Annotated in this window: 101 protein-coding genes, 1 tRNA gene, 1 pseudogene and 1 riboswitch (1 of these 104 running past the window's edge); of the genes and pseudogenes, 54 read left to right on the top strand and 49 right to left on the bottom strand. The window is 55.3% G+C overall.

The window, feature by feature from the left end; translation table 11 throughout:
• Nucleotides 1–101, bottom strand: the start of a protein-coding gene (locus Q8W32_RS02425; protein WP_305413555.1) for an NRDE family protein. 679 nt of this gene lie to the left of the window's left edge; only the first 101 of its 780 coding nucleotides appear in the window; it begins with the start codon at nucleotides 99–101; the stop codon falls past the left edge of the window.
• A 173-nt stretch (nucleotides 102–274) separates the two neighbouring features.
• On the opposite strand from Q8W32_RS02425, the gene Q8W32_RS02420 reads away from it, so the two are divergent.
• From Q8W32_RS02420 to thyA, 3 genes are all read left to right on the top strand, one after another.
• Nucleotides 275–1,066, top strand: a complete 792-nt coding sequence (locus Q8W32_RS02420; protein WP_368501340.1) for a sulfite exporter TauE/SafE family protein — start codon at nucleotides 275–277, stop codon at nucleotides 1,064–1,066.
• Between the two features lie 88 nt (nucleotides 1,067–1,154).
• Nucleotides 1,155–1,961 carry a prolipoprotein diacylglyceryl transferase gene (gene lgt / locus Q8W32_RS02415; RefSeq protein ID WP_303431167.1) on the top strand — a complete coding sequence of 269 codons (807 nt, stop codon included), beginning with the start codon at nucleotides 1,155–1,157 and terminating at the stop codon, nucleotides 1,959–1,961.
• Between the two features lie 28 nt (nucleotides 1,962–1,989).
• A complete protein-coding gene (gene thyA / locus Q8W32_RS02410; RefSeq protein ID WP_305413553.1) occupies nucleotides 1,990–2,784 on the top strand; it encodes a thymidylate synthase in 795 nt (264 codons plus the stop codon).
• Nucleotides 2,785–2,846: 62 nt separating this feature from the next.
• Here the strand turns inward: thyA and Q8W32_RS02405 are convergent, their stop codons facing one another.
• A complete protein-coding gene (locus tag Q8W32_RS02405; RefSeq protein WP_305413551.1) occupies nucleotides 2,847–3,086 on the bottom strand; it encodes a hypothetical protein in 240 nt (79 codons plus the stop codon).
• Nucleotides 3,087–3,309: 223 nt separating this feature from the next.
• On the opposite strand from Q8W32_RS02405, the gene Q8W32_RS02400 reads away from it, so the two are divergent.
• The 3 genes from Q8W32_RS02400 (at nucleotide 3,310) to chrA (ending at nucleotide 6,274) form a co-directional block, all read left to right on the top strand.
• Nucleotides 3,310–3,825: a dihydrofolate reductase gene (locus Q8W32_RS02400; protein WP_305413550.1), complete on the top strand. Its 516-nt coding sequence runs from the start codon at nucleotides 3,310–3,312 to the stop codon at nucleotides 3,823–3,825.
• A gap of 129 nt (nucleotides 3,826–3,954) precedes the next feature.
• A complete protein-coding gene (locus tag Q8W32_RS02395; RefSeq protein ID WP_305413549.1) occupies nucleotides 3,955–5,025 on the top strand; it encodes a patatin-like phospholipase family protein in 1,071 nt (356 codons plus the stop codon).
• Between the two features lie 61 nt (nucleotides 5,026–5,086).
• A complete protein-coding gene (gene chrA / locus Q8W32_RS02390; RefSeq protein ID WP_305413547.1) occupies nucleotides 5,087–6,274 on the top strand; it encodes a chromate efflux transporter in 1,188 nt (395 codons plus the stop codon).
• 78 nt (nucleotides 6,275–6,352) lie between these two features.
• Here the strand turns inward: chrA and Q8W32_RS02385 are convergent, their stop codons facing one another.
• The 6 genes from Q8W32_RS02385 to argE form a co-directional block, all read right to left on the bottom strand.
• Nucleotides 6,353–7,846 (bottom strand): efflux transporter outer membrane subunit, encoded by a 1,494-nt coding sequence (locus tag Q8W32_RS02385; RefSeq protein WP_305413546.1) that lies wholly within the window; start codon nucleotides 7,844–7,846, stop codon nucleotides 6,353–6,355.
• Entirely contained in the window at nucleotides 7,843–11,031 is a 3,189-nt protein-coding gene (locus tag Q8W32_RS02380) for an efflux RND transporter permease subunit (RefSeq protein WP_305413545.1), read from the bottom strand. Before Q8W32_RS02380 ends, Q8W32_RS02385 begins: the two co-directional genes overlap by 4 nt.
• An 18-nt stretch (nucleotides 11,032–11,049) precedes the next feature.
• On the bottom strand, nucleotides 11,050–12,249 hold the full coding sequence (locus Q8W32_RS02375; RefSeq protein ID WP_305413543.1) for an efflux RND transporter periplasmic adaptor subunit: 1,200 nt from the start codon (nucleotides 12,247–12,249) through the stop codon (nucleotides 11,050–11,052).
• A gap of 302 nt (nucleotides 12,250–12,551) precedes the next feature.
• A complete protein-coding gene (locus tag Q8W32_RS02370) occupies nucleotides 12,552–13,373 on the bottom strand; it encodes a spermidine synthase (RefSeq protein WP_303431157.1) in 822 nt (273 codons plus the stop codon).
• Between the two features lie 17 nt (nucleotides 13,374–13,390).
• Entirely contained in the window at nucleotides 13,391–14,695 is a 1,305-nt protein-coding gene (gene argA, locus Q8W32_RS02365) for an amino-acid N-acetyltransferase (protein ID WP_305413540.1), read from the bottom strand.
• A 128-nt stretch (nucleotides 14,696–14,823) separates the two neighbouring features.
• Complete coding sequence (argE, locus tag Q8W32_RS02360) at nucleotides 14,824–15,996, bottom strand: acetylornithine deacetylase (protein WP_305413539.1); 1,173 nt, start codon at nucleotides 15,994–15,996, stop codon at nucleotides 14,824–14,826.
• 14 nt (nucleotides 15,997–16,010) lie between these two features.
• Here argE and Q8W32_RS02355 point away from each other — a divergent pair, with 14 nt between their 5' ends.
• From Q8W32_RS02355 to Q8W32_RS02335, 5 genes are all read left to right on the top strand, one after another.
• Nucleotides 16,011–17,351, top strand: coding sequence for an inorganic triphosphatase (locus Q8W32_RS02355; protein ID WP_305413537.1), 1,341 nt, complete (start codon nucleotides 16,011–16,013; stop codon nucleotides 17,349–17,351).
• 54 nt (nucleotides 17,352–17,405) lie between these two features.
• On the top strand, nucleotides 17,406–19,178 hold the full coding sequence (locus tag Q8W32_RS02350) for a GspE/PulE family protein (protein WP_305413535.1): 1,773 nt from the start codon (nucleotides 17,406–17,408) through the stop codon (nucleotides 19,176–19,178).
• A 98-nt stretch (nucleotides 19,179–19,276) separates the two neighbouring features.
• Complete coding sequence (locus tag Q8W32_RS02345) at nucleotides 19,277–19,771, top strand: hypothetical protein (protein WP_303431151.1); 495 nt, start codon at nucleotides 19,277–19,279, stop codon at nucleotides 19,769–19,771.
• A 194-nt stretch (nucleotides 19,772–19,965) separates the two neighbouring features.
• The gene (locus Q8W32_RS02340) at nucleotides 19,966–20,946 is read left to right on the top strand and encodes a hypothetical protein (RefSeq protein ID WP_305413533.1); all 981 of its coding nucleotides are present in this window, start codon (nucleotides 19,966–19,968) and stop codon (nucleotides 20,944–20,946) included.
• 324 nt (nucleotides 20,947–21,270) lie between these two features.
• Nucleotides 21,271–21,690: a molybdopterin-binding protein gene (locus Q8W32_RS02335; RefSeq protein WP_303431149.1), complete on the top strand. Its 420-nt coding sequence runs from the start codon at nucleotides 21,271–21,273 to the stop codon at nucleotides 21,688–21,690.
• A 73-nt stretch (nucleotides 21,691–21,763) separates the two neighbouring features.
• Here Q8W32_RS02335 and lpxL read toward each other — a convergent pair whose 3' ends face one another.
• From lpxL to hldE, 3 genes are all read right to left on the bottom strand, one after another.
• Nucleotides 21,764–22,675, bottom strand: coding sequence for an LpxL/LpxP family Kdo(2)-lipid IV(A) lauroyl/palmitoleoyl acyltransferase (gene lpxL, locus Q8W32_RS02330; RefSeq protein WP_305413530.1), 912 nt, complete (start codon nucleotides 22,673–22,675; stop codon nucleotides 21,764–21,766).
• Nucleotides 22,676–22,746: 71 nt separating this feature from the next.
• Nucleotides 22,747–23,718 carry an ADP-glyceromanno-heptose 6-epimerase gene (gene rfaD / locus Q8W32_RS02325; protein WP_305413528.1) on the bottom strand — a complete coding sequence of 324 codons (972 nt, stop codon included), beginning with the start codon at nucleotides 23,716–23,718 and terminating at the stop codon, nucleotides 22,747–22,749.
• Entirely contained in the window at nucleotides 23,715–25,154 is a 1,440-nt protein-coding gene (gene hldE, locus Q8W32_RS02320; protein WP_305413526.1) for a bifunctional D-glycero-beta-D-manno-heptose-7-phosphate kinase/D-glycero-beta-D-manno-heptose 1-phosphate adenylyltransferase HldE, read from the bottom strand. The genes rfaD and hldE overlap by 4 nt, the downstream gene beginning before the upstream one ends.
• 93 nt (nucleotides 25,155–25,247) lie before the next feature.
• Here hldE and waaA point away from each other — a divergent pair, with 93 nt between their 5' ends.
• Nucleotides 25,248–26,519: a lipid IV(A) 3-deoxy-D-manno-octulosonic acid transferase gene (waaA, locus tag Q8W32_RS02315; protein ID WP_305413524.1), complete on the top strand. Its 1,272-nt coding sequence runs from the start codon at nucleotides 25,248–25,250 to the stop codon at nucleotides 26,517–26,519.
• Between the two features lie 38 nt (nucleotides 26,520–26,557).
• Here the strand turns inward: waaA and Q8W32_RS02310 are convergent, their stop codons facing one another.
• Nucleotides 26,558–28,462 (bottom strand): ATP-binding cassette domain-containing protein, encoded by a 1,905-nt coding sequence (locus tag Q8W32_RS02310; protein ID WP_305413521.1) that lies wholly within the window; start codon nucleotides 28,460–28,462, stop codon nucleotides 26,558–26,560.
• A gap of 27 nt (nucleotides 28,463–28,489) precedes the next feature.
• Here Q8W32_RS02310 and Q8W32_RS02305 point away from each other — a divergent pair, with 27 nt between their 5' ends.
• Nucleotides 28,490–29,035, top strand: coding sequence for a TIGR02444 family protein (locus Q8W32_RS02305; RefSeq protein WP_303431142.1), 546 nt, complete (start codon nucleotides 28,490–28,492; stop codon nucleotides 29,033–29,035).
• A 30-nt stretch (nucleotides 29,036–29,065) separates the two neighbouring features.
• Here the strand turns inward: Q8W32_RS02305 and Q8W32_RS02300 are convergent, their stop codons facing one another.
• Nucleotides 29,066–29,857 (bottom strand): ParA family protein, encoded by a 792-nt coding sequence (locus tag Q8W32_RS02300; protein WP_303431141.1) that lies wholly within the window; start codon nucleotides 29,855–29,857, stop codon nucleotides 29,066–29,068.
• A 143-nt stretch (nucleotides 29,858–30,000) separates the two neighbouring features.
• Between Q8W32_RS02300 and Q8W32_RS02295 the strand changes: the two genes are divergently transcribed.
• Complete coding sequence (locus tag Q8W32_RS02295) at nucleotides 30,001–30,459, top strand: DUF4124 domain-containing protein (protein ID WP_303431140.1); 459 nt, start codon at nucleotides 30,001–30,003, stop codon at nucleotides 30,457–30,459.
• A gap of 147 nt (nucleotides 30,460–30,606) precedes the next feature.
• Here Q8W32_RS02295 and rsd read toward each other — a convergent pair whose 3' ends face one another.
• From rsd to Q8W32_RS02275, 4 genes are all read right to left on the bottom strand, one after another.
• Nucleotides 30,607–31,083 carry a sigma D regulator gene (gene rsd, locus Q8W32_RS02290; RefSeq protein WP_303431139.1) on the bottom strand — a complete coding sequence of 159 codons (477 nt, stop codon included), beginning with the start codon at nucleotides 31,081–31,083 and terminating at the stop codon, nucleotides 30,607–30,609.
• 188 nt (nucleotides 31,084–31,271) lie between these two features.
• A complete protein-coding gene (locus Q8W32_RS02285) occupies nucleotides 31,272–31,784 on the bottom strand; it encodes a disulfide bond formation protein B (protein WP_303431138.1) in 513 nt (170 codons plus the stop codon).
• Between the two features lie 245 nt (nucleotides 31,785–32,029).
• On the bottom strand, nucleotides 32,030–33,628 hold the full coding sequence (gene gshA / locus Q8W32_RS02280) for a glutamate--cysteine ligase (protein ID WP_305413517.1): 1,599 nt from the start codon (nucleotides 33,626–33,628) through the stop codon (nucleotides 32,030–32,032).
• Between the two features lie 169 nt (nucleotides 33,629–33,797).
• On the bottom strand, nucleotides 33,798–36,158 hold the full coding sequence (locus tag Q8W32_RS02275; protein WP_305413515.1) for a Tex family protein: 2,361 nt from the start codon (nucleotides 36,156–36,158) through the stop codon (nucleotides 33,798–33,800).
• Nucleotides 36,159–36,320: 162 nt separating this feature from the next.
• Here Q8W32_RS02275 and Q8W32_RS02270 point away from each other — a divergent pair, with 162 nt between their 5' ends.
• The 13 genes and pseudogenes from Q8W32_RS02270 to Q8W32_RS02210 all read left to right on the top strand — a co-directional run bounded on the left by Q8W32_RS02270 (nucleotide 36,321) and on the right by Q8W32_RS02210 (nucleotide 49,382).
• Nucleotides 36,321–38,105 carry an O-antigen ligase family protein gene (locus Q8W32_RS02270; protein ID WP_305413514.1) on the top strand — a complete coding sequence of 595 codons (1,785 nt, stop codon included), beginning with the start codon at nucleotides 36,321–36,323 and terminating at the stop codon, nucleotides 38,103–38,105.
• A 264-nt stretch (nucleotides 38,106–38,369) separates the two neighbouring features.
• Nucleotides 38,370–39,371 carry an ATP-grasp domain-containing protein gene (locus Q8W32_RS02265; RefSeq protein WP_305413513.1) on the top strand — a complete coding sequence of 334 codons (1,002 nt, stop codon included), beginning with the start codon at nucleotides 38,370–38,372 and terminating at the stop codon, nucleotides 39,369–39,371.
• Between the two features lie 84 nt (nucleotides 39,372–39,455).
• Nucleotides 39,456–40,604 (top strand): trypsin-like peptidase domain-containing protein, encoded by a 1,149-nt coding sequence (locus tag Q8W32_RS02260; RefSeq protein ID WP_305413511.1) that lies wholly within the window; start codon nucleotides 39,456–39,458, stop codon nucleotides 40,602–40,604.
• 63 nt (nucleotides 40,605–40,667) lie between these two features.
• Nucleotides 40,668–41,792: a phosphoribosyltransferase domain-containing protein gene (locus tag Q8W32_RS02255; protein ID WP_305413510.1), complete on the top strand. Its 1,125-nt coding sequence runs from the start codon at nucleotides 40,668–40,670 to the stop codon at nucleotides 41,790–41,792.
• Nucleotides 41,785–42,543, top strand: a complete 759-nt coding sequence (locus Q8W32_RS02250; RefSeq protein WP_305413508.1) for a hypothetical protein — start codon at nucleotides 41,785–41,787, stop codon at nucleotides 42,541–42,543. The genes Q8W32_RS02255 and Q8W32_RS02250 overlap by 8 nt, the downstream gene beginning before the upstream one ends.
• Nucleotides 42,536–43,633: a cysteine protease StiP family protein gene (locus tag Q8W32_RS02245; protein ID WP_305413507.1), complete on the top strand. Its 1,098-nt coding sequence runs from the start codon at nucleotides 42,536–42,538 to the stop codon at nucleotides 43,631–43,633. The genes Q8W32_RS02250 and Q8W32_RS02245 overlap by 8 nt, the downstream gene beginning before the upstream one ends.
• Nucleotides 43,630–44,598 (top strand): HpcH/HpaI aldolase/citrate lyase family protein, encoded by a 969-nt coding sequence (locus Q8W32_RS02240; protein ID WP_303431129.1) that lies wholly within the window; start codon nucleotides 43,630–43,632, stop codon nucleotides 44,596–44,598. Before Q8W32_RS02245 ends, Q8W32_RS02240 begins: the two co-directional genes overlap by 4 nt.
• Before the next feature lie 266 nt (nucleotides 44,599–44,864).
• Entirely contained in the window at nucleotides 44,865–45,452 is a 588-nt protein-coding gene (locus Q8W32_RS02235; protein ID WP_303431127.1) for a TerD family protein, read from the top strand.
• On the top strand, nucleotides 45,449–46,606 hold the full coding sequence (locus Q8W32_RS02230; RefSeq protein ID WP_305413505.1) for a TerD family protein: 1,158 nt from the start codon (nucleotides 45,449–45,451) through the stop codon (nucleotides 46,604–46,606). The genes Q8W32_RS02235 and Q8W32_RS02230 overlap by 4 nt, the downstream gene beginning before the upstream one ends.
• 44 nt (nucleotides 46,607–46,650) lie before the next feature.
• Nucleotides 46,651–47,100 carry a tellurite resistance TerB family protein gene (locus tag Q8W32_RS02225; protein ID WP_303431125.1) on the top strand — a complete coding sequence of 150 codons (450 nt, stop codon included), beginning with the start codon at nucleotides 46,651–46,653 and terminating at the stop codon, nucleotides 47,098–47,100.
• A 111-nt stretch (nucleotides 47,101–47,211) separates the two neighbouring features.
• Nucleotides 47,212–47,415 (top strand): annotated as a pseudogene (locus tag Q8W32_RS02220) (TerD family protein); the annotation flags it as partial.
• 39 nt (nucleotides 47,416–47,454) lie between these two features.
• Nucleotides 47,455–48,033: a TerD family protein gene (locus tag Q8W32_RS02215; protein WP_303431124.1), complete on the top strand. Its 579-nt coding sequence runs from the start codon at nucleotides 47,455–47,457 to the stop codon at nucleotides 48,031–48,033.
• Nucleotides 48,034–48,185: 152 nt separating this feature from the next.
• Nucleotides 48,186–49,382 (top strand): DUF4236 domain-containing protein, encoded by a 1,197-nt coding sequence (locus Q8W32_RS02210; RefSeq protein WP_305413502.1) that lies wholly within the window; start codon nucleotides 48,186–48,188, stop codon nucleotides 49,380–49,382.
• 148 nt (nucleotides 49,383–49,530) lie between these two features.
• Here Q8W32_RS02210 and Q8W32_RS02205 read toward each other — a convergent pair whose 3' ends face one another.
• The 4 genes from Q8W32_RS02205 to yrfG form a co-directional block, all read right to left on the bottom strand.
• Nucleotides 49,531–51,072, bottom strand: coding sequence for a phosphoenolpyruvate carboxykinase (locus Q8W32_RS02205; protein WP_303431390.1), 1,542 nt, complete (start codon nucleotides 51,070–51,072; stop codon nucleotides 49,531–49,533).
• Between the two features lie 260 nt (nucleotides 51,073–51,332).
• A complete protein-coding gene (gene hslO / locus Q8W32_RS02200) occupies nucleotides 51,333–52,208 on the bottom strand; it encodes an Hsp33 family molecular chaperone HslO (RefSeq protein ID WP_305413500.1) in 876 nt (291 codons plus the stop codon).
• A gap of 19 nt (nucleotides 52,209–52,227) precedes the next feature.
• Entirely contained in the window at nucleotides 52,228–52,632 is a 405-nt protein-coding gene (gene hslR, locus Q8W32_RS02195) for a ribosome-associated heat shock protein Hsp15 (RefSeq protein ID WP_303431121.1), read from the bottom strand.
• Entirely contained in the window at nucleotides 52,625–53,308 is a 684-nt protein-coding gene (gene yrfG, locus Q8W32_RS02190) for a GMP/IMP nucleotidase (RefSeq protein WP_303431120.1), read from the bottom strand. Before yrfG ends, hslR begins: the two co-directional genes overlap by 8 nt.
• A gap of 44 nt (nucleotides 53,309–53,352) precedes the next feature.
• Between yrfG and nudE the strand changes: the two genes are divergently transcribed.
• Nucleotides 53,353–53,922, top strand: coding sequence for an ADP compounds hydrolase NudE (gene nudE, locus Q8W32_RS02185; RefSeq protein ID WP_305413497.1), 570 nt, complete (start codon nucleotides 53,353–53,355; stop codon nucleotides 53,920–53,922).
• Here nudE and Q8W32_RS02180 read toward each other — a convergent pair.
• The 3 genes from Q8W32_RS02180 to Q8W32_RS02170 form a co-directional block, all read right to left on the bottom strand.
• Nucleotides 53,895–56,075 (bottom strand): PAS domain-containing hybrid sensor histidine kinase/response regulator, encoded by a 2,181-nt coding sequence (locus Q8W32_RS02180; protein ID WP_305413495.1) that lies wholly within the window; start codon nucleotides 56,073–56,075, stop codon nucleotides 53,895–53,897. The two genes, nudE and Q8W32_RS02180, sit on opposite strands and share 28 nt — an antisense overlap.
• Before the next feature lie 250 nt (nucleotides 56,076–56,325).
• On the bottom strand, nucleotides 56,326–57,018 hold the full coding sequence (locus Q8W32_RS02175) for an LrgB family protein (RefSeq protein WP_303431117.1): 693 nt from the start codon (nucleotides 57,016–57,018) through the stop codon (nucleotides 56,326–56,328).
• Nucleotides 57,015–57,347, bottom strand: a complete 333-nt coding sequence (locus Q8W32_RS02170; protein ID WP_303431116.1) for a CidA/LrgA family protein — start codon at nucleotides 57,345–57,347, stop codon at nucleotides 57,015–57,017. Before Q8W32_RS02170 ends, Q8W32_RS02175 begins: the two co-directional genes overlap by 4 nt.
• A 446-nt stretch (nucleotides 57,348–57,793) precedes the next feature.
• On the opposite strand from Q8W32_RS02170, the gene sbcD reads away from it, so the two are divergent.
• Both sbcD and Q8W32_RS02160 read left to right on the top strand, forming a co-directional pair.
• A complete protein-coding gene (sbcD, locus tag Q8W32_RS02165) occupies nucleotides 57,794–59,056 on the top strand; it encodes an exonuclease subunit SbcD (protein ID WP_305413492.1) in 1,263 nt (420 codons plus the stop codon).
• Nucleotides 59,053–62,790 (top strand): SbcC/MukB-like Walker B domain-containing protein, encoded by a 3,738-nt coding sequence (locus tag Q8W32_RS02160; RefSeq protein ID WP_305413491.1) that lies wholly within the window; start codon nucleotides 59,053–59,055, stop codon nucleotides 62,788–62,790. The genes sbcD and Q8W32_RS02160 overlap by 4 nt, the downstream gene beginning before the upstream one ends.
• Nucleotides 62,791–62,819: 29 nt before the next feature.
• Here Q8W32_RS02160 and Q8W32_RS02155 read toward each other — a convergent pair whose 3' ends face one another.
• The 8 genes from Q8W32_RS02155 to Q8W32_RS02120 all read right to left on the bottom strand — a co-directional run bounded on the left by Q8W32_RS02155 (nucleotide 62,820) and on the right by Q8W32_RS02120 (nucleotide 70,754).
• Nucleotides 62,820–63,179, bottom strand: a complete 360-nt coding sequence (locus tag Q8W32_RS02155; RefSeq protein WP_305413489.1) for a 5-carboxymethyl-2-hydroxymuconate Delta-isomerase — start codon at nucleotides 63,177–63,179, stop codon at nucleotides 62,820–62,822.
• 159 nt (nucleotides 63,180–63,338) lie between these two features.
• The gene (locus Q8W32_RS02150; RefSeq protein WP_303431112.1) at nucleotides 63,339–64,796 is read right to left on the bottom strand and encodes a glutamine synthetase family protein; all 1,458 of its coding nucleotides are present in this window, start codon (nucleotides 64,794–64,796) and stop codon (nucleotides 63,339–63,341) included.
• A 64-nt stretch (nucleotides 64,797–64,860) separates the two neighbouring features.
• Nucleotides 64,861–66,183 (bottom strand): aromatic ring-hydroxylating dioxygenase subunit alpha, encoded by a 1,323-nt coding sequence (locus Q8W32_RS02145; RefSeq protein ID WP_305413487.1) that lies wholly within the window; start codon nucleotides 66,181–66,183, stop codon nucleotides 64,861–64,863.
• Nucleotides 66,184–66,220: 37 nt separating this feature from the next.
• Entirely contained in the window at nucleotides 66,221–67,528 is a 1,308-nt protein-coding gene (locus tag Q8W32_RS02140) for an NAD(P)/FAD-dependent oxidoreductase (protein ID WP_305413485.1), read from the bottom strand.
• Nucleotides 67,525–67,860 (bottom strand): 2Fe-2S iron-sulfur cluster-binding protein, encoded by a 336-nt coding sequence (locus Q8W32_RS02135; protein ID WP_303431109.1) that lies wholly within the window; start codon nucleotides 67,858–67,860, stop codon nucleotides 67,525–67,527. Before Q8W32_RS02135 ends, Q8W32_RS02140 begins: the two co-directional genes overlap by 4 nt.
• A 32-nt stretch (nucleotides 67,861–67,892) precedes the next feature.
• Nucleotides 67,893–69,191 carry a TRAP transporter large permease gene (locus Q8W32_RS02130; RefSeq protein WP_305413483.1) on the bottom strand — a complete coding sequence of 433 codons (1,299 nt, stop codon included), beginning with the start codon at nucleotides 69,189–69,191 and terminating at the stop codon, nucleotides 67,893–67,895.
• A gap of 15 nt (nucleotides 69,192–69,206) precedes the next feature.
• Entirely contained in the window at nucleotides 69,207–69,695 is a 489-nt protein-coding gene (locus tag Q8W32_RS02125; protein ID WP_303431107.1) for a TRAP transporter small permease, read from the bottom strand.
• A 24-nt stretch (nucleotides 69,696–69,719) separates the two neighbouring features.
• Nucleotides 69,720–70,754: a TRAP transporter substrate-binding protein gene (locus Q8W32_RS02120; RefSeq protein WP_303431106.1), complete on the bottom strand. Its 1,035-nt coding sequence runs from the start codon at nucleotides 70,752–70,754 to the stop codon at nucleotides 69,720–69,722.
• A gap of 226 nt (nucleotides 70,755–70,980) precedes the next feature.
• On the opposite strand from Q8W32_RS02120, the gene Q8W32_RS02115 reads away from it, so the two are divergent.
• The 3 genes from Q8W32_RS02115 to Q8W32_RS02105 all read left to right on the top strand — a co-directional run bounded on the left by Q8W32_RS02115 (nucleotide 70,981) and on the right by Q8W32_RS02105 (nucleotide 72,930).
• The gene (locus tag Q8W32_RS02115) at nucleotides 70,981–71,712 is read left to right on the top strand and encodes an IclR family transcriptional regulator (protein ID WP_303431105.1); all 732 of its coding nucleotides are present in this window, start codon (nucleotides 70,981–70,983) and stop codon (nucleotides 71,710–71,712) included.
• A gap of 88 nt (nucleotides 71,713–71,800) precedes the next feature.
• Nucleotides 71,801–72,094 (top strand): hypothetical protein, encoded by a 294-nt coding sequence (locus Q8W32_RS02110; RefSeq protein WP_303431104.1) that lies wholly within the window; start codon nucleotides 71,801–71,803, stop codon nucleotides 72,092–72,094.
• Between the two features lie 167 nt (nucleotides 72,095–72,261).
• Complete coding sequence (locus Q8W32_RS02105) at nucleotides 72,262–72,930, top strand: OmpA family protein (protein WP_303431103.1); 669 nt, start codon at nucleotides 72,262–72,264, stop codon at nucleotides 72,928–72,930.
• A 348-nt stretch (nucleotides 72,931–73,278) separates the two neighbouring features.
• Here Q8W32_RS02105 and Q8W32_RS02100 read toward each other — a convergent pair whose 3' ends face one another.
• Nucleotides 73,279–74,277, bottom strand: a complete 999-nt coding sequence (locus Q8W32_RS02100; RefSeq protein ID WP_305413479.1) for a transposase — start codon at nucleotides 74,275–74,277, stop codon at nucleotides 73,279–73,281.
• Nucleotides 74,278–74,539: 262 nt separating this feature from the next.
• Nucleotides 74,540–74,624 (bottom strand) — tRNA-Leu (locus tag Q8W32_RS02095).
• A gap of 134 nt (nucleotides 74,625–74,758) precedes the next feature.
• On the opposite strand from Q8W32_RS02095, the gene Q8W32_RS02090 reads away from it, so the two are divergent.
• The 4 genes from Q8W32_RS02090 to Q8W32_RS02075 all read left to right on the top strand — a co-directional run bounded on the left by Q8W32_RS02090 (nucleotide 74,759) and on the right by Q8W32_RS02075 (nucleotide 79,508).
• Nucleotides 74,759–75,775 (top strand): AI-2E family transporter, encoded by a 1,017-nt coding sequence (locus tag Q8W32_RS02090; protein ID WP_305413478.1) that lies wholly within the window; start codon nucleotides 74,759–74,761, stop codon nucleotides 75,773–75,775.
• A gap of 182 nt (nucleotides 75,776–75,957) precedes the next feature.
• Nucleotides 75,958–76,653 (top strand): response regulator, encoded by a 696-nt coding sequence (locus Q8W32_RS02085; RefSeq protein ID WP_303431099.1) that lies wholly within the window; start codon nucleotides 75,958–75,960, stop codon nucleotides 76,651–76,653.
• 3 nt (nucleotides 76,654–76,656) lie between these two features.
• Nucleotides 76,657–78,033, top strand: coding sequence for an ATP-binding protein (locus tag Q8W32_RS02080; protein WP_303431098.1), 1,377 nt, complete (start codon nucleotides 76,657–76,659; stop codon nucleotides 78,031–78,033).
• 212 nt (nucleotides 78,034–78,245) lie between these two features.
• Nucleotides 78,246–79,508 (top strand): malic enzyme-like NAD(P)-binding protein, encoded by a 1,263-nt coding sequence (locus Q8W32_RS02075; protein ID WP_303431097.1) that lies wholly within the window; start codon nucleotides 78,246–78,248, stop codon nucleotides 79,506–79,508.
• Nucleotides 79,509–79,631: 123 nt separating this feature from the next.
• On the opposite strand, the gene htpX is transcribed toward Q8W32_RS02075, so the two are convergent.
• On the bottom strand, nucleotides 79,632–80,513 hold the full coding sequence (gene htpX, locus Q8W32_RS02070; RefSeq protein ID WP_303431096.1) for a protease HtpX: 882 nt from the start codon (nucleotides 80,511–80,513) through the stop codon (nucleotides 79,632–79,634).
• A gap of 154 nt (nucleotides 80,514–80,667) precedes the next feature.
• Nucleotides 80,668–80,773: riboswitch (TPP riboswitch) on the top strand.
• 112 nt (nucleotides 80,774–80,885) lie between these two features.
• Between htpX and Q8W32_RS02065 the strand changes: the two genes are divergently transcribed.
• The 4 genes from Q8W32_RS02065 (at nucleotide 80,886) to Q8W32_RS02050 (ending at nucleotide 85,132) form a co-directional block, all read left to right on the top strand.
• Entirely contained in the window at nucleotides 80,886–83,015 is a 2,130-nt protein-coding gene (locus Q8W32_RS02065) for a TonB-dependent receptor (RefSeq protein WP_305413476.1), read from the top strand.
• Between the two features lie 81 nt (nucleotides 83,016–83,096).
• Nucleotides 83,097–83,366, top strand: coding sequence for a hypothetical protein (locus tag Q8W32_RS02060; protein WP_303431094.1), 270 nt, complete (start codon nucleotides 83,097–83,099; stop codon nucleotides 83,364–83,366).
• Between the two features lie 243 nt (nucleotides 83,367–83,609).
• Nucleotides 83,610–84,242 (top strand): nicotinamide riboside transporter PnuC, encoded by a 633-nt coding sequence (gene pnuC, locus Q8W32_RS02055; protein WP_305413704.1) that lies wholly within the window; start codon nucleotides 83,610–83,612, stop codon nucleotides 84,240–84,242.
• Nucleotides 84,227–85,132, top strand: coding sequence for a phosphotransferase (locus Q8W32_RS02050; protein ID WP_305413474.1), 906 nt, complete (start codon nucleotides 84,227–84,229; stop codon nucleotides 85,130–85,132). The genes pnuC and Q8W32_RS02050 overlap by 16 nt, the downstream gene beginning before the upstream one ends.
• A gap of 33 nt (nucleotides 85,133–85,165) precedes the next feature.
• Here the strand turns inward: Q8W32_RS02050 and Q8W32_RS02045 are convergent, their stop codons facing one another.
• Nucleotides 85,166–86,161, bottom strand: coding sequence for a homoserine kinase (locus Q8W32_RS02045; protein WP_305413472.1), 996 nt, complete (start codon nucleotides 86,159–86,161; stop codon nucleotides 85,166–85,168).
• 12 nt (nucleotides 86,162–86,173) lie between these two features.
• Nucleotides 86,174–86,476 carry a DUF2782 domain-containing protein gene (locus tag Q8W32_RS02040; RefSeq protein ID WP_305413470.1) on the bottom strand — a complete coding sequence of 101 codons (303 nt, stop codon included), beginning with the start codon at nucleotides 86,474–86,476 and terminating at the stop codon, nucleotides 86,174–86,176.
• A gap of 103 nt (nucleotides 86,477–86,579) precedes the next feature.
• On the opposite strand from Q8W32_RS02040, the gene polA reads away from it, so the two are divergent.
• From polA to Q8W32_RS02020, 4 genes are all read left to right on the top strand, one after another.
• Nucleotides 86,580–89,384 carry a DNA polymerase I gene (gene polA / locus Q8W32_RS02035; protein ID WP_305413468.1) on the top strand — a complete coding sequence of 935 codons (2,805 nt, stop codon included), beginning with the start codon at nucleotides 86,580–86,582 and terminating at the stop codon, nucleotides 89,382–89,384.
• Between the two features lie 375 nt (nucleotides 89,385–89,759).
• Nucleotides 89,760–90,554 (top strand): molybdate ABC transporter substrate-binding protein, encoded by a 795-nt coding sequence (modA, locus tag Q8W32_RS02030; RefSeq protein WP_305413466.1) that lies wholly within the window; start codon nucleotides 89,760–89,762, stop codon nucleotides 90,552–90,554.
• Nucleotides 90,551–91,360, top strand: a complete 810-nt coding sequence (locus Q8W32_RS02025) for an ABC transporter permease (RefSeq protein WP_305413464.1) — start codon at nucleotides 90,551–90,553, stop codon at nucleotides 91,358–91,360. The genes modA and Q8W32_RS02025 overlap by 4 nt, the downstream gene beginning before the upstream one ends.
• A complete protein-coding gene (locus tag Q8W32_RS02020) occupies nucleotides 91,341–91,970 on the top strand; it encodes an ABC transporter ATP-binding protein (protein ID WP_305413462.1) in 630 nt (209 codons plus the stop codon). Before Q8W32_RS02025 ends, Q8W32_RS02020 begins: the two co-directional genes overlap by 20 nt.
• A 285-nt stretch (nucleotides 91,971–92,255) precedes the next feature.
• Here the strand turns inward: Q8W32_RS02020 and yihA are convergent, their stop codons facing one another.
• Entirely contained in the window at nucleotides 92,256–92,966 is a 711-nt protein-coding gene (yihA, locus tag Q8W32_RS02015) for a ribosome biogenesis GTP-binding protein YihA/YsxC (RefSeq protein ID WP_303431085.1), read from the bottom strand.
• A gap of 170 nt (nucleotides 92,967–93,136) precedes the next feature.
• Between yihA and Q8W32_RS02010 the strand changes: the two genes are divergently transcribed.
• From Q8W32_RS02010 to Q8W32_RS16560, 7 genes are all read left to right on the top strand, one after another.
• Nucleotides 93,137–93,445, top strand: coding sequence for a cytochrome c5 family protein (locus Q8W32_RS02010; protein ID WP_303431084.1), 309 nt, complete (start codon nucleotides 93,137–93,139; stop codon nucleotides 93,443–93,445).
• A gap of 60 nt (nucleotides 93,446–93,505) precedes the next feature.
• A complete protein-coding gene (locus tag Q8W32_RS02005; protein WP_303431083.1) occupies nucleotides 93,506–94,132 on the top strand; it encodes a cytochrome c in 627 nt (208 codons plus the stop codon).
• 197 nt (nucleotides 94,133–94,329) lie between these two features.
• The gene (locus Q8W32_RS02000) at nucleotides 94,330–94,962 is read left to right on the top strand and encodes a thiol:disulfide interchange protein DsbA/DsbL (RefSeq protein WP_303431082.1); all 633 of its coding nucleotides are present in this window, start codon (nucleotides 94,330–94,332) and stop codon (nucleotides 94,960–94,962) included.
• A 229-nt stretch (nucleotides 94,963–95,191) separates the two neighbouring features.
• Nucleotides 95,192–97,015 carry a glutamine--fructose-6-phosphate transaminase (isomerizing) gene (glmS, locus tag Q8W32_RS01995; RefSeq protein ID WP_305413458.1) on the top strand — a complete coding sequence of 608 codons (1,824 nt, stop codon included), beginning with the start codon at nucleotides 95,192–95,194 and terminating at the stop codon, nucleotides 97,013–97,015.
• A 131-nt stretch (nucleotides 97,016–97,146) separates the two neighbouring features.
• Nucleotides 97,147–99,141, top strand: a complete 1,995-nt coding sequence (locus tag Q8W32_RS01990; protein WP_305413456.1) for an RNA-binding domain-containing protein — start codon at nucleotides 97,147–97,149, stop codon at nucleotides 99,139–99,141.
• An 82-nt stretch (nucleotides 99,142–99,223) separates the two neighbouring features.
• Nucleotides 99,224–100,606, top strand: a complete 1,383-nt coding sequence (locus Q8W32_RS01985) for a P-loop NTPase fold protein (RefSeq protein ID WP_305413453.1) — start codon at nucleotides 99,224–99,226, stop codon at nucleotides 100,604–100,606.
• An 82-nt stretch (nucleotides 100,607–100,688) separates the two neighbouring features.
• Nucleotides 100,689–100,874 (top strand): ATP-binding protein, encoded by a 186-nt coding sequence (locus Q8W32_RS16560; protein WP_370693315.1) that lies wholly within the window; start codon nucleotides 100,689–100,691, stop codon nucleotides 100,872–100,874.
• A 121-nt stretch (nucleotides 100,875–100,995) separates the two neighbouring features.
• Here Q8W32_RS16560 and Q8W32_RS01980 read toward each other — a convergent pair whose 3' ends face one another.
• The 3 genes from Q8W32_RS01980 to Q8W32_RS01970 all read right to left on the bottom strand — a co-directional run bounded on the left by Q8W32_RS01980 (nucleotide 100,996) and on the right by Q8W32_RS01970 (nucleotide 102,922).
• Nucleotides 100,996–101,232, bottom strand: a complete 237-nt coding sequence (locus tag Q8W32_RS01980; RefSeq protein WP_303431079.1) for a thioredoxin family protein — start codon at nucleotides 101,230–101,232, stop codon at nucleotides 100,996–100,998.
• A 12-nt stretch (nucleotides 101,233–101,244) separates the two neighbouring features.
• Complete coding sequence (locus tag Q8W32_RS01975) at nucleotides 101,245–102,240, bottom strand: permease (protein WP_303431078.1); 996 nt, start codon at nucleotides 102,238–102,240, stop codon at nucleotides 101,245–101,247.
• A 142-nt stretch (nucleotides 102,241–102,382) separates the two neighbouring features.
• Nucleotides 102,383–102,922, bottom strand: coding sequence for a sigma-70 family RNA polymerase sigma factor (locus Q8W32_RS01970; RefSeq protein WP_305413451.1), 540 nt, complete (start codon nucleotides 102,920–102,922; stop codon nucleotides 102,383–102,385).
• A gap of 195 nt (nucleotides 102,923–103,117) precedes the next feature.
• Between Q8W32_RS01970 and Q8W32_RS01965 the strand changes: the two genes are divergently transcribed.
• Complete coding sequence (locus Q8W32_RS01965) at nucleotides 103,118–103,756, top strand: LysE family transporter (RefSeq protein WP_305413449.1); 639 nt, start codon at nucleotides 103,118–103,120, stop codon at nucleotides 103,754–103,756.
• 3 nt (nucleotides 103,757–103,759) lie between these two features.
• Here Q8W32_RS01965 and Q8W32_RS01960 read toward each other — a convergent pair whose 3' ends face one another.
• The 7 genes from Q8W32_RS01960 to Q8W32_RS01930 form a co-directional block, all read right to left on the bottom strand.
• Nucleotides 103,760–104,821 carry an alkene reductase gene (locus Q8W32_RS01960; protein ID WP_305413447.1) on the bottom strand — a complete coding sequence of 354 codons (1,062 nt, stop codon included), beginning with the start codon at nucleotides 104,819–104,821 and terminating at the stop codon, nucleotides 103,760–103,762.
• 185 nt (nucleotides 104,822–105,006) lie between these two features.
• Nucleotides 105,007–105,642, bottom strand: coding sequence for a nucleotidyltransferase family protein (locus Q8W32_RS01955; RefSeq protein ID WP_305413445.1), 636 nt, complete (start codon nucleotides 105,640–105,642; stop codon nucleotides 105,007–105,009).
• Nucleotides 105,629–106,753, bottom strand: coding sequence for an XdhC family protein (locus Q8W32_RS01950; protein WP_370693665.1), 1,125 nt, complete (start codon nucleotides 106,751–106,753; stop codon nucleotides 105,629–105,631). The genes Q8W32_RS01955 and Q8W32_RS01950 overlap by 14 nt, the downstream gene beginning before the upstream one ends.
• A 16-nt stretch (nucleotides 106,754–106,769) precedes the next feature.
• Entirely contained in the window at nucleotides 106,770–109,139 is a 2,370-nt protein-coding gene (locus Q8W32_RS01945) for a xanthine dehydrogenase family protein molybdopterin-binding subunit (RefSeq protein ID WP_305413443.1), read from the bottom strand.
• Nucleotides 109,136–109,603, bottom strand: a complete 468-nt coding sequence (locus Q8W32_RS01940) for a (2Fe-2S)-binding protein (protein ID WP_303431070.1) — start codon at nucleotides 109,601–109,603, stop codon at nucleotides 109,136–109,138. The genes Q8W32_RS01945 and Q8W32_RS01940 overlap by 4 nt, the downstream gene beginning before the upstream one ends.
• 337 nt (nucleotides 109,604–109,940) lie before the next feature.
• Nucleotides 109,941–111,050, bottom strand: a complete 1,110-nt coding sequence (locus tag Q8W32_RS01935; protein ID WP_305413442.1) for an asparaginase domain-containing protein — start codon at nucleotides 111,048–111,050, stop codon at nucleotides 109,941–109,943.
• Nucleotides 111,047–111,487, bottom strand: coding sequence for a helix-turn-helix domain-containing protein (locus Q8W32_RS01930; RefSeq protein ID WP_305413441.1), 441 nt, complete (start codon nucleotides 111,485–111,487; stop codon nucleotides 111,047–111,049). The genes Q8W32_RS01935 and Q8W32_RS01930 overlap by 4 nt, the downstream gene beginning before the upstream one ends.
• Nucleotides 111,488–111,594: 107 nt before the next feature.
• On the opposite strand from Q8W32_RS01930, the gene Q8W32_RS01925 reads away from it, so the two are divergent.
• On the top strand, nucleotides 111,595–112,452 hold the full coding sequence (locus Q8W32_RS01925; RefSeq protein WP_305413440.1) for an SDR family oxidoreductase: 858 nt from the start codon (nucleotides 111,595–111,597) through the stop codon (nucleotides 112,450–112,452).
• A gap of 122 nt (nucleotides 112,453–112,574) precedes the next feature.
• Here Q8W32_RS01925 and Q8W32_RS01920 read toward each other — a convergent pair whose 3' ends face one another.
• Complete coding sequence (locus Q8W32_RS01920) at nucleotides 112,575–115,256, bottom strand: S8 family serine peptidase (protein WP_305413438.1); 2,682 nt, start codon at nucleotides 115,254–115,256, stop codon at nucleotides 112,575–112,577.
• Between the last annotated feature and the right edge of the window lie 87 nt (nucleotides 115,257–115,343).

The raw sequence follows: 115,343 nt of genomic DNA, 5'->3' as shown, positions 1-115,343 counted from the left end.
TGTAACGGCGCGGTGGGGCGTTGATGAAATTCGTCACGATTGGCAGTCAGCGTCAGCCAATCGGTCGCATCTGGCTGCCAGTCAAATACAATCAGGCACATGGTAAAAGTCTCGGATACCGGTGTCTTCAAGGTTACCCTGATGCCTGTGGCTTGGCGACCTGGGCGGTTGCCGAGTGTTGCTGGCTGGTACGCATCCTGCCGCTGCGCTCGCGATTCAGGCCATGCCGGGTATAATGCGCGCCTTTTCTTCTCTTCTGCACGGGAGGTGGTCTGTGACCACTCTGTTGATGTATCTCGCGGTAGGTGCCTTTGCCGGAACACTGGCCGGGTTGTTTGGCATTGGTGGCGGCATGATCATTGTACCGGCCGTGCTGTTTGCCTTGGCGGCAGAAGGCGTTGGCGTGGATGTGATGACCCATATGGCCGTCGCCACGTCGCTGGCAACCATTGTTTTCACCTCACTCAGTTCGATCCGCGCCCACCACCTGAAAGGTGCCATCAATTGGCAAATGGTGTCGCTGATGACGATGGGCATTATCGTTGGCACCAGCCTGGGCGTGGTACTGATTGCCGAAGTCCCCGGGCCGCTGCTGCTGAAAATCATCGGCGTGTTTGCTGCCTTGCTGGGTATCCAGATGTTTTTTGGGCTGCAACCCCGTCCGGGTAAAAGCGCCCCGGGGCACAAGGAGCTGGGATTGGCCGGAGCCGTTATCGGTTTTGGCTCTTCCTGGTTTGGTATTGGCGGCGGCACGTTTTCCGTGCCATACCTGAGCTGGCGTCAGATCGAAATGCGTCAGGCAGTGGCAACCTCCGCCGCGTGTGGCTTGCCGATTGCCTTGACCGGCGCATTAACCAACATCTGGTCCGGCTGGGGCAACCCGGCCTTGCCCGCCTGGAGCACCGGCTTTGTTTATTGGCCTGCGGTGGCCGGTATTGTCATCACCAGCGTGCCCTTTGCCCGCCTGGGCGCCCATTTGGCGCATCGACTGGATCAGCGCAAGTTGAAAAAGGCATTTGCGGTCTTGCTGATCGGCGTATCCATCAAATTCCTGACGCTGTCATGATGGTGTCGAACGCCGGCGTTAGGCTCTTGTCACAGCCTGTCTTGTCCTCGCGTCTGGTCGGGGTAACACTTATTGTAAGGACGTCACCATGATGACTTATCCCGAGATCGACCCGATTGCCCTGGCGATCGGGCCATTAAAAATTCACTGGTATGGCCTGATGTACCTGCTGGCCTTTGGTGCCGCTTACAGCCTGGCAATCTGGCGTGCCCGTCGTCCCCAGTCTGGCTGGAACGATCAGCAGGTGTCTGATCTGGTGTTTTTTGGGGCCATGGGCGTTATTCTCGGCGGCCGCTTTGGCTACGTTTTGTTCTATAACTTCGATCAGTTTCTGGAAGATCCGCTGTGGCTGTTCCGGGTCTGGGAAGGCGGCATGTCCTTTCATGGTGGCTTGCTCGGAGTGCTGGTCGCGCTGGGCTGGTTCAGCTTCAAGTACAAAAAGAACTACTTTGATGTCGGTGACTTTGTAGCACCACTGGTTCCGATCGGTTTGATGTTCGGACGTATTGGCAACTTTATTGGTGGCGAACTCTGGGGCCGCGTTGCTGACCCTGCGGTAGTGCACTGGGCCATGGTATTCCCCCGCGCCGATAACCTGCCTCGTCATCCGTCACAGCTGTATCAGGCCGGGCTGGAAGGCTTCTTGCTGTTTATTCTATTGTTGTGGTATTCCAACCGCCCGCGTCCGCGCATGGCGGTAGGGGCTGCGTTCCTGTTTGGTTATGGGGTATTCCGCAGTATCGCCGAGTTTTACCGCGAGCCGGATGCCCATATCGGCTTCGACCTGTTTGGCTGGATGAGCCGCGGACAATTACTCAGCATGCCGATGATTCTGGCTGGGCTGGTTCTGTTGCTGGTGGCTTATCGGCGTAATCGTTTTGCGCCGGTCAGTTGAGCGTTTGTTTGATAATAAAAGGTAATGTATGAAAGCGTATCTGCAACTGATGAAACACGTACGTGAACAGGGTGTGTTCAAGCAAGACCGTACAGGCACCGGCACCTACAGCTGTTTTGGTTATCAGATGCGATTTGATCTCCAGGATGGTTTCCCGCTGGTGACCACCAAAAAACTGCATCTGCGCTCGATCATTCATGAGCTGTTATGGTTTCTCAGTGGCGACACCAACATCCGTTACCTGCAAGACAACAAGGTAACCATCTGGGATGAATGGGCCGATGCCGAAGGCAACCTCGGGCCGGTTTACGGTGCTCAGTGGCGCTCCTGGCCCACCGCCACTGGTGAGCATATCGACCAGCTCAGCCAGCTGGTTGAACAGATTCGCAATAACCCGGATTCCCGTCGGCTGATTGTCAGTGCCTGGAACGTAGGGGAAATTCACAACATGGCCTTGCCGCCGTGTCATGCGTTTTTCCAGTTCTACGTTGCCGAAGGCAAGCTCTCCTGCCAGCTCTACCAGCGCAGCGCAGACATCTTCCTGGGCGTCCCCTTCAACATTGCCAGTTATGCCCTGTTGGTGCATATGGTGGCGCAGCAGTGCGATCTGGCAGTGGGCGACTTCGTCTGGACCGGTGGCGACGTGCACCTCTACGCCAACCACCTGGAACAAACGGATGAGCAATTGTCACGAGAGCCAAAAGTGCTGCCGCACCTGAATATCAAACGCAAACCGGCATCCTTGTTTGACTACTGCTTTGAAGATTTTGAAATCGAAGGCTATCAGCACCACCCGCATATCAAGGCACCGGTAGCGATTTAAAGGGCCGTAATTCAAGGTGCAGCTGAAATAGGCGGGCAGGCAGAGACAGGCTCAAGATGGGATTACCGGACGCTTACCCCCGAGATTATGGCGTCAAGGTTATAGTGTTTGGTTTTGTAGGTCTGACCATGCGCGGCCACATGTTCCAAAATGGAACACGTGCTCTTTTCATCCAGTTCGCCTGCTTTAAAAATATTGCTTAAATGCTCGGTAATAGCGGGCCGCTTAGTATCAAAAAGCTCCGCCATTTGCGCTTGTGTTAGCCACAGCGTTTCCTGTTCCAGTTTGATCTCTATCTGCACTTGGCCATCATGTGACGGCAAGGATACGGATGGAATTTATCAGGCACGGAGAGCTGGCCCCTGCGTGGAATTGATCAGGTGCGGAGTCGGGCGGACACCAGTGGCGTCCATACGGCACGTTTGGGGGCTGGTTCTGCTGCAATACGGGCGTTATCATCGGTCGTTTGGTGTCATTTGCTGGTAACAGCGGTGATGTTCTCCCGGTTTGACGCGGTTCTTGCCCATGAAGCTGTCTCTGATTGTTGCTCTGTCACGTAACCATACGATTGGTCTCGATAATCAATTGCCCTGGCATTTGCCGGGTGATTTGAAGTATTTCCGCGACAGTACCATGGGCAAGCCGGTGGTGATGGGGCGTAAAACCCATGAAAGTATTGGCCGGGCCTTGCCTGGTCGCGCCAATATTGTGATCAGTCGTCAGCCGGATTATCAGGCGGATGGTGTGGCGGTGGTCGACAGTCTGGAGTGTGCCATCGAGCTGGCGGCGCGGTTGGCGTTACAGACCGATGCCGATGAGGCCATGATCATGGGGGGCGCGGAAATCTATCGTCAGGTGTTGCCGCTGGTTGAGCGTATGTATCTGACGGAAGTGGATGCCGATATCGAGGGCGATGCGTTTTTCCCGGATTTTGACCGTTCCGAGTGGCGTGAGTTGAGCAGCGAAGCCTACGGCCCCAGTGATACCAATCCCTATCCTTATCGCTTTGTGGTGTACGACCGTATCGTGTGCGACGAGTAGTTTTGCTGGCAGCCGGGCCGCCAATCGGCAACGGTTGCGACGCACTATAACGGCTCAGGCTGTCTGGCTTGAGTCCGACCCCTAATCCTCTCATCATAGCGGCTTATCGTATTGAGCAGGATTCTGGCTGTGTCCCATTTGCCGTTAAAGGTGTTCGCTGGCGCGGAGGCGTTACAGCATATTCGTGAGCATGGTTTGCACGCGGATGATATTGAGGTGGTGCTGGGGGCTTCCGGTGGGCCGAAGTGGCTGGTATTGGCGGCCATGGACCGTTATTTGCTCCGGGAGTGGTTTGCCCAGCGCAGCCAGCCATTGCATTTGTTGGGAACGTCGGCCGGTGCCTGGCGGCTCAGTTGTTTTGCCCAGCAGGATGCCCTGGCGGCGCATCAGCGTTTTCTTGAGGCGTATGTCAGTCAGCGTTATTCGGCCAAGCCAACGCCGCAGGAAGTGGCAACCGAGTGTCGTCATATTCTTGATCTCACCCTGGGTGAGCAGGGGCTGGCGGAGATTCTGGCCCATCCTTTTATGCGTTATCACACTCTGGTGACGCGCTGTCGTGGCTTGACCGCCAGTGATATCCACTGGCTACAAACGGCGGGCTGGCTCGGGGCGATTGGGGCCAACCTGTTATCACGCAAGGGGATGCGCCCCTGGGTTGACCGAGTGCTGTTCCATCATCCCGACAAGCCACCCATCGACCATTTTCCTCATTTGCCCGCACAACATGTCACATTAACCGCCGATAATCTGCGCCCGGCTATTTTGGCGACGGGGGCGATTCCATTGGTGATCGACGGGGTGCGTGATATTGCCGGAACGCCAAAAGGCACGTATCGGGATGGCGGTATTACCGACTACCAGTTTGATTTGCCGGTGTTGCCGAACAAAGGGTTTGTGCTGTATCCCCATTATTTTGCCCAGGCTCCCAAGGGTGGCTGGTTCGACAAGAAGTTACGCTGGCGTACCGCATCACGGGAGTATTACCGTCGCACCATCATTATTGCGCCGTCGTGGGAGTTTGCGGCGACCTTGCCGGGCGGTCGCATCCCGGATCTGGATGATTTTTACGATTTTGATTACTCACAGCGGCGGCTGCGCTGGGAGCAGGTACTGGCGGCTTGCGAAGGGCTGGCGGATGCGCTGGATCATATTCACAGTCAGCAGCGCTGGGCGGAGATTGCCGAGCCTTTACCCTGGTAGATCGCCCGGCTCGGGCCGGGTGTGTACGAGGGGTTTTTGAATCAATACAGGGCGACGGTATATGGCACGAGTGATTGAAGTATTCCGGGTTTTTTTATGGCTGGGGTTAACGTCTTTTGGTGGCCCGGTTGCCCATTTGGGGTATTTCCGTAGCGAGCTGGTAGAAAAACGTGGCTGGTTGAGCGATGCCGCGTATGCCGATCTGGTGGCCCTGTGTCAGTTTTTGCCTGGCCCGGCCAGCTCTCAGGTTGGTTTTGGGCTGGGGTTGATGCGGGCGGGCTGGGGCGGAGCCTTGGCGGCCTGGCTGGCGTTTACGTTGCCGTCAGCACTGGCGCTGGTGGTGTTGGCCACCATGGCGACCACAGTGACAGCGTTGGCGCCGCTGTTACAGGGGCTGAAAATTGTGGCGGTGGCCATTGTTGCTCACGCGGTGCTGGGCATGGCGCGTACCTTGTGCCCCGACCGGGCCAGGGCATCGATGGCGTTGCTGGCGGCGGCCCTGGTACTGTTACTGGGTGGTTTGAGTGGTCAGTTATGGGCGATCGCAGTGGGCATGCTGGGCGGCATGATCTGCTGTCGTCATTTGGCTGGGGCTGTGCCGGAGGTTCCCTTGTTTGGTGTGTCCCGTCGTGCTGGTCTGGTGGCTCTGGGGCTGTTTGTGGTGTTGCTGGGGGGGTTGCCCTGGCTGGCGCTGGCAACGGCGGAGCCGGGCTGGCAGCTGTTCGACAGCTTTTATCGGGCCGGGGCGCTGGTGTTTGGTGGCGGTCATGTGGTGTTGCCGCTGCTGGAGGCAGAAACCGTGCAGGCCGGGCGTGTTGGGGCGGAGGCTTTTCTGGCCGGTTACGGCGCAACTCAGGCGGTGCCAGGGCCGTTGTTTACTTTCAGTGGATTTCTGGGGGCCGAGTGGGCGCAAGGACTGGGGGCTTCCGGGCTGATGACCTGGAGTCTGGCCGGGCTGGCGCTGGTGGCGGTGTTTCTGCCCGGTTTTTTGTTGCTGGTGGCGGTCTTGCCGTTCTGGCAGCTGGCGGGGCAATGGGCCGGATTACGGGCGCTGATGGCGGGAGCCAATGCGGCGGTGGTCGGGATTCTGGCGGCGGCCTTGTATCAACCGGTGTTTACCAGTGCCATTCATTCATCGGCGGAAATGGCTTTGGCGTTGCTGTGTTTTGTTTTGCTGACCAGCTGGAAAGCACCGTCCTGGCTGGTGGTAATCGTAGGGGCGTTGGGTGGTTGGGTGCTGGGTTTTTGATAACCGAACAAGAGGCCGGGTAATCCCGGCCTCGGTTGGACTGTTTGTTGTTTGTGATGCTATGTGAGTGGGAAGACGTCAGGACTCTGTTGCGGTGGCCGGAGTTATCTCGGCGACTGGCGCTGCCGGAGTTATCTCGGCGACTGGCGCTGCCGTGGTTGCCGGTTCTGGCTCTGCCAACCCTCCCCCTAACACCCGATACAGCGTGATGCGGTTGGACAGCTCTTCCAGCTGCGAGCTGATCAGTTCCTGCTGGGCTGAGTAGTAGGTGCGTTCACTGAGCAGGGTGTCCTGAAAACTGTCAACACCGGCCTGGTAACGCTTCATGGCCAGTTCATGGCTGCGTCCGGCGGCATCGACATAGGCGCTTTCTGCATCCAACTGATCCTGAATGGTGGCACGGCGGGCAAGGGCGTTAGCAACTTCCGCAAAGGCGCTCTGAATGGTGTATTCGTAGTCGGCCAGATACTTCTGTTGCTCGGCCTTGGCGGCTTCCAGATCGGCTTCCTTGCTGCCCCAGTCGAAGATATTCATGCTCAGGCTGGGGGCCAGCGTCCAGATCGTGGAAGCACCTCCGCTGAACAGGCTCGATAACGCCGCGCTGGCGACACCACCGGTTGCGGTCAGGCTCAAGGATGGAAAATACGCCGCCCGGGCTGCGCCAATGTTGGCGTTGGCGGATTTCAGCGTGTGTTCGGCCGCCAGCACATCCGGTCTTTGCAAGAGTACCGCCGACGACAGCCCGACGGGAATGTCGGTCACCAGCTGTTGCGTGGTGGGCAAGCTGGTTGGCAGCAGGGCATCATCCAGGTCGGAGCCGACCAGCAGTTGCAGGGCGTTTTGGTCTTGTGCGACCTGGTTGCGATAGCTGGCGATATCGGCTCGGGCGCTGTGGTAGGTGGTTTCTGCCGAGACCAGATCAATCCGTGAGTCGACTCCCAGCTCCAGCCGTTTGGCGGTAATTTCCATGGCTTTCTGGGCACTGTTGGCAGTCTGTTGGGCCAGTGCCAGCCGGTTCTGATCCGAGGCCAGCGTCAGCCAGGCGTTGGCGGTTTCCGCTATCAGGCTGATATGGGCGGCGCGGGCGGTTTCGGCACTGGCGTAATAGCTTTCCCGCTCGGCGTCGGTGAGGCTGCTGTTTTTGCCAAACAGGTCGATCTCGTAGGCGCTTAAACCGCCGGTGGCTTGCCAGTCACTGCTGACGCTGCCGTCGGTGTTGACGCGGGATCCTTCGATGCTGGCGCCGAGTGCCGGGTATTGGTCGGCACTTTGGCCGCGATAAGTGGCCCGGGCAGCGGCGACATCGGCGATGGTGGCCCGCAGGTCACGGTTATTGGCCAGTGCCTGTTCGATCACCTGTTCGAGGCGTTGGTCCTGGATAAAATCCTGCCACGGCAGCTGCTGGGCGGCATTGAGGTTATTCTGGCTCTGGCTGTCAGCATCCGGCAGCTGTGCCGGGATAGGGGCATCCGGGCGCTGGTAGTCCGGGGCCATGCTGGCACAGCCGGACATCAGTACAACGGCGGTGATGGACCACAACAGCGGGCGACAGCAGTGAATGATCGGCTTCATACGGAGGCTCCTGTGTGGTTTGGTGACGGTTTTTTATCCAGGCTGGTGGTGGTCATGGCGGCGTCATCGTCATCATCATCGTAACGTTTGCGGCCCGGAAACAGGCCGCGCACCAGCACAAAGAACAGCGGTACAAAAAACAACGCCAGTACGGTGGCACTGAAAGTACCCCCAACAATGCCGGTACCGATGGAGTTACGACTGTTGCCACCGGCACCGCTGGACAAGGCCAGTGGCAAGGTGCCGAAGATAAACGCCAGCGAGGTCATCAGAATGGGGCGCAAGCGCAGGAATGCCCCTTCGACGGCAGACTCAACCAGCCCCTTGCCTTTCATATAGGCGTCTTCGGCAAACTCGACGATCAGAATGGCGTTTTTGGATGCCAGACCAATGGTTGTCAGCAAGGCGACCTGAAAATAAATGTCGTTTTCCAGGCCCCGGAATGTTGCCGCCAGCACTGAACCCAGAACCCCCAATGGCACAACCATAATCACGGCGATGGGGACCGACCAGCTTTCATACAAGGCGGCCAGCGCCAGAAAGACCACCAGAATCGAGATGGCATACAGCATGGTGGACTGGCCGCTGGACAGCCGTTCCTGATAGGACAAGCCGCTCCAGGAGCCGTTGGCACCGCCACCGAGGGCGCTGGTCAGGGCTTCCATTTCGTCCATGGCATCACCGGAGCTGGCACCGCTGGCGGCGGCCCCTTCGATTTCGTAGGAGGCAAAGCCGTTATAGCGGCTCAATGTCTGCGGCCCGGATGACCAGTAGCTGCTGGTAAAGGCAGAAAATGGCGTCATTTCGTTGTCGCTGCCACGGACAAACCAGTATTGCAGGTCATCGGGTTTGGCGCGGTATTCACTGTCTCCCTGGACGTAGACTTTTTTCACCCGGCCGTTATCAATAAAGTCGTTGACGTAGGAACCGGCCCAGGCCGTCGACAGGGTGGAAGAAACGTCCGACAGCGAGACCCCCAGGGATACCGCTTTGGCCTGGTCAATCTCGAGTTGCAGTTGCGGCGTATCGCTCAGGGCGCTCAGCCGTATCCCGGTAATCTGGTCGCTGGCGCTGGCGGCTTGTATCAGCTGGTCCTTGAGCGTGATCAGCTCTTCTCGGCTGGTACCGGGAGCGGCGAGTAGTTCGTAGGTAAAGCCGTTGCTCTGCCCCAGGCCTCGGATGGATGGAGGGGACAAGATAAAGAAGTTGGCGTCACGAATGGTCGACAGGCTCGCTCGGGCACGTTGGATAATGGCGTTGGCGGAGGTGTCTGCGCTGGTGCGTTCATCCCAGTGTTTCAACGCCACAAAGGCCATGCCGGTATTCTGCCCGGAGCCGGCGAAGCTGAAGCCGGAAATGGCGAAGATGTGTTTGACGTTGTCGGCTTCATTGTCGAGGAAATAATCCTCGATCTCGCGGGCGACTGCGGCCGTGCGCGGCAAGGATGCGCCGGTGGGCAGGTTGAACATCACCATGATTTCGGCCTGGTCTTCCGATGGCAAAAAGCCGGTTGGCAAGCGCATCAGCGAGAAGGCCAGCACCGCAATAATGGCACAGTAACCCAGCATCCAGCGCAGGGGTCGGCGTATAACACCGGCAACGTTTCCCCGGTAGCGTTGGTTCATGGCGTCGAACTTGCGATTGAACCAGCCAAAAAAACCGCGCTGGCTGGCGCCGTGGTCGGTGGGTTTCAGCAAGGTGGCGCACAGGGTTGGCGTCAGTGTCAGTGCCACAATCACCGACAGGATCATCGAGGAGACAATGGTGACGGAGAACTGCCGGTAAATCACTCCGGTGGAGCCGCCAAAAAATGCCATGGGCAGGAAGACCGCCGACAACACCACGGCAATACCGATCAGGGCGGTGCTGATTTCTTTCATGGATTCGATGGTCGCCTGGCGCGGCGACAGGCCTTTTTCGGCCATCAGGCGTTCGACGTTTTCGACCACGACAATGGCATCGTCCACCAGCAAGCCAATCGATAACACCAGTGCCAGCATGGTCAGGGTATTGATGGAATAACCAAACACGGCCATCACACCAAAAGTACCCAGCAAGACGACGGGCACGGCTACCGCAGGAATCAGGGTGGCGCGCCAGCTGCCCAAAAACAGATAGATAACGGCGATAACCAGAATAATGGCTTCGAACAGGGTGTGTTCAACTTCGGCGATGGAAACCGTGATGAAGTCGGTTGAGTCTTTCGGGTAGGCGATATCCCAGCCGGTTGGGAAGTTGGTTGCCAGCTTCGCCAGGGCTTCCTTGACGGCGACGGCGGTATCGAGTGCGTTGGCACCGGGGGATAACAGTACCGCCATGCCGGATGATGGGTGACGGTCCAGGCGGCCTTCGTAGCTGTAGCTTTCACTGCCGCGTTCTACCCTGGCGACATCGCCAAGCGTGACCAGGGCACCTGAGCTATCACTTTTGATAATGATATTGCGGAACTGCTCGGCGGTCTGCAGCATCGATTGGGCGGTGACGGTGGCGTTTAATTCCTGCCCGGCCGGTGCGGGTTGGGCACCGATATTACCGGCGGCAATCTGTACATTCTGGGCACTGATGGCACTGGTAACATCAGAGGTCATCAACTCATAGTTGGCCAGTTTGATCGGGTCGAGCCAGATCCGCATGGCGTATTGGGCACCAAATACCCGGGTGCTGCCGACCCCTTCGATACGGGCAATGGAATCCTGCATGTTCGAGGCAATGTAGTCGGAAATATCGTAGCCCGAGACGCTGTCGGTGGTGTCGTATACCGAGGCAATCAGCAAAAAGGAAGACTGTGAGGATTTTACCGTAACGCCATTGTCTTGCACCGCATCCGGCAAGCTGCTGGTGATCTGGGATACCTTGTTTTGTACCTGAACCTGGGCCATGTCCGGGTCGGTCCCCTGCTCAAAGGTCACGTCGATACTGGCATCACCATCGGAGGAGCTGGAGGAGCTGAAATACAGCAAGCCATCCAGCCCGGTCAGTTGCTGTTCGATAATCTGGGTCACGCTGTTTTCGACGGTTTCGGCCGATGCGCCGGTATAGGTGGCATCGATTTTAACGGTCGGTGGCGACACGCTGGGGTATTGGGCTACGGGTAACGACAAGATCGATTGCAGCCCGAATAGCATGATGATGATGGAAATCACCCAGGCAAATACCGGGCGATTGATAAAAAACTTGGCGATCATGGCAGGAAAGACTCCGGGTTATTCGCTGGCAAGCTGCGGTGTGTGGTCATCGGGGTTGGTATCGGTACGGCTCAATTTGATCGAGCCGTCGTCGTTGACCTGCGCCTTGACGGCAATGACGTCATTACCTGCCTGTATCTTGCTGGTTCCTTCCACTATCAGTTTGTCACCGGGCTCCACACCTGCAGATACCAGCCATTGATTGCCGATGGCGCGTTCTGTTGTGACGATGCGTTTTTCAACCTGATTGTTGTCATTGAGCAGCAAGGCCACGGCATGACCCTGGCTGTCGTGGGATATCCCTTGTTGTGGCAGCAGGATGGCGTTGTGGTTAACGGCATCTTCGACCACGGCGCGGACAAACATGCCGGGCAACAGGAGGCCATCGGGGTTGGCAAATTCGGCCCGCAGGGTGACTGAGCCGGTATCTTCGTTCACCGCGACTTCACGGACTTTCAGGGTGCCTTGGTACTCATAGCGAGAGCCGTCTTCCAGAATCAGGCTGACTCTGGTACTGCCGGTTTTGATGCCGGAATGTTGCAGCAGTTTACGCAGCAGTAACTGATCCTTGGACGACTGGGTCATATCCACATACATCGGGTCGAGGGTATTGATGCTGGCCAGCGCGGTACTTTGTGAGGCATCCACCAGCGCTCCGGGGGTCACACTGGACAAGCCGATACGGCCACTGATCGGGGCGGTGATTCTGGTATAGCCGAGGTTGATGTTGGCGGTGACCAGCGCGGCCCTGGCGCTGGCGAGGGCGGCTTCGGCTTCCAGCCAGGTGGTATGGGCATCGTCAGCATCCTGTTGGGAGATGCCCTGAATGGTGACCAGACCAGCGTAGCGCTTGTCGGTCAAACGGGCTGATTCCAATGCCGCTTTGGCACTTTTGAGATTGGCTTTGGCCTGTTGCAGCGCCGCCTGGTAACTGGCTGGATCTATCTGGTAGAGCACATCTCCGGCATTCACCTGTGAGCCTTCTTCAAACAGGCGTTGCTGGATAATGCCGCCTACCTGGGGGCGGATATCCGAGCTTTGTGATGCCACTGTGCGGCCTTTTAATTCACTGGTGAGACTGACGGTCTGTGGCTGCACTTCAATATAGCTGACTTCCGGGGTCGGTGGCGCCGGTGGCGCCTCGCTGTCGTCGGACAAACAACCAGACAGCAGAGCGATCAAGGTCAGGCTTGTGAATAAATGGATGAAGGATTTCATCGCGGAGAGTCCTCTGGTGAAACATGAATGATTAGCTTCCCGGATTGTTCAGAAACCAGGCTCAAACCCCGGTTTGTTGCGCGACCGTAGTGCCAGGAAAACATCAGGTATTGGGAGTTGCCGCCATTGTCGCCGGGAGGAAGTTAAGAGCGGGTTAACAAAACGTAACAAAGCCGTATAAAAAGCAGCATAAAAAGCAGCATAAAGAGGCAATCAATGTGAATTTGATGCGAATGGTGTGGGCGCGGGTTGAGTATGAGTGGGGAGCAGGCCGAATAAGTGGATGGTTGACAGTTAAACCATTAATGATTGCCGGGAATCAGATTGCCCAGCAGCAGGTGGCAGCCGCCTTTGTCGCGAAAGAAAGGCCGACCGGCACGCCACAAGTTGAAGCCCAATGCTGCCGACCAGTGCTTGGCTTGTCGTTGTGCCTGCTTGGCATCCGGTATCGGCGTGGGAGTGAGTGGCGGTTTTTGCGCCCACAGAATCCAGTTGCCATCCTTGGTGGTAGCGTGCTGGGTAATGGGAAAACGTTGTTTGAGTTTCCACAACCAGAGTGCCTGGTCGCGGTGTTCGCGCCACAGGTTGAGTACCAGCCAGCCACCGGGTGACAGGTGCTGATGGCAGTGGTCGAGAAAGCTTTCTTGCAACTGTTGCTGATCCAGACCGTCGGCCAGAAACAGGTCGCTGAGTAACCAGTCTGCGGCGTTGGGGGGCGCCTCGGCCAGCCAGGCTCCGGCATCGGCAATCTGGACGTTCAGATGGCTGTCACGGGGCAGGGCAAAATATTGCCGCGCCACCTGTAATACCGCTGCTCGCAGTTCCACTACATTAATCTGGGACTCGGGCAGCAGGCTATGAATCGTATTGGCCAGCAGCCCTCCTCCCAGACCCAACAAACAGATGCGTTGTGGTGCTTGCTCGGCAAACAATAACAGCGAGGCCAGCATGGCGCGGCTGTATTCGTGCTGCAGCTGTCTGGGCTGGTGCTTGAGCAGGCAGCTCTGTTCATCGGCAGTACCAAAACTGAGGTAGCGTTTGTTGCCGTCATCGAACACCTGTATGACGCCATGGTCGTCGTAGCGGCGGTGTATTTCATTGGCGGCAATAAACCACTCACTCATTGTCTTGATGCCTGTGCTCAGAGGGTTTTCAGGAAGACCTTGGAGTTACGCTGGAAGTTATAAAGCTTCTGGCGTTCTTCGGGCAGGTCGGAGACCTGGCCAGGCACAAACCCCTGTTCAATAAACCAGTGGGCAGTCCGGGTGGTCAGTACAAACAGTTGCTGGAACTGGCGCTTGCGGGCTTCCTGTTCAATTTGATCCAGCAGCAGCTGGCCGCGGTGGCCGCCACGATAGTCGGGGTGAACCGCCACACAGCCGAGCTCGGCGCGGTCGTCAGAGTAGGGGTAAAGCGCGGCGCAGGCGGTGATCATGCCGTCCCGTTCGATAACATAAAAACGGTTCAGCTCGGTTTCCAGCAACTCCCGTGAGCGGCGTACCAGAATGCCGGCGTCTTCCAGCGGTTTCAGCAAGGTGAGGATGCCGCCAACGTCATCGATTCTGGCCGGCCGCAGCTGGTCGTACGGGTCCTGGCTGATCATGGTGCCCTTGCCTTCGCGGGTGAACAGCTCCTGCAGCAGGGCGCCATCGTGCTGAAAACTGATCAGATGCGCCCGTGGCACTCCCTGGCTGACGGCTTTGAGGGCCGCTTCGGCGTGATGGCGGGCTTCGCCGTGAAAGTGGGTCAGGCGTTCTTCGAGGCTGCGGCAGGTCAGTTGCTGCAAGGTCTCGCCGTTGTCTTCGAGCAAGCCGTCATCCTGTCCCATCAGAATCAGTTTGTCGGCGCGCAGGCTGATGGCCGCCTGACGGGCAACATCTTCGACGGCCAGGTTGAACACTTCGCCAGAGGGCGAGTAACCAAGGCAGGACAACAGCACAATATTGCCCGCCGCGAGCAGGTCGGTAATGGCGCTATGGTCGATCCGGCGTACTTCGCCGGTGTGCTGGAAATCAATGCCATCAATCACGCCCATTGGGCGGGCGGTGACAAAATTGCCGCTGACTACTCGCATGCGGGCACCGTGCATGGGGGAATTGGGCAAGCCGACGGACATGCGGGATTCAATGTCTGCCTTGACGTAACCAACCGCGGCTTTGACCGCGGTTAACGCCTGGCGGTCGGTGATGCGGAAGTCTTTGTAAAAAGTACTTTGTACGCCCAGACGTTCCAGTGCGGTATCGATCTGCGGTCGTGCGCCATGGACCAGTACCAGGCGTACGCCCAGGCTGGTCAGCAGGGCGATATCCTGGACAATATGGGTAAAGTTGGCGTCGGCGATGGCGTCGCCTTCGAACATCAGCACAAAGGTTTTGCCCCGGTGCGCATTGATGTAGGGGGAAGACTGACGAAACCAGTGCACATAAGCGGTGGTATCAGGGGTCACTGCAGTGTCTCATTCATGCAAGTAGAAGGTAGTCGGACGATTTAACCATGCTCATCCGCTGGGCACTACTGCCGGCAGCGGAAATGCCTGTCAGGCCAATCGTGTCGGGCTGATATTCAGGGTGCCGGTCAGCTCTGGGGAGTGAGGCAAAATTGCTGGATCAGGGACTGCAGCAGTTTGACGCCCGGTGCGATCTGGTCGATGGCGAGGAATTCATCCACCTGATGGGCCTGATCAATACTGCCCGGCCCCATTACAATGGTTTCAAACCCAAGCGCTTGCAGGAAGGGCGCTTCGGTGGCGAAAGCGACGGCTTCGCTTGGGTGGCCGGTCAGTCGCTCGGCAGCCTGTACCAGAGCACTGCTGGCGGGGGTTTCAAACGGCTCGACACCGGGAAAGTGGCTTTCCAGCTCGAACGTTACCTGGTTCTGGGCGGCGATGGGGCTGAGTCGCTGGCGAATCTCGTTACGCAAATCATCATTGCTCATGCCCGGCAAGGCGCGCAGATCAAAGGCCAGCTCGCAGCTGCCACAGATGCGGTTGGGGTTGTCGCCACCGTGGATACAACCGAGGTTCAGCGTTGGTACCGTGACGGCAAAATGGGCATTGTTATATTGCGTCGCCAGCTCGCGGCGCAGGGTTCTGAGTTCGCCGATGACATCGTGCATGGCATCGATGCTGTTGACGCCCAGCTCCGGGTTGGATGAATGCCCGGCGCGGCCGGTGAGGCGCACGCTTTCCATAATAATGCCCTTGTGCATGCGGATAGGACGCAGGCTGGTGGGCTCACCAATCACGGCATAACGGCCCTTGAGGCGACCCTGGTGAGCGAGATCGCGAGCGCCGGTCATGGCGCTTTCTTCATCGGCGGTGGCCAGAACAATCAGCGGCTGCTGGAAGTCGCTGGCCTGAAACACCTGTACGGCTTCCAGTATCAGTGCAAAAAAGCCTTTCATATCACAGCTGCCGAGACCGTACAGGCGGCCGTCACGTTCGGTGAGGGTGAAAGGATCGGACTGCCACAGCTGCGGGTTGCAGGGCACGGTGTCGGTGTGACCACTGAGCACCAGACCGCCATCGCCACTGCCCAGTGTTGCGATCAGGTTCGCTTTGTCGGGGTGATTCGTGACGGGCAGGATCTCGCAGGCAAACCCCAGCGCCTCAAGCCAATGGGCGAGGCAGTGAATCACCGCCAGGTTGCTCTGGTCGTACTGGGGTAACACCGAGCTGATGCTGTTATGGCTGATCAAGGTGCTCAGGCTTTCGATGAGCGTAGGGACTTTCCGGGCAGAAACAGACATAAAGCAATGACCTTGTGCTTGCGCAACCTGACGAGCGTCATGACAATAGCGCCATGACCTATGAAATTGAGCTTAAACTGCGTTTTGCCCCGGAGCACGCCATTGCCTTGCAGCAGGCGCTGGATGTGCGGGCAACGCGTGGCGGACATTCTACGCTGAACAACACCTACTTTGACACTGAGCAAGGGGACTTGTCGCGCCAGGCGTGTGCCCTGCGTATTCGTCAAAACGGTGAGTCATCGTTTGAGCAAACCCTGAAAACCCGGGGTAGCAATCAAGGGGGGCTGAGTGTTCGTCATGAATGGAACTGGCCTCTCGATCATCACCAGTTGGATACCACCTTGCTGGCCAGCGATGTGGTACGGGCGCACTGGCCTGACGGCGTGTGTGCTGACTCACTGCTGCCCTTGTTCAGCACCAACTTTGCGCGCCAGCGCTGGGTCTGGCAGCGGGGGCCAAGCCAGGTCGAGGTGGTACTGGATCGTGGCCTGATCCAGGGCGGAGGTACGGAGGTGCCCCTGTGTGAACTGGAGCTGGAGCTGCTGCAAGGGGACCCCGCCGATATCTGGTGGATGGCCGAGACACTGGGTGCCGAGGTGCCGCTGTGGATGAGCGACATCAGTAAAGCCGAGCGCGGTTACCGCCTCCTGGGCATGGGTCGGGACTGGCGTCAGCGGGGTAATCTGTTTGCCTGTGATGCCGATCCGGCCCTCTTGCCAACGCAACTGAATGAAAGCCTTGAGTGGATCAAACGGGCGCTGGAAGCATTACTTTGGGAGCCTCCGCGTAGCGCCGATCTGGCGATTGATTTTGCCGCACAGCTGTTAGCTTTTTTTGAGCTGGCACGGCAGGAACCGGCGCTGCAGCAATATTTGCCCGCCGGGACTCTGGTAGACTCGGCGCTGGCGTTGACTTATGCCTGTCTGGTGCAGACCGGATGTGATGAGCAGTCATCATGCTTTGAGCAAGCCGAGGCTGAGATTAACCAATGGCGTGAGCAGCCTTCGCTGGCGGGTGCCTTGTTGCAACTGGGCCACGGTTTATGGCAATGGCAGCCCAGTGGTGTTTCGTCGCCGGAGGCCGTCTCGTCACTGTCCCGGTATCTGTTGTCGCGGTCCGTCAATGCCCCGTCACGAGGGGCCGACTGGTCGCCATCGCAGCTGGTGGCGCTGATGTTACTGGCAAGGGATAACGGGTCGCTCACATCGGCGAACCGGGCGGAAATTGCTCGTCTGGCCCATGAGTTGCTGGGTCTGCAGTTGTACCAGGTAGCGTTGGGTTCTGACAGCCGGGCCATGGCAGTGCAGCAGCATTCCCGGCGGTTGTCTGGATTAGTGGCGCAGTGGATGCACTGACGCCCGTCGTCGCCTTGTTTCTATCGTATTCTTTTTCTTCTCTGGAGTTTTTCCATGCAGTCTAGTGCTGATCGTCAACTGAGTCTTACTGGTCTGCTGGAGGATATGCGCAGAGACAGGTTGCTCAGTTCCAGCGATTACGAACAGGCTCTGGGTATACGTCGCCAGGCGGGAGAGGCGAGTTTGCATCCGCTGACCTTGCTGGCGCGGCAGAACTTTCAGGATGCTCGCCCCCATGGCAAAACCCTGACCGAAGATGTGCTCTGCGAGTGGTTGGCGCAGCGGGTAAATATGACCACCTGCCAGATCGATCCGCTGGAAATTGATGTGCCTTCTGTGACGGAGGTGATGTCGTACGCGTTTGCGGAGCGTCATTGTATTCTGGCGGTGCGGGTAAGCGCCGAGGAAGTGGTGGTGGCGACGGCAGAGCCGGATGTCACCAGCTGGGTGGTCGATCTCGAACATGTATCCCGGCGGCGTATTCAGCGTGTATTGGCGTCGCCGTCGGCCATTGAGCGTTACCGGGTAGAGTTTTACCAGCTGGCCAACTCGGTCAGCCGGGCGCGTGGCGATCATTCCAGCAGTGGTGCGGTACAGAATCTGGAAACCATGCTGGAACTGGGCAAGGCCAGAGCGCCGGACGCCAATGATGAGCACATCGTCAATATTGTTGACTGGCTGCTCCAGTATGCGTTTGACCAGCGCGCCAGTGATATTCATCTGGAGCCACGGCGGGAGGTGGCTCATGTGCGCTTCCGGATTGATGGCGTGTTGCACAATGTCTACGAGCTGCCTGCCCAGGTGGGTATGGCGGTGGTGGCACGGCTTAAATCCCTTGGCCGTATGAATATTGCGGAAAAACGCAAACCTCAAGACAGCCGTCTGAAGTCCAAGACTCCCTCTGGACAGGAAGTCGAGTTGCGGTTGTCGACCCTGCCCACGGCGTTTGGCGAAAAACTGGTGATGCGGATTTTTGACCCGCAGGTGCTGGTTCGCAGTTTTGTCGAGATGGGTTTTGGCAAGGAAGATCAGCGCCGCTGGCAGAAAATGGTCAGCAACAACCACGGAATCGTGTTTGTCACCGGGCCGACCGGGTCGGGTAAAACCACCACGCTGTACTCGACCCTGAAACAGCTGGCGACCGAGGACGTAAATGTCTGCAGTATCGAAGACCCGATCGAGATGGTCGAACCAGCCTTTAACCAGATGCAGGTACATCCGGGCATCGAGCTGACGTTCGCCAGCGGTGTGCGGGCGCTGCTGCGTCAGGACCCGGACATCATTATGGTCGGGGAGGTGCGTGACCTGGAAACCGCAGAAATTGCCGTACAGGCGGCGCTTACCGGGCATTTGGTGTTATCGACCCTGCATACCAACGATGCACCTTCAGCGTTTACCCGATTGCAGGAACTGGGGCTGCCTGCCTATCTGATTCGTTCCAGTGTGCTGGGGGTGATGGCGCAGCGGTTGATCCGGTCGCTGTGTCCGCATTGCAAACAAAAACAGCCGACCGACGAAGCCGCATGGAAGCAGCTGACGGCTCCCTGGTTGGTCAAAACTCCCGAACAGGTGTACAGCGCTGTCGGGTGTCTTGAGTGTCGGGGGACCGGTTATATGGGGCGTCTGGGTATTTATGAAGTCATGCCCATGACCGAAACCCTGGAGCTTTTGATTAACGAACAGACGGATCAGCAAAAACTGCGTCAGGCGGCGATGAAAGAAGGCATGCACAGCTTGCGACTCAGTGGTGCCCACAAAGTGGCGGCTGGTTTGACAACAATGGAAGAAGTGATGCGTGTCGCACCGCTGGCACGACATTCAAGTTGATATTGTTGACGGACGCCCAGTAACACGAATCGTCATGGAGAGTCTGGGCTTCAAACGTTACAATGCGTCAAAGCTCACCCAGGCAACAGGATATCCAGGTGCAAAAACTCGTTCCTCCCATTATCGATCTCGAAGCCTCCGGTTTCGGTTCCGGCAGCTATCCCATCGAGGTCGGGTACGCGCTGGAGGATCGCATGGTGACTTGCTGCCTGATACGTCCGGCTCCATCATGGTGTCACTGGAGTGAAGAAGCAGAAAAGATTCACGGTATCTCCCGTTCGATGCTTGAGTCCGACGGCCTTGGCCCGCGTGAAGTGGCATTACGTATGAACGACGCCTTGCGAGGGAAAACCCTGTACTCGGATGCCTGGAGTTACGACAGCTCATGGCTTGGACGGCTGTTCGATGAAGCTGACCTGGTGCAGCGCTTTCGTATTGATACGATCAACCGCCTGCTGAGCCAGGAGCAGATGGAAGCCTGGCATGACACCAAGAACAGCCTGTGGGATGAACTGAAGATCGAGCGCCATCGCGCTGCCAATGATGTTCGCGTGTTACAGGAAACGTTTTTACGGGTCACTGGCCGGGTCTGAGACCGGCGGATTGTTCGATTATCTTGACCCCATTGAGCCGGGGTTTATCCTTATGCGCCGATGATCTGTACCCTCGGCCGTGCCGTCTATATGCAATATGGCTCAATGCTGGAGCTTGCCCGGCAGATCCGGTATGTTTCCCGGCATACCCTCATTGGACCCTGACAGGCTCCGAAGAGCACTGGAGAATAAAAATGGATATCAGCCAGTTACTCCCTCTGGCAGCGCAACTTGTGATTCTGATTGCTCTGTTTCTGGTCGTTGCCCCGCTAAAAAAACGCCTTGATCGTATTGAGACCAATCTGGCTGCACAGACTGCCGAGCAGTCCGAGCACCATCAGTTCAGTGCGGAAACCCTGGACAGTGTCGTTAATGAAATCAAGGATCATTTTGAGATCAGTCTGAACAATCTGCTGCGAGATACCGGTGATATCAATCACAGCCTGAGAGTCAATGGCGAGCAGAGCCAGCGTGCCCTGGAGTTACAGGAGCTGGTGTTCAGCGAGATATCCGGTGGCCATGCGCATATCAAGGACCTGTTGTCCGCCAATCTTCGCAATCAGAAAAAACTGGCTGAAGAGATGGCCCGGACATCCATTAACGCATTCCGTAATGCCAGCGCGCAGACGCACTCCGATGTTCAGCAAGCATTTGCAGCACAGGATAAGGCCTTGCTCAAATTGAGTGATTCTTCCCAGCGTATGCTGAGTAGCACAAGTGCGCATTTTAATGAAATGAGCAAGGAAGTGGCGACGCTCAAGAAAGCGGTGGCAGCGATGCTTAATATCCAGCGCAAGGCTGATCAGATGCTGGAACCGCTGTCGGCACAGCAACAACAGCAGCTGACGCTACTGAACCTGGTACGCGAGCAGCAGCTCCGACAGCGGGAAATTATCGATGCGGAGATGACCATACTGACCGATCTTAATCACTCCTTGCAGCTGCAACGCCAGCAGCTGGATGACTTGGGCGAGAATGGCAGTGTGGCCGCTGCCGTGCTGAACAACCTGCAGCGTAATCAGCTGGAAGCCACCACTTTCGAGCGCCGCTATACGGCTCTCAGCCAGGAGTTGGCTGAACTGTCCGTTATGATGCAACCTTGGCTGGAATCCCTTTCCGAGCCTTATGCCGCAACGACATTACATCAGGTTCAACCCTCTGTGGTCGTCGAATAACCTGATCTGTCTCACGTTGTGTTTGACATGGTTTTGTAATAATCATTGGCCGGTCTTACTGATCAGGTTCTGCCTCCTCTTATCCATGTCCGCTGTATGTATGCTGTTTGATCTGCATGTCGTTGCCATACAGGCAGGTGCCTGGTCGCGGCATCACGCCGTTTCAGTTTCCAATACATCTGGATATGCCGGGTAGTCCTGTTCCGTGGATTCAGGATAACCGCCAGTGCCCGTGTTGGAGATCATCACTGCAGGTTGCTGTTCCTTTTTATGGTCAGAACGCATGAAAACCAGACAATACCATTGTTGTAGGAGACAACTCTTATGTTGACCAGTGCCAGAAATCAATTAGTTGGGAAAGTCCTCCAGGTTCGTGGTGGAGCCGTTAATGATGAAGTGGATATCGCCCTGAATGATCAGGATGTGGTGGTGGCGATCGTCACCAGTGAAAGCACCAACAAGCTTGGATTAACGGCGGGCAAGGAAGTAACGGCCTTGATCAAATCCAGCCATGTGATGCTCAGTACCGATCTGGATCTATCCATCAGTGCCCGTAACTTGCTCAAGGGCGAAGTATCGGCAGTGCGTCACGGGGCGGTGAACTGTGAAGTGGACGTGACGTTGCAGGGCGGTGGTGAACTCGTTGCCATTGTTACCGAAGGCAGTATCAACAAGCTGGGGATCCAGGTCGGTACCCCTGTCTGTGCTTTCTTCAAGGCCAGCGCTGTTATTCTTGCTGTTTGAATTAACGGGCTAACCAGCCAGCCTGAACCAGTCGTACTGGCTGGTATTTCCCCACAGAGGTCTGGCGCTGTTTTCAGCGGTAGACTTCGCCTTTTTTTACCGCCTTGTCTGGTCGGGTTTTAAAGCGTTTGTGCAACCACAGATACTGCGACGGATGTTGACGCAGTTGCTGCTCGATAAAGGCATTGGCAACCCGTGCGTCTTCGATATCATCCCCGCTGGGAATCGGCAGTGGCGGGTGTACGGTGATATCGTAGCCGGAGTTGTCATGGCGGCGAAAGTAGGTGACTGGCATCACGGTCGCCTTGCCGGCTCTGGCAATGCGGGAAGTGGCGGTAATCGTGGCCGTCGGAATCCCGAAAAAATCCACAAAAACACTGTTCTTGCGGCCAAAGTCCTGGTCTTGCGCGTACCACAGCGCCTCACCTTGTTTGAGGCAACGAATAAAGGCACGGATATCCTTGCGGGTATAGCAGCCGCTGTAGAGTTTCTGGCGGCGCTGTTCCATCAACCAGTTCATCACTGGATTGTCCTGGGGCCGGTAACTGACATTGACCGGTACCTGGGTGACAAACAGAGCCCCGGCAAGGTCGAGCATGGAGTAGTGCGCTCCCAGCAATAACACCCCCTTCCCGGCGGCCAGTTCTGCCTTGAGCTGATCAAAGCCATGAAAGTGGGTACGGCTCAGCAAATAGTCCGGCCGCCGAAACCAACCGATCAGGGTTTCCATCAAGCCAATGCCGTTGTCGATAAACACCTGTCGCGCCAGTTGCGCCTGTTGCTGTGGGGTTTTCTCCGGAAAGCAGAGACCGATATTGACTCTGGTGATGTGGCGGCGACTTTTGCCCACCTTGTACAGTAACAGTCCCAGCGTTTTACCAATCATCAGCTGGAGACGGTAGGGCAGATAAGTCATGGCGACCAGCAGGCCAACGCCACACCAGACTGGCCAGTAGCGAGGATGTAACAGGTGCTTGGGAGGCATGGATATTCTCTTTCGACGTACGGAAGGTCCGGCAAGGGCTGCCGGACCCAAGGATCAGTGTAGACGCTGTATCAGCGCTGGTTGAGCCAGTTCATATACGCATGGACACCGGTTTTGACATCGGCGAAGGCCTGGTCATACCCGGCTGCCCGCAAGGCACTGATATCAGCCTCGGTAAAGCTTTGGTAAGCGCCTTTAAGGTGATCTGGAAACGCCATGTATTCTTTACGGGCCGGGTTGCCTTGTTCCTGGTGCCAGTCGATCACGGCATCAGCGACGTCATTAAAGCTCTGGCACTGGCCGGTACCGAGGTTGAAAATACCGCTTTGATCCGGGTTGGCCCAGAACCACAGGTTAACCTTGACGACGTCTTCGACAAACACAAAGTCACGGCGTTGTTCACCATCGGCATAACCGTCACAACCGGCAAACAGTTTGCACACGCCATTGGCTTGAATCTGGTTATTAAAGTGAAAGGCGACCGATGCCATGCTGCCTTTGTGATGTTCACGGGGGCCATAAACATTGAAGTAACGGAAACCCACCACCTGACTTTGGAACTGTTCCGGCGATGTTGCCCGTAGCTGACGGACATACTGGTCGAATTGCCACTTGGAATAGCCATACACGTTCAGTGGCTGCTCGAAGCTGCGCTCTTCCTTGAAAACGGCACTGCCACCATAGACTGCCGCACTGGAGGCATACAGAAAAGGAATACGTTGTTCGAGGCAGGCGTGTAACAGGATTTTGGAGTATTCGTAGTTGTTCTCCATCATGAACTTGCCGTTCCACTCGGTGGTTTCGGAGCAGGCGCCCTCGTGGAAAATCACGTCAACGTCGTCGAGCAGGCCGTCATCCAGCTGTACCCGCTGGATAAAGTCATCCTTGTCGAGGTAATCAGCAATATCGCAGTCAGCGAGGTTGTAGAATTTCTTGCCGTCGGTCAGGTCGTCGACCACGATAATGTCGCTGCGGCCCTGTGCGTTCAGGGTTTTGACAATGTTGGCACCGATAAAACCAGCCGCGCCGGTAACAATGATCATGACTTGCTCTCCTCAGAATTCTGAATACGTTTGACAATGGCACTGGTGGAACAGTTGTCTTTGAAGCTAAGAATAATGACGTCACCGCCGTTGTCCTGCACACAGTGACCGCCAGCAATCTGATCAACGGTGTAATCGCCGCCCTTGACCAGAATATCCGGTAGCAAGCGGCAAATCAGACGCTCTGGTGTGTCTTCGCTGAACGGCACTACCCAGTCAACGCTTTCCAGGCCAGCCAACACCGCCATGCGGTGATCGATTGGATTGATCGGCCGGGTCGGGCCTTTCAGGCGGCTGACGGATTCATCGGCATTGACGGCGACCAGCAGCCGGTCTCCCAGGGCCTTGGCTTCTTTCAGGTATTGTACGTGACCCGGATGCAGGATATCGAAGCAGCCATTGGTCATCACCAGGGTTTCACCCCGTGAGCGCGCTTCTTCTACCTGAATGGCGAGGCTGTCTTCGTCGAACATTCCGGCACCCTGATGATTTTCGCTGCGCAATTCGATACGCAGTTCTTCGGTGGTTACGGTCGCGGTGCCGAGTTTGCCGACGACAATACCGGCGGCGGTGTTGGCCATCAGTGTTGCCTGGCGCAGGTCACAGCCTGCGGCCAGAGAGGAGGCCAGCACCGAAATCACCGTGTCCCCGGCTCCGGTAACATCAAATACTTCTCTGGCCCGGGTGGGCAAATGGAACGGCTCCTGATGTTTGACAATCAGGGTCATGCCTTTTTCACTACGGGTGATCAGGATGGCATCGAGGTCATGGGCCTCGATCAGCGCTCGCCCTTTGGCGACCAGTGTGTCGTCGTCCGGGCAGGGGCCGACCACCGCTTCAAATTCACTCAGGTTGGGGGTGATCAGGCTGGCGCCGCGATAACGTTCAAAATCAGTGCCTTTGGGGTCGACCAGCACCGGGACATTGGCCTGGCGAGCGGCACGAATCAGGCGTTGCGGGTTGCTCAAGGCGCCTTTGCCGTAATCTGACAGTATCACGACTTGCGCCTGGCTGAGCTGCTGGTCGTAGGTTGCACACAGCGTCGACATATCGGTGCTGTGAAAAGCCTCTTCAAAATCGAGCCGGATCAACTGTTGCTGGCGACTGATAATGCGCAGCTTGGTAATGGTGGGGTGGCAGGGGTGCTCGAGAAAGTGACAGGCGACCCCGGACTGTTGCAGCAGGCCCGACAGCTGACGGCCATTCTCATCGTTGCCGGTAACGCCCAGCAGCACGGCATTGGCACCCAGGGTGGCGATATTGAGGGCTACGTTACCGGCACCACCGGCACGGTTTTCGATGTCCTGGATTTTAACCACAGGCACCGGCGCTTCCGGAGAAATACGGGAAGTTGGACCTTGCCAGTAGCGGTCCAGCATGACGTCACCAAAGACAAGCACCTGGGCTTGATGGTAGTCCGGAACGTTGGTATTCATTGTAATTTGCGCACTAAAAAAAGAGCGCTGAGTCTAGCACAATGGCTTGTTGTGCTACCATTCCTGCCCCTGTTCCCGCTAGAGAACTCACTTGTGGCACGGCTTGGCTATACTGTTTTTCTGACCCTGATAACGCCGATTCTGCTGGCCCGCCTCTGGTGGCGTGGCCGCAAGAATCCAGGTTATCGCCAGCGTATTGTTGAACGTTTTGGCGCCGTCACTCCCTTGCCTCTCCGTGGAGCCATTTGGGTGCATGCGGTATCGGTGGGGGAGACGCTGGCTGCTGCCCCGCTGATCGAACAACTGTTACGGCAGTATCCGCAGCGCACGATCTGGATCACCAGTACCACCCCAACCGGGGCGGCGCAGGTCGAACGTCTGTTCGGTGACCGGGTCCGGCGCAGTTTTATGCCGTACGACTTGCCGTTGTGCTGGTGGCTGTTTTTGCGACGTACAAAGCCTGACTGTCTGGTGGTGATGGAAACTGAATTATGGCCCAACCTGTTGGCCTGTTGTCAGCAGCGGGGCGTACCGGTGCTGCTGGCCAACGCCCGTCTGTCTGAGCGCTCGGCCCGCGGATATGCCCGCTTGTCTGCACTGACCCGGCCGATGTTGCAGCGCCTGACACACGTAGCGGTGCAGCATCAGGTGGATGGCCAGCGGTTGCTGGATCTCGGTTTGCCGCCATCCCGGCTGAGTGTCTGCGGCAGTATCAAATACGATGTGGTGGTGCCGGCCGGGCTGGATGAGCAGGCCGCGGCCTTGAAGCAGGGCTGGGGCAAGCAACGACCAGTGGTGTTGCTGGCGTCCAGCCACGATGGTGAAGAAAGCCTGATGTTGGCTGCCATGACATCCTGGTTGCAGCGCTGGCCAGAACTGTTGTTGGTGCTGGTGCCGCGTCATCCGGAGCGCTTTGGGCCGGTGGCGCAAGCGTGTCTGGAGCAGGGTTTTACGCTGGCGCAGCGCAGCACCCAGGCTCCTGGCAACGATGCACAGGTTTATCTGGCTGACAGTATGGGCGAAATGCTGCTGTTGCTGGCGGCCGCCGATGTGGTGGTCATGGGTGGCAGTCTGGTGCCGCGCGGCGGTCATAACCCGATCGAACCGGCGGTGCTGGGCAAGCCGGTACTGATGGGGCCGCATTATTTCAATTTTCAGACGGTGGTGGATGAGCTGGTGGATATTGGGGCGGTACAGCTGACGACCGCTGCCACCCTGGCTGACGATGTTGCGTTGCTGCTCGATCACCCGGAGCAGCGCCAACAAATGGGCCTGGCGGGGTACAACCAGGTGCAACAGAATCAGGGAGCGGTAGCCCGGCTTGTTGCGAATGTCGCAACGTTGCTGTCAGACAATGCGCATTAAATACGCAGTGTCTGACGGATATAAGCGGTTGACCCGGGTCAGTCGCTGTTTTCCAGCTGCTCTGTCAAATCCATCCATTCCATTTCGACATCTTCCAGCTTGCTTTTGGTCTCTGCCTGTTCGGCCAATCGCTGTTTGAGTTCCTGTTTGCGAGCATCTTCGTACAGGCTGCTGTCTGCCAGCGTTGTTTCGATTGCGGTGAGCTGTTGCTGCAGTTTTTCCATCTGTTTTTCTGCGGCTTGCTGCTGTTTGCGTAGTGGTGCCAGACGCTGGCGGCGGGCGGCATCCAGACGTTTCTGCTCCTTGCGATCAACCGTTGTGGCCGGGCTGGCACTGTCCGGTGCGGCGGCCGGACTGCTGGTGTCCCACTGTCCCCGGGTGTTGAGGTACTGGTGGTAGTCGTCGAGATCGCCATCAAACTCCTGCACCTTGCCGTGATCAACCAGCCAATATTCATCGACACTGGCTTTGAGCAAATGACGATCGTGGCTGACGATCAGAATGGCACCGGGGAAGTTCTGCAGCGCCAGCGTCAGTGCCTCGCGCATCTCGATATCCAGATGGTTGGTCGGTTCGTCGAGAATCAGCAGGTTGGGTTTCATCCAGGCGACGCAGGCCAGCGCCATACGGGCTTTTTCACCGCCGGAGAAAGGTTCAATCACTTCCAGGGCACGGTCGCCATGAAAACCGAACCCACCCAGGAAGTTACGAATTGACTGCTCGCTGGCCTTGGGTTTCAGCCGTTGCAGGATCAACATCCCCGACGCTGAGGTGTCGAGGGATTCGAGCTGGTGCTGGGCAAAATAACCGATATGCAAATGCTCGCCCCGGGTACGTTCACCGGCCAGCAAGGGAATCTCTTCACAGAGGGTTTTTAACAGGGTGGATTTGCCCGCGCCATTGGGGCCAAGCAAGCCGATGCGGTCACCGGGCACAATGGAAAGGTTGACGCCAGGAAGCAGCGTTTTGGTGTCATTGGCTTGCTGATAACCGAGGTCGGCCTGTTTCAGCGTCAGCAACGGGCTGGACATTTGTTCATGACAGGGAAATTCAAACCGGAATGGCGAGTCAACATGGGCCGGTGCGATCAGCTCCATGCGCTGTAATTCTTTCAGGCGGCTCTGGGCCTGCTTGGCCTTGGATGCCTTGGCGCGAAAGCGGGTAACAAACTTTTCGATTTCTTCAACACGGGTTTGCTGTTTTTCGAACAGCAGTTGCTGCTGGGCCAGCTTTTCTGCCCGGATCCGTTCGTAAGCGCTGTAATTGCCAGGGTAAAGCGTCAGCTTCTGCTCATGCAAGTGGACAATATGATCGGCCACGCCGTCGATAAAATCGCGATCGTGAGAGATAAACAACAGGGTGCCGGGATATTTGCGCAGATAACCTTCCAGCCACAGGGTAGCCTCGAGATCCAGGTGGTTGGTTGGTTCATCCAGTAACAGCAGGTCGGAGGGCATCATCAGTGCCTGAGCCAGATTCAGACGGATACGCCAGCCCCCGGAAAAATCTTTCACTGCCCGTTGCAGGTCGGCCTGGTTAAAACCAAGACCATGGAGCAACTGCTCAGCCTTGACGGGCACTTCGTAGCCCTTGTGCTGGTCCATGCGGTCGAGCCAATGGGTCAGCTGATGGTCATCGGCGGCGTTGGCAATGCCGGCTTCTATGGTGCGATAGGGCTTGTCACCATCGATGGCGTAGTCGAGGGCGCTGCGTTCGCTGGCGACGACTTCTTGTGCCATATGGGAAATTCGCCACTTGCCGGGAATTTCCAGATCACCGCCATCGACGGTCAATTCGCCGTTCAGCAGTGCAAACAGAGTGGATTTTCCCGCGCCGTTGGGACCGATCAGGGCCAGTTTCTGGCCATCATGGATGCGCAGGCTGGCATCTTTCAACAGGGTTTGCGTACCCCTTTGCAGGGAAACCTGATTAAATTCAATCATATTCGACAGTGACTAAAGGTAGCGGCAATGGCGGCGCAGTGTGCCACAGAATCTCTGGACAACCCACTGTGGCAATTCGCCCAGCGGTTTTACCAGATGAATAATGTTGAGCAGCGATTGCTTGAGATACAAGAAGATGGCGGAGATGTACTGCTGGTTTTGGCGGCATTATGGCTGGCCAGTGAGTGGCGTGCCTGGCCTGAGGATGAGCCGTTTGCTCAGCGTCTGGCCGGTTATCTGGGGTGGAGGGACAGCGTCATCCGGCCGTTACGGGGCATACGGACCCTGCTACCCAAAGGCTCGTTATCCACAGCGCCAACAAACGATCGCTTTGCTGGCGAGTTCCGCCAACGGGTCAAGGCACTGGAGCTGGAGGCCGAGCAGTTTGGCCTGGCTGGTTTGTATCAGTTGCTGGAGGAGTTCGCCGGGGCGTGTCCTGAGGAAGAAAGCCTGGTTGATTGTGTGATGGAAAATCTGGCATTGCTGCCAGATTGGCCGCAACCGGATCGGGATGACGATTCGCCAGAACCCTTGATCGACGCTCTGGAAGCTTATCTTGAGCAGCAATCATGACATGGTTTCTGTGATGATGCCGGGAGTGTGTCATGGCGATGGCTTGTCAGCCTGGTAATGGCTGCCGGGAGAAGACTTGGTGCGGGTACTTTCCAGCCATTGCAGCAGGACTTCCCAGTGAGCCAGGTCTCTGGCATCCGCCAGCGGGTCATCAATGATGCCTTGGCCCAGTTCGCTGGTTCTGACATAACGCTGGGTGTCCCGCAGGGTGGTGATAAAGGGAATGCCAAGGCTTTTCAGAAACAGATTCAGCTTGGTATAGATCAGGGTATTTTGCCGGGTGCGATTGGCGACGACGGCAATCGCCCGGGGGGATTGGCGGAACACCGGTGACAGCATAACGTCCCGAATAAACGTGGTGGCCGCCCGAATATCAATGGCGGACGGCAAGACTGGAATAATCACCGCGTCACTTTGGCGGATGCGATCGCCAAGGGCATGGCCGGTCAGCCCGGCCGGTGTATCGATGATCATCATGGCGGTATTGCTCGGTACCCGCATTTCCCAACTGCGAGTGGCGGTCGTCTGGCTGCGGCGGGTGGCACAGACGCCGGTAATCGTGGGCAAGTGATGACCCCGTGCCTTGAGCCAGTCACTGGCGGAGGCTTGTGGGTCATAGTCGATCAGGGCGGTGTGAAGCTGTCGGGCAGCAAAAAAACTGGCGAGGTTGGTAGCGAGCGTGGTTTTGCCACAGCCGCCTTTGGCATTGGCAATCAGTACGCGAAAGGGTTTTTCATGACGAGTGATTCGTACATCGCTACCCTGGCCTGATGCCGTGCGGTCACTTGAGGAGGAAGCGGTTGCGGGAGAGGTCTGTAACACAGTTGGTTCTCCTTCTGCTGATCGTTGTGCCAGTGCTTCCGGGACTGGATATCAGTCACTCGGAGTTTCCCTGCGAGGCACTTATACATTCAAGTATCGGTTACAATAGTTAACGGACAAAACGAACATCAAAGGATGGTCAAATGCTAAAAGCCAGAATACTGATTCCACTGGCGATCATACTGGTGAGCGTGTTTATGACACCTTACTTTCTTAACCGTTCTGACGGCAAGCCTTTGGTATCGATGGGGGAGAGTGTTGATTCAACCTTATCGACGATGACCACTCGGAAAACCTACTATAAATGGCAAGACGCCGAAGGTATCTGGCATTTTGGTGACGAGGTACCCGAAGGAGTGGCTGTGATTCCGGTGACGGTGGATACGGCGGCCAATATTCTGCAACATTTTGATATAGGGACGGAGCCGGAGATCCACAGCGAGGCACGGGCGTCGACCGCTGCAGATGACGTTGATCGGGTACAGCCGGGGCTTGAGGCGTTGTTTAATCCCAAGGCCGCTGAACAGGCCCTGAATGATGCCAAGGCTGTGCAAGGACTGCTGGATGCCCATAATGCCCAGATAGAAAGCATGACGCGTTAGCCTGCGAAGTGGGTCGAAAAGTGGGATGGGAAGTGGTACGGGGATGGAACCTGGAACAGTGTAACGACGGGTGGCCGACTCTTGACGGTTGCAAGAAACAAGCGACAGGGCGTCGAACCCGGTCAGTGGATTCGACGCGCTATGTTGTTATTCAGTAACCGATTCGCGATGAGCAGTGTGCAGGCGTTCGATCAGCTGATCTTCCAGTTGAAAGCGTTCTTCCAGTATTTCTCCCAGGTGAGACAGATCTTCCGACAGCTTGGTCAGCTGCTCCAGATTGCAGGAATGATCATAACGATCGTTGAAGTCCACACACTGGGTCGTCAATTGGTCGAGACGAGGAACCAGTTGCTGGGCAAATTCGAGGCTGCCATCGGCATATTCCCGCGCTTCGACCATCAGGCGCTCGTAAATTTCAAAATGGCCAGCGGAGCAGTAATCCATCATCGCCTGACAAAAATTCTGTACCAGCTCGGCCAATGGGGTTTCTTCGTGAGACAGCGGTTTGACACTGGAAAGGTGGCAAAATTTGACAATTAACGCCTGTCTCCCGTTCAGCCAGCTGTCGATCATCTTGTGGACGCCACCCCAGCGTTCTTTGGCAGTGTTGACTCGTTCTAACATACGGCACTCCTGTCTGTGATCGTGAGTCTGTCCCCGGTGCTTGTAACGGAACAGGGAACAGCCTCCGCTGGCATCAAAAGCCAGCTCTGGCGCGACCAATATAGGCAAGGTTAAAAGCTCTGTGCAAGTGGCTTTTTCAACAATTGCCACTTGCTATCCGCCATGGTTCTGCTTATCGCTCAGGCCGCTCAGGCTTTCCGCCCATTACTGCGCCATTTGGCGATCAGGGTGATCAGGCTGATGATCGCAAACACAATAAAGAACAGCCGCGTCCACTCCGGCATGCTCATGCCCCAGAACATCCAGGAAATATCCGCGCAGTTGCCGTTGCCGTGCAGCATGATGTTGATCAGCTCATTCATGGGCAGGGTTTCGAGCAGGTAGTCAAAGCTGGGACCGCAGGCAGGGACTTCTTCTGGCGGCAAGCCTTGAATCCAGATGTGGTGGTTGGCTACCACGGCTCCAAAAACAGAGGCGCCGGTGGTCAGGGCCAGTGCCAGCCGTGACATCCAGCGAAAGCCGTCAAAAATAAAGGCCAACAGGCAGCCAATACCGATCAGCAGGGTCGCCAAGCGTTGCACAATACAGAGCGGACATGGCTCCATATAAAGCACAATCTCGAAGTAATAGGCTGCACCAAGCAGGGCAGCACAGATCAAAAATCCGGCCAGATAGCCAAAACGCAATAATCTCGGGCTCATGGGGTTGCCTTATGCGAAATCGTGATGATGGGCGAGTGTATCACAGCACTTTGTACGGGAACCGGGTTGTCATTGCGCAAATCTGACACCTGTTATGGCAGCGTCAGATTTGAGTCATGGTTCTTTACGTGCCAAGTGGCTGTGGTGGCGGATGTCAGTCCGCCAGAAGTCGAAAATGTTCCGCCGGATGCAAGCATTCTCGCCCGTTTTCTCTGCCATGTTGGCCAGACCGGACGAGAGTCTTGTTAACGTTGCAGGTAATCGGCAAGAAAGTCTTCGAATGACAGTGTATCGCTGTCTTCGATTTGGGCTTGCTCTTGCAGTGACTGGCGGGCCAGGGCTTGCCAGTGGCGATGAACCTCCGGTGCCAGTGGTTGTGACAGGGCCTTGCGGTGCTGTCTGGCTTGTTGCAGGGTAAATTCGCTGAACTCCAGCTTTTGCTCTTGCAGCGCCGCCAGTACTTTGGCGGATGGCGTATGAGCCGCATCGGCCAGTTTCAGGCGTTGCTGGCCCAGGCTGTCAATATGGAAGCTGTGCTGGTTGGCGCTGTCCATTTGTTGCGCCAGTGCCTGCATGTCATCCAGCAAGGCCAGGCCCCATTGCTGCAGGTTGCGCTCTTGCCCTTGACTGAGCAGCGTCAGGCCCGGCTCCCGGCCGCGCATGACCGTGCGCTGTTGATTGGTCTGTATCTGCAGATATTCGTCATCTTCAATGGTGTCGCTGGACTGCAGCAGGCAGTAACACAAAAACAGATCCATAAACGTCGTTTGTGGTACATCGATGCCAACCGGCATAAAGGGATTCAGGTCGGTGTTGCGGACCTCGATGTATTCGACGCCAAAGGTATTCAGGGCTTCCAGCGGTTTTTCATCGTTTTTGGCGATACGTTTGGGGCGGATGTCGCTGTAGAACTCGTTTTCGATTTGCAGCAGGTGGGTGTTCAGCTGCTGGTAAACGCCGTGTTGATCCTGGACGCCCAGCTTTTCGTAATCGTCGACCTGGACATTAATGGCATCCCCCAGAGTCTCGACGTAATTCTCAACGCTGTTGTAGCACACTCGCAGGCTGGACTGGGCATTGTTCTGATAGCCCAGGTCACTCATGCGCAGTGATGTGGCGTATGGCAGATACAGGGTGTGTTTGTGCAAGGTATCAAGGTTGTGCTCACGGCCGGCGAGAAAGCTGCTGCAAACGGCCGGGGAGGCGCCGAACAGGTACAGCAATAACCAGGAATAGCGCCGGAAGTTACGGATCAGGCCAAAATAGCGACGTGAGATAAAGTCCTGCAAGGATTCGTCTGGCTGGTTATCCAGGGCTTTGAGTATTGGCCACAGTTCGTCGGGCAGTGAAAAATTATAATGAATACCCGCTATACATTGCATGGTACGACCATAGCGGTGCCACAATCCATGACGATAAACATGCTTGAGCTGGCCCAGATTGGAGCTGCCATAGGTCGCAATCGGGATGCTCATCTCGCCTTCCAGAATACAGGGCATGGAGCTGGGCCAGATCAGTTCGGCGTCCATCTGGCTGAAGGCAAAGCGGTGAGCCACATCGAGACAGGCAATGGCTTCATGGCCGCTGCGGTAGACCGGCGTGATAAATTCCAGCAAGGCTTCGGAATAATCCGTGGTGATGCTGGGGTGGGTCAGGGTCGAGCCAAGCCCTGTGGGGTGGGGCTTCTGGCTGATAATGCCATCGTTGTTACAACGCAGACCTTCCTTCTCGATACCGCGCTGCAACCGCGTCAATAGAGCCGCATGTTGCGGATTTTGCAGTAGCGCCAATGCATCGCGATAGGCAGTATCTTGGAAAGCGCGGGGAAGGGTGGTGGTTGCCAAGGTCGTCTCGATTCAGAACAAATGTCGGCGGAGTATAAAAGAAAGCTGGTCGGGTAAGTAAGTCCGGGCGCAGGACTGACAAGTAAAAGAGCTGTGCAGGAGCGCAACAATAGCCAGCGACAGGAGGCTGTCTGTTGCTGGCTATTGGTCATTCGGGTGAGTCGGGCGGTTATTTTTTCTTGCGCGCGTTGGACAGCGCCGCTGCCAGTGCTCCGGCCATGGCGCCCTGGCCTTGCGGCTGTTTGTCGCCAAACGAGGTCCGGTTTTGGCTGCCTCGTTTGGGGCTGTTGTTGCGTTGGCCACTGCGATTGGCTTGTTCAGCGGCTTTTTCATTGGCATCGTCACCCAGGCGCATCGACAGGCCAATACGTTTACGCTCAGGGTCCACTTCCATTACCTTGACCTTGACGATGTCCCCGGCCTTGACGACATCCCGAGGGTCTTTGACATAGTGGTCAGCCAGTGCCGAGATATGTACCAGGCCATCCTGATGGACGCCGATATCCACAAAGGCACCAAAGGCGGCAACGTTGGTAATGACACCTTCGAGCACCATATTGGGTTTCAGGTCGGAGATTTTTTCGACACCTTCCTGGAATTCGGCAAAGCGGAATTCCGGGCGCGGGTCACGTCCCGGTTTTTCCAGCTCTGCAAGAATATCTTTCACCGTCAGCAGCCCGGCGTCAGCACTGACAAACTGCTCGGCATTGACCGATTTGAGGAAGGAGTGGTCTCCGACCAGGCTGCCGATATCCTTGCCAAAGTGCTTGGCGATATTGTTCACCAGCGGGTAGGACTCAGGGTGAACCGCCGAGGCATCGAGGGGGTTGCTGCCGTTCATGATGCGCAGAAAGCCTGCCGCCTGTTCGAAGGTTTTGGCTCCCAGTCGCGGCACCTTGGCCAATTCCTTACGGCTGTTAAAGGCACCGTTTTCGTCCCGGAAGGCAACGATATTATTGGCGAGGGTGGTGTTCAGACCGGAAATCCGGCTGAGCAGTGGTGCTGATGCTGTGTTCAGGTCGACGCCGACCGAGTTCACACAGTCTTCCACAACGGCATCCAGCGAGCGGGCCAGATGACTTTGGTTAACATCGTGCTGGTACTGGCCAACGCCGATGGATTTGGGTTCGATTTTGACCAGCTCGGCCAGAGGGTCCTGCAAGCGTCGGGCAATGGAGACAGCGCCACGAATGGTGACATCGAGGTTCGGGAATTCCTTGGCAGCCAGCTCGGAGGCGGAGTACACCGAGGCACCGGCTTCGTTGACCATGATTTTTTGCACTTTCTGGCTGGCATCCAGTGCCGGGTTGATCTTTCTCAGCATATCGCCAACAAACTTGTCGGTTTCCCGGCTGCCGGTGCCGTTGCCAATCGCAATTAACTGCACGCCGTGTTTTGCAATCATGGCCATCAGGATGGCTTCAGATTCGGCAAATCTGTTTTGCGGAGGCGTGCAGTAAATCGTGCTGTAATCGACCACCTTGCCTGTGGCGTCAACCACCGCAACCTTCACGCCGGTGCGCAAACCCGGGTCGAGGCCCATGGTGTTTTTGGCACCAGCGGGCGCAGAAAGCAGCAAATCCTTGAGGTTGTCGGCAAAGACCTTGATGGCGCCTTCTTCGGCCTTTTCGCGTAATTGCCCGACCAGTTCGGTTTCAAGGTGGGTCAACAGCTTGATGCGCCAGGTCCACTTGACGACTTCGGCCAGCCAGCGATCGGCGGCCCGGCCTGCGTTCTTGAGCTGGAAATGACCGGCAATCATGGCTTCACACGGGCTACCAGCCAGCTTGTCTTCCAGCTCTGCTTGGGTGACCAGCGAGAAACCCAGTATGCCTTCGTTACGGCCGCGCAGAATCGCCAGCGCACGGTGACTCGGCACGTTTTTTAACGCTTCATCGTGTTCAAAATAGTCGGCGAACTTGCTGCCTTCGGCTTCTTTACCAGCAATCACCCGGACCGACAGGATAGCTTCCTGTTGCAGAAACTGGCGGAGCTTGGCCAGCAGGTCGGCATCTTCGGCGAAGCGTTCCATCAGGATATACCTGGCACCATCCAGTGCGGCCTTGGTGTCGGCGATGCCCTTGTCGGCGGAGACAAACGCAGTGGCTTTAGACTCGGGGGTCAGGTTCGGATTATCCAACAGACGTTCGGCCAGTGGTGCCAGTCCGGCTTCGATGGCGATCTGGCCTTTGGTGCGGCGTTTTTTCTTGTAGGGCAAGTACAGGTCTTCGAGCCGGGTTTTGGTATCGGCAGTCAGCAGCTCCCGCTGTAGTTCCGGGGTCAGCTTGCCCTGCTCACCAATGCTTTTCAGGATGCTGTCGCGACGATCTTCCATCTCGCGCAGATAACGCAATCGCTCTTCCAGATTACGCAGCTGGGTGTCATCCAGTGCTCCGGTGACTTCTTTCCGGTAGCGGGAAATAAACGGTACGGTGGCACCTTCATCCAGCAAGGCAACGGCAGCCGATACCTGTTGCGGACGGATATTGAGTTCTTCGGCAAGGCGTTGGCCTATGGATTCGAGCAGCATGTGGTGGTCGGACCTCGGTCAGGTTGGTTAAGGGTGGATTTTGGATGGTCAGGCGACAGTATAAACAATATCATCCATCAACATGTAACCCCTCTCGGCCCTCTGGTAACCGTTTGCAGGCTTGACATTCTACACGCTTATTCTTATGGAGCTATATCGGCAATGGAAACAACCTTACCCTACAATAGCCAGAAACCAATCCGTATTTTTGGTATGAATTCACGGAAAGATTTATCAGTATTGTTATTTATTTTAGTAGCATTTTTGTTTGTAGTAGGTTTGTTGGCTAAATATTTGTCTGGAGGCAGCACATTTACTGACTACCGTTCGGCATTACTAATGATACAAGTTGGCTTGGCTACTCTTCTTTTGATTATGTTGCGGGGGAGGCTCGAAGTCACAGGAGGACTCTGGCTTTGGGCTGGAGGACTCTGGCTGGGCTTATCTGTGATAGCGACGGCGTTGGCTGACCACGTTTATATCGGTATTTATCGACAGATGGAACTGATGGTGTCGCTGTTGAATATCTGGTTGTTAGGACTTTGTTTTCGGCAATTCAGTACGTTACGGGACTGGGTAACGATCGGGATACTGCTGGCTATTTGCTTGACCTGGATGATTAACCTGTTTTTGTTTCTCAGTCTTGATCGACCTTTTCAATACAGTTGGAGTAGAGGCGGGCCAGCATATTCTCATATTCGTCACTGGGGAGATGTTGCGGCAGTGGGTGTTGTGCTTGGTTGCTACTTTTTATCACATGGAAAAACCTGGAGTCGGTTGTTCGGAGCTCTGGCTTTGTATTTGTCGGCGGTTGCTGTGTTGTTTTCGGCTGGACGAGCAGCGTGCGCCGCAGCTTTACTAGCACTTATTCTGATTGCCTGGTTGCATCGTCGGCAACGTGGTGCGCTGTTAATTTTGGCGATTTTAATTGGTCTGGCTGCATATACAGCAATATTATTAACTCCGGATGCATTTGTTCGCGGATGGAGTGGTGTTTGGAGAATAGTTGGAGCTTTGGGTTATTCTGACTCAGGAGAAGGAAGTTTCAGTAGTGGGCGTACCGTTATTTGGGAGGCTGTCCTTGGTCAAATGACAGGACAGCATTGGTTCGGTAGTGGCCCGGATTCTTACCATTATATGAATCCATTTCCTTTTGGTCAGGCACCACATAATACTCTGCTTGAATTTGCACTGAATTGGGGTTGGCCTGCAGCAATGATTTCATTTATCTGGTTGTGCTGGGTGGGCATACGAGGCTTAGTTCATGTCAGGCAGGCAGATATGAAGTCTGTATTACCTGTAACAGTTTATTGGGCGATCGCTTATGGTGTTCTGTTTCTACAAGGGCTGGTTTCAACAACGTTTCATGAACCATCCAGTATGCTGCTGCTGGTAGCTTCCATGGCAATGATCTGGTCGACTCCAAACCGTACGACTACACGCTATTACTCACGCTTTAAAGGGAGTGCTGTGATTCTTGTATTTTTGATGCTAGTTATTGGAGTCAACCAGCAGTATCTCAGAGTTATCGATTTTAACCAGCGTATTGTCTCCAATAAAACCATCACAGACCAGGACATTGAGTGGGTGAAAAAGCACCCTTATTTACTTTCAGGTATATGGACCATCTTGAATGGTGGAGAACGCTATTCAGAAACAGAAGCGCTTGAATTGGCTAACTGGTTGGAGCCAAGAATAGAAAAACAGATTCATAAAGTGATTGCCTGGAAATCTGGTTTTTGGCGGAAGCAAGGCAATTTTCATAAAGCGGAGTCTGAGCTTGAGCGGGCCATTGCCAGCCGGCCATTGTTGGGACTAACCCCTGGCCTATTGGAAGTGTGTTATCTGGCCGGTGTTTTGGAATGGCATCACTCTTGTGTTGCAGCAAACGAATACGGACAAACCAAGGCGGAAGAAATAAGAATCAGGCGATTACTCGGTTACTAACCAATTAATCCTTGTATTTAGCTGATGTTGGGTAGTGGCCTTAAGGCATTCCCCTATTTCTTTGTTTCGCCCCTCTCTGGCGGCTTTGTTGCGTATGTTCCATCCCCCGCCTTGCATAGTGATGGCGGGTTTTTGATGATAGATTCAACGAGTTAGGTAAAACCCGTCCCATTCCATCTGTGCGCTCTCTGCTCTGTTCCGGTGTCGTATCGGATACGCCGCTGGGCCATGTTGTCTGAATATTGAATAACCGAGGTGAAGTTCTTGATCTGGTTTCTTGAAGGTCAATCGAGTCAGCGCGATATCATTACCGGCGCTCGCGATGCCTTGCCTGTGGATGTCACTCTCTTGGCTTCTCATCGTGGTGATCGTCCGGAAATTACCGGTCTGGCGGATGTGTCGTTACGTGAGCCGAAGGATAGTCCAGACAAAATTGACTGGGTAATTGACACCGCTCTGGAGCATGGCGTCCAGGTATTGCTGGCCGGACGTAATTGGCAGCTGTTTGAGACGGCTCGCGATCGCTTTGAAGCACATGGCTTGCAGCTGATTACCGGTGGCATGTCGTTGGAGACCTTCCGTCTGGTCGATAACAAAAGCCTGTTTACTGCTGCTGCTGAGCGTGCCGGTTTGGCCTGTGTGCCGGCGGTGACGGTGACGACGGCAGAGGAATTGGCGCAGGCGTATGCTGACATGTCGGTTTACGGTGAAGTCTGTATCAAGCCTGCCATCGGTATTTATGGTCAGGGCTTCTGGCGTTTTCGGGAAGGTGTGGATGCCTTTCGCTGTTTTGCGAATCCGGATGCCCGTGAAGTCAATTTTGAGGCCTATTTACAGGCCTATGGTCTGGATACCCAACGTGCCCCGATGTTGGTGATGCCGTATATGGCGGGCAGCGAGTGTTCGGTTGATATGGTGTGTGAAGCAGGGGTGGCGGTAGCCTATGTTGGCCGTCGCAAACAGGGCTTGTACCAGACCTTTGAGCGTGAGTCGGCAGCGGTTGAGCTGGCACTCAAGGCCGCTGCTCATTTTGGCTGCGATGGTCTGGTGAATGTACAGACTCGTGACGATGACAACGGCCAGCCGCATCTTCTGGAAATCAACCCGCGTTATTCCGGTGGTATCGGTTACACCCGGCTCACCGGGGTCAATTTACCCGGCATCTGGGCCTGTCGCCGCCTGGGTTTGCCAGAGCCTGTGAGTGATTGGCTCCCGAATCTCAAGGTAAAAGTCGTCAGTGTGGCTTTACCATTGACGGCAGGCTGAGTTGGAATCACCGCCGGGGTTGCAATTGGCCGGGGTTTGTCTCCATGCTTCAATCCGGCAAACAGGATCAGGGAGTGAGTATTGATGCGGGAATTGGTCGTTGGTGCCAATGAAGGGCTGCCAGTCACAGACATTCGGCTAACCCTGGACAGCAAACAAGGTGGCGCGCTGGGACGTAACGCCGGGTTGGCGTTATTGCCGCTTGACGCAAAACACCTGCCGACCGGTGCACCTTCCTTGTACCGGCTCACCCAGCCCTGGATGCAGTGGCACGAGGAGGGTGACTCACTGCGGTGTGAGGTCGATCTGGCGCAATTACCTGCCCGAAGTGACCGGCTGTTGCTGGTGGTGTACACCTTTGCGGCAGTGGGGCCAGTGGCTGAGCTGGAGCGTGTACACTTGCGGATTGCGGATATCATCTCTTATAAACTGGAGCTGCAGGATTCGGGTGATGCTGCCATGGTCATTGGCGAATGTTACCGCCGTGGTGCGCAGTGGAAATTCCGGGCGCTGGCGGAAGGTTCTGCTTATGGCCTCGCAGCGTTCGGGCGTCGTCTCGGGTTAACCATTGATGATCACCATCCGGACCGGTCGCATGAAGTCGCTGGGGCGGAAGCGGGCAGGGCCGCTGCCGGTGTGGCAACAGGCACTGGTTTTGCGGTTTCCTCCCGACATATCCTGACCTGTGCTCATGTGATTGAAGATCGCCAGGATATTCATATAACGTCCTTTGACGGGCGTTATCGTGCTGAGCCAGTGATGGTCGATCGCCGTAATGATATCGCGTTATTACGTATCCAGCAGGAGCCCGGGTTGCAGCCCGTGTGCTTCCGTGACGATGTGCGCTGCCATCTTGGTGAAACGGTTGTCGCACTGGGTTTTCCTCTGGCCGGTTTTGCTGGTGGCGATGTTCATGTTACACAAGGGGGCATTTCGGCGCTGTTTGGTGTCCATAACGATGCCAGCATCCTGCAGTTCACCGCACCGATTCAGCCAGGCTCCAGCGGCAGCCCGTTATTCGATAGCAACGGAGCCGTCGTGGGTATGGTGACTTCAAGTATCAGTGATGCACAAAATATGAATTTTGCCGTCAAGGCCGCTTTGTTACAGGCCTTTTTGCACGCTTGCCGGGTCGAGGTGTCCACCATGACAAGCGCCACCACTCTGACCACGGCCGATATGGCACGAGTGACACAACCTTCCTTATGGAAGATTGAAGCACGCGGCAGCTAAATACATCTTGCTGACCCCGGCCACCGTGTTGTGTGCTGTGGTTGGTACTCTGGGAATAAAATCATGGAAAGTACCGCAGTAAAACACGCTTTGAGTGCCCAATTAATGCGCGGGTTGCTCGAAGTTAATGTGGACGATGCACGTATCGATCCCGACGAGTTATTCGGTTTTGCCGAGCGGCGCAACCCGAAGCGGGCATTTCTGTTTGTCTCTCGGGTGTTAGGTCGTCATATTCCGGTACGCCCGGCGCAGATGGAAGCCGCTTTTACCAAATTGGCGGCGCAGATTCCGGATGACTTGCCCGGCCCGGTGCTGGTGATCGGCATGGCTGAAACCGCCGTTGGTCTGGGAGCCGGTGTCCATCGCGCCTACAGCGCGACACGGTCGGATGCAATTTATCTGGTGACGACCCGCCATCCGGTCGGGGATGACATTTTTACCCGCTTTGAAGAAGAGCACAGCCATGCCAGTGCCCATCTGATTCATCGGCCGGTGGATGCTGATATTCGGGATGCCATGTTGCAGGCCCGTTCGCTGATATTGGTCGACGATGAAGCCTCAACCGGCAAAACCTTTATCAACCTTTATGAAGCGCTGATGGCATCCGGGCTGTCGCATATTGAGCGGGTGGTGACCTGTGTCTTGACGGATTGGTCCGAAGGCGCCGTGCAAAACAGGATTGCAGCCCCGACCGATCAGGTCTCGCTGTTGCAGGGCTCTTACCGATTTATTGAAGATATTACCGCCCCGTTGCCAGAGATGCCGGATGTTGAAACGGTAGCGGCCGGAGAGTGGCTCTTGTCGCCGGAGCATGACTTTGGCCGTTTGGGTGTACGCCATGTCGACGACACGCTGGCGCCTGGGTTGCAAATCAAGGCCGGAGAACGGGTGCTGGTGGTTGGCACCGGAGAATTTGTCTGGAAACCGTTTTTACTGGCGGAACGACTGGAACAAGCCGGTGCCGATGTGCATTATGGCTCGACTACCCGTTCGCCCATTGCTATCGGTCATGCTATCGAACATGCGTTATCCTTTCCGGACAACTACGGTCTGGGTATTCCCAATTTTATCTATAACGTCCGTCCGGGCCAGTTTGACCGGGTGCTGATTTGTACCGAGACTCCGGCAGAGGCTGTTCCCGCTCTGTTGATAGATACTCTGCAAGCCGAGGTAGTGGTCAATGAGTAATACGCGTCCGCTGGTTTTTGTCGATCTTGATGACACCCTGTTCCAAACCGCTCGCAAAATGCCACCCGACAGCCCGCGTCACCCTGCCACCCTGGATGTGCACGGCCAGCCCAATGGTTATATGACGCCGGTACAGCAGGCTTTTGTGCAATGGCTGCTGGCCACCGCCGACGTCGTGCCGGTGACGGCGCGCAGCGTAGAGGCCTACCGCCGGGTGCAGATTCCGTTTGTCCATGGTGCCGTGTGTGCCCATGGCGGCGTGATCCTGACGCCGGATCATCAGCTGGAGCCACAATGGCAGGCACAGATGACCGATCGTCTGTCAGCCTTTCAGTCACGGCTGCAGCAGCTGAGCGCCGCCACCTTGTCTATTGGCGAGGCGCTGGGTTTCTCACTCAGAGGCTGGGTGGTCGAAGAAGAAGGCTTGCAACATTACGTCGTCACCAAGCATAACGAACAGGACGATGCGGTACTTGCACAGGTGTTAGCCGAAGTGCAGCGCCGCGGTTTGCTGGAAGGTATGCACGTACATGCCAATGGCAATAATCTGGCTTTCTTGCCCCAAGGGCTGGCCAAACAGCTGGCGGTGCAGGAATGGCTGCAGCGGGACCGGGCCATCAATGGCGACCGTCCGGTATTGGGGTTTGGTGACAGCCTGACCGATTTGGGTTTTATGAGCGAATGCCACTGGTGGGCCACCCCGGCCCGAGGGCAGTTGGCACGGGTGGTGGAGGACCAGATTCATGAGTGATGTGTTTAATGCACTTCACACCGTTGGCAGTGGCAGTTATCTCGCTGACGATGTGCATTTTTTATTGCAGCCCTGTCAAATTGAGCCAACCGACGTGGCTGAGAAAGAGCGTCTGATTCAGACCAATCAGAAGCATTATTCAGAAATGATCAGTCGGGAAGACGCACCAACCGACATTCATATCACCCTGTATGAGCGAGCGCTGAAACAGAATGGCGCTCGTATGGCTGCCGATGTTCAGGCATTGGCCGAGGCTTTGAACACTGGCTGTCCAGGCGGCGCGGTGGTGCTGGTATCGTTTGTTCGGGCCGGTTTGCCGCTGGGCGTATTATTACGTCGGGCACTGCTGGCGCTGGGGCGCGAGGCTTATCACTACGGCATCAGCATTGTGCGTGATCGTGATATAGACCGTGTGGCGCTGGAAGCCATTATTACCGCGCACTGTGCCGACAACCTGATCTTTGTAGATGGCTGGACAGGAAAAGGAGCCATCGCCGGTGAGCTGCAGCGCAGCCTTGGGGATGATCCACGTTTTGTTGGTGGGCCACGTATGGTGGTATTGGCCGACCCTTGCGGTCATGCCTGGCTGGCGGCATCGGCGGAAGATTGGGTGATCCCGTCCGGTATTCTGGGTGCCACTGTGTCGGGTCTGGTGTCCCGTTCCATCTGGCCGGCGGATGGTGGCTTGCACGGTTGTATGCGCTGTGATCATTTACAGGCCTTTGATGTTACCCGTGCGTTTGTTGACCGGATTGAGGCTGAGCGCCAGCAACTGGGGCCTGTGACGGCCGCAGTTCCTTGGAGCGATACGCAACGACAACAGCTGCAAACTGCCGCCACTGGTGTTGTCAGTACACTGGCTAACCGCTTCGGCATCACCAATATGAACCGCATCAAACCGGGTATTGCCGAGGCCACTCGGGCGGTACTGCGACGCGTGCCCGAACATGTACTGGTACGGGACAAGAACGACAGCGACGTCCGCTTGTTAATGCATCTGACTGAACGTGCCGGTGTCACCGTCGAGGAAGTGGGCGATGCCCTTGGTCCCTATCGGGCTGTAACCATTATCCGGAGCGTGAATCAATGACACGAGTGTCACCCTATGCCCTGGGGGCGACTCTTTATATGCCCGCCACTCGTGCGGACCTCGCCGATGTTATCTGCCACTGCAAAGTGCCTGAACTGCGGTCGTTGGTGATTTGTCTGGAAGATGCTGTGGCCGACAGCGATGTGGATATTGCGCTGCGAAACCTGGAACAGTTGCTGCTGCAATTACATCAACAAAAGCAGCCGTTTTATCCGCCGGGCCAGCCGAGCAGGCAGCCATTGCTGTTTGTGCGCCCGCGTAATGCCGAGATGGCAGCACGCTTGAGTGAATGGCCATTGATATCCGAAATCGACGGTTTTGTGATTCCGAAGCTGACGCTTGATAATTTACCGGTTTGGGAGCAAGCACTGGCTCACCCGGATTTATTGCTGATGCCAACACTGGAAACACCAGAAACCTTTAATCCTGCCGCCATGGTGGAACTGGGTGAAGCCTTGAAAGTCCGGCTGGGGGAGCGGATTGTGGTGCTGCGTATCGGCGGCAACGACCTGATGGGCTGTTTGGGGCTGCGCCGCAACTCGACCACAACCCTGTACAGCACGCCCATGAGTTATCTGATCCCGATGGTGTCCGGCGTGATGGGCTCTTTGGGTTTCTCTCTCTCCGCGCCCGTATTCGAGCAGCTGGCTTCCCCGCAGTTATTGCAGCAGGAACTGGATCTGGATATCGCCCATGGCATGGTCGGTAAAACCGCTATTCACCCCTGTCAGATCACTTTGATTCACGACCGTTTCCGGGTCAATCTTGAAGATCTGAATGCTGCCAGGATGATAGTGCAAGACCAGGCGCCAGCGGTCTTTCGCCATAACGATGCCATGTGTGAGCCTGCCACTCACCAGAAATGGGCGCGTGGTATTCTGGAGCGTGCCAAGTGGTATGGGGTAAAACCGCAGGAAACCATTAGTCAGGATGGGCCGCTCGGTCTGACCGAATCGCGCTGCTAGCCGCATGGTCAGGTCGCGTGGTTAACCTCAGTATTGGGTCGATAGCGTTGAGAACTGTTGTAGCTTTCACCGGTCACAGTTTTGTTGCTACCCGTATGGTTGAATGGTAATAACAACATCACATGTCTGTGCCAGAAATGACACATGAGATTAATTATCTTATCACTATCTTGTATGGCAGCATGGTCGGCCACTGCCACAGCAAGCATCCAACAGGATGCCGGTGGCACAGATACCCACTCAGATGATGAGCAAGGAGCAAAATAATGGCACTGACTCTAACGAAAAACCAAAGCATCTCCCTGGAAAAAACAGCCGGAAGTGGCCTGAGCAATATCTCGCTTGGGCTGGGATGGGACCCGGTCAAAGCAACCGGTTTCTTCGGCAAGTTAATGGGCGGCGGTGCCATTGACCTGGATGCCTCCTGCATCGTGCTGGATGACCAGTTGCAATCCATCGATCTGGTGTGGTTCCGCCAGCTGAAATCAAAAGACGGCTCAATCCAGCATTCTGGCGACAACCGTACCGGTGAAGGGGATGGTGACGACGAAAGCATCTCTGTTGATTTGAAGAGCCTGCCAGCGGCTGCCAAACACCTGGTGTTTACCGTTAACAGTTTTACCGGCCAGAACTTCGAAAAAGTAGAAAACGCCTACTGTCGTATCCTGAATCGCAGCAACAACACTGAGCTGGCCCGTTTTAACCTTTCCGAAAAAGGTCAGCACACCGGTATTGTGATGGGGTGTCTGAGCCGCGACAGCAGTGGCTGGCAGTTCAAGGCAATCGGACAAGTAACCAATGGCCGTACGGCAGACGATCTGGTTAATCTGGCCATGCAGGCGGTACGTGGATGAGTGTATTGGTGCCAGGCGCCAATGCGCCAGTCGCCACGGGAGAGTTACGGGTGGATATCCGCTATTCACCATTACCCGGAGCCGACATTGATATTTCTGCCTTTGTATTGAATGCCGCGCACAAGGTACGTGGTGATGGCGATATGTGCTTTTATGGTCAGCCCGATATTCTGGCCGGGGCCGTTCGTATGACCCAGGCTGATGCCGGTCATGCCGTGTTTTTTCTGGACCCGGGACAGCTACCGGCAGAAGTTGAAAAAGTGGCTTTTACCGCCACGATTCACGCCAACAAGGCGCGTTTTGATGCCGTCTCGCAACTGACGCTGGCAATCAGTGGTGGTATCAGCGCCGATATTCCGACATCCGGCATGCAGGAAACAGCACTGATTCTGGGGGAGTTTTACCGTCGCCAGGGCAGTTGGAAATTTCGTTGCGTGGCTCAGGGGTTTGCCGGTGGCCTGGAGCCGCTGGCAGAACACTTTGGTGTGGATGTCGCGGCCCCAGAGCCTGAGCCGGCTCCAACCCCGGCTCCGGCTCCGGCGGCACCAAAATCCACGGTGAATCTGAGCAAGGTGACGCTGGATAAATCCCGTTCCAGTATCAGCCTGGAAAAATCCACCGCGGGTTTTGGCGAAATACGGGTCAACCTGAACTGGAACAAAAGCAGCTCTGGGGGTTTCTTCTCCAGCAGCAAAGCGATCGATCTGGATGTGGGTTGCCTGTTTGAACTTCAGGATGGCCTCAAGGGTGCGGTACAGGCTCTGGGAAATGGCTTTGGAGATCTGCAGGGTGAACCCTATATCCAATTGATGGGTGATGATCGTACTGGCTCGGTGGATGGTGGCGAATGGCTGCATATCAACGGCCAGAAATGGCACCTGATCCGGCGTATTCTGGTGTTCGCCTTTATTTACAAGGGCGCACCCAACTGGGAAAAAACCGACGGGGTGATCACCATCTATATCCCTGGCCAGCCGGATATTGAAGTGCGTATGAATGAAGAAGGCGGCCGTCATGGCATGTGTGCTGTTGCCATGCTGGAAAACGATAACGGTGCGGTCAAAGTGACCCGTTGCGTGGATTTCCACAAAGGCCACCGGGATCTGGATCAGGCCTACGGCTGGGGAATGCGCTGGTCGGCCGGATCAAAATAAATAATCGCAGCGACGCTGTGTTTTTTCACAATGAGGAATACAACATGTTGGGATGGCTGAAAACAAATGTGTCGATGGCACGGGACAAGCTGACGACCGAAGTTTCGAAGTTCAAGAACAAGGACTTTATGGAAGCAACCGCCACTGCCTGCGCCATGATTGCCGCCGCGGATGGTGATATTTCTTCCGCTGAAAAAATGAAAATGACCGGGTTTATCAACAACTCGCCAGAGCTCAAGGCCTTCAATCTCAATGACGTTATCAACGTGTTTAACGACGCTTGTGGCAAGTTTGAGTTTGACTATCAGATTGGTCAGGCGGAAGCGTTGAAAACGATCAACAAAATCAAGAAAGACGATGGTGCCGCACGTTTGCTGGTGCGGGTTGCCTGTGCCATTGGTGCCTCGGATGGCAGTTTTGATGATCAGGAAAAAGCCGCTTGTCGTTTGATTTGTTCGGAGCTGGGCCTGAATCCGGCTGATTTCGAGCTTTAGGCTTTACCTGCGCTGCGACGAAGACAGTCCTGCTGGCACCGTCTTTGTTGCCATCACGCAAGAGTGGTGCGGTATCATCCGAGAGGTTGATAAACCGTAAATAAAAATTATGGGCAAGTGAGTAATTTATTCATTCATCTTGTCCATGACACCAGCGACGCAGAAAGTATGCGTTATGACCTGGCCAACGATGCATTAACGGAAACTGCCATGAATTTTGCGGCATCGCATCGTAACAATGGCGAGTGGACATTTTATGCGCTTGGCCATGAGCATGCAGCAAGACGGCATGTCCTGGCCAAGGGTCAGGTATGAAATTTTGATTGGTTAATTGACTGAATAAGGAATAAAAAAATGGCTATAAGTCTGTCTAAAGGCGGTAACGTTTCCCTGTCAAAAGAAGCACCAGGTCTGACTGAGGTGGTGGTTGGTCTTGGTTGGGACCCTCGTGTTACTGACGGTACTGAATTCGACCTGGATGCCTCCGTGTTTATTACCGGTGAAAATGGCAAGGTACTGGGCGATACCAGCTTTATTTTCTACAACAACAAGGTATCAACGGATGGTTCGGTTGAACACATGGGTGACAACCGTTCAGGAGAAGGTGATGGCGACGACGAAAAAGTCACCGTTAAACTGACCTCTCTGGCGGCGGATGTGAAAAAACTGGTGTTTGCTGTCACAATTCACGAAGCAGAAAGCCGCAAGCAAAACTTCGGTCAGGTTTCCAACGCGTATATCCGTGTTGTAAACAAAGCCGACGGCAAGGAAATTGCCCGTTACGACCTGTCTGAAGATGCATCTACCGAAACGGCCATGATCTTTGGCGAACTGTATCGCCATGGCAGCGAGTTCAAGTTCAAGGCCATTGGTCAGGGTTTTGCCGGTGGTCTGAAGCCTCTGGCGGAAGCACACGGCGTTAACATCGGTTAATCGACCGTTGCGGAGCATCCTGTCCAGGTTTGGAAGCGGGTCAGCTACTGGCCTTCTTCTGTTTCTTCAGTCACCCTGCCGGGTGGCTGAGCTTGATCCATTCGTGATCATCCGCTTGACATATCAACTATCGAATATAACCAGGGAAAGGTATGGGCCTCCGTTTCAGAAAGCGTATTACCATCATGCCGGGCGTGCGCCTGAATCTCAGTGGTTCCGGCGTCAGTACGTCCATTGGCCCTCGAGGGCTGAGTCTGACACTGGGACGTCGAGGTACTTATATCAATGCCGGATTGCCGGGTACCGGTCTTTATTACCGTACCCGAATCGATAATAGACAATCCTCCGCTGCCGCTGCTGGTTCCAACCCCGTCGACTACCCTGATACCGTGAATATTCAGGTTGATGATGATGGCTTGTTACGACTGACCGATGAGCATGACCAACCCTTGCCCGCCAAAGCAGCCAGACAGGTCAAGACTCACCAGGCCGAGACCATCCAGACATTACTGGAGCAGGCCGCAGAACGTATCAATACCGAGCTGAATGCTTGTTTGGGGGTACATCTGTTAACGCCCAAACCGGGTACTCCGCCAGCTTTACCGGCCCCCTTTGCTATTGATGAACCATTGCCGCCGGTGATCGAAGAGCCGGGCTTGATGGATAAACTGTTATTTCGACAAGACAGCATTGAACAGAGTAATCAGCAGGCGCTGGCGAGTTATCAGCAAGAACTGGCGCAGTGGCAGCAGCTGCGTGATGATCATGAGCAGGAATGTGCCGAAGTTGAAAAAGCCTTTCGGCTGGCGGCCCAAGGATTCAGTGCCCATATGGAAACGGCGCTGGACTATGTCCTCAGCGGCATTGCCTGGCCGAAAGAAACCTTGATTGAGTATGAATTTAACCATGATGTAACCGGCATTGCCCTGGATGTTGATTTGCCGGATGAAGGCGATGTACCCCAGCGGATGGCCGAGGCGCGGGGCAACGGCAAGTTATCATTCAAAAAACGCACCGATGCCCAGGGGCGGCGTGATTTTATCCGACTGTGCGCCGGGTCGCTGTTTCGGGTCACTGGCGAAGTGTTTGCATTGTTTCCGGGTATTCAGCGTTGTCTGATTTCTGGTTATATCCAGCGAGCCAATCCTGCGACCGGGGTTGTGGAGGATCAATACGTCTTGTCCGTGCTGATTCAGCGGGAGCAATGGCAAATGCTGGATTTTGATCGGCTGGAAGACATCGACCCCGTGGCGACCCTGCAAGCGTGTGGTGTCAGAATGGCCCGTGACCGCTCCAGCCGACTGAAAGAAATAGAGCCTTTGGCGCGAGACGTTCTGGATATAGGCTAGGCTGAGAATGTTGGCGTTGGCGTTGTTTGACAGTGCTGCGGCAACAGGCGCCATAAGCAATAAAATAAAAAAGGGGCGCTACCAGTAATGGTAGCGCCCCTTTTATTTTATCGGACTGTGTTATTGAGCATTCAGCGGCAAGGCAGTCTTACAGCTGAGGGCCCGCCGCCAGAATGGCGTCGGAAACATCGTATTTCTTGAAGTTTTCAATAAACTGGCTCGCCAGCTGGCGTGCCGCTGCATCAAACTTGTCCTGGTCAGCCCAGGCTTTGGTTGGATTCAGCAATTTGGTTTCTACACCAGGCAGTTCGGTTGGTACACGAAGGCCAAAGACTGGCAGCTCTTCGGTTTCAACGTCACGCAGCACACCAGACTGAACAGCAGAGATCACTGCACGCGTGGTTGGAATGCTGAAGCGCTCACCACCGGCACCGTTTGAACCGCCAGTCCAACCTGTGTTGACCAGGTAGACCTGAGAGTCGAATTCCGTCACACGTTTCATCAGCAGTTCCGCGTATTCGCCTGCTGGACGTGGGAAGAAGGGTGCACCAAAACAGGTAGAAAAGGTGGATTTCAGACCTTTTACGCCACCCATTTCCGTTGAACCAACCAGAGCTGTGTAACCGCTCAGAAAGTGGTAAGCCGCTTGTTCCTTGGTCAGGACAGATACCGGTGGCAATACACCGGTCATATCACAGGTCAGGAAGACGACCGCTTTGGGTTCGCCAGCCATGTTCTCAACAACACGTTTCTCAACGTGGGTCAGCGGGTAAGCACAACGGCCGTTTTCGGTCAGGCTGGTGTCGTTGTAGTCTGCCACTCGGGTTTGCTTGTCGATCACCACGTTTTCCACGATGGCGCCAAAGCGGATGGCATCCCAGATAATGGGTTCGTTTTTCTGTGACAGGTCAATGGTCTTGGCGTAGCAGCCACCTTCGATATTGAAGACAGTGCCCTTGCCCCAACCGTGCTCGTCATCACCAATCAGGAAGCGACCCGGGTCAGCAGACAGGGTGGTTTTACCGGTACCGGAGAGGCCGAAGAACAGGCAAACATCGCCGTCGTCACCAACGTTGGCAGAGCAGTGCATTGGCAGCACGTCTTTTTCTGGCAACAGGAAGTTCTGTACACCAAACATGGCTTTTTTCATTTCGCCAGCGTAACGCATGCCTGCAATCAGTACTTTGCGTTGGGAGAAGTCGACAATAACGCAGCCATCGGAGTTGGTGCCATCACGTTCCGGTACGCACTCGAAGTTGGCAACGTTCAGGATTTGCCATTCTTCCTTGTCTGAAGGGTTGTAGCTTTCCGGCAAGATAAACAGGTTGCGACCAAACAGGTTCTGCCAGGCAGTCTGGGTCGACATTTTGACCGGCAGGTAGTGCTGCGGGTCAGAACCAACATGAACATGGGAAACAAAGCTGTCTTGCTGGGCCAGGTATTCTTCTACGCGGTCCCACAGGGCATCGAATTTATCGGCATCAAATGGGCGGTTGATATTGCCCCAGTCGATTGCATCCTTGCTGCTTGGTTCTTCTACAATGAATTTGTCCATTGGAGAACGGCCAGTACGAGCGCCGGTTTCTACTACCAGTGCGCCGTTATCTTGCAATAGGCCTTCGCCGCGGGCAATGGCTTGTTCTACCAGAAATGGAGTAGATAAATCCGTGAATACAGTGGTCATATCGATACCCTGATGGGTCCTCGCAGTTGTGGTCGGCAATAGTAGCCGTTACCAAAATTCGTACACCCGTCTGTGTGTGCTGCAGACGATACTCGATCAATGAGACTGCGCAAGTATGCCAGAAAATGCCGTTTGCGCTAAGTCTCCTCTTTATGGGTCAGCTTAATAACCCGCATAAACAGGGGCTATATTTGCTGATTCTTCGGATTATTTGTGGGGTTCCAGATCATTGTAACAAATGTAACAGCGACCTGGCAGGCAGTAATTTAATGCAAATTGTTTTCAGGGAACAGCTCTGCCATATCATGTTGGCCGAATTCGTAGTGTTGGTGGCAAAATTCACAGTCGACCGAAATGCTACCGGATTCTTCCATCATTTCGGCTAACGCCTGGTAGCCAACCTGATGCAGGGCGTTGGCCAGCCGGTCACGGGAACAGGTACAGGCAAACGACAGCGGCGTGGCGGGATACACCCGGACATCCTCTTCGTGATACAGGCGTTGCAATAGCAGATCATTGTCCAACTCAAGGAGTTCTTCATCCTTGATGGTGGCGGCGAGGTGAGAGACCCGGTCCCAGGCATCCTGGTCAATGGTTTGCTGCTCGTCGCTGTGTTGCTGGCTGGCGGGTAGTTTTTGCAGCATAAAGCCAGCGGCCCGGGTGCCATCACTGCAGAGCCAGAAGCGTGTGGGCAGTTGTTCTGACTGGCTGAAATAGTCTTCCAGTGCGGTGGCTATATCGCCTTGGGGAATGGCAGTAATACCCTGATAACGCTGGCCTTGCTCCGGCTCCAGGGTGATAACCAGCTGGCCTTCCGTTGCAAAGGTCAGGGTTGCTTCTGGCTGATCGCTGTCATAGCGGGCAATCGCCCGCAGCTCTCCCAGTTCATTGGTTTCTGCCTGCAACAGGGAGATAGCCCCTGGCAGGCGTATTTGCAGGGTTAGCCGGCCTTTGAACTTGAGGCTGGCACTCATCAATGCGGTGGCGGCGAGTAACTGGCCCAGGGCTACCCGGATAACGGGCGGGCAGTCGTGGCGATTCAAGATTGCCTCGTAAGTGGCATTGAGATGGGCGACCTCTCCACGAATCGGGGCGGCATCAAACGAAAATCGCTGCAATTGATCAGCACTGGGGTATGACATATCGGTGTACCTGTAACGTTCAGCCAAGATCCTGATGGACCTGCTCAAAACGGCGCATGTCGCGGCGCTCTTTTTTGTTGGGTTTGTGGTCTGGGGTGGGCATGGAGGCACGTAACGCCCGGCGTTGTTCGGAGTTGTCCATGCGTCGCTTGATGCTGGCCGGGGTTTCTTCATACAGCAGCCGTGCTTCCGGGGCTCCCCGGCGCTGGTCAGACAAGGTGGTGATAATCACCTCTTTTTCGTCAAAGCCCTGGCGAATGGTCAGCCTGGCACCCGCATCGGCCAGTTTGCTGACCTTGCAGCGTTGGCCGTCGTAGTGAACCTTGCCGCCTTCAATGGCGTGTTTGGCCAGTGCCCGTGTTTTGAAAAAGCGGGCGGCCCAGAGCCATTTGTCGAGGCGGACTTTGGTGGAGTTGTCAGTCACGGTGGGTAGTGTCCTGTGCGTCAAATACCAGTTCGTCAAAATGTAGAATGCCGGGAAACCGGTTTTGCAACACCGGCTCGCGCTGGCTGTCAGGGTGATGGATGGCCAACAGATAATGAATGCCCCAGCGCTGGGCTGATTCTAGCACAGCCATACTGTCATCAATCAGCAGGGTACGCTGCGGGTCGAACGGCTCGTCTTGCTGCAAATGCTGCCAGAAGGCCTGTTGTTCTTTGGGTTCCCGGTAGTCGTGGGAGCTGATGATGCGGTCAACGTATTGATCCAGCCCGGTGTGGTGCAGTTTGAGTTCCACACTGTCGCGGTGAGCATTGGTGACAATGACCTTGCGTTTGCCCTGCTGTGCCAGGGCGTTGAGAAATTCGCGCACAAAAGGCCGGAAGCCGATTTTGCTGGCGACGTCTTTTTTCAACTCCGCGATCGGCAATCCGGTCAGATTGCTCCAGTGATCGAGGCAATACCAGTTGAGGGTACCGCGCAGGCCGATAAAGCTGCTGCTCAGTTCCGTCAGGGCGGCGGCCTTGTCGATGCCCTTGTGGCGGGCATACTGCTCGGGCAAATGTTCCAGCCAGAAGTAATTATCAAAGTGCAAGTCCAGCAGGGTACCGTCCATATCCAGTAGTACGGTGTCAATTTGTTGCCAGTCGATCGGGCGCATAGGGTTATACTCAACAGATTTTCAGCTATTTAAACAGGCCTGACATGGATAAAAAACCTCAGATCCTGCATCGCTCGCTGGTCGCCCAGAGTCGGCTGTTCCGGGTTGAATCGATGGCGTTGCGTTTCAGCAACGGTGTGGAGCGCACTTATGAACGGTTGATGCCCGGTGGCCCGGGTGCGGTGATGATGGTGGCGCTGCTGGATAACGACACCGTGGCACTGATCCGGGAGTATGGCGGTGGTATTGAAGATTACACGCTGACCTTGCCAAAAGGTGCGGTCGACCTGGGTGAAACAATACGGGAAGCCTGTCACCGCGAGCTGCAGGAAGAAATTGGTTATGGCGCGCGCGAGTTTGTCTTCCTTAAACGATTGAGTCTGTCACCCAGCTATATGAGTGGTGGCATCGATGTGGTGCTGGTGCGGGATTTGTACCCATCACGGCTGGAAGGCGACGAGCCGGAGCCTTTGGAGCTGATCCCCTGGAAACTGAGTGACCTGCTGTCGTTGTATCAGCGCGACGACTTTTCCGAAGGCCGGGCGGTGGCAGCGCTGGCGCTGGCGCAAGCCTACCTGGCCGGTGACTACGACGGCGAAGTGCTGCCAACCTGAGTGCTTGCCGGGGCCAGCTGTTCCGGCAGCAGCTCCACCAGCGCGGCACGTAACGTTGCCATGCGGATGGGTTTGCTGACAAAACCGTTCATGCCAGCGCTCAGGCAGCGTTGGCGGTCTTCCATCATGGCATTGGCGGTGAGTGCCAGAATAGGGATTTGGCTCTCATCGCCAGAGAGCTGGCGTATATGCCGGGTCGCCTGGATACCATCCAGCACCGGCATATTGATATCCATCAGAATCAGATCGAAGGCGTCCTGTTTCAGTGCCTGTAACGCCTGGCGACCATCACTGACCACCACACACTCAAGCCCGAGTTTTTCCAGCATGCGCGAAGCAACACGCTGATTCACCTCGTTGTCCTCCGCCAGCAGGATACGGCCAGACAAGGCGGGTGATTGCTGCAGGGATGGCCGCTTGGTCACGGCCGGCGGCTTGGCGGCCTGCAAGGGGAGTTGCAGGGAGAAGGTGCTGCCCACCCCGGGGCTGGATTCCAGTTCCACATCCCCATTCATGGCGGATGCCAGGTGGCGACAAATAGTCAGGCCCAGACCGGTGCCGCCATAACGACGACTGGTGCTGCTATCAGCCTGGCGGAAGGCGGAGAACACCTGCTCTTTCTTGCTCTGGGAAATACCAATGCCGGTATCGGTGACGGCAATGCGGATATCGTACAGCGCCCCTTCGGTCTGCTTGCCGGTGACTTGCACTTCTATCTGGCCGTAGTCGGTAAATTTGATGGCGTTACTGATCAGATTGGTGATGATTTGACGGATACGTTTGGGATCGCCCTTCCAGTATTGTGGAATATCACCGTCGTAATAATAAATAAACGTCAGACCCTTGCGTTTGACCGGTTCATCGAACAGCCGTTTGAGGTCACTGAGTTGCTGGTTGAGGTCAAAATCGATCTGCTCCAGCTCCAGGTTGCCGGATTCAATTTTCGACAAGTCCAGAATGTCGTTAAGGATCTCCAGCAGTGACTGCGATGAGGTATGGACAATATCGAGATAATGACGCTGCTCGGTTGTCAGGTTGGAATCCAGAATCAGTTCCGTGGCACCCAGAATACCGTTCATGGGGGTGCGGATCTCATGGCTCATATTGGCCAGGAAAATGGATTTGGAATGGTTGGCCTGTTCCGCCTGGGTCAAGGCTTCCCGGATGCGGCTGTTGGCGGTTTCGAGTGCCTGCCGGTTGGCTACGGATTCGGTGATATCCAGTCCAGCCAGCAACACCTGTCCCTGGGAGGTATTGGCACTGGTCAGTCGTGTCATGCGCCAGCTGATAATGTGCTCTTTGCCGGTCGATGACAGCACCGGAAATTCCAGCGACAGGTTGCCATTATGACGACTGAGCAGATTTTGCCATTCGCGCTCAACGGTGGAGGTCGCCTGCTGCGGAATCAAATAGCTGAACGGGTAACCGTTGATCTGGTCTTCCGGTATTTGCAGCAGCTGCTGGGCCTGCAGGTTAACCCGTGTCACATGGCCGTTTTCATCACAGATAATCAGCAGGGTCTGCATGGTATTGATATACGTCGATAACCGCTGCTGCTCTTCGCGGAGCTGCGCTTCCATAAAATAGCGCTGGGTAATGTCGTCTCCGGTGACCAGCAGCCAGACCTGATCGCCATCATTCTGCTGCCAAAGGCGGACTTGCATGGCCCAACGGCCCCATTCGCCGTAGCGGTCGAGCAGACTGGCTTCAAAATCGACCATGGAGCGGGTGCTCAAGGACTGATCTATTTTTTGCTGAATCAACTCGCGCTCATTACGGCGTTGGATACTGGACAGATAAGAGCCGGGGCAAAGGTCAAATAATTGCTGGAAGTTCGGGTTGGCATCCAGGATCAGCTGTTGGGCATTCACCCTCAGCACGATGCCGCTGACATGCTCCCAGGTGAACCCTTGTTGCAGCAACTGCTGTTTATAATGATTGGTCACCGGGCGAGTCAGATAATGACTGATCAGGCCGATGCCCGAGCCCACCACAAGCAAGGCCAATATGGCCACCCCTGCCAGTATTTTCAGGGTGACGACGTCTGGCTCTCCTCGGGCGAGCAAAAAAGCCGTTACTCCCATAATGGCACTGATGCCCGCTACCAGAGCGGTAGAGGTCAGTAGTAACTGTTGGCCAGGACTAAACGACATCTGGATTCCTTGAAGTGATACGACCAGGTACAGCAACAACAGTGAAAAGCGGTTAACTGTATCGATGGGGCTCTGAGTATCAAGTATAGGCGTATTTGCCTCAGCAGCCCGCGTAATCTCCTATCCTGACAGGCCTTGCTGACAGAGTGAATAGTGCACCGATGTCGTTATCATGACGTTGGTCATTATGCGTCCATTGATGACGGAGTTATTGCCCGCCGCCGGTAGCGATAAGCACATAGACTACCACTTAAAACAGACTGACGAGCAAGGGTAACACCACAGCATGCAGAGTCGCCGTCAGTATCATCGCGGTGATGGCATAGGCTGCTTCCCGCTCCCCCAGATCCAGTGCCCGACTGGTGCCAATCGCATGAGCACAGACCCCCAGCGTAATACCAACGGTTTCTGGCCGCTGGATACGCATCAGCGTCAGAATCGGCAAAATCATGATGACCCCCAACAAGCCAGACAAAATCACAAACGCCGCCGCCAGTGACGGATCACCACCGAGTTGACCGGTAATGGCAACCGCCACCGGTGTGGTAATGGACTTGGTCAGCATGGTTTGTGACAGCATGGGATCACCGATCCACCAGCTGGTCAGCCACCAGGCGCAGGCGACGGTGGTGGCACTGCCCAGTGTGACGGCCAGAGCAATACGGAGGGCATCCTGACGTAATGCCCTTAACTGCAGGAACAGAGGTACTGCAAGCATCACAATCAGCGGTTGCAGCATATCGTGCAAATAGTGCCCGCCTTCCATATACGTTGTGTACGGCGTATCGGTCAGTTTCAGCGTCACCACCACCAGCCCGATACCGGTCAGAATCGGTGGCAACAGCACCAGATTACCGGTTAACCGATAGACCTGCTGACCGAGCAAAAAAGCACCGATGGTCAGCGCCGTCCAGAACAGAGGGGTTTGCAGCAATATCATCATGAACGTTTTCCTCTGGACATAATCCAGCCACATACCAGTGTGCCGGGAATCAGACTGATGGCCAGAATCAACAGCAGTAGCAGCCCATGCTCGCGCACCAGTTGTTCATGGGTGATCACTCCCACGCTCACCGGAATCAGGAACAACGGCAAAATCGGCGCAAGTGACTGGGTAATGCTGGTCAATGCTGCAGGCACCTTGCGCTGGCTGATCAGAAAAACCAGCAACAGCAACATACCGATAATCGAAGGAGGAATAGGCGCCGACGTCCAGTGTTGAACGAGCGTCCCGGCCATTAAAAAGGCCAACAGAATCAGCAGTCCAGTCATAAGCGGTCTTCCGAACGGAGCGGCATAAAAAACCGGGTTTTTATTGATATTATCAGGCAGAAAATCATGAGCAGAAATAACGCTCTCGGCAATAATGTCAGAGCGCAAACAGTACCATTAACCACCAGAAGCACGCTATATTTTGTTGATAAGGCAATCTAACCGATTGATTTGTTAAAGAAAAAATAGCGCATTAAACACTGCTGCCAGGATACGGAAATCCCTGTTGCCACGGCACCGGGACACCTCATTAATCGAATATAATCACCGCTGGTTTCTGCCGCCAACCCAACCCCGTCGCTGTGATAACCTTTCAGCTATCACTTACGGGGACATCTATTTAATCCTGCACGGCTCTGCGCGAGTGTTGCCGTTGTTCAGGGCAAGGCGACGAATGCAGTGAAATGACGAGTCCTTTTCAAATTCTCCCCTTACGGATAACGGTTATGAAAATCCTGCACACGTCTGACTGGCATCTGGGTCAGAGCTTTTTTACCAAGAGCCGCAAGGCTGAACATCAGGCCTTTCTTGATTGGCTGCTGACACAGGTACGACGTTATAACATCGATGCCGTGATCGTAGCGGGGGACGTGTTTGATACCGGTACCCCTCCGAGTTATGCACGAGAAATGTACAATCGATTTATAGTCGCGATCAGCCAGTGCCACTGCCGCCTGGTTATTTTGGCGGGCAATCACGATTCGGTTTCAACGCTGAATGAATCCAGGCAGCTGGTGGCGTGCCTGGATACGCAAGTAGTGGCCAGTATCAGCCCGCTGGACCCCCATGAGCAGCTTATCGAGCTGGAATATCGCCATGGCAGCGAGCGTGAGCATGGTGACGCGGCTGGCCCGGTTGGTGCCATCGTCTGCGCTATTCCCTTTATCCGCCCGCGCGACGTGCTGCAAAGCCGGGCCGGTGAGTCGGGGTTGGAAAAACGTCAGGCCCTGGGGGAGGCCATCCAACAACATTATCAGCGGGTTTATCAGGCGGCACTGGCACTCAAGACCAGCAAACAACTCGACGTACCGATTATTGCGACAGGACATTTGACGGCGCTGGGCGTCAGCCAGTCAGACTCCGTTCGCGACATCTATATCGGCTCGCTGGACGGGTTTGCTGCGGATGGTTTCCCTCCGGCAGATTATATTGCTCTCGGGCATATTCATCGGCCACAGCGGGTGGCCAAATCCGAGCATATCCGTTACAGCGGATCGCCCATTCCACTCAGCTTTGATGAATTAAAAACGACCAAACAAGTGGTCATGGTCGAATTTTCTGGTTCACACACCGTTGCGATAACCCCTGTTGATGTGCCGGTTTTCCAACCGATGGCCGTTATCAAGGGAGATCTGGCAGCCATCGAACAGGGGTTGCTGGCCTATCAGCATATACCTGCTGATCAACCGGTCTGGCTATGTATCGAAGTGGAACAGCAAGACTATCTGGCCGATTTGCCGCAACGGATTCAGGCCCTGACCGAAGGGCTGGCGGTCGAGGTCTTGCAACTGCGCCGTTCACGGCTCCATGGCCGTCAGGTATTAACCCGGCAAGCACAGGAAACATTGGCAGAGCTGACCCCGGCGGAGGTCTTTGGCAAACGTCTGGCGCTGGAAAACCTTGACGATCAGCCCGGCAGGCAGGCCCGGATTGAAGTGCAGTTCCAGCAGATTCTGGCAGAAATCGAGCACCCGGAGCACGACGCATGAAGATTTTAAGCCTCCAGTTCAAGAACCTGAACTCACTCAAGGGCGAGTGGAAAATCGACTTCACCCAGGCGCCATTCAGCGACAACGGCCTGTTTGCCATTACCGGCCCGACCGGGGCAGGCAAAACCACCTTGCTCGATGCCATCTGCCTGGCGCTTTATCACCAGACGCCCCGGCTGGGTCAGATCACCACATCGTCCAATCAGATCATGACCCGCGGCTGCGCGGATTGTGCCGCCGAAGTGCAGTTTGACGTTAAAGGCATGGCCTATCGGGCACACTGGAGCATGCGTCGCTCCCGAGGCAAGGTCGATGGCAATTTGCAGCCTGCCTGTGTCGAGCTGGCCGAAGTTGCCAGCGGCAAGGTTCTGGCGACCCAGTTACGCGCCAAGAGTGAAATGATCGAGGCCATCACCGGACTGGACTTCTCCCGTTTTACCAAGTCCATCCTCCTGTCGCAGGGAGAATTTGCCGCCTTTCTGAATGCCAATGCATCCGCCCGTTCGGAGTTACTGGAGGAACTGACCGGCACTGAAATCTACGGCCAGATATCAATGCGGGTGCATGAGCATCATGCCAGCGCCAAGCAGCAACTGGCTGAACTGCACGCCCGGGCCCAAGGGGTGCAACTGCTGGATGATGCCCAAAAACAACAGCTGCAAGAGGAAGCCGGGCAATTACAGCAGCAACAAACAGCGATCAAACATGAGATAGCCACCACCAGTGCCCATCGTGACTGGTGGCAACAATATGACTGGGCCCGAAAGCAGCGGATCACCCAGGCCGAACGCCTGCAGGCGGCCGAAGACCATCTGGCCAGCGCCCGGTCCGATATACAACGCTTGCAGCGCAGCGAACCGGCGGTGCAACTGCAGACCCCATACCGCTTGTTACAGGCGATACGCAGCGAAATCGAACAGCATCAGCAGGACTGTCGGCAAAAACAGGCACAGCAACACCAGCTGGCCGCTGAGCTGGCCAGTGCAACGACCCGTTTGACCGGGCAGAGCCAGGCACTGGCAACGGCCAAAACCGGGCACCAGCAGCAAGAGCAATTGCTGAACGACCAGGTGGTACCACTGGATCAACAGCTGCTTGCCCAGCAAGACAAACTCAGAGAATTGCAGCAGGCCATCGATGATGAGCTGCGGCAACAAACCGGACATCAGCAGCACCTGGAACATCTGAGCGACCAGCGGCAGAGCCAGACGCAACAACAAGCCAAGGTTGAGCATTACCTGACGCAACAGGCGGCGGACCAGTCACTCAAGCAGTATCTGGGGCAATGGCAGCAACAGGCCCGGCAGATTCAGGCGGCCAAGCAGCAGTTGGCGCAGCAGCGTGAAAAAGAGGTCGAGCTACAACAGCAACTGACCCGGCAGCAAGGTCAGCAGCAACAGGCTCAACAGCAATACCAAGAGGCTGACAGCGCCGCGACGACCAAAGAGCAAGCCTGGCAACAGGCGGTTCAGGCGCTGGCTGGTGCCAGCCGTGAACTGGGCACTCTGGATCAATTGGAGCAGCAGCGTACCGGGCAGCTGGAGCAGTATTCCGTATTACTGAGCTTGCTATCCATCAGCAAACAATGGCAATCCCTGGCGGCAGAACAACGGGATAAACAAGCCATAGCCGAGGATAGGCAGCGCCAATGCACCCACGTCGAACAGACACTCAGCCAGTTGAAAGGCCAATACCAGCAACAGCAGCAACTGGTACAGGTGTTAACCCAGCTGGTGACCCAGGACGAACAGCTGGCCCATTATCGGGCTGCCCTGCAGGCTGGTGATCCGTGTCCACTGTGTGGTTCGCAGGAACATCCGCAACTGGACGCCGACAAACATCAAGAGGCGCTCAACGGCGGCTTGAGCCGTGACTCTCAACATATTACCGAGAAGCTGGACGCCGAACGGGTACTGGATAGCATCAGGGAACAAGGGCAGGAAGCCAAAGAGACACTGGCATCCAGCCAACGTTATCAACAAGAACTGGCGCAGCGTCTGACGGATATCCAGGTTGAGCAAGCCGACTTGCAACAACAATGGCAACAGCAATGGGAGCAACAGTGGCAGTCCAGCATCGCCAAATCGGAGCAAGACATTTTGCTGACGATTGCCGACACCCTGGCGCTGGAGCGACAGATAACCCGGCACCAGGCCGAGCAGCAGCGTTATGGCGAGGCCATTCAGCAGCTCAACGCTCTTAATAAACAGTGTGAGCAGGCCCGGCAACAACGGGATCATGCGCTGCAGCAGCTGACCAGCGCCCGGACCGGGCTGGCCCTGGCCGATCAGGCCATCACTAACAGCCGTCAGATGCTGGACGACCATCAGCAACAACAAGCCCTGACGGCGCAACAAGCCGAGACCTTATGGCACACCTTTGTCACGCAACTGAGCGAACAAGGTTATCCCGCGCCGTCGCCGGCAGAATTGGCCTTATGGCTGGCCGCCCGACAGCAAGACAGCCAAAAGTGGGACGACCATATCCGTCAGCAAGAACAGCTCAAGGCCAGCCTGAACCGGTTGGATGCCGATTATCAGCACTGCCAGCAACAGCTGGATAAGATAAAGCAGCAGCTGACCGATACCCGCGAAAAACAGACCCGGCTGAAGCAGACGGTCACGACGCTGCAGGCCCAGCGTTATCAGCTGTTTGGCGACAAAAGTGTGCGGCAAGAACGGGACAACAGCATCACCGCACTGCGGCAGGCCGAAGCGGACTACCAGACTGCCCAGCATCAGCAACACACGGTATCCAGTCAGCATCAGGCTCTGCAGGCCGAGTTAACCACACAACAGCACGGCCTCGACCGCTTGCAAGCTCGACTGGATGAGCAGCAATCCGACTGGCAGTCACAGTTGGCGGCCAGCCCCTTCGCCACCGAAGCCGATTTTCTGCAGGCCTTGTTACCGGAGGCCGAACGTCAACGCCTGCAGCTACAGAAACAACAGCTGGATAACGAACTGGAACGCAGTCGCGCCTTGCTGGAGCAGGCCGAACAGGCCTGCCATCAGATCCTGGCAGTCCCGCAGGCGGCGATTTATCAACAAATGGCACTGGCTGAGGTAGAGCAGGTGTTAGCCGGATTAACCACCCGGCTGGAACAACTGAACCAACGGGCTGGTGAAATCAGTCACGCGCTCCACTCCGACCAGACCCGGCGCGACAGTCAGCAAGCACTGTTTGATCAAATCGCAGCGTTCCAGCGAGACTATGACGATATCAGCTATCTGCATGGCCTGATTGGCTCACGGGACGGCGCCAAATTCCGTAACTTTGCCCAAGGCCTGACGCTGGACAATCTGGTGGTACTGGCCAATCAGCAGCTGCAACGATTACACGGCCGTTACTTGTTGCAGCGCAAACAGAATGCGGGTCTGGAGCTTAGTGTGCTGGATACCTGGCAGGGCGATGCCGAACGGGATATCACCACCCTGTCGGGAGGTGAAAGTTTTCTGGTGAGCCTGGCGCTGGCGCTGGCGTTGTCGGATCTGGTCAGCCACAAAACCAGCATCGACTCGCTGTTTCTGGATGAGGGTTTTGGCACGCTGGACAGCGAGACACTGGATATTGCCCTCGATGCGCTGGATAACCTCAATGCCTCCGGCAAAATGATCGGCGTTATCAGCCATGTGGAGGCAATGAAAGAACGGATTCCAACCCAGCTGCGGGTGATCAAAAAAAGCGGCTTGGGTATCAGTGAGCTGGATCCGATATATCGCATGACACAATAAACGGCGTGAGGTCGTTGTGACTCTGGCGATCAGTCAGCATCCGCCAAGGGCAGCAGCCGCTTTTTGTAGGCGGTGGCGTTCATATCCCGAATATCAATGCTGAGGCTGGTGACATCGGGTAACTGCTCGGCCAGCACCTGCCGCAGATTGATTGCCAGCTGTTCTTTTTGCTGGTCAGTGCGACCCTCCAGCAGCGACAAGGTAATATGAAGGAAGGTTTCGTCGTCTCGGCGCAGTAAAAAATGGTCGTACGGCATGGCCCGTACCTTGATGTCTTGCGGTTGGATAATACCGCCCTGGCAGGCGGCTTCGAACAGCTGTTGCATCAAGGGGCGCAACGGGGTTGTTTGCTCGATCACTCGAGCGTATTCAATGACCAGGTGAGGCATATTAATCTCTGATATCCGGATAAATGACGGGATGCATGGCTGGGTCGACTGGGTAATCGGCTATGGATCAGGGTCCGTCGTGTGTGCGGGCAGACAAGATAAAGAGCCGCGCACACCATGGGCATGCACAGACTCTCACTGCTCTGGGCTGGCACCGTACTAGAACAGGTTAAAGTATTCCCGCTCTTCCCACTCTGAAACCGTGGTCAGGTAACGATTCCACTCGGCTTTTTTCAAGTGCGCATAATAGTCGACAAAGGTGTCGCCAAACTGCTGGCGGTACAGCGCACTGCTTTCGAACAGCTGTACGGCGTCCATCAGACACTGGGGCAGGGTTTCTGCGCCGGTATCGTAGGGTTTGGAAACCGGTGCTGGTGGTTCCAGTTCACGGTTGACACCATCCATACCACTAATGATCTGGGAGGCCAGATACAGGTAAGGGTTGGCAGCGGGTTCGCCGACGCGGTTTTCAATCCGGCTGGCGTTGTCACCGGGGTTGGCCAGACAGCGCACCATGGCGCCCCGGTTGTCTTTACCCCACTGGATCCGGTCGGGGGCCAGCGTAAACGGACGATAACGTTTGTAGCCGTTAATGGTGGGTGTCGACAGCACACAGCTGGCTTTGGCGTGGGCCAGAATACCGGCGATCCAGTGCTGGCCAAGGCGTGAAATCGGTTCTCCAGCGGCCGGTTCAAAACAGTTGTTGCCGTGCTCCAGCGATACAATCGACTGGTGCAAATGCCAGCCGCTGGCCATGGAGTCCTCAAACCGTGGTCGACACATAAAGGTGGCGTGCAGGCCGTTACGCTGACACACCTGTTTGACCATGGAACGGAACAGAATCATGTTGTCGGCTTGTTGCAACGCCGGAGCCGGGTCGAAGGTGACTTCAAACTGGCTGGGGCCAAACTCCACTTCTAACGAGCGTACGGGCAAATCCAGACCTTGGGCGTTCCGGCGAATCAGGTCGAAAACCTCTTCCATCTCATCGTAGCGGTCTTCGGTCAGGTACTGATAACCCTGATTCAGTAACTCGGTTGTTGGCGGTGGGCCTGGTTGACCGGCATCGTCGAGGCCACGAGGCTTGTTGATGGTGCGGAAAACATGAAATTCCACTTCCAGCCCGGCAATAAATTCATAACCCTGATCATTCAGTTGTTGCTGGGCTTTTTTCAGCATGGCCCGGGTCGACAGTTCAACTGGCGTACCGTCGGTCTGATACAGGTCGGCCAGTATCCAGCCGGTATGGGGTGACCACGGCAGGATTTTAAATGTGGTTGGGTCGGGCAGCATCAGTACGTCGCTGGCGCCGGTCATTTGTCCTTCGCCAAACCCGGCGTCATCTTGCCATACTGAAAACACCGTCCGATGCGAGGTGTCTTTCAGCAGCATGGTCGAGCTCATGGTGATGCCTTTGTTCAAGGCAGACGCCAGGCCGCTGGCAACGATGGTCTTGCCACGCAGTACGCCGTGCTGGTCAACAAACGACACCCGAATGACTTCGAGGTTGCAGGTTTGCATGGTGTCGAGCAGGGTTTTGCAGGCAGAAATCTGTTCCTGACTCCACAAATTGTATTTACCGGAAAAGCTGTTTTCGTCGTCGAATACACCGGTCATGGTTTTCTCCTCGCAGGGCCTGTTACCGCAGTAACACACCCTGACGCTTGATGTTGGTTTAGGCTTACAGTTCAGCGTCCCAGTCGCAGGCGGCACGGCGTTGCTGATCGCTGGTTTGCCAAACGCTTTCCCAGTCCTGGGTTGGTGCGATGGCGTCAATGGCGATAGGGCCTTTGATATCGCGTGCCTGGGCGGCACTAAGCTGTAATGGCAGTTCACTTAAATCGCCGCCATCGCTGATGATCTTCATGGCTTTACGCAGTTTGCGGCGATGCTGGATGATGGCCTTGTCGGTGGTGCCCAGGTGTTCGTTGGTACGATCCTGGATATTGCCCATGGATTCACAGGCCCACTGGTCGTGGACATTGATGTCCATGCCCATACCGGTCCAGGTCAGGGTTTCCTGTTCTTTCTGGTTATAACCATAGTGGTTGCGCTTGTTCCGGATCGGGGCGTAGTCGGGCAGGGTGTGTTCTTGCAGGCGCTGGGCACGCATGGTGTCCTTGTCGACCGGGTTGCCAAAACTGGTGAACATCGAGAACCAGTAGCAGTTTTCGTCGTCGATCGGTACATGCCACTGGGTGATGGTCATTTCATTCGACATCGGAATGGTAATGGCGCACGGGAATACCTGGTTGGTCAGGCGCACATGGCTGGTGCCGTTTTGCAGATCACGCAGGGCGATGATGCGCATGCCGTAATCGGTGTCCTTGACGATGATTTCCGGGCGATCAAACTCGCGCAAGACCTGGGTCATGGGAATATTGGTATCGGCGGCGGTGTCGCGGAATTGCTTGCCGTAGCTGTCTTCCGGGTCTTCATCGAGCAGGAAGCGGTGCAGGAATGAGGCGTGCGCCGGGTCGATGCCGACTTCCAGTGCTTGCAGCCAATTGCATTCCCACAGGCCTTTAAAAGCAAAGACGTGGGTGTCCGGGGCTTTGAAACAGTCGAAATCCGGGAAGGCGGGTGGCTCGCCGGTGCCCAGGAAGGCGAAAATAATGCCGTTCACTTCATGCAGCGGGTAGGAGTTGATGCGGATTTTTTCGTGCATCTTTGAGCCTTCCGGCTCCGCGGGCTGGTCAACACATTGACCCTGGGCATCGAATTTCCAACCATGGAAGGGGCAGCGGATACCGCCTTCTTCCTTGCGGCCGAAACACATATCGGCACCCCGGTGCGGACAATGACGATCCAACAGCACCAGTTTATCGTCTTCGTTACGGAAGAGGGCCAGTTCTTCACCCAGCAGGTTGACGGGTACGACCGGGCGGTCGCTGTCCAGCTCTTCGGACAGGGCGGCAGGCATCCAGTATTGGCGTAACAGTTTACCGGCTGGATCGGATGCCTTTACAAGGCTGAGTTCGTTGTTTTTTTCCTGGCTCATCATAGTGGGTATCTCCTGCGATCAAGCAATCATCAGCGAATTAGGTAAAGCTTTTCAGGCGCACAGCGGTATCGGCAGCGGCGTCTTTGGGCAATGGGAAACGTTGGCTAACCAGCTTGCGGGCGGCAAGGTGGTCGGCAGCGGCGTTGACGGAATCGACGCGGATCAGCCGCTCATTCTGGTAGTACAGCAGCGAGAATTTGCCGCTGGCGATGTCGCCACGAACAATCAGGTCGTCGTAATCCATGGCGTCGCCCACCATTTGTAATTTGATGTCTTTCTGGTCAGACCAGAACCAGGGTGCTACTGGCTCCGGCGCTGGCTGGCCGGTGATATTGGCGGCGATCGTTTTGGCCTGTTCCAGAGCGTTTTGTATGGATTCAATATGCGTGGTGCGGCCATCGGCCCGGGTCGTGATGGTGCAATCCCCACAGGCGTACACTGCCGGGTCGGAGGTGCAGCCGCCGGGGTCGACCAGAATGCCGTTCTGACAGGCCAGTCCGGCGTCCTGGGCGAGCTGGTCATTGATGGTGGCACCAATACCGACCACCACCAGATCGGCGGTGAGTGTCTGGCCATTGCTCAGTTGCAAGCAGGTCTGGTGAGCGCGGTTATTGGTGTTGTTCTTATGGGTGTCCGTATTTTGTGGATAAGAGTGGGTGTCCGGGTTCTGCGGGTCCTGTGTCCGGTTCTGTGTGGTCAGGCGCTCAACGGTGGTGTCAAAGCAGAATGCAACGCCGTTTTGTTCATGGGTCTGCTGCATAAAAGCCGACAGCTGTGCCGGAAACAGGCGGCTCAGGATACGGCTGCCGTGTTCGACCACCGTCACCTGTTTGCCGAGGCTGACAGCGGTGGACGCGACTTCCAGACCAATAAAGCCGGAACCGATGACCACGATGGACTGGGCCGCATCAAAATCCGCCTTGAGGGCAATGGCGTCATCCAGATCCCGTAACACCCGCACCCCCGGCATACCAGCGGCGGCCGGTAAGGTCCGGGCACTGGCACCGGTGGCGATGACCAGCTGGTCGTAGTGAAAGGTGACCTCGCGGTTATCGTGCCAGGCACTGACGCTTTGGTGCTGACGATCAATCTGCAAGGCGCGGTGATTCAGGAGCAGAGTGATGTCCTTTTGTTGATAAAAGGCTTCCCCGCGCAAGGCCAGACGCTGGTTGTCGAGGGCTTCTTTCAGGTATGCCTTTGACAGCGGTGGCCGCTGGTAGGGCAAATGGGTACCGGCTTCCAGCAGGGTAATCGGCAAGTGATAGCCGTTATCCCGCAGTGAAGCCGCAACCTGTACACCGGCATGAGACGCACCAATAATCAGGGTGCCTGCTGCATGGCTCATGACTGGCATTCCGGTACTTCAAAAATAACACCGGCCATGGCTTCGGTGGCCAGCAGCTGGCAGCTCAAGCGGCTGCCCGGTCGACGTTCGGCAGCGGTTTCTTCGAGCATTTCCAGCTCTTCATCGTTCGCGGGCGTGACGCTGTCGAGCAGGCTGTCGGGCAAGTAAAGGTGACAGGTCGCGCACATACAGCTGCCGCCACATTCGGCTTCGATGCCGTCGATGTTATTGACAATGGCCGCCTGCATGATGTTCTGTCCCAGCGGCGCGTCAATATGCTGGATGTTGCCGTCCGGGAGTTTGAATCCGATGTGAATGGTGGCGTTGCTCATAATGATTATCCCCTTGAAAACGGAGTGTCAGTTCAGTTGCCCAGAAGCTCTGGTAAAAACAGTGAAATAGCAGGAAAAGCGATCAGGATGGCCAGCCGTAAAAAGTCGGCCAGGACGAAGGGAATAACTCCAACCATGACATCGTTGATCTTGAGGTTTTTGGTGGCACCCTGTACCACAAACAGGTTCATGCCGACGGGGGGCGAAATCAGCCCGGTTTCGACCGTGACCACGGCAATAATACCGAACCAGATCGGATCAAAGCCGCTGGCAACAATCACCGGATAAAAAATCGGCACGGTAAGCAGAATCATGGCCAGACTTTCGAGAAAGCAGCCCATCACGATGTAGAACACCACAATCAGCGCCATCACCATCCAGGGGGAGAGCTGATAGACATCAATCATATCGACCATGGCGAACGAGACCTGGCTGACCGATAACAAGAAGCCAAAGACTTCGGCACCAATCAGAATCACAAAGATGGTTGATGTGACGGCCACGGCTTCGGTAACGGCCTCGCGGAAATCATCCCAGCCCAGGCCACGTACCAGCGCAAAGACCAGCGCCAGTCCAGCGCCTACGCCACCGGCTTCGGTGGGGGAAAACAAACCGCCGTACAAACCGCCCATCACCAGGCCAAACAACAGCCCTACAGGAGCAAATTGCAGCAAGGCTTTGCGCAGTGAACTGTTCTCGTCGGGTGCTTGTTCACCGGAGGGTTTCCACTTTCGCACCATCACGGTGACGGTAGCCAGATAGAGCGCATAAGCCAGCAAGCCCGGCAGGAATCCGGCCAGAAACATATCGCCGACCGATTGTTCGGTAATCAGCGCGTACAGCAACAGCGCGACCGACGGCGGAATCATGATGCCCAGGGTGCCCCCGGCGGCCAGCGATCCAGCGGCCAGACGAGGGTGATAACCCTGTTTCATCATTTCCGGGTAAGCCACCCGGGTCATGGTCGACGCTGTTGCCAAAGAAGAACCGGAAATGGCCGAAAATGCCGCGCTGCCACTGACCGCAGCCAGTGCCAGACTGCCATTCCAGCCCTTGGTGAAATAACGGGCAGACTCAAACAGGTCTTTGGAGAATCCGGCCCGAGCGGCCAGACTGCCCATTAACAGAAATAAAGGAATCAGGGTGAAAGAGTAGTTGGATGCGGTTTCGAAGGCCGCGGTTTCCAGCACGTTGAGTGCTGGCTCCGGGCCAACGATCAGGGCAAAGCCTGAAGCACCCACCAGAATCATGGCCAGACCAACCGGGCACCCCAGTGCCAACAACATCAGAATGACCACCATGCCACCCAGACCAATTACAAGAGGATCCATCGTATTACCTTTTGGTTAGTCGTCTTGGGAAACAGGGCGTTGCGGATGCCGCGCCAGCCACAGGCCCGTCAGCACAATGGCAACGCAGCACACCGTCAGTGCGCCATAAAACAGATACAGTGGAATGCCGAGGTCCTGGGAACGATCACCACGGTCGATCATTTCAACCATGGTGCCGAAAAACAGCCAGCCAATAACGGCTGCAAACGCGGCCAGCAACAGATGCCAGATACGCTCCAGCACCCGCTTGAGAAGGTCGGGTAATTTATCGAGTAACAACTCGACACTCACCAGCCCATGAGTGGCTGCCCGAGGCAGCGAGGCAAACACCATGATGAGCAGGGAATAACTGGCCAGCTCGACCGAGCCAGGCATGACCAGTTGCAGTTCTCCGCCACTGATGTCGAACACCAGACGTCCCAGAACGCTGGAAACGACCACAAACAACATGCATACCAGGGCCACGAAGGCCACTTTGTCGAAAAATCGAATGATTGTTTCCACCTTGATTCTCCCTGCTCAGATCACTCAGTTCAGTTCGGCTTCGCAGGCGCTGACATAACCTTTGACGCTGTTATACGTTGTTGTACCGGGCAGACCCTGCTCGTCGAGGCGGGTAATGTAGGATTGCGTTACACCGTCAACAATGGTTTGCCACTGCGCACGTTCTTCTGCAGACAAGGTATTGATGGTGCCGCCTTCTTCCTTGATTTTGGCAATACCGACGAGATCGGCGTCGTCATAGCCCTGACCGGCGTTGACGGCCCAGTCCATACCAGAGTTGTCGTCGATGACTTTTTTCAGATCGGCAGGCAGCTTGTCGTAAGCGCGTTTGTTCATGGTGGTCACAAAGGCCAGCGAGTAGAAGCCGAAGTCGAGATGCTGATCAGAGACTTCATAAGCACGGAAGCTGTTAACCGCTGACCATGGCAGCATGTAGCCATCAATAACGCCCCGTTGCATGCTCTGGTAAATAGACGGTGCGGGCATACCAATTGGCTCGGCACCCAGTTCGCCGATCAGTTCGCCAATCAGGTCGGTAGGACGACGGATTTTCAGGCCTTTCAGATCGTCCAGAGAGGTGACGACCTGATCCTTGGTGTGCAAGTGACCGGGGCTATGGGTATGGACGTAAAGCACCTTGGTTTCTTCGTATTCCTTGTCGAGCACGCCGCTGTCATACAGCTTCTGGAAGGCGCAGGAACCAACGGCACCGGTCTTGAACAGGCCAGGCAGTTCCATGATCTGACTGAGTGGGAAGCGTCCGGCGGTATAGCCCTGTACGGTCCAGGCGATATCGGCAATGCCATTTTTGGCGTTGTCATAACCGGCAGGGGCCTTGCCCAATGTCTGGGCCGGGAAGACCGTCACCTTGAGGCGACCTTCGGATTGTTCTTCGACAGCTTTTTTCCAAGACTCGAACATGCGTTCACTCTGCCAGCTGTTTTTCGGCATGAAATGAGCAAAACGCAGGTTGGCTTCGGCGGCCAGAGTTGAGGCCGAACTGAGTGCCAGCAGGCTGGAAAAGGCAAGCGTTGACAGGTTTTTTCTCACGGCTTTCATCGATAGCTCCACAGCGGCTTATAATAATTTGATCGATAATCGAACTTATGTTTCAATATCGATCACTACTTATAGAATGTCAGTTTGATCTGAGTCAAATTTTTTTTAATCCATCGCTTTACAAAGCCAACAAACCAAACGTGCGCACAGCGCCGTTGAAAGCGCCTTCATTAATCGGAAAGGAATAGTCCAAGTGTTTGAAAAATATAATGAAAAAGATATATCCATGACCTTTGCAAAAGGCCTGGAAGTATTGGAGGCGTTTAGTGGCACGGATCGATCCATGACCATTCCCAATATAGCTGAGAAAACCGGCCTGAACCGAACGGTCGCTCGCAGACTGGTGCTGACATTGCAATATCTGGGTTATCTGGAATGCAGCAACCGGGTGTACAAACTGACGCCCAAAATACTGGGTCTGGCGGGGGAGTTCCTGCAGGGCAGGGACATTGGCAAGCATGTCACGCCGATTCTGCGGTCGTATTCACTCAAGCTGGGAGAAGGGATTTCCTTTGCCATGCTGGACGGCACCGAAGCTATTTATGTGGCTCATTCACCCAGCGATCCGGGCATGATTACCCAGGGGTTTACCGTGGGTTACCGGCTACCCCTGCACGCCACCGGGATCGGTCGGGTTCTGGTGGCATTTTCCACGGATGAGATGCAAGAGCAGCTACTGCAGGATGCGCCTCGGACAGCGTATACCGAAGACACCAAAATCGACCTGGAAGACCTTCGTCTGGATCTGAAAAAGGCCCGAATCAACGGTTACGCCCTGGTGGCCAACGAATTCGAACAAGGGGTGACATCGTTGGCAGTACCGGTCATGCGTGGCTCGGCTCTGATCGGTGCGCTGGGTATTGTTGGCCCCACCCCTCGCTTTGAGGATGCCAATGGGCTGTTTGAACGGATATTGGCATTACGGGAATGTGCTGAGGCCATTGCCGTGTTTGCCTAGTCTGTTTACCTGAGACAGCACACAAGCAGTCTCCTAGGGTGGTTGGTGTACACTCTCGGCCACATCGTCAACCAGGTTCAACATCCTTATGAAAATATGGCTGATTTGCCTCGCACTCTCCATGCTGATTTCTGTCTGCGGACTGATTGGCTTTATTTATGTTTCGGCTCAAGACATCTGCCTGGATTCTGGCGGACGCTGGCTTGGTTTGATATCGGGGTGCGATGAGGGCAAGACGTATTCATTGCAGTATTTGAGCTCACCGCTAGCGATCATGGTGTTTTTGGGGATTACCGTAGGAATCAGCAGTGTCTTGGTGCAGATCTACCAGTTATTGGTCCGGCCTCCTGTTTCACGGCGTCCATCCAATGGTCGCCGCTGAGGCTGCGAGAGATACCGTGCCATCGGTGAGTTGCCAGCATCAGCTACAAATAAATCCTGCTGTCGTCAATCGGGATTAAGACTGAAACTTCCATGTAAAAAACAGTAATATACCGTCCGCTAGCCGTTTTTAAACTTGATGACAAAACTACAAATTCAGGAGAGAGTATGAAAAGGATCGCAGCAGTTGCTTCAATCGTGATGTTGGCCAGTGGGTGCACCACATTCGACGCTTATACCGGTGAAGAAAAAACATCCAAAACTGCAATAGGCGCAGGCATTGGCGCCAGCGTTGGGGCTGTGGTTGCTTATGCTACCAACAAGGATGAAGACAGCGGCACCCGTAATCGCCGGATTCTGGCGGCGGCTGCAGGTGGTGGTTTGGTTGGTGGCAGCATCGGCTACTACATGGATGCCCAAGAAGCCAAATTACGTAAACAACTGCGTGGCACTGGCGTCAGCGTTGAGCGGGTTGGCGACAATATCAACCTGATCATGCCAGGTAATATTACTTTCTCTTCGGGTCGTTCAGCGATCGCCTCCAGCTTTTATGAAGTGTTGAACTCAGTGGTATTGGTACTGGAAGAATACGACTCCACATTGGTGGTGGTTTCTGGCCATACCGACAGCGACGGCTCTGAAACCTTTAACCAGGCATTGTCGGAACAGCGTGCCAAATCCGTGGCTAACTACCTGCAAACCCAAGGCATCAACTCCGTACGACTGGACCCGGTTGGCTTTGGTGAAAGTCAGCCGATTGCCAGCAACAGTACCGAAGCCGGCAAAGAACTGAACCGTCGTGTTGAAATCACGCTGCTGCCGATTACGCAAGACTGACGGTGACGGCATGACAAAAAAGCCGCCTGATTCAGGCGGCTTTTTTGATCGTTTTTAAATAGGACACCCACTCTAGTTTTTAAATAGGACACCCACTCTTAAAAGCGTTTTTAAACAGGACACCCATTCTTAAAAGCGTGCAGACAATCAACAGCAACAGAGCGAAGCCATCAGGGCTGATGTATCTCAGCCATTGCACAATGAATTTCAATTTTAGCGAGCTGGTTTGCCTGTAGGCGATGACAGTGCCTTGAAAATATCGTCGTTTGGCAAATACGCAGGCTCAAGCGTATCGGGCTTCAGGTATATACCTGAAGAATGCTGTCGTTGTTGGTTTGGATGCAGAATCTAGCTTGCCACCAGTAGTCTGGCCCGACCAATCCCTGTCGGTCGTTTGTAGCCCAGTTGCTCACACACTGATCGAACCTTGGCTTCATTGCCTGCAAAGGTCGTAAAGCACTGCTCGAACTGCTGGCTCATGGCTAGCCATTGTTTTTCGTCCAGGCCTATGCGGTGGAGAACAGGCGATAACCCTTCACTGATTACACCTCGCTTATCGGAGCGAAGTATGCGCCCGGTTGCATCGACTAACGACAGGTAGCTGGTTAACGGCATCTGGATTCCTGTTGGAGAATCTTGCCGTGGGTTTCCGACGAATGGCAGCAAGTGCGGGCACTGCCGGGTGATGTGATCAGGTGTTGATGTTGTTTGAGCCTGCTTAATACGACGTTTCACCGACGTGTGATCAGCCTTTTCCGGTGTCTCGGCAATGCCAGCCCTAACCGGGTTTAAATCGACATATGCCATGCAGCTGAGCAGTGCGGCTTCGTCCAGCAGCGCCTGGGATTTAAAGCGACCTTCCCAGAAGCGGCCCGAGCAACCATCTTCACTGTTCGCCTCACGGGCAATGGCTTCATTCAGCACCCGCATAAACCAGCTGATATCTGACAGTCGTGAACGCCACTCGTCGACCAGTATTTTTAGCCGCTGCTGCTCGGCTTCGGCCAGCTGCTCTTCTTGAACAAAACGTTGTGATAATACGTTGCCTTTGAAGAGCTGGTGCCAGCGCTGCACAACGTCCATATCGCTCCAGGCTTGTGCTTGCTTGATATCCACAAACAGTACGACATGGTAGTGATTCGACATCACTGCATAGGCGGCAACTTGAATAGCAAATATTTGTGGGAGGGCAAGAATCCGCGCTTCAAGCCAACTGCGGCGATGTTCATAGCACTGGCCAGACACCGAATCGGTGCCGCACAAAAAGGCGCGTCGAACGCATCGGGACACGCAGTGGTAGAAGGGTGTTGCTTCAACAGAGACTTGTTGTTTCCGTGGCTTTGGCATGATCGTACCCCGTCCTTGAAGTTAACGAAGCATTATTATGGCGCTTGGGTTATGCAATGGAATCAGGCAAAAGTGCTGATTTAAGTGGGTGTCTCTGTAGTGCTCTGGTGTCTCTGTAGTGCTCTGTGTCCTGATTTAAGTGGGACCGGACCGCGAACCCAGGCCGTATTCAGGTGGGTGTCCACATAGAAGGGACCAGAAGGACTAGGATGGACTTAAGTGGGTGTCCATGTAGGAGAGAAAGACCAGGATCTAAAAAAGATGGTGCGGAAGGAGAGACTCGAACTCTCACACCTTGCGGCGCTGGAACCTAAATCCAGTGCGTCTACCAATTTCGCCACTTCCGCAAACAGAGCGCGGATAATACAGAACTCTTTGCTTGCTGCCAAGTCCATGATCATCGCGGTTGTTCACTGGATGCGTCCGAACGCTGGCTGGTGTAAGTTGAGCCTTTCGCCTTCAGGGGTTTCGGGAAGAAATCATGTCGACTAATACTCATGTAACCAGCAACATCTTTGTGACGTTGGCGGCCGCTATTATTGTGATTGCCGGTGTGCGCAGTGCGGCGGATATTCTGGTGCCTTTTCTGTTGTCGGTTTTTATTGCCGTGCTCAGTGCTCCAATGATGCATTGGCTGTCGCGTCGTGGTGTGCCGGATGTGTTGGCGGTACTGCTGATGATGCTGGGTTTTCTGGTCAGTGGTACCGGTTTGACCGTATTTCTGGGTGGTACCGTGAATGCGTTTTATAAAGACATTCCGCTGTACGAAACCAAGCTGCAGAATTTGATGCAGGGAATCGTAGCCTGGCTGAATAATATGGGTATCGAAGTACCTGCCAACCTGTTGCGGGAATACGTCGATCCGAGTGTGGTCATGAACATGGTGACCAGCGTGTTTAATGGCCTTGGTGGTGTCTTGACCAATGCCTTTCTGATTTTGTTTACCGTGGTGTTTATCTTGCTGGAGGCCTCCGGCATGCCAGAGAAGCTGAAACGTGCTTTTGGTGAGCAAACCAGTGCGTTTGCGCATTTTGAGCGTTTCAGTAATTTGGTACAGCGTTATCTGGCGATCAAGACCTTGATGAGCCTTGGCACCGGGGTCTGTATCGGAGTGGTATTGTGGATAATTGGGGTGGATTATGCGCCGGTGTGGGCGGTGATTGCTTTTCTGCTGAATTATATTCCCAATATCGGCTCTATTATTGCGGCTGTTCCGGCTGTGCTGATTGCTTTGATCCAGTTAGGTCCAGGTTCGGCACTGGCAACGGCTATCACCTATGTGGTTGCCAATATGACGTTTGGTAATGTGCTGGAACCCCGCATGATGGGGCGTACGTTGGGGTTGTCGACACTGGTGGTGTTCCTGTCATTGATTTTTTGGGGCTGGATTCTTGGCCCGGTGGGTATGCTGCTTTCGATACCGCTGACCATGGTGGTCAAGATAGCGCTGGAAACCCGTCAGTCAACTCGCTGGATGGCAACGCTGCTGGACCATTAGTTGCTGGTCATTAGTTGCTGCCGGGCCATTGACTGTCGCTGGATGATGTCTTGCAACGGCTGGGAATACCCCGGTCTTTAGATACACCGGTTTATGTCAATAATCACGGTCAGTTGCAAAAAACCGTAAACCTGTTAGAGAACAGTCCATCGCCTGATTAGACTTGGGCTGGGAGGAACCGAATGAAATCAATATTACTGATCGACGACGACACCGAGCTGGGCGAATTATTGCAGGAATACCTGGCGATGGAGGGCTTTGAACTCACTCCGGTACACGATGGAGAAAGCGGCCTGGAGCAAGCATTAAAAGGGGATTACGATCTGGTCTTGCTGGACGTTATGTTACCTAAAATTCATGGCTTTGAGGTGTTACGCCGCATTCGGGCTGAATCCCAGGTGCCAGTGATCATGTTGACTGCTCGAGGCGAGAGTGTTGACCGGGTATTAGGGCTGGAACATGGCGCGGATGATTATATTGCCAAACCGTATCACCACCATGAACTGGTAGCGCGGATTCGGGCACTGTTTCGCCGTATCGATATGACGGGTGATTCCAGCGCACCGGTAGCCGAAGGGGCGATACAGGTGGGGTCTTTGGTTCTGACGCCCAGTGATCGGGGAGTGTGCCTGGATGGCGAGAACCTGGTGCTGACCGGTGCCGAGTTTGGCGTCTTGCAGTGCATGATGGAGCACGCCGGAGAGCTGGTCAGTAAAGACACCCTGTCGATGTCGGCATTGGGACGTTCACTGATGGCTTACGATCGTTCGATTGATATGCACGTCAGTAACTTGCGTAAAAAACTCGGCCACCGTGAAGATGGTAGTGATTGGATCAAGACGGTGCGTAGCCGCGGCTATTTGCTGGTTAAGTCCTGACCGATGATCAGACACTTTAGGGGCGTTAAGGTCAGCTGGTACCGATCGCTGTTTTTTAAGGTGTTTGTCTGGTTCTGGCTGGTGATCTTTCTCGCCATGGGGCTGGCGGTTGCTACCAGAAACTGGGTTGATGATGACTTTATGCGACCTGCGGATCTGGCAGACTCGCGCCTGTTACTGAATTTGATGGAGAAACAATTGCCGATTGTGGCAGAAGGCCGGATGCTCTGGCGGCAGCTGCGGCCGGGCTGGAACCTGGTATCGGTACCGGTGGACCGGGTTGAGGAATTACCCCACGACCTGGAAGAGTTTGCCGATCGGGCCGGCTATCTTGGACGGTCTCTGTACGGCCAGAACGATGGCTGGTTGATGCTGGGGCCAGTACAGAGTGACGGCTATCTTTATATCGGTGTTTCCCGCCAGGTTTGGCAGAACTTTCTGGACGATAAACGCCGCTGGGTGGTGCCGGTCGTGATTGTAGTGGTGGTCACGCTGCTGTGTTTCTTGCTGGTCTGGAATCTGACGCTGCCAATGCGCCGTTTGCAACGGGTCGTGCGGCAAATGGCCGAAGGCAATTTTGATGTTACCGATCTGGCTGCTGATATCAGTCGCAAGGATGAAATTGGCGTATTGGTGGCCGAAGTGGCCAGCATGGCGGACGCCACCCAGCAGTTATTGGCCAGCCATCAACAATTATTACGTGATGTCTCCCACGAATTACGCTCACCGTTAACCCGCTTGCAAATTGCGCTGGGTATCGCCCGTAAAAAAGATCAGCAGCAGCTCGTTGCGGCAGAGCATGACCGTATCGAACGGGCCGCGTTTCAGGTGGAAAATCTTATCAGCCAGATTCTGGATCTGGCTCGTTTGTCCCAGTTACGGGCCGGACAGCTGCAGCTGGAAGAACGCAGTCCTTGTGAGCAAGTGAATGGCTGGTTGCAGGATGCTGAGCTGGAGCTGGAATCCCGGCACATCAAGGTAACTTGCGACTGTTCCAAAGCACCGGCCCAGTGTTCCTGGGATTGGGTGCTGATTGAACGGGCGGTTGATAACCTGCTGCGTAACGCCATTCGGTATTCACCGGACGGTGGCTGTTTGTTGGTAGAAGTGGCTGAAGTGGGAGATCGTGTGGATATTTCGGTCATGGATCAGGGGCCTGGTGTGCCCGACGATATGCTGGAATCCATTTTTGCACCCTTTACCCAGGTTGATCATGCCCGCAGTCCCGGCGCCGGGGATATAGGCTATGGTCTGGGCCTGGCATTGGTCAGGCGAGTGGTGGAATTGCATGGCGGGAAAGTGGTCGCTGAAAACCGTCATCCTGGTCTGTGTGTTGCCCTACAACTACCAGTCGTTAATGTACCTACGACTTTTGTATGAATACTCTGGTCGAATCTTGCGGTAGATCAGGGCAATTCAAATCAGCGCAAAAGAACAGCAGTCGCCTGGAACATTTCAAGGATATAGTGGAAATACCCGGGGCTTTTTGCTATTAAGGGTGCCCCTTTCGCAATTGTTGTCTAATTGGACAACGCGTTATGCGTCGAGCCCAGGGATATTAACACCACAAAAAAAACGACTGGATGAGCACTATGTCAGAAGATCTCAAGCAAGCAGCTCTGGATTATCATCAATTTCCCAAACCGGGCAAAATCAGTGTCGAACTGACCAAACCTGCCGCCACCTCACGCGATTTGTCGCTGGCGTACAGCCCAGGTGTGGCTGAGCCGGTCAAGGAAATTGCTGCCGACCCTGAAAATGCCTACAAATATACCGGCAAAGGGAATCTGGTTGCCGTGATTACTGACGGTACCGCCATTCTGGGGCTGGGAAATCTGGGGCCACTGGCATCCAAACCCGTCATGGAAGGCAAATCTTTGCTATTCAAACGTTTTGCGGGCGTTGACTCTATCGATCTGGAAGTGGAAAGCGAAAGCCCACAAGCCTTTATCGATACCGTGCGTCGCATAGCGATTACTTTTGGTGGCATCAACCTGGAAGACATCAAGGCACCTGAGTGTTTTGAAATCGAACGCACCCTGATCGAACAGTGCGATATTCCGGTATTCCACGATGACCAGCACGGTACAGCAATCGTTACGGTTGCCGGTGCCATGAACGCATTGGAAGTTGTTGGTAAAAAAATCGAAGACGCTAAAATGTGTGTCGTCGGTGCCGGTGCTGCAGCAATCTCATGCTCCAAGCTGATGATTCTGGCCGGTATGAAACCAGAAAACATCTTTATGTGTGACCGCAAGGGCGTGATCCATTCCGGTCGTGATGACCTGAACCAGTACAAAGCCATGTTTGCTGTCGATACCGACAAACGCACCATTGACGATGCACTGGATGGCGCGGACATCTTCCTTGGTCTGTCTGGTCCTAATATGGTGACTGGTGAACAGATCAAGGCCATGGCAGCCGATCCGGTTATCTTTGCTTGCGCCAACCCGGTACCGGAAATCATGCCGGAAATCGTATGGGAAGCGCGTCCTGATGCCATCATGGCAACCGGTCGTTCTGACTATCCGAACCAGGTAAACAACGTACTGGGCTTCCCGTTCATTTTCCGTGGTGCTCTGGACGTACGTGCCAAGCGCATCAACGAAGAAATGAAACTGGCAGCAGCCAAGGCGCTGGCGGGTCTGGCGAAAGAGCCAGTGAGCCAGGAAGTGCTGGATGCATACGGTCTGGAGTCTCTGGCTTTTGGTCGCGAATACATCATTCCGAAAGCAGTCGATTCCCGTCTGTTGGGCGCGGTGTCTTTTGCCGTTGCACAAGCTGCGATTGAAACCGGTGTAGCAGCAGGCCCAATGCCTGCCAACTACCCGTTAAAAACGATTGCTGATATCTGATCTGGCGATTGTTTGATACAAAAAAAAACCGCCCCTCTTGCGAGGGGCGGTTTTTTTTGTGGCCAGCGTTTTTGATGACACGGTTATCTGGCGTTGTGGCCAGCCATTGTTGTGATCAGGTGATCAGACGCTGTAACGCTGACGCAAGGCGTTGATACGATCTGTCAGTGGCGGGTGAGACGCGGCCAGCGCTGCCAGTTTGCCTTCACCAGCAATACCAAAGGCGACCAGCTCGCCATTCAACTCGCTGGGTTGGTCATAACTTTCCTGTAACCGTGCCAGCGCATTGATCATGGCGACCGGGCTGACCAGGTCAGCCCCGGCAATATCGGCACGATACTCACGACGACGACTGAACCAGGCGACAATAAACGACGCCAGGATGCCAAGCACAATTTCGGATACAAATGTGGCGATAAAAAAGCCGATGCCTGGACCGTTTTCGTTTTTCAGAATAGCCTTGTCGACAAAATTACCAATAATACGGGCAAAGAACATCACAAAGGCGTTGATTACCCCCTGAATCAGAGCCAGCGTCACCATATCCCCGTTGGCAACGTGACCAATCTCATGGCCCAGCACGGCCTTTACTTCGTCTTTGCTCATGCGTTGTAGCAGACCGGTTGAAACCGCCACCAGAGCATCGTTACGATTCCAGCCGGTGGCAAAGGCATTGGGTTGATGAGAGTTGAACACCCCCACTTCCGGCATGCCGATTCCAGCCTTGTCGGCCAGCTCTTGCACCGTGCTGACGAGCCATTGCTCGCTGGCGTTATGGGGAGATTCGATTACCTGGACGTTCATGCCGCGCTTGGCCATCCACTTGGACAGCAGCAAGGACACGGCAGAACCCGCCATACCAAACACCAGACAGAATATCAGCAGGTTGCCAAAATCCAGCCCTTGTTGTGAAAAGTAGCTGCCAACGCCGAGAATCGACAAGGTAATGCTGGCGACCAGAATCACCGCCAGGTTGGTGGCCAAAAACAGGATAATGCGCAACATGATATTCCTCCTGTGGAATGAATTAGGCGCAAATATGAACTCTCATTATGACCACAAGATTGAGACGATGACGGCGTAATTCAAGTAAAAGAATGTGACAGCAAGAACGAAATCCGGTGCAGGATTGGTATCCGATGGAATATCCGTATAATGGCCGCGTCCCAGGGGGTGGCTTGATCAGCCTGAGACTTGCCAAATGGCATAAACCCCTAGAACCTGATCCGGTTAGTACCGGCGTAGGAATGGGCGAGTGCTGTGAGTTATTCCTGGCATATCGACAGTCTTTTTGTTGCTAAATGGATTAGCGACCTACGCGTTATCCTGTACACCAAACCGGGTCTCCTTTTTGAATTATTTAAGAGGACAGACCCAATGATATGTCGCAAGACACCTTTATTCCTGGCCGTATCCGCGGCTGTATTCACCCTGCCAACGTATGCCGACCAGTCTGCCATGGAAGAAGTGGTCGTGACGGCGGATTTTCGCCAGACCGATGTCCAGTCCATTCCGGAAGCAACGACCGTTGTTGGTGCGGCTGCTATTGAACAGCGCTCGGCGGATCATCTCGAAAGCCTGCTGGCGCTGGCTCCCAACGTCAACTTCACTTCCGGTGCTTCCCGGGGGCGTTTTTTCCAGATTCGCGGTATTGGTGAACGCAGCCAGTATGTGGACCCGGTCAACCCATCGGTGGGTTTGCGGGTTGATGGCATCGACATGACCGGGCTGGGCGGTGGTGCAGGTTTGTTTGATGTGCAGCAGGTCGAGGTCTTGCGCGGCCCACAAGGCACCCGTTTTGGTGCCAATGCCCTGGCCGGTATGATCAATATCGAAAGTAATGATCCAACAGAACAGTTTGAAGGCATGGTGTCGGGCAAACTGGGTAACTACAACACCAAAGCCCTCGGTGCCGTGGTGTCAGGGGAAGTCGGCCCGGGATTGAATATGCGCTTGTCGGCGCATCAGAACAGCTCGGATGGGTATATTCACAACGCTTACCTCGATCGTGATGACACCAACAATATCGATGAACAGCTGGTACGTCTGAAAGGCAATCTGGCGCTGGATGAACGTAATACCCTGGCACTGACCTGGTTGTATATCGATGTGGATAACGGCTTTGATGCCTTTTCTCTCGATAATAACCGCACCACCTATTCCGATAATCCGGGTGTTGATCGGCAGAATACCCATGCCGCCGCCCTGACCTGGACATCGGAAATGGCCGAGGCGTTTGATCTGCGCGTGCATGCCTCTGGCAGCAACGGCAACACCGAATACAGCTACGACGAAGATTGGGCTTATGGCGAATACGATGGCACCACCGACAACATCTGTGTAACGCCGGGCACTTGTTTGGCCAATCAAGGAGGGTATAGCTCTACTGACCAGTATCTGCGCGACCACCGCCGTCGTGAACTGGACGTGCGCTTGACCTCTACCGAAGCAGGACAATTGTTCTCCGGTTCGACCGACTGGGTTGTGGGTGTATATCGTATGACCCGCTCAGAAGATATGACCCGCTTCTATACCTGGAATACGGAGACCTTTTTCAGTGACCTCAACACCGCTTCCACGGCGGTCTATGGTGAATTGTCCGTTCAAGCCAGTGACGACCTGGTGGTAACGACGGGTGTGCGCAGTGAACAGTGGAACACCGACTATGACGACAGTAACGCCATTAACAATGACCGCACTGAAAGCTTGTGGGGCGGTAAAGTGGCGCTGGAATACCTGCTTAATAGCACCCAGCTGGCTTATGCGTCATTGGCGCGTGGTTATAAAGCCGGTGGGGTGAATACCGACCAAGACATCAGCGAAGACCATCGCACTTTCGATACCGAGTTTAATAATGCGCTGGAAGCCGGATTAAAATCCAGCCTGCTCGACGACACCTTACGCACTCGTGTAGCGGCCTTTTATATTCAGCGTAAAGACCAGCAAGTCAAAAGTTCGTTGGCGGTACAAAACGAAGATAACAGCGGTATCAGCTTCCAGGACTATCTGGCCAACGCCGCCGAAGGGGTTAACTACGGTCTGGAACTGGAAACCGACTGGGCACTCAGTGAACAGCTGAACTGGACTTTCAGTGGTGGCTGGTTACAAACCAAGTTTATCGACTATCAGTACGAAACCGCCGATGGCACCTTCAGCATGAACGGTCGTGAGCAGGCTCAGTCGCCGACATACAGCTTTGCCAACAGTCTGGCTTATGCGGTTGGCAACGGCCTGACGTTGGTACTGGAAAACGAAGCCAAAGACAGCTTCTACTTTTCCGACAGTCATTATGAAGAATCCACCGCCTATGTCATGTGGCATGCCCGGGTGGCGTATGATGGTAGCAATTACCAGCTGGCCGTGTACGGCCGTAACCTGACCGATGTCGAGCAGGAAGTCCGTGGTTTCCACTTTGGTAATGACCCCCGTGACGGCTACACCAACGAGCGCTGGGTACAGTATGGCGACCCGCGACTGGTTGGCGTGGAAGGCAAATACTATTTCTGACCGGTTGTTTATTCAGGCCAGTCACTGCTGACTGGCCTATGCTTTATTCCCGTAATTCCATCCTAATCTCAGGAGTACCGTATGGAACTTTCCGTTGATATCAGCGCATACCCATTGGCAGACAAATATATCCCCGCGATCAAAGACTTTATCGAGCGTCTGCAAGGGACCGAAGGACTGACCGTGGTGTGCAACACCATGTGCACCCAGGTGTTTGGTGACTACGATCTGGTCATGAATACCATTGCCGCAGAAATGAAACACTCGTTCGAAACCTATGGCAAAGCCATTTTTGTCTATAAGATGATCCCGGGTGTGAATCTGGACCCTGCGCTCAAGCCACACGGCTAGGCTTGGGGGTTGGGTTTGAGGGCCAGGTTTAAGGGGTGTTGTGGGAACAGGATTGGATGCCTCGGCGGCGGTGATCAACCGCTGTACTGACACCACGACCAGAGCCGCTGAACCAGCACGACCAAGACCAGAACCACAGACACCAAACCATCGCCACGATCCTGTAACGCCCATAAGGCGCTGCTCTGGTTGTGCGAGACAACTCCGAGGTAATCCAATCCGATGGATAACATAGTGAGCCAGATGACAGCTGCTCTGGCTGCCCAAAGTCTCCCCGAGGTCATTGCCGTGGTGCTGGGGCTTGCTTATCTGGTACTGGCCATGCGTCAGAGTAACTGGTGCTGGTATGCGGCCTTTGGCAGTACTGCCATTTTCAGCTGGTTGTTCTGGGATGTCAGCTTGCTGATGGAATCGGCGCTGAATGTCTATTATCTGCTGATGGCCCTCTATGGCTGGTGGGCCTGGCAGCATTCCGCTGCGGATGAAACCACCGAAGAACTGCCAATCCAGCGCTGGAACCTGACACAGCATATGCTGACACTGGCGGCCATTGCTGGGCTGACACTGGTGAGTGGTGCCTTGTTACACAGTAATACCAGCGCGGTCATGCCCTATCTGGATTCCTTTACCACCTGGGGCGCGGTGATCACTACCTGGATGGTGACTCGTAAAGTGCTGGAAAACTGGCTTTACTGGATTGTGATCGATGCCGTGGCGATTTATCTGTATATCGACCGTGAGTTGTATCTGACCGCCACCCTGATGGCTATTTATGTGGTGCTGGCTGCCATCGGCTGGTTTGTCTGGCATAAGGATTATCGTGACCAGAGTGTGCGGCACGACCATCGGGATGCACCCGATTGGCAGCAAGTTTGAGCTGGCTGTTTCTCCCCTGCACTGAGCCGCCACACGACGCTCAGTGTCAGCATATTCTGGCGGAATGGCAGAACTGGGACCTGTGTGATCACGCCCCTGGTGTGGATGACATGGTGTTGATGACCGGCGGCCTGACCAATCGCAGCTGGGCACTGACTCTGGATTCTGGCGAATACGTGGTACGGCTCAGTGCAGCCAACAGCCAGTCGCTGGATATTTGTCGTGAAACCGAATACCGCATTCAACAGCGGGCCGCCCAGGCTGGTCTGGCACCCCGGATACGTTACCGCAGTGCCGATGACAGTTACTGGATCGTCGACCGGGCCGATGGCCCGGAATTGTCGGAGTGTATGCGCGGTGGCATCAGCACTGAACTGATGACCATACTGGCGCAACAACTGACCCGGCTTCATACTTTGCCCTTCGGTCCAGATTTGCCTGAGCTGCATGTGGCGGTCAAGGCCGAGCACTACTGGCGTGCCATTGAAGCTCGCTGGCCCGGAGACTGGAGCCAGCAGCGATTACCGTTGCAGCACTTGCTGGCCGAGGCGCCAGGGCCAGAACGGGCGCTGTGTCATATGGACCCGAACCCGCTTAACTGGCGCTTGCATCAGGGACGCTGGATTCTGATCGATTGGGAATATGCCGCGGTGGGCCATCCTTGCTGGGATATTGCCGGGTTGGCAGTATCAGCCAACATGAAAGCAGAGCAGCAACAGCAGTGGTGTGCTCTGTTTGGCATTGATGTCATGGGGAAGGGTTGGCAGCGGGCCTTGCTGCAAGAGCACTATTTTGCGGTGCTCTGGTATGGCGTACAGGGCATGATCGACCAGCCCCGGCTGGTGACCGAGCTCGACGAGCTGCATCGTGCGGCTCGCCAACTGGACTGACCCGCAGCAAGCCGGGTTCCACGGCCCGTCGTATTAAGCGGCGGGCTGGGCGGCCTGGCGTCTGCGGCACAGTTTGTCGCGGTATTCCGCCGGATCCTTGCTGATCGCCATTTGCCCGTCGGCGGCGGTCAGCTGGGCTGACTGCAGCTGTTGGGTCAATATCCGGCTGAGCCAGAATCTCAATGCCGCGCCACGCAAGGCCATTGGCCAAAGCGCCTGTTCGGCTTCAGTGAACGGTCGTACCGACTGATAACCCTCCAGTAAGGCCTCCAGCAAGTCGTACTGCCAGTTACCATGGCTGTCGCAACACCAGTCGTTGGCAGCAATGGCAAGGTCAAAAATCCAGGCGTCCTGACAAGCGTTATACAAATCCAGAATGGCCCCCAGTTTCGGGCCAGCAGCGGTATTTTCAAACAACACGTTATCGTGGAACAGATCACCGTGAATCCAGCCATGGGGTAACGCCAGCCAGTCTCCCCGGATCTGTTGCTGCTGCTGGATCTCATCTCGCAACAGGGCCATATCGGCTTCATTCAGGACATGGGTCAGTGTGCCCGCCATATAGGTCCACCAGTCGAGACTGCGACTGTTGGGGCGCTGGACATCAAGGTCTGCTGCCGCCAGATGCAATTGTGCCAGTCCGGCGGCGGCCTGGCGGGCATGACTGGCAGTTGGATGCTCGACATGCTCGCCCGCCAGACGCGGACACAGAATTGCCGGTTTGTGTTCCAGGGAAAACAGCCACTGGCCATCGCGATTGGCGATGGGTGCGGGCACAGGTAACGATGACGATTGCCCGGCAGCATTGGCGCGGCCAAGATGATTGGCCAGCGCAACAAATTGCTCGACTTCATCGGCAGCATGGTGCTCAAACAACGTCAGCACAAACTCGCCAGCCGTGGTGGTGACAAAGTAATTGGTATTTTCAATACCTCCAGCGATGCCGCGCAAAGACAGCAGCGAGCCGAGCTCGAATTGTTCGAGCCAGACGGCCAGAGTGGATTGTGGGACGGGCGTATAGACAGACATAACGTGATTATATCACCAGCGGAAGATAACCCATTTGGGTACGACGATATCGGGGTTGTCTTTGCGGACAAAGTTATCCCCTTGAGATTCTGGTACCAGGTAATACGGCTTGCCTACTTTGGGCTCGACCTTGATTTCAACCAGTTCGCCATTGACCCGGAACTCATAAAAGGTTTTGTCGCCATCATTACGGATGGTAACAGACTCTCCACTTGGGTCGGCCGCAAAGCCAACGCTCGAAAACAGCGCTGAAGCCAGAGTAACACCCAGCACCACGGTGGCACGACGGAGGTTCAGACGAGTCGGGGTCTTCATGTTAGGATGCCTTTCAATTTCAATTCTTCCTTATTGTATGCCGACCCGGACGTGAACCCCAGCGCCAGCGGCCGGATTTTGCCGAGTCTACAGGAATTCTGTTATGCCCAAGTCTGTTGTTCTTATCGACGGATCTTCCTATCTGTTCCGTGCCTTTCATGCCATTCCACCGCTGACCAATTCACGCGGTGTGCACACCAATGCAGTGAAAGGCGTGATCAGCATGATCAAACGACTGCAAAAAGACTATCCCGATGCCCAGATGGTGGCGGTGTTTGATGCCAAAGGCAAAACCTTTCGTAACGATATGTACCCGGAGTACAAAGCCAATCGCCCGCCAATGCCGGACGAGCTGCGCGAACAAATCGCCCCCATCCATGACATCATCCGCGCCATGGGCCTGCCGCTGCTGATTATCGACGGTGTGGAAGCCGACGACGTTATCGGCACGTTGGCGGCCCAGGCCGAAGCCAGCCAGTGTCAGGTGGTTATTTCCACTGGCGACAAGGACATGGCGCAGCTGGTAGACCCGCATGTGTCATTGATCAACACCATGACCAGCACCTTTCTGGATGTCGACGGGGTAAAAGAAAAATTTGGCGTACCGCCGGAACACATTATCGACTACCTGGCGCTGATGGGCGACAAAGTCGATAACATTCCCGGCGTGCCCAAGGTTGGTGAAAAAACCGCCGTCGGGCTGGTGGCTGGATTAGGCTCGCTGGAAACCATTTACGCCAATCTGGATCAGGTCAAGACCCTCAGCTTCCGTGGTGCCAAAACCCTGGCGCCAAAGCTGGAAGAACACAAGGATCAGGCCTTTCTGTCGAAAGAGCTGGCCACCATCAAATGTGATGTCGAGCTGCCGCAATCGCTGGGAGAGCTGCACAGTACGACAACCGACACCGATGCCTTGCTGGCGCTGTATCAGAGCATGGAATTCAAAGCCTGGATCGCCGAGTTATCGGAGGCATCCAGTAACCCACCCGAAGCCAACAGCTCTGACAGCCGACCCTCAAGTGCCAGCGCTGAACAGCCGTTGGCAACCGCTGCTGACACCGCCACGGAAGTGGATGTCCCGACCGTCAGTGCTGAACCGGGTGAATACGAGCTGGTGCTGACGCAGGCCGACCTCGACCGCTGGGTTGAGCAGCTCAAAGCCAGTGAACTGTTTGCCTTCGATACCGAAACCACCTCGCTTAACTACAAGGACGCCCGCATTGTGGGCGTCTCGTTTGCGGTGGAAGCCGGCCAGGCTGCTTACGTACCATTGGCACATGATTATGACGGCGCACCGGAACAGCTCGACCGCGACACCGTATTGGCGCAACTCAAGCCGCTGCTGGAAGATAACAACCACAAAAAAGTCGGCCAACACATGAAGTACGACGCCCACGTACTGGCCAACCACGGTATTCACCTGCAAGGGGTGCAGTTCGATACCCAGCTGGAAAGCTATGTGCTGGATTCCGTCGCGACCCGTCATGATATGGACAGCCTGGCGTCAAAGTATCTGGAATATCAAACCACCTCGTTTGAAGACGTGGCGGGCAAGGGCGTCAAACAAAAAACCTTTAATCAGGTTGAACTCGATATGGCTGGGCCATACGCCGCCGAAGACGCCGATATCACCCTGCGTCTGCATCAGACCCTGTGGCCCCAACTGCAAAATCAGGGCGCATTGGCGAAGGTTTTTACTGACATTGAAATGCCCGTTATGCCGATCCTTACGGCAATGGAATCCCTCGGGGCATTGATTGATGCCGACAAACTGCATGAGCAAAGCGCCGAGCTGGAGCAAAAACTGCAGCAGCTGGAGCAGCAGGCTCACGACGTGGCGGGGCAAGTCTTTAACCTTGGGTCGCCCAAGCAGCTGGGTGAAATCCTGTATCAGAAACTCGGCTTGCCCGTGAAAAAGAAAACCCCGAAAGGGGCACCGTCAACGGCGGAAGAGGTGCTGCTGCAGCTGGCGGAAGAAGGCCATGAACTGCCCAAAATCATCCTCGAAAACCGGGGGTTGGCGAAATTAAAAAGCACCTATACCGACAAGTTACCCACCATGATTGCCGGCTCGACCGGGCGGGTGCACACCTCTTACCATCAGGCTGTGGCTGCCACCGGGCGCTTGTCGTCCAGTGATCCGAACTTACAGAATATTCCGATTCGCTCTGAGGAAGGCCGCCGTATTCGTCAGGCATTTATCGCGCCGTCAGGCTACCGGCTGGTGGCGGCAGATTACTCCCAGATTGAACTGCGTATCATGGCGCACCTGTCGGGTGATGACGGTTTGTTGAAAGCCTTCAGCGAAGGCCGGGATGTACACCGGGCTACCGCGGCAGAAGTCTTTGGTGTTGATGAAGCCGACGTCACCGACAACCAGCGCCGCAGCGCCAAGGCGATCAACTTTGGTTTGATTTATGGCATGTCGGCGTTTGGGTTGGCAAAGCAGCTGGGCATTGGCCGTGGCGAAGCCCAGGATTACGTCAACCTCTACTTCGAACGTTACCCCGGTGTGCGGGAATATATGGACAACACCCGTGAACACGCCAAAGACCTGGGCTATGTCGAAACCATCTTTGGCCGTCGTCTGTACCTGCCAGAAATAAAATCCCGCAACGGCCAGCGTCGTCAACACGCAGAACGTACCGCGATCAACGCGCCGATGCAGGGCAGCGCCGCCGACATTATCAAGCGCGCCATGATTCGGGTCGCCAACTGGCTGCCGGATTCCGGGTTTGATGCCCGCATGGTCATGCAAGTGCACGATGAACTGGTGCTGGAAGTACGCGCAGAAGAAGCGGATGTATTTGCTGAAGCCCTGAAACAGCAAATGCAGGGCGCGGCTGAATTACGGGTACCGCTGCTGGTGGAAGCCGGGATCGGTGACAACTGGGATGAGGCTCACTGAGCCTCGCTGTTCTACGGCGCTTGTGGTCTGAGTCATCAGGAGAGCGGTGATCAGCAGGCGCCATCGTTCTGCACTGGCTTGACGGTATCGACTGCGAAAACCTGTCATGCCAAGGCTCGACCGAACGATACCGAATGGAATCCCGTGCACTCGCCTTTGAACTCGCCTCTCACTCTCTGTGGGCGATTTTGTCTTATCCATGACAATGTCGGGTTTCTCTCCTGCCAAACCTTGCCACCGCCATCCGCAGAGATTGGCTGTTGGAAGTGAGATGGCGCTGCTGACGTGAGGTTCTGACGGTTTTGGATTGACTGGTCCGGTTGGTCTGACTTGTGCTTCGTTATATATAAAATTATATAACGGTAGGAATATTGTATGGTTTCATCGAAATGGACTCACCGCCTGACAGCGACACTGGTTGCCATGCTGATGTTGGGATGTTCTGCCCGGATATGGGCCGTCGAGCTGAAAGTTTACGCAGGTGCCGGTTTACGACCGGCCATCGATGCTCTGGTACAGGAGTACCAACGTCAAAGCGGTGATCAGGTACGAGTGGAATACGGAGGCTCGGGCGCAATCCTGACGCGTTATCAACTCAGCCATCAGGGAGATGTGTTTATCCCCGGCTCACGAATGTACTTCGATAAACTGGCGGGAGAGGTACTCTCGGTACACGACATTGTGGCGCACACTCCGGTGATTGGCGTCAGTCTCCGCCGAGATGCCAATGTCCAGCGCCTGGATGACCTGACCCAGCCCGGCCTTCGAGTGGCATTGGGAGACCCGAAAGCCATGGCGCTGGGGCGCACTGCCGAACATATTCTGAATGCTTCCGGACAGGGAGACGCCATTCGTCGTAACACGGTGATGCGGGCAGGGACGGTCAAGCAACTGGCGATGTACTTGGTTCAAGGGGAAGTGGACGCTGCCATCATTGGACGTACCGAAGCCTTTCTGAACGCCGGGCATATCCGCATGGTGGCCATCCCAGAGCATTTGTATCAACCCGAAATCGTTGCTGCCGGGGTGCTGAAAAGCAGCCAACACCCGGATCAGGCCCAGGCCCTGGTGGATTTTCTGACCTCCGCAGAGGGGGTTGCCGGGTTTGAAAAGGTCGGGTTTTTACCCATCCAATCCACCTGGCAAGCCTCTCAGGCAGCAACAAAATGAACTGGCTTGGGCTGCTGTTTGCACTGCCGCTGGTGCTGATGGCGCTGGTAATTATTGGGGTTGTGGGAGCCTTGATGAGCTATTTGTCACCGGGCGACTTGCAGAGTGCGCTGCTGTCGGAAGAAACCCTGTTTGCCGTCGGGATGAGTCTGCAAACCTCGTTATTATCGCTGGCGCTGGCATTGCTGTTGGCGGTACCGGCGGCTCATTGTTTGGCACGACAGGCATTTCCCGGCAAAGCAATGGTGGAGACGTTACTGGATTTACCCATGGTAACGCCGCCGCTGGTTGCCGGGGTCGGCTTGTTGTTTTTGCTGGGCTACCAAAGCCCGGTCGGAGCTGCGTTGGCGGCGGCGGGTATCAATCTGCTGTTTTCTCCGGCCGGTATTGTGCTGGCGCAAACGTACGTCGCGGCTTCTATTATCGTGCGTACGGCGCGAGCGGCATTTGCCAGCGTGGATCAGGATTACGCGCGTATGGCCTGGACGCTTGGCCTATCACCCGGATGGGCATTTTTACTGGTAGAAATCCCGATGGCAGCCCGAGGCTTGGTGACTGCGGCAGTCTTGGGGTGGGCACGGGCTCTGGGTGAATTTGGAGCCACCTTGATGGTGGCCGGAGCGACACGGATGTATACCGAAACACTGCCGATGGCGGTGTACCTGAATATTGCCAGCGGTGAAACCGGTCTGGCGGTTGCCTGTGCCCTGATTTTGCTGGGGCTGGCGTTTCTGTTGCTTTTGGCAACCCGCCTGGTGGACAGGGATACGCCAAAGGAGGTGGAATATGTCGGCCGTGGCGCTTGAAAAAATCAGCAGCCGGATTCTGCATGAGGTTTCCCTGAATGTGGCCGATGGAGAAGCGGTGGCGATCCAAGGGCCGTCTGGCTCTGGAAAAAGTACCTTGCTGAAAGTGGTGGCCGGTTTGGTTACCCATCAGGGGCGCGTCTTGTTTGATGATACCGCGGTACATGGCTGGGCACCTCACCGCCGACGGCTGGGGTATCTGAGCCAGGATTTGCATTTGTTCCCGCATCTGACGGTACGGCAGAATGTCTGGCTGTCTCTGGCATTCGGGTTTGACCATCAGGGTTCTCGCGCCGAGCGGATTGAAGAGGCCCTGTGTCTGGCCCGCGCGCAACATTTGCACAACCGTTATCCCGCCCAGCTGTCTGGTGGCGAACGGCAACGGGCTGCTCTGGCCCGTTGTCTCGCCCGGCGGCCGGGCGTGCTGTTGCTGGATGAGCCGTTTTCAAGCCTGGATCTGGGGAATCGGCACACCATCTGGCGTGACTTGAATGCACTGCGACAGCCGTTGCAAATGACCTTGTTGCTGGTCACTCATGATGAAACTGAAGCGCAGGTATTGGCAGATCGTACGGTTTGGCTGCAGCATGGCCAGATTGTGTCGAGGTGATTATTCCATGCTGTGCTCCAGCCTGGCGGCCAGAGGTTCTGGGAGATGGTAAAAAAGACCCGGGCGTTATGGAAATCACGACCGGGTCAACTTCGGATTCTGGAGGAATGACCGAAGACTGGAAACCAGTCGCCTGTTCCAGTATTCCGTGCGGGGAACTGTTCCACTATAGTGCATAAGCACACAGATGGTGCGGTTACTGGCCGCCACCATACTGCGTTTACAGTGATATGTGACTCAGTTCTCGATCAACCGTTTCCGAGTGCAGCCAGGCCATCTGGATGCTCAGTCATCACCGGAATCAGAATCGTTTGGGGCAGCCGCAGGCAGGTCAGTAATGCCCGGGTCGATATCATCTTCAGGATCAGCGCCAACCGTATCGCCCGGTGGCAAGAACCACTGGTTAAGACGCCGTTTCAATTCCTCCAGTCCATCGCCATTCAGCGATGAAAACATCTGCACGGATACATCTGTTGAGCTGTCACGTACCGCTTGCTGGACCTTTAGCAACGTGCTTTTGGCAGCCCCTCGTTTGAGTTTGTCGGATTTTGTCAGTACCAGATGGAGAGGCATACCGTTATCATTGGCCCATTCCAGCATGCGCTGGTCGTAATCGGTCAGTGGATGACGTATATCCATTAGTAGTACCAGGCCGACCAGCGCTTCGCGTTTTTGCAAATAATTGCCGAGCTCTTTTTGCCAAGCATTTTTGACGCCAATAGGCACCTTGGCATAGCCATAGCCTGGCAAGTCAACCAGGGCCAGCGGCAGTTCACCGAGCTGAAAATAGTTGATCAGCTGGGTTCGACCGGGTGTTTTACTGGTTCGGGCCAGTTTTTTCTGCCCCGTCAGCCGGTTGAGTGCACTGGATTTCCCTGCATTGGAGCGGCCTGCAAAGGCGACTTCACGCGTGATTTCGCCAGGGCATTGGCTCAATGTGGCGGCGCTACGAAGGTAGTTGGTCTTGGTGTAAGTCAATGAATCCTGATTTGGCATAGGGTAAACGTAATGACCGTCCGGTTTTTGATGATATATAATGCTGGGCCTTTGAATGGCGCAGCCAGTCTAGCACAGGGTGTAACATTCCGGGCGGAGTCTCTGATGCACGCCGAGCAGAGTAAAAAATTAGCCTGATATTATAACGACTGATGAGAGAGAACGTCACAATGACCAAACTTCTGACCCTGCTTGCGGTATCAGCTGCCGCCATGTCTGCCAACGTTAACGCATTTGATGCGGAAGCCAAATACAATACCTCTTGTGGAGCGTGCCATGCTCCACAAGTTGCGCCAATGATCGGCTCACCTACCGCTTTTGATGCGGCGGCCTGGGCTCCTCGATTGGAAAAAGGTATGGATACACTGGTAAGCCATGTAACCAACGGTTTTAATGCCATGCCTCCACGCGGACTTTGCATGGATTGTTCCGCAGAAGACTATAAAGCGCTGATTACTTACATGTCGACGCCCAAATAAAGCAGCAGTGACAAACGTCGACTGCGACGACAAGAATTAACTTACTAACTGGATCTGACGATGAAAAACCTGTTGATTAGCCTGATTGTTTCAGCCGGACTGATGTCCGCGGCCCAAGCTGGTGAAGCGGCCTCCGCCTACCAGGGCGATGCCGATGCCGGCAAAGCAAAATCTGCTACCTGTGCTGCTTGCCACGGGGCAGACGGTAACAGCATGGTGCCAACATTCCCCAAACTGGCTGGGCAGGGCAAGGTGTACCTTGCCAAGCAGCTCCAGGATATTCGTGATGGACGTCGTCAGGTGCTTGAAATGACAGCCTTTGTTGCCGGACTGAGCGACAACGACATTGCCGACCTGGCCGCTTACTTCAACTCCCAGGCACCTAGCGGTGGCGGAGCCAAAGAAGAACTGGTTGAACTGGGCGAAAAAATCTACCGCGCTGGCATCGAAGAAAAAGGCGTACCAGCCTGTATGGCGTGCCACGGCCCAAGCGGCAAGGGCATCGAACTGGCAGCTTTCCCCATGCTGTCAGGTCAGCATGAAGCCTATATCTCCAAACAGCTGCATGATTTCAGCTCCGGTGCCCGTACCAACGACGGTGACAGCCGTATGATGCGAGCTACCTCATACCGATTGCACGATTCTGAAATCGAAGCGGTCTCGTCCTATATTCAGGGCCTGCGTTAAGCACGCTAACGAAAAAAAGCGGCTTCGGCCGCTTTTTTTCTGCGCCTGGGTTGGGGAACCACAGCAGGCCATCTGAGCAAAAAACGCCAACGGCGGAATGAATATCCTGCTTTGCCAGACAGTAGTTGAACCTTTGTTCAAAATCGCACCTAATTGGCAAATCTGAATCGCGACTTTAACCCTGACTGGAGATTTCTATGCTTTCGCTGATCAAACAATGGATAGCAGTACCCCTGCTGTTGATTAGCTCACTCACTTTGGCGGCAGAATACGAAGCCGGAGTGCATTACGACGTTTTGGCCGAGCCTGTGCCGGTTATGGCCGATGGCAAAGTACACGTGGAAGAAGCCTTCTGGTATGGCTGCCCACACTGCTTCCACCTGGACAGCTTTCTGGGCAAATGGGAAAGCACCTTGCCTGCAGATGTTGAATTTACCCGCGTTCCTGCCATGTTCGGTCGTGCCTGGGTTGCACACGCGCAGTTGTTCTATGTAGCCGATGTGCTGGGTATTCTCGACCAGGTACACACGCCGATTTTCCGAGCCATCAATCTGGAAAAACAACGCCTGCTGGATAAAGACGACCAACGCGATTTTCTGGTCAAAAACGGCGGCATTACCGCAGCCCAGTTTGACAAGGCGTACGACAACTTTGCCGTCAAATCCCGCATGAGCCAGGGTGACAAACGTATCCGCTCATTCAACATCAGCGGTGTACCGGCATTGATAGTACAAGGTAAATACGTTGTGTCTGCCAGTACTGCCGGTGGCCAGGATAAAATGACATCCGTTGTGGATTATCTGGTCGAAAAAGAACGCAGCGCCAAATAACCGTAACTGATAACAACCCGCGCACCGGCAGAATAGCCGCTGGTGCGCGGTGCTCCCCGATCAACCACCATCACCATGCTTTCTCCTCTGCTTCGCGTGGCCCTCACGCACCAGAACCAGCGCCCGGATACCGGTATTCCAGACGAACCTGACACAGCGAATATAGCGGAGTGTGGTAATCTTTCGCCTTCCAGTTCAGCGCGTCGGATTATCTTCAGGAGTATATGGTATGTGTGGCATTGTCGGAGCAGTAGCCCAGCGGGATGTAGTCGAAATATTGCTGGAAGGCCTGCGTCGTCTCGAATACCGGGGCTATGACTCTGCTGGCGTCGCCATTCTCGACGCCACCCAACCGGCACCGGCACTGACCCGGGTGCGACGACTGGGCAAGGTGCAGGAACTGGCCAATGCCATCGCGGCAACCGGCTTGCCCGGAGGACTGGGCATTGCCCATACACGCTGGGCCACCCACGGCGAACCCTCCGAAGCCAACGCCCATCCTCATATCTCCGGGGATATTGCCGTCGTTCACAACGGCATTATTGAAAACCACGCCAGTCTGCGCCGGGAATTACAAGCCGACGGCTACCACTTTGAATCCCAGACCGATACCGAAGTGATCGCCCACCTGATCGCCCGAGCAGTAACCTCCGGCGAGTCTTTGCTGGCCGCCGTCAAACAGGTACGCCAACGTCTGGAAGGCGCTTACGGCATGGTCGCCGTGAACCGCGCCACTCCCGACCGCATGGTCGTTGCCCGTTCCGGCAGCCCGCTGGTGATTGGTTTCGGGATTGGCGAACACTTCGTCGCTTCCGACCAGCTCGCACTGCTGCCAGTAACCCGCAAATTTGCCTTTCTCGAAGAAGGCGACGTGGCCGAGATCACCCGCCAGAGTGTGCAGATATTCAACATCGACAACGAAGCCGTTGAACGAGAGACCCGCGAAACCTCAGTCGAACACGACGCCGGCGACAAAGGCGAATATCGCCACTACATGCTCAAGGAAATCCACGAGCAGCCCCAAGCCATCGCCAACACCCTCGAAGGACGCCTGCACAACGGCCAGCTCAACCTTGAAGCCCTGGGCGACCTCAGTGGCATCGACAACGTCCAGATCATCGCCTGCGGCACCAGCTACCACGCTGGCGTAACTGCCCGCTACTGGATTGAAGCCCTGGCCGGACTCAGCTGCAACGTCGAAATCGCCTCCGAATTCCGCTATCGCCAGCCCGTCGTCAGACCCAACACCTTGCTGGTAACCATCTCCCAGAGCGGTGAAACGGCAGATACGCTGGCAGCACTGAAACTGGCCAAACAACTGGGGTTTCGCAAAACCCTCTCCATTTGCAATGTACCCGGCTCCTCGCTGGTGCGTGAATCCGATATGGCGCTGATGACCCGCGCCGGTGCCGAAATTGGCGTTGCCTCCACCAAAGCCTTTACCACCCAGCTCACCGCATTGTTACTGCTCACCGCCGGGCTGGCGCAACAACACCCCGATGCCGATGCCATTCAGCAGCGCATCGCCACCGCCCTGGCCCAACTGCCAGGACTGATCCAGCAAGCGCTGAAAATGAACGACCAGATCGAACAACTGGCCGAACGCTTCGCCGACAAACACAACGCCCTGTTCCTTGGCCGTGGCGACCAATACCCCATTGCCATGGAAGGCGCGCTCAAACTCAAGGAAATTTCCTACATCCACGCCGAAGCCTACGCCGCAGGAGAACTCAAACACGGCCCGTTGGCACTGATCGACGCCGAAATGCCCATTGTGGTGGTAGCGCCCCATAACGACCTGGTCGAAAAACTCAAATCCAACATCGAAGAAGTCCGCGCCCGGGGCGGCGAACTCTACGTCTTTGCCGGACAAGCCACCGAAATCACCCCCGCCGACAACATGATCGTACTGTCGATGCCCGCCTGCGACGACCTGATCGCCCCAATTGTCTACACCCTGCCACTGCAACTGCTCAGCTACCACGTGGCCATTATCAAAGGCACCGACGTCGACCAGCCGAGGAACCTGGCCAAAAGCGTGACGGTGGAGTGATAGGGGTGGTGTAGAGGGCACCAACCCGGTACGACAGTCAGCCCTTCGCTGCTTTTCGGAAAATCCCGGGTGCCGAGTGGTTAACGGACAAGCGGTGGGTAAAAACCCAGTAACAGGGAGACGGATTACACATGAACGAATTTACCGCTGAAGAGTTACTGGAGCAGCTGCAACTGCTGGATGAATGCACGCGTATTGAAGCCAAGCGCGGCTCGGACATTGGCAGTTCCGTGATGCAAACTATCTGCGCCTTTGCTAACGAGCCGGGCCTGGGTGGAGGTTACCTGCTGTTAGGGGTATCGGAGCCAGACCAACAGTACGACCGGTTTTATGTGTGCGGTGTCAGCAATACCGATCAGCTGTTAGGGCAGTTGCAAAACAACTGCCGTGAACAGTTTGAGCAGAGTATCCCGGTGTCTGCAGAAGCTGTTCAGCTTGAAGGAAAAACCTTGATTCTGGTCTTTGTGCCCGAGTTGGAGCCAGCAGCCAAACCCAGTACATTCAAGGGTAAATTCGATAGCAAGAACAAGCGCAAAACCGGTGTCTGGCGGCGCGGTCTGAACGGCGATTACGAATGTACCCAGTCCGAGCTGGAACCTTTACTGCTGGCCAAAAGTGGCTTGGGTTTTGAGCAGGTAATTCTGCCTGATGCCGAATGGGATGACCTCGATCCGGATGTAATTGCACTGTATCGCCAGTTGCGTGCGCGTGTGCGTCCTTATGCTGAGGAGTTACAGGCTAACGATCAAGAGATGTTGCGGGCACTGAATCTGGTCAAGAAACAAAACGGCGAGTGGCTGCCGAATGTGGCAGGTTTGTTAATGATGGGAAAACCGTTGGCACTGCGCCGCTTGTTGCCGTCGGTGCGGGTTGATTACGTTCGCAGCAGTGGCGTTCAATGGGTTGAAGACCCGGAACAGCGGTTTCAGACTACACTGGATCTGCGTGAACCCTTGCTGCGTCTGATTCCCAAACTGGAAGCCGCCATTCTGGATGATCTGCCCAAACACTTTCGTCTACCGGAAGGCAGTACCCAGCGCAGTGATCAGCCACTGTTACCGCAAAAGGTTGTTCGGGAAGCCGTAGTAAACGCCCTGATGCATCGGGATTATCAGGTGCAGCAGCCCATTCTGGTGGTGCGCTACAGTAACCGTATCGACATCCGTAACGCAGGATATTCACTCAAACCAGAAGCCATGTTAGGTGAAATGGGTTCAAAGCTGAGAAACCCTGTGATTGCTGCCGTGTTATACGATCTGAGTTTTGCGGAGACCAAAGGCTCCGGGATTCGTACCATGCGTAATCTGCTGCAGCAGGTTGGATTGACAGCTCCGGTATTCTCCAGCCATGTGATTGCCAATGAGTTTCAGGCTACATACCTGCTGCATCACCTGTTGGGTGAAGACCAGCTGGCGTGGCTTAGCCAGTTCAAACAGCTGCAACTGACGAATGATGAAGCCAGAGCCCTGATTCTGGCGAAGGAAACCGGTGCGGTCGATAACGCTGGTCTGCGTGCTGTAACCGGGCTGGATACATTGGCGGCCAGTCAGGTGCTAGGTAGGTTGCATCATCAGCATTGCTTGTTGGTGAAGGGAGGCGCAGGACCAGCAACCTATTATCAGCTGGCTGATTGGACATCTGATGCTGATGAATTGTCTCTATTTGGAAGTCAGGAAGCGGCAAATACAAGTGACCTCGAGGCAAATACAAGTGACCTCGAGGCAAATACAAGTGACCTCGAGGCAAATACAAGTGACCTCGGGGCAAATACAAGTGACCTCGAGGCAAATACAAGTGAGTTGGATCTGGCTGAAGCACTTCAGGGGAAAATCAAACAACTTTCTCCAAAAGCAAGAAAAGACAAACTTTGGCTTATTCTTGTCTGGCTATGTGGCTTGCGTCCCTATAAAGCAGACGAACTGGCTCAGCTACTGAGTCGTGAAGAACGGTCTCTCAAACATAATCACCTGAGAGAACTCAGGGAAAAAGAAGGACTGATTGATTACCGATTCCCCGAGGTAGTGAACCACCCAGAGCAGGCCTATCAGACCACGGCAAAAGGCATTCAGTGGTTAAGGGATCAGGGTATTTCCCTGACAACAGACAATGTTGATGACGGATATTAATCCAGTGCTCACAGGAAAGCCCGGATGCAGCCGCTGACTCTGGTAATCGGCGGGTAACCATTGATAAGGAGGTATTGGCCTGATGAGTGAACAGGAAGACCTGACGTTTGAATTTCGGGATGACTTCAAGCGGGTTGGCATTGCCGATAAGGTGATCACGCTGCTAACGACACCGATTGGAATATCTCCCATGGTGATTGATGGTGACTGGGGTACGGGTAAAACCGAGTTCTGCCAGAAGTTGATTCACAAGTTCAGATCGGAGCACGGAAGGTATCGGCTGGTTTATGTGGATGCGTTTCAGGCAGATCATGCGGATGATCCACTGATGACCGTTCTGGCGGCTGTAGCAGGCGAGGCTCTCGAGGGAGAGGCGAAGAGAACCTTTCTGCAAAAGGCCATTCCTGTGGTTCGTTATGGCCTCCAAACGGCTTTCAAGGCCAGTGTGAGTCATGTGTTAAAGGAAAATGCCGACGATATTGCCGATGGCTTGGAAAAACACCTTCAGGACTCGGCAAACAAGGCCATTGATGCATCGGTGGCTGCCGTTCTGAAGGATCACGAAAAAGCCCAACAGAACCTCAAGGCCCTGCAAGCCACGCTGGCCGACCAGGTTACTGCAGATTCTCCGATTGTCATCTTTATTGACGAGCTGGATCGTTGCCGACCTGACTTTGCTGTACAGATGCTGGAGGTGATCAAACACACCTTTGATGTGGTGAATGTGAAATTTGTGTTGGTGACCAATACCAAACAACTCCGTGCCGCCATCAACCACCGTTATGGGCCTTTGGTGGATGCCCAGCGATACCTCGACAAATTCCTGAAATTCAGTGTCCGATTGCCTGCAGATGTTAGTGGGCGTGTCGGCTATGGTTATGGTGAAAACCGGTTGTTGGCTTCTGTTAAGCATTACTCCAACCTGGTGTCATCCAGTGGGATCTTGGCAGGTACCGGACTGGGTCAAACTGACAAAGAGTACTTTACGTTTGCCAGTGAGTTAATTCAGGTAAATCAGCTGTCACTGAGACAAGTTGAGACTTTTACGAGATATCTTGAGGTTTACCATTCACTTAGTCGGGGATTGGCACCGGATGAAACCGCTGGATTACGGTTGTTAAGACTCTTTGGTGTTTTTGTGTCCTGCTTTAGCCCCGATGTGTATGACAATATTCAATCAGGGTGTACAAACGCTGATGTTATCGCGCCGTTGTTGGGAGTCCCGACACTGCTGCCTGACAATGAGGAGACATACCATTACTCCAGAAAGCTGGCTGTGATCATCGGTTTACAGCTGGTACAGAACAGTGCATTCAACGCCGAGCATTTTATGTTCGAAAGCGAGGATTCTCAGGAATGCTGGAAAAAAGGTTTTGACTACTATTTTGGAAACAGAAGTGTTCTTAGTGATATCTGGCAACCTGTCAAAGAGGTTTTCTCTGTGTTAAGCCTGTCATCCCGGTAGTAAATATGAATTCGGAGTTAAACCAGCAACAAAGGCTTGTTGGAATCAACGATGGAAATTAAATTCTTTCAGTTACGCAACATTGGGCAGCTTCGAGCCGCTGGATATTCTGTTAGCCCCGACAGAAAAACGGTCGTCCAACGTGACGGTTCTGGTTGGTAACAATGGTGCTGGTAAAATCACCATGCTGAATGCGCTGGCTTATGTATTGAGCTGGCTGGTTGCGCGCGCTGGTATCTATCTATATGGATGCTATTCAGGAAGGTGAACTGACACAGGAATTGGTTTCTGCAGGTCAGTCACCGTGCCGAAGCCACGCTCAAGGCCGTTAATCTGGGGTTGGTGAACCCATCAGATAGGCTGTGATGCGTGGCAGGCCTTGATGGTGGTTAGCCCTGCAGCCACTGGGTGGCCTGGTCTTGAGTGGGTACGCCACCTTTGTGTACGACTGTTTCGTCGATAACGACCGCAGGGGTCGACATAACGCCATAAGCCATAATCTGTGGCAGGTCTTCAATTTTCTCAATCTTGACCTCTATTCCCAGCGCCTGGGCGCTGTCTGCCAGCACTTGTACGGTGTTTTTGCATTTGGCACAGCCGGTGCCCAGTACTTTGATGTTTTTCATCGACAACCTCTTTTATAAAAGAAATAACACACTGTTAAAAATCCAGCCAATGACAGTAAAAGACACCAGCAACATAGCGAACAGAATCGCCAGCAAGCGCCACTGCATGACCTGTTTGAGTAATACAAATTCGGGGAAACTGGCAGCCACGGTGCTCATGCAAAACGCCAGGGTTGTGCCAATCGGCAAGCCGTTGGTGATCAGGCTTTCCATCACCGGAATGACGCCGGTGGCGTTGGAATATAATGGAATGCCAACCAGCACGGCGGCAGGCACTGTCCACCATTGGCCAGCGCCGAGGTGCTGTTCGATCCAGCCATCGGGGACAAAACCGTGCAGCGCAGCGCCCAGACCGACACCGATAATCACCCATTTCCAGACTCGGGCAAAAATCTCCAGGGTCTCGGTTTTGGCGAACAGGTGGCGGTCATGGAATGACATGACTTGAACTTCAGCTGAGTTGTCGTTGCCGGTTTGTTGGGCGCGGCCATTTGCCAGCGCTTTGGCAGCAAAGGACTGCAGCCAGCGTTCGGCGCGGATGCTGTCGAGAAACAGCCCGCCGAGCATACCCACAATCATGCCGACCACGACGTAAAGGACGGTGAATTTCCAGCCCAGCAGGCTGAGCAGTAACAGAACCGCGACTTCGTTGATCAGCGGGGAGGTAATCAGAAACGACATGGTAATCCCGACCGGAATACCGGCGGAGGTAAAGCCGAGAAACACGGGAATACTGGAACAGGAGCAGAACGGGGTAATCGCTCCAAAGCCGGAACCCAGCAGATAGCCAATGCCGCGATTTTTGCCCGCCAGATAATCACGCACTTGCTCGACATTCAGCGAGGCGCGTAACAGGGCGATGATGTAAATCAGCACCAGCAAGAGTGCAAAGATCTTGCTGACGTCTTCGACAAAGAAATGTAACGCATCCCCGAGTTTGGTCTCGGGCAGGAAGCCCAGCAGGTCGTAGATCAACCAGCTGGCGAAATCGGTGAATATCTGGAACATCGTGCGCTCTCTTGCGTGTGTCTGTTACTGAAGACGCATGGGCCAGCAAAAGGATGCAGGTTTTTTTTATAACTGTTTATGGTTGATATCTTATGGATCATGCCGCGGTCAGATTGTGGCTTCTGGCTCAAGCCGGATGCCGTCAGTTGGAGGACGACGGCCGACGATGGCTGCAAACCTTGCCCTGTTCATCAAACTGGACATGACAGTGTTCAACCAGCGAGTGACGCAGTCGCTGGCGTGCGCGTAACAGACGGGCCTTGGCTGCCGACAGGCTGATCCCTGCGCTGGTGGCGTAGGATTTCACCGTCTGGTTATTGAGGTCGCAATATTCCAGTATCTCCCTGTCTGTGGTATTCAGACGGGCAAGATTACGGCTCAGACATTCCGAGAGCAGATCGATATCATCCAGCTCCGGGGTCGAGTCCGGCTGTGGTATATCTTCCGGCAACTCGCTCAGTGGATGTTGTCGGCGATGATTATCAATAATGACGTTGCGGGCAACACGAAACATCCAGGCACGGGGCTGTTGTACGGCACAGAACCTGGCACCTTGTTGCAGTGTACGCAGCAGTACTTCTTGCAGCAGGTCTTCTGCGATCGTTTTGTCGGTGACTCGTTGCCGTAAAAAAGCCCTGAGTTCTGCTTCGTGCTGCCGTATTGCCTGTAAAAGACATTCCAATGATGGTTACCCTGTGCAATAAGCCGTGTCAGCGGGGGGGGCGGGCGCTGGCGCGTGTTGTTCCGGGACGGGATATGCTACCACTCGACGATCGTTGGCGTCATCATCCTGCACCCGTGGGTTGTCTTGTCACCTGGGCAGGGACTCTGTGTCTGGGCCGGCTGTTTTGCTTGTTATTTTGTTTGAGAGGTTGTTATGGCACTGGATATTTGGCTAACGTTTTTTACTGCCTGTTGGGTGATCAGTTTTTCTCCTGGCGCCGGGGCAGTGGCGTCGATGTCGAGCGGCTTGCAGTATGGGTTTCGTCACGGTTACTGGAATGTGATTGGGTTACAGCTGGCGCTGGTTGTACAAATCGGGGTGGTAGTGGCTGGCGTTGGTGCGGTGCTGGCGACGTCTGCCTGGGCCTTTGAGTTCATCAAGTGGTTTGGGGTGGGCTATCTGGTCTATCTGGGCTGGCTGCAATGGCACGCCACTCCGGCAAATCTGGATGACGAGGTGGAGCATGCCCGGGACACCCGGCGTGAATCACCAGCCAGACTGGTTCTGAAAGGTTTTTTGGTGAATATGAGTAACCCCAAAGCCATCGTATTTATACTGGCGGTGTTGCCGCAGTTCCTGAATACAGAGGCGGCTTTACCACTTCAGTATGGCGTTATGCTGATCACCATGGTGGCGGTAGATCTGGTGGTGATGGCTATTTACACCGGCCTGGCTGCGAAAGTATTACGTTACTTGCAATCACCGCGTCAGCAGCGTTTGTTAAATCGCAGCTTTGCGGTGATGTTTGTGGGTGCTGCGTCGTTATTATCGACCGTGCATCGGGCCAGTTAATCGTCAGTCCGCGGTATCCAGTGTCGGGTAATCGGTATAACCGGCACTGCCGGGGCTGTAATAGGTGTTGTGGTCCCCTTCGTTCAAGGCGCTGCCGTTGCGTAACCGCTCCACCAGATCCGGGGTAGCAATGTAGTCACGGCCAAAGGCGACAGCATCAACCGTGTTGTCGGCCAGTAATTGGCTGGCGCTATCCGGGCTGAGGTTCATATTGCCAATCCAGGTGCCGTTGAAGCGTTTGCGTAGTTGGGGAGTCAGAGCATCGGTCTGGTTGAGGTCTTCGCGGCTGAAAATAAAAGCAATATCCCGCTGGTTGAGGGCATCAACCAGATAACCAAAAGTGGCTGCCGGGTCGTCATCGCCCATATCCTGGGTGTCGCATCCGGGCGACAAGTGAACCCCTACGCGGCTGGCTCCCCATACTGAAATCAGGGCATCGGTGGCTTCGAGCATAAAGCGGGCGCGGTGCTCAATCGGGCCGCCATAGGCATCGGTGCGCTGGTTGGTACTGGACTGCAGGAACTGATCCGGCAGATAGCCGTTGGCTCCATGTAATTCGACACCATCAAACCCGGCGGCTTTGGCGTTTTGGGCGGCTGTCCGGTAGGCCTCGATAATGGCGGGAATTTCATTGATTTCCAGTGCCCGCGGTACCGGGTAATCGACCTGGGGCCGCAGTAATCGCACGTGGCTGCGCAAGGCGACGGCGCTGGAAGATACCGGCGTTTCACCATTCAAATAATGCGGGTGTGATACCCGTCCGACATGCCACAGCTGGCAAACTATTTTACCGCCTGCTTGATGTACGGCCTCGGTAATGGGTTGCCAGGCCTTGACCTGCTCATCCGACCAGATCCCCGGGGTGTCCGGATAGCCGACCCCCATGGGCAAAATGGCGGTGGCTTCGCTGATGATCAGCCCGGCGCTGGCCCGCTGGCGGTAGTACTCGACCATCAGGGCGTTGGCGATACGGCCTGGTGCTCGACAGCGGGTCAGGGGTGACATAACGATACGGTTGTTGAGTGCCAGATCACCCATCTGGATGGTGTCGAACAGGCTGGACATGGTGTGATGCTCCTGCAAAGTGGAGATGAACAAGCGGTAAATAATAACCGGATAGGACTATGCAATAACCGCCCACAAGAAAACAGGACGGCAGGGGTACTGCGGCAAAAAGGTGTATTCCATTCGGTCAGATGCCGCTTTGTGGCAAATAGTGTGTTCTGTCGTGCTCCGTATCATTCTGCGGTTCATGACCGTGGTGCCGGATTTTCTGCGGTGAAGGCTGCGGTTAATGCGGCTGCAGTGTCGATATCGTGAACCACCCCGGGGTCTGCTACGGCAACCCGGCGAACCTGCTGTTGATGGTGCTGCAGCACCTGCCGAGCGCCATTGTCTGCGGATAACTGCTGCAGCGCTGGCCAATAGTCACGACCAAACACCACCGGGTGACCCGGCTGGCCCTGATAGATCGGCCGCACAATCTGTTTCTCGCTGGCATACGGCAGCAACTGGCGCACCGAGGCGGGTTGCAGCGTCGGCATATCCCCCAGCATCAGGGCGAGGCTGTGTGATTGCTGCCATTGGCCGGATCTCTGAATGACGTCCAGCGCATCGGCGATACTGGCCCCCAGACCTTGTGCGGCATGGGGGGCATGGATGATCTGACAAGCGCCAGGAATCCCCAGCGCTTGGGGTGAGTCTTCCGGCCGAATCACCACCACCAGGTTGGCTAATGCCTGTTGCAGCTGGTGGAGGGTCTCGCCCAGCAAGGTTCTGCCGGTGATGGGCCAGTAGGCCATGCGTTTGTCTTCCGCGCCAAAGCGGCGGGAGTAACCAGCAGCCATGACCACTCCGAGCACGGCCGCTGGGTCAGAGCTGGTCACGGGACTGGCCTTTTTGCACTCGCACCACATCGGCCATCACCGCCAGGGCGATTTCAGCCGGAGTTTTGCTGCCCAGCGCCAAGCCGATGGGCATATGCAAGCGTTCCACCTGTTGGCTGCTCAAGCCACCTGAGCGCATCAGCCGGGCGGCGCGGGCATCAGAGGTGTGGCGGGAACCCATTACCCCAATATAAAAAGCCGGGGTTTTGACCGCCGCCATCATGGCGAGGTCATCAATACGAGGGTCGTGTGTCATCGCCACCACCGCAGTGGCGGCATGACACTGCCCGGCCTGGCGGATAAACGCCGATGGCATACGGGTGTCTAGGATAACCCCCGGCAGCTGAAAACCGAGGCGTTCTTCTTCCCGTGGTTCACAGACAATCACTTCATAACCCAGTGCGACCGCAAATTCAGCGCAGCAATGGGCGACGCTGGATAACCCGGCAATAATCAGGCGCGAGCTTGGGCCGATGTGGAGGCGTATGAGCTGGTCGAGCTGTTGCACCCGGCCGACCATTGCTGGTGGCGGCGTGATACAGCGATGGGTGTCCATAGTTAAGAGGGGAGTTAAGTGGGTGTCCGGAGTTGATTGGGTGTCCGGAATAGGCGTCAGAGTGGGTGGTCGGGCAGCGTCCAGGCACACTTCACGAATGGCTTGATGGCTACCAGACAAACACGCCAGCATCGCCTGAGCATGGGCCAGAGTATGGGGGTTATCGGGTTGCCAGTGTTCGACCAGTACCACCAGGGTGCCACCACAGGGCAACTGGACTTTGGCTTCGGTTCCAGCACTGGCATTAGTCGCGTTGGTATTCGTAGCGCTGGCATGAGCCTGAGCACCGGCACCGTAGGTCAGTACAGTCGCCGGTTGCGTAAACTCACCATCGAACAAACGTTCAAGAAAGTCCTCTTCAACACAACCACCCGATAACGAACCGAGATGCTCGGTCCGTTGGGTGGTATTGATACGGGCTGTCATCATCGCCCCTGGCTCTCGTGGCGACGAGCCAAAGGTTGATAACACGGTACAGAGCCAGACAGGTTCACCGCTGTGTAACCAGTCCAGCGCCTGCGCCACTACCTGTTGATCAAGATACGGCATCACCATGGTATTAAGCGCCGCCTCAGCTGTTGCCGGTACGCAGCTGGCCAGCAATTGGCAAGGTGCGAATACGTTGGCCTGTTGCGGCGAAAATGGCGTTACACAAGGCCGGAGCAATCGGTGGTACGCCAGGTTCACCGGCACCGCCAATAGGCACATCGAGGCGGTCATTCACCGCATGGATGTGAATCTCTTTCGGCACCTGACTGTGGCGAGGCACCAGATAATTGTGGAAATTATCCTGTTGTACCTTGCCGTCACCGGCGGTGATTTGCGTCATCATGGCAATGCCGACCCCCATGGCACAGGCGCCTTCCAGCTGCGAACGAATCCGCTCCGGATTGACCTGTGGGCCACAGTCAAAGGCGATATCGACGCGGTGAATGATGACTTCACCCTGTTCGCTGACCTCAACATCCATCACGACCGCCGCGTACGACATAAAGCTGTGGTGCACCGCCAGCCCCAAGGCGCGGCGTGCCGCAATACGGGTGCCGCCAGGCCAGTTGGCTTTACGGGTTGCGGTTTTGATGACATCGCGGTAGCGGGCAGTATCGATCGGGTAGCGTATCGGGTCTTCACGGTAGTTCCAGGGTTCATTCTGATTGCGCGGGTCAATCTGACGGTCTGGCCCTAACAACTCCAGCAAAAAGTCACGGTGATCCTTACCGGCTTTATGAGCCAGCTCGGCAACAAAGCTCTGGATCGCAAAAGCATGGGGGATGTTATACACCGAGCGGAACCAGCCAATACGCACGTGGGCCATGGCTTCGCCGGTTTCTTGCTGGATCGCCGGAATATCAAACGGCATATTGCGCACACCCATGGCCAGCTCAATATCGGACATGTGGCCGCTATCGGGGCCAAACAGTGACTTGATGCTGGGTGACAACGAGCGATGTAACCAGCCAGTGACCTCGCTCTCTTTGTTAAATGAGGCTTCGAGTCGGTCGACCGATACCGTATGGAAAAAGCTGTGGTGCAAGTCGTCTTCCCGGCTCCACTGCACCCGGACTGGACGGCCGTCCATGATTTGCGACAGGTCGGCGGCTTCAAAAACGAAATCCGGCTTGGCTTTGCGGCCAAAGCCCCCACCCAGCAAGGTGGCGTGTACGGTGACGTTGTCAGCTTCCAGAGACAAACGTTTGGCAAGGCCATCACGGGCCGCTTGCGGGTTTTGAACCGGCCCCCAGGCTTCGACCCGACCGTCCTTGATGTGGGCAATGGCAACAGGTGGTTCCATCGGAGCTTGCGCCATATGCGGCGAATAATAGCTGGCTTCAAAGCGCTGGTCGGCACTGTTCAGTGCTTGCTGGATATCTCCTTGGGTACGGACGACTTTGCCGGGTTTTAATGACTCGGCTTCCATCGCTGCTTTGAAGGCAACGGAGTCGTAAGCGGCATTATCACCGGCGCTGCTGTTGTCCCAGGTGATCATCAGCGCCTTGCGGCCACTGAGTGCCGCCCAGGTGCTGTTTGCGATGACGGCCACACCACCCAATGGCGAAAAGGCCGAAGCGATGCTGGCGGTGGGTAGCTGCACGACTTTGACCACGCCGGGCACCTGTAAGGCGGCGCTATCGTCGACTGATTGGATACTGGCACCGTATACCGGTGGTCGGGCAATCACCGCAAACAGCATGTTGTCGAGGATAACATCGGCACCGTAAATGGCTTTGCCAGAGACAATATCGCGGCCATCAATGGCCATTGGCTGACCGGCTTTTTCCGTAGTGCCCGGTGGCAACTGATCGGGCTGTTTGTTGATGTAGCGCCACTGCTCCCGGGTTTTCAAGCGCAGGAACTGGCGCTCCGGAACCGGCAGCTCAGAGGCCGTGGTTGCCAGCTCACCAAACGACAATGCTCGGCCGCTCGGGGTATGAATTACCTGATGGACGGTGGTCGTGCAGTCGCTGACCGGGACTTGCCAATGTTGTGCGGCGGCCTGTTCCAGCATGGTACGGGAGGCAGCACCACAGCGGCGCAGCGGCTCAAAAAAGTGGCGCATGGAGCGTGAGCCATCGGTGTTCTGGTTGCCGTAACGGGCTTCGTCGGCATCGGCTTGCATAACTTTGACAGAGGACCAGTCAGCGCCCATTTCATCGGCAATTACCATCACCAGACTAGTGCGGATACCCTGACCCATTTCGGCCCGGTGGTTAATGATAGTGACTGAGCCGTCCACAGCGATGCTGATAAACACATTGGGGTTGTCGACCCAGCCATGGGGCATGGCATCGGCACCGTATTTTGGGGCCTCGTCCTCGGCTGCAACGGCCAGATCCCAGCGGGCAGCGAGTACCAGTGCACCAGCGGCTCCCAGACCTTTGAGTAAACCTCGACGACTGACATTGGCGAGCAATAACGGGTCGGTTGTGGTTGAGGTGCTCATGCCTTTACCTCCGTGTATAACGCTGCACGGTGAATGGCCTTGCGAATACGCGGGTAAGTGCCGCAGCGGCAGATATTGCCGTTCATGGCATTGGTGATGTCCTTGTCGGTGGGCTTGGGGTTGGACTTCAGCAAGGCTACCGCACTCATGATCTGACCACACTGGCAGTAGCCACACTGGGCAACGGCTTCGTCCATCCAGGCATCCTGCACTCGTTGGCCAACGGCATCATTTTCCATCGCTTCGATGGTAGTGATGTGTTTGCCCGCCGCGTAGCTGACCGGCGTTGCGCAGGATCGAATCGGGTTGCCATCGAGATGGACGGTGCAAGCGCCACACAGCGCCATGCCACAACCAAACCGTGTGCCTGTCATTTGTAATGTATCGCGCAACACCCAGAGAATCGGCGTATCGGCCGCTACCTCCAGCTGTTGTGGTGTGCCATTGATGGTCAGAGAGATCATGCTGGGTCCCTATACAAGTTCATTAAAAACAGTGAGCTTTACACGCTGGTCAGGCGCCATGGCGAGTCGGACAGAAATGGCATGGAGCAGCTGCGATCGGTATGACGAAGATAGTGATCAAGTGTTCAAAAATGGCCACATATGTCATTTATTGATCTATGTTCGTATAAAACTGTGTGGTTTTTATTGCATAGAGGACGGTTTGATGAACTGTCGTTCGATCACTTTGATTGCAAACCGGGCTATCTGTTAAGAGGATCGAGAGGACTGTGCCTGTATCAAGCATAAGGGCCGGGATACCTGGTGATTGACCAGTACCCCGTCAGTTCACAGGGGTTCAGGCTTCGCTACATTCACCGCAAATGGCAACCGCGATGTGAGCTCGAATGGTGTCGGCACTGCAACCGCTTGCCAGCAGCCAGTGTAATTTGGCAAAGGCCGCTTCCAGCGTCAGGTCGGCACCGCTGATCACCCCAATGCGATTGAGTGTTGCCCCGGTGGCGTAGGTGCCCTGGATCACTCGACCATGCTGGCACTGAGTCAGGTTCAGAATCACCACACCGCGCTGGCTGGCGTCTGCCAGTGCATCGATCAGAGCCTGATTATTGTCGGGGGGATTTCCCATGCCGTAACTGCGCAAGATCACGGCTTTTACCGCCGGACAATCCACAACGGCCTGAACCATCCCGGCGCTGATTCCGGGGTACAGCGTCAGCACCGTAACAGCGTCGGGCTGAAATTCTGGCAGGGACTGTGTTGTTGGCCCTGTTGGTTTGTGGAGCGGTAACGGGGTGGCTGAGGGTGTTATGCCAGAGGTTGATAGCGGTGCTGATACAAGTGCTGATGCCGGAGAAAATTGACAGCCGGTGCTGGTACCCTGGTTCTCGTTATCGCTACAAGAGACGGTGCCCAGCCAGGGATAATTGGGGGAATCAAAGGCCGCCATGGCGGTGGCGCTGACCTTTACACTGCGGTTGCCCCGTAAAATCCGGCCATGGAAACAAATATAAACCTCCGGCAAGGCATCCGAGGCGGCCAGTAACAGACTGTGGCAGAGGTTATCCACGCCGTCGCTATCGGTTTCAACCAAAGGAATCTGAGAGCCGGTAATAACCACCGGTTTGTTGATGGCATCCAGCATAAACGACAGGGCAGAGGCGGTATAAGCCATGGTGTCGGTGCCGTGCAAGATTACAAAACCGTCGTATTGCTGCCAGTGTTGTTGCAGCGGCCGAGCGATCCGGAGCCAGTCGGCTGGCGTCAGATTGGCGCTGTCGATCAGGGTGTCCAGTTCCAGTACGTCATAGAGTGGTAATGCCGGATAACAATGGGCAGGCAGGTATTGCCCCAGTTGGTCGCCAAAGCCTGTGACCGGGTGGTAACCCTGTTCCCCCAGCGCCATGCCAATGGTGCCGCCGGTATATATAATGAGCAGGCGTTTGTTCATCGTGAACTCTCGTCAGTGGTGATCTGGCGGCTCTGGTGTTGCTGTTGTGCTGCGGTAATTTGCGACATATTCACTTCGATCCAGTCGGCCAGCGTGGCCACCAGGCGTGCGATTTCTTCGCCGCTGGTTGTCAGGCTGTATTCTACATGAGGCGGTACCACCGGATAGGCAATCCGTTCAATAAAGCCATCCTGCTCCAGTGCCTGCAGGCTCTGGGCCAGCATTTTTTCACTGACGCCCCCGATGCGTTTGCGGAGTTCACTGAACCGGTGTGTTCCATCACGCAGGGAGATCAGTATCAACACCCCCCAGCGGCTACACACGTGTTTGAGTACATCCCTTGACGGGCAAGGGCTGGCGAACAGGTTGCCGGTTCTTAACTGTTCGGTAAGGGGGAGGTCCTGGTCGATAGAGGTGCTCGATTCTGTCTTTGTCATGATGTATTTCCATACTTACCTTTTTGTTGGTACTTACTTAAAGTTAGCATTGGGGCTAGCCTGTTGTCACTCGATGAATAATCGCCAACTAAAAAAGAGGAATAATCATGATTGTTGTAACAGGTGCATCCGGCCAGCTGGGCCGTCTGGTGATCGACGCATTGCTGCAAACACTGCCTGCGGCAGAGATTGTGGCGGCGGTACGCAACCCTGAAAAAGTGGCCGACCTGGCAGCTCTGGGGGTGGTCGTGAAAGCGGCAGATTATAGCCAGCCAGCGGCACTGACAGCGGCGTTTGAAGGTGCTGACAAGGTACTGCTGATTTCTTCCAGCGAAGTGGGGCAGCGTTTCCCCCAGCACCAGAATGTGATTGCTGCTGCACAGGCGGCAGGGGTTGGATTACTGGCGTACACCAGTATTCTGCATGCTGCCGAGTCACCGTTACCGCTGGCTCTGGAGCACCAGCAGACCGAGCAGGCGTTGGCCGAGTCCAATGTGCCGTATGTGTTACTGCGTAATGGCTGGTACACCGAAAACTATACCGCCAGCGTGCCGACGGCACTGGAGCACGGCGCAGTTTTCGGGTGTGCCGGGGAGGGGCGTATTGCCTCGGCAGCACGAGCGGATTACGCCGCTGCTGCCGCTGCTGTGTTGACATCCGCTGCGTCGCAGGCAGGCAAGGTCTATGAATTGGCGGGTGATGATGCCTACACGCTGACCACGCTGGCGAGTGAGATTGCAACCCAGACTGGTAAGACCATTGTGTATCAGAATATGCCCGAAGCCGATTACGCTGCGGCCCTGATGGGGGCTGGTCTGCCCGATTATATCGCGACCCTGCTGGCGGAGTCGGATACCGGCGCATCAAAAGGCGGGTTGTTTGATGACAGCAAAACCCTGAGTCAACTGATTGGACGTCCGACCACACCGTTGGCAGAGATGGTCAAGGTAGCATTGGCTGTGTAGTCGGCCTTGCGTTGTCACGTTCTGGCGTGGCAACACGGGCTGTACCTGGGGTTACTGGAATACCGCAACAGCCATAAAGCCTGCCAACCGCAGAGGACAGGGCCTCTGCGGTTGCGCTGCTCTCACGGGAGCATGAGGGATCGCTGACGGGCCAGGCTGCTGCTGCGTTGCAGCAAGGTGGATGCCGAGCTGGTACTGTCGGTGCTGGTGCTGGTCACGGTCGGAGCCTGAATCGATACCGTCATGGCCAGTCCGCTCACCGGGCTATCACTCACGGTCACGGTTTCCGGGTTGTTGAGGGTTGGATAGGCACCACAGGTTTCGCCATCGGTACAAATAACGTAGTCGACATCCACATCCGAACCGGCGTACAGCAGATAATCCCCTGCGCTGACGTTGGCCGAGAAACTGCCATCGCTGTTGGTGATGGCTTCTTCGATCACCTCGCCGCTGCTGTCGAGAAACAGCACGTATTGAATGGTCAGCTCGCCATCCCCGGTGACGGTACCAACGGTCATATTGGCCGTTAACGTCGTACTGCTGCCGGTATCGCTGGTGATGGTGATCTTGTCGGTGTAGTAGCCGTCGGCGAGGTCTGTGCGTGTTACGCTCACCAGGTAACTGCCAAAGCCCTGGTCATCAACACTGTCCGGAGTCACGGTCAGCCAGCTGCTGGTGGCGCTGACGCTGGTGATATTGGGTTCGCCACCACCAACATTGGACAGGGTAAAGCTGGCGCTGTCGTCCGTACCAATCACCAGTACTGACGGGCTGGTCTGCAGCAAGGCCGGGAGCGAGACGACGCCATTGTTGGCCAGTTCCCAGGCGGCGTTGACGGCTTTCAGGGCATTGATGCGGCCATAACCAAAGTAGTTGTCGTGGCCACTGTCACCAAGGTCATCACTGATACTGCCGCTGCTGATCAGGGTATCGAGCGTGTCAGGGCTCAAATCCGGATAAACAGCTTTCATCAGGGCGATCACACCCGCAACGTGTGGGGTCGCCATGGAAGTACCGTTGTAATAACCGTAGCTGCTTCGGCGGCTGCCAGTGCTGTCGTTGACCAGAGTGCTGAGGATACCGTCCTGGTAGCCGTCGTTGTTGAGGTCCTGATTAATGTTACCGCCAGGTGCCGCGAGGTCGAGGTGGCTGCCATAATTGGAATAATAGGTAATGTCATCGTCGGCATTGGTGGCACCGACAGCGATCACATTGTCGTAACCGGCGGGGTAGCTCACACTGGAGCTGCCATCATTGCCCGAGGCGGCCACAATAATAACGCCAGCATCATGAATGGTGGTGATGGCGCTTTGCTCTGCCACTGAATAACTGCTGCCACCAAGGCTGAGATTGATAATATCGGCGGTCTGGTCTGGCACGGTGCCGCTGTCGTTACTGAGCCCGGCGGCGTAATACATCCCTTGCAGAATATCGTAGCTGGTACCGCCTTCAAGGCCCAGTGCCCGGATCGGCATGACCTTGGCATCCCAGGCAATACCGGCGACACCGAGGTCGTTATTGGTCGCTGCGGCCAGCGTACCGGCGACATGAGTGCCGTGCCAGGAGCTGAACCCGGTGGTGGTGCTATCGCCGGGATCATCCGGGTCGTTGTCGATGCCATCGCCGTCGTTCGAATTGCTGCTTGAGGAAATAAAATCGTAGCCGTCGCTGGTCAGCTGATCGCTCAGATCGCTGTGACTGAGATAGACGCCGGTATCCACGACGGCAACAATCACATCGATGCCATCGCTGCGTTCGCCAGTGGTCAGCTCCCATGCCAGCGGCAGGTCGATGGCGGTGTAGTGCCATTGTTCGTTGTAGCGAGGGTCGGTTGGCGTCGCGAAGGCGGTGCGCCAGTAATTCGGCTCGGCCAGTAAGACATCATCCTGTTCAGCGACCTGTTTGACCGCCATCAGAGTGGCAAATTTTTCCTGGTAGTTGCCACTTTCGGCCGGGTGCTGCGAAGCGTTGGCTGCGAGAGTCATAACGCTGCTGTCGGAAGCATCAAAATTCATCAGCGCCGGACGTTGCTTGCCCTCGGTGCTGGTCGACAAGGTCTTGAGGCCACTGCTGGGCAGTTTGTTGCTGATCAGGTTGCTGGCGGAAAGCTGGCTGTCTGGCTGCATCTGGATCAGCATCTGGCCACTGACAAAATCATTACCGATGGCGGTGCTGGCTCCGGTCGACGTCGACGAAGTGGCTATCGACATCACATATTTACTGGTGCCGGAATAGGCATACACACGAATATAGTAGTCGCCGCTTTCGGGTACCGTCAGGGTCTCGTAGGTTGATGTTGTGATGGAGGAGGCAACGTTATCGCCGTTTTCATCAATCAGCTGGAGGTCCACATCCCCGTTGTAGTAGGCACTGTCGTTGCTGTTGTCATCGACCACATGGACAACAATACGCTGGCCGGCTTGCAGGCTGACGCTGTAATAGTCGTTCTGGTCGCCGCTGTTACTGAAACGCTCCAGTGAAGACTCTCCCGATACCGCGCCACGGGTCCCATAACGGGTAACAAAGCCATGGACTGTCACCAGGTTGGTGATGGCCTGTGCAGTCTCGAGCGAATTATTGCTGCTGTAATCGGCGTAGATATCGTTGATGTCACTATCGACCGCCGTATTGCTGGCAGCGCTGACGGTACCGCTGACCGAATAGGTGGCTGTCCCTGTATCTGTTCCTGTGTCTGTTCCTGTGTCAGTACTCGTTGTGCTGTCTTCACTGATACCGCAGCCCGGCAGGGAACCGATGGCAGCGACCAGCGTGATCAAATAAAGGGATAAACGTCGGGGCTGCATAACTTTCTCCGGGTGGTGCGTTGGCTGGTGATTGGGCAACAGGTCGGGCGTGAACGCTGGGATCGGGATATCAAGTCATCAAGCATA

Origin of the sequence: Oceanobacter sp. 3_MG-2023 (assembly GCF_030688925.1) — a bacterium.
In the GTDB taxonomy this organism is placed as follows: Bacteria; Pseudomonadota; Gammaproteobacteria; order Pseudomonadales; family Oceanobacteraceae; genus Oceanobacter.
The sequence above is the reverse complement of the archived record's forward strand: the minus strand, read 5'-3'. Positions and strand labels throughout refer to the sequence as shown.

Excerpts from the sequence above, each read along its gene's own strand:
- Q8W32_RS02145 (WP_305413487.1), bottom strand. The coding sequence starts at position 66,183 with ATGATGAGCCAGGAAAAAAACAACGAACTCAGCCTTGTAAAGGCATCC.
- Q8W32_RS02260 (WP_305413511.1), top strand. The coding sequence starts at position 39,456 with ATGCGGGAATTGGTCGTTGGTGCCAATGAAGGGCTGCCAGTCACAGAC.
- Q8W32_RS02235 (WP_303431127.1), top strand. The coding sequence starts at position 44,865 with ATGGCACTGACTCTAACGAAAAACCAAAGCATCTCCCTGGAAAAAACA.
- Q8W32_RS02010 (WP_303431084.1), top strand. The coding sequence starts at position 93,137 with ATGACCAAACTTCTGACCCTGCTTGCGGTATCAGCTGCCGCCATGTCT.
- rfaD (WP_305413528.1), bottom strand. The coding sequence starts at position 23,718 with ATGATCATTGTTACCGGCGCGGCTGGTTTTATCGGTGCCAACATTGTC.
- Q8W32_RS01990 (WP_305413456.1), top strand. The coding sequence starts at position 97,147 with ATGAACGAATTTACCGCTGAAGAGTTACTGGAGCAGCTGCAACTGCTG.
- Q8W32_RS02210 (WP_305413502.1), top strand. The coding sequence starts at position 48,186 with ATGGGCCTCCGTTTCAGAAAGCGTATTACCATCATGCCGGGCGTGCGC.
- Q8W32_RS02060 (WP_303431094.1), top strand. The coding sequence starts at position 83,097 with ATGGAACTTTCCGTTGATATCAGCGCATACCCATTGGCAGACAAATAT.
- Q8W32_RS02065 (WP_305413476.1), top strand. The coding sequence starts at position 80,886 with ATGATATGTCGCAAGACACCTTTATTCCTGGCCGTATCCGCGGCTGTA.
- Q8W32_RS02335 (WP_303431149.1), top strand. The coding sequence starts at position 21,271 with ATGTTGACCAGTGCCAGAAATCAATTAGTTGGGAAAGTCCTCCAGGTT.
- Q8W32_RS02110 (WP_303431104.1), top strand. The coding sequence starts at position 71,801 with ATGAAAATATGGCTGATTTGCCTCGCACTCTCCATGCTGATTTCTGTC.
- sbcD (WP_305413492.1), top strand. The coding sequence starts at position 57,794 with ATGAAAATCCTGCACACGTCTGACTGGCATCTGGGTCAGAGCTTTTTT.
- Q8W32_RS01920 (WP_305413438.1), bottom strand. The coding sequence starts at position 115,256 with ATGCAGCCCCGACGTTTATCCCTTTATTTGATCACGCTGGTCGCTGCC.
- pnuC (WP_305413704.1), top strand. The coding sequence starts at position 83,610 with ATGACAGCTGCTCTGGCTGCCCAAAGTCTCCCCGAGGTCATTGCCGTG.
- Q8W32_RS02230 (WP_305413505.1), top strand. The coding sequence starts at position 45,449 with ATGAGTGTATTGGTGCCAGGCGCCAATGCGCCAGTCGCCACGGGAGAG.
- Q8W32_RS01965 (WP_305413449.1), top strand. The coding sequence starts at position 103,118 with ATGGCACTGGATATTTGGCTAACGTTTTTTACTGCCTGTTGGGTGATC.
- Q8W32_RS01975 (WP_303431078.1), bottom strand. The coding sequence starts at position 102,240 with ATGTTCCAGATATTCACCGATTTCGCCAGCTGGTTGATCTACGACCTG.
- yihA (WP_303431085.1), bottom strand. The coding sequence starts at position 92,966 with ATGCCAAATCAGGATTCATTGACTTACACCAAGACCAACTACCTTCGT.
- Q8W32_RS02400 (WP_305413550.1), top strand. The coding sequence starts at position 3,310 with ATGAAGCTGTCTCTGATTGTTGCTCTGTCACGTAACCATACGATTGGT.
- Q8W32_RS02225 (WP_303431125.1), top strand. The coding sequence starts at position 46,651 with ATGTTGGGATGGCTGAAAACAAATGTGTCGATGGCACGGGACAAGCTG.
- Q8W32_RS02020 (WP_305413462.1), top strand. The coding sequence starts at position 91,341 with ATGTCGGCCGTGGCGCTTGAAAAAATCAGCAGCCGGATTCTGCATGAG.
- Q8W32_RS01935 (WP_305413442.1), bottom strand. The coding sequence starts at position 111,050 with ATGAACAAACGCCTGCTCATTATATATACCGGCGGCACCATTGGCATG.
- Q8W32_RS02075 (WP_303431097.1), top strand. The coding sequence starts at position 78,246 with ATGTCAGAAGATCTCAAGCAAGCAGCTCTGGATTATCATCAATTTCCC.
- Q8W32_RS01925 (WP_305413440.1), top strand. The coding sequence starts at position 111,595 with ATGATTGTTGTAACAGGTGCATCCGGCCAGCTGGGCCGTCTGGTGATC.
- Q8W32_RS02085 (WP_303431099.1), top strand. The coding sequence starts at position 75,958 with ATGAAATCAATATTACTGATCGACGACGACACCGAGCTGGGCGAATTA.
- nudE (WP_305413497.1), top strand. The coding sequence starts at position 53,353 with ATGGATAAAAAACCTCAGATCCTGCATCGCTCGCTGGTCGCCCAGAGT.
- hslO (WP_305413500.1), bottom strand. The coding sequence starts at position 52,208 with ATGTCATACCCCAGTGCTGATCAATTGCAGCGATTTTCGTTTGATGCC.
- Q8W32_RS02285 (WP_303431138.1), bottom strand. The coding sequence starts at position 31,784 with ATGAGCCCGAGATTATTGCGTTTTGGCTATCTGGCCGGATTTTTGATC.
- Q8W32_RS02385 (WP_305413546.1), bottom strand. The coding sequence starts at position 7,846 with ATGAAGCCGATCATTCACTGCTGTCGCCCGCTGTTGTGGTCCATCACC.
- rsd (WP_303431139.1), bottom strand. The coding sequence starts at position 31,083 with ATGTTAGAACGAGTCAACACTGCCAAAGAACGCTGGGGTGGCGTCCAC.
- Q8W32_RS02380 (WP_305413545.1), bottom strand. The coding sequence starts at position 11,031 with ATGATCGCCAAGTTTTTTATCAATCGCCCGGTATTTGCCTGGGTGATT.
- Q8W32_RS02045 (WP_305413472.1), bottom strand. The coding sequence starts at position 86,161 with ATGTCTGTCTATACGCCCGTCCCACAATCCACTCTGGCCGTCTGGCTC.
- Q8W32_RS01960 (WP_305413447.1), bottom strand. The coding sequence starts at position 104,821 with ATGTCCAGCCTGTTCGACACCATCCAGATGGGTGATCTGGCACTCAAC.
- Q8W32_RS02000 (WP_303431082.1), top strand. The coding sequence starts at position 94,330 with ATGCTTTCGCTGATCAAACAATGGATAGCAGTACCCCTGCTGTTGATT.
- Q8W32_RS02025 (WP_305413464.1), top strand. The coding sequence starts at position 90,551 with ATGAACTGGCTTGGGCTGCTGTTTGCACTGCCGCTGGTGCTGATGGCG.
- Q8W32_RS02305 (WP_303431142.1), top strand. The coding sequence starts at position 28,490 with ATGGCGGCGCAGTGTGCCACAGAATCTCTGGACAACCCACTGTGGCAA.
- Q8W32_RS02340 (WP_305413533.1), top strand. The coding sequence starts at position 19,966 with ATGGATATCAGCCAGTTACTCCCTCTGGCAGCGCAACTTGTGATTCTG.
- chrA (WP_305413547.1), top strand. The coding sequence starts at position 5,087 with ATGGCACGAGTGATTGAAGTATTCCGGGTTTTTTTATGGCTGGGGTTA.
- Q8W32_RS01940 (WP_303431070.1), bottom strand. The coding sequence starts at position 109,603 with ATGATCTCTCTGACCATCAATGGCACACCACAACAGCTGGAGGTAGCG.
- Q8W32_RS02090 (WP_305413478.1), top strand. The coding sequence starts at position 74,759 with ATGTCGACTAATACTCATGTAACCAGCAACATCTTTGTGACGTTGGCG.
- Q8W32_RS01985 (WP_305413453.1), top strand. The coding sequence starts at position 99,224 with ATGAGTGAACAGGAAGACCTGACGTTTGAATTTCGGGATGACTTCAAG.
- argE (WP_305413539.1), bottom strand. The coding sequence starts at position 15,996 with ATGTCTGTTTCTGCCCGGAAAGTCCCTACGCTCATCGAAAGCCTGAGC.
- Q8W32_RS02310 (WP_305413521.1), bottom strand. The coding sequence starts at position 28,462 with ATGATTGAATTTAATCAGGTTTCCCTGCAAAGGGGTACGCAAACCCTG.
- Q8W32_RS02130 (WP_305413483.1), bottom strand. The coding sequence starts at position 69,191 with ATGGATCCTCTTGTAATTGGTCTGGGTGGCATGGTGGTCATTCTGATG.
- thyA (WP_305413553.1), top strand. The coding sequence starts at position 1,990 with ATGAAAGCGTATCTGCAACTGATGAAACACGTACGTGAACAGGGTGTG.
- glmS (WP_305413458.1), top strand. The coding sequence starts at position 95,192 with ATGTGTGGCATTGTCGGAGCAGTAGCCCAGCGGGATGTAGTCGAAATA.
- Q8W32_RS02350 (WP_305413535.1), top strand. The coding sequence starts at position 17,406 with ATGCAGTCTAGTGCTGATCGTCAACTGAGTCTTACTGGTCTGCTGGAG.
- htpX (WP_303431096.1), bottom strand. The coding sequence starts at position 80,513 with ATGTTGCGCATTATCCTGTTTTTGGCCACCAACCTGGCGGTGATTCTG.
- yrfG (WP_303431120.1), bottom strand. The coding sequence starts at position 53,308 with ATGCGCCCGATCGACTGGCAACAAATTGACACCGTACTACTGGATATG.
- Q8W32_RS02170 (WP_303431116.1), bottom strand. The coding sequence starts at position 57,347 with ATGACTGGACTGCTGATTCTGTTGGCCTTTTTAATGGCCGGGACGCTC.
- Q8W32_RS02295 (WP_303431140.1), top strand. The coding sequence starts at position 30,001 with ATGCTAAAAGCCAGAATACTGATTCCACTGGCGATCATACTGGTGAGC.
- Q8W32_RS02150 (WP_303431112.1), bottom strand. The coding sequence starts at position 64,796 with ATGACCGGTGTATTCGACGACGAAAACAGCTTTTCCGGTAAATACAAT.
- Q8W32_RS01945 (WP_305413443.1), bottom strand. The coding sequence starts at position 109,139 with ATGAGCACCTCAACCACAACCGACCCGTTATTGCTCGCCAATGTCAGT.
- lpxL (WP_305413530.1), bottom strand. The coding sequence starts at position 22,675 with ATGCCTCCCAAGCACCTGTTACATCCTCGCTACTGGCCAGTCTGGTGT.
- Q8W32_RS02120 (WP_303431106.1), bottom strand. The coding sequence starts at position 70,754 with ATGAAAGCCGTGAGAAAAAACCTGTCAACGCTTGCCTTTTCCAGCCTG.
- Q8W32_RS02240 (WP_303431129.1), top strand. The coding sequence starts at position 43,630 with ATGACACGAGTGTCACCCTATGCCCTGGGGGCGACTCTTTATATGCCC.
- Q8W32_RS01950 (WP_370693665.1), bottom strand. The coding sequence starts at position 106,753 with ATGGTGATGCCGTATCTTGATCAACAGGTAGTGGCGCAGGCGCTGGAC.
- Q8W32_RS02175 (WP_303431117.1), bottom strand. The coding sequence starts at position 57,018 with ATGATGATATTGCTGCAAACCCCTCTGTTCTGGACGGCGCTGACCATC.
- Q8W32_RS02100 (WP_305413479.1), bottom strand. The coding sequence starts at position 74,277 with ATGCCAAAGCCACGGAAACAACAAGTCTCTGTTGAAGCAACACCCTTC.
- lgt (WP_303431167.1), top strand. The coding sequence starts at position 1,155 with ATGATGACTTATCCCGAGATCGACCCGATTGCCCTGGCGATCGGGCCA.
- Q8W32_RS02040 (WP_305413470.1), bottom strand. The coding sequence starts at position 86,476 with ATGAAGACCCCGACTCGTCTGAACCTCCGTCGTGCCACCGTGGTGCTG.
- Q8W32_RS02160 (WP_305413491.1), top strand. The coding sequence starts at position 59,053 with ATGAAGATTTTAAGCCTCCAGTTCAAGAACCTGAACTCACTCAAGGGC.
- Q8W32_RS02250 (WP_305413508.1), top strand. The coding sequence starts at position 41,785 with ATGAGTAATACGCGTCCGCTGGTTTTTGTCGATCTTGATGACACCCTG.
- Q8W32_RS02245 (WP_305413507.1), top strand. The coding sequence starts at position 42,536 with ATGAGTGATGTGTTTAATGCACTTCACACCGTTGGCAGTGGCAGTTAT.
- Q8W32_RS02005 (WP_303431083.1), top strand. The coding sequence starts at position 93,506 with ATGAAAAACCTGTTGATTAGCCTGATTGTTTCAGCCGGACTGATGTCC.
- Q8W32_RS02270 (WP_305413514.1), top strand. The coding sequence starts at position 36,321 with ATGGAAACAACCTTACCCTACAATAGCCAGAAACCAATCCGTATTTTT.
- hldE (WP_305413526.1), bottom strand. The coding sequence starts at position 25,154 with ATGAATACCAACGTTCCGGACTACCATCAAGCCCAGGTGCTTGTCTTT.
- Q8W32_RS02375 (WP_305413543.1), bottom strand. The coding sequence starts at position 12,249 with ATGAAATCCTTCATCCATTTATTCACAAGCCTGACCTTGATCGCTCTG.
- Q8W32_RS02105 (WP_303431103.1), top strand. The coding sequence starts at position 72,262 with ATGAAAAGGATCGCAGCAGTTGCTTCAATCGTGATGTTGGCCAGTGGG.
- Q8W32_RS02255 (WP_305413510.1), top strand. The coding sequence starts at position 40,668 with ATGGAAAGTACCGCAGTAAAACACGCTTTGAGTGCCCAATTAATGCGC.
- Q8W32_RS02370 (WP_303431157.1), bottom strand. The coding sequence starts at position 13,373 with ATGAGTGAGTGGTTTATTGCCGCCAATGAAATACACCGCCGCTACGAC.
- Q8W32_RS02140 (WP_305413485.1), bottom strand. The coding sequence starts at position 67,528 with ATGAGCCATGCAGCAGGCACCCTGATTATTGGTGCGTCTCATGCCGGT.
- Q8W32_RS01980 (WP_303431079.1), bottom strand. The coding sequence starts at position 101,232 with ATGAAAAACATCAAAGTACTGGGCACCGGCTGTGCCAAATGCAAAAAC.
- Q8W32_RS01930 (WP_305413441.1), bottom strand. The coding sequence starts at position 111,487 with ATGACAAAGACAGAATCGAGCACCTCTATCGACCAGGACCTCCCCCTT.
- Q8W32_RS02115 (WP_303431105.1), top strand. The coding sequence starts at position 70,981 with ATGACCTTTGCAAAAGGCCTGGAAGTATTGGAGGCGTTTAGTGGCACG.
- polA (WP_305413468.1), top strand. The coding sequence starts at position 86,580 with ATGCCCAAGTCTGTTGTTCTTATCGACGGATCTTCCTATCTGTTCCGT.
- Q8W32_RS02135 (WP_303431109.1), bottom strand. The coding sequence starts at position 67,860 with ATGAGCAACGCCACCATTCACATCGGATTCAAACTCCCGGACGGCAAC.
- modA (WP_305413466.1), top strand. The coding sequence starts at position 89,760 with ATGGTTTCATCGAAATGGACTCACCGCCTGACAGCGACACTGGTTGCC.
- Q8W32_RS02215 (WP_303431124.1), top strand. The coding sequence starts at position 47,455 with ATGGCTATAAGTCTGTCTAAAGGCGGTAACGTTTCCCTGTCAAAAGAA.
- Q8W32_RS02180 (WP_305413495.1), bottom strand. The coding sequence starts at position 56,075 with ATGTCGTTTAGTCCTGGCCAACAGTTACTACTGACCTCTACCGCTCTG.
- Q8W32_RS02275 (WP_305413515.1), bottom strand. The coding sequence starts at position 36,158 with ATGCTGCTCGAATCCATAGGCCAACGCCTTGCCGAAGAACTCAATATC.
- Q8W32_RS02155 (WP_305413489.1), bottom strand. The coding sequence starts at position 63,179 with ATGCCTCACCTGGTCATTGAATACGCTCGAGTGATCGAGCAAACAACC.
- Q8W32_RS02080 (WP_303431098.1), top strand. The coding sequence starts at position 76,657 with ATGATCAGACACTTTAGGGGCGTTAAGGTCAGCTGGTACCGATCGCTG.